This window comes from Vibrio floridensis, assembly GCF_021852965.1.
Lineage (GTDB): Bacteria > Pseudomonadota > Gammaproteobacteria > Enterobacterales > Vibrionaceae > Vibrio > Vibrio floridensis.
Window position 1 is genome coordinate 57,672 of record NZ_JAKGCY010000007.1, and the last position, 115,343, is coordinate 173,014.

Genomic DNA, 115,343 nt, shown 5'->3' on the forward strand with positions numbered 1-115,343 from the left:
AAACTCGTCTGAAAAATAGAATTCAGAGTCACTTGCTTCACGGCTAATACGCTTGATTTCTTTTTGTTTAGTATTTCTGTTTGGTTGCTGGACTATGGTATCCTGAGGCAACTTTTTTATGCCCTGTACTGCTTCCCGGAATAATGAGAAATCGTCGTCAAGGTCGTTGTCTTTGTTACTCATGGGTTTAACACTAAATATTTATATCATTGGCAGTATTGTAGCGCTTTTCGGAGGCAATTTTGGATAAGATTTTTGTAGAAGAGGCCGTTTCTGAGCTTCATACCCTTCAAGACATGATTCGTTGGACGGTGAGCCGTTTTAATGCCGCGAACTTGTTTTATGGTCATGGTACCGATAATGCATGGGATGAAGCCGTTCAGTTGATCCTACCAACCCTCTATTTGCCGATTGATGTGCCTCCACATGTATTGAATTCTCGCCTAACCAGCAGCGAGCGTTTGCGCGTTGTTGAACGTGTGGTGAAACGTATCAATGAGCGCACGCCGACGGCATACCTAACCAATAAAGCTTGGTTTTGTGGCTTAGAGTTTTTTGTTGATCAGCGTGTACTTGTGCCACGCTCACCAATTGGTGAATTGATCCAAGCACAGTTTGAACCTTGGCTTATTGAAGAGCCTGTGCGCATTATGGATTTGTGTACGGGCAGTGGCTGTATCGCTATTGCATGTGCTCATGCTTTCCCTGAAGCTGAAGTGGATGCGATTGATATTTCTGCAGACGCGCTAGCGGTTGCTGAGCAGAACATCCAAGATCACGGTATGGAGCAACAAGTTTTCCCTATTCGTTCCGATCTATTCCGTGATTTGCCAAAAGAGCAATACAACATCATCGTGACCAATCCACCGTATGTGGATGAAGAGGACATGAACAGTTTACCAATCGAATTTACCCACGAGCCAGCACTAGGCTTAGCAGCGGGTACGGACGGTTTGAAACTGGTTCGCCGTATTCTCGCTAATGCGCCAGATTACCTAACAGAGAAAGGTATTTTAGTCTGTGAGGTGGGTAACTCGATGGTGCACATGATGGAGCAATATCCACATATTCCATTCACTTGGCTGGAATTTGAAAACGGCGGCCATGGCGTCTTCTTGCTAACGCGCGAGCAGTTGTTGGAGTGTGCGGAGGATTTCCGTCTATACAAAGACTAAGCATTAACCCCTTTTGCTGACACTTTTTGAGAAAACGCCCGCTTTAATGATTTAAGCGGGCGTTTTTTTTCGAAGCGACCGAAAAAGACAAAATTGATCGTTTTAGGGGTTTACATCAAAACGCAATAGCGCCACTATGAATTCACGAAGAATTGGAATGTATAGCGCAGTTTACAGCGCTAACAAATTTGAGGAAGTAATGGCAGGAAACAGTATCGGACAACATTTTCGAGTGACGACATTCGGAGAAAGTCACGGTATCGCACTAGGATGTATCGTGGACGGGTGTCCCCCAGGGCTCGAGATTAGTGAAGCGGATCTTCAAACCGATCTGGATCGCCGTCGCCCAGGGACATCGCGTTACACTACCCAACGACGCGAGCCGGATGAAGTGAAAATTCTTTCTGGTGTGTTTGAAGGAAAAACGACGGGCACATCAATTGGTTTGTTGATTGAGAATACCGATCAACGTTCAAAAGATTATTCAGAAATCAAAGATAAATTCCGCCCAGGCCATGCCGATTACACCTATCACCAAAAATACGGAATTCGTGATTACCGCGGTGGTGGCCGTTCTTCGGCACGTGAAACGGCAATGCGAGTGGCAGCAGGCGCGATTGCGAAGAAATACCTCAAGCAAGAATTTGGCGTTGAAATCCGTGCTTACCTTTCACAAATGGGCGACGTTGCGATTGATAAAGTGGATTGGAACGAAATTGAGAACAACCCATTCTTCTGTCCCGACGTCGACAAAGTTGAGGCTTTTGATCAACTGATCCGAGACTTGAAAAAAGAAGGCGATTCGATCGGCGCGAAAATTCAAGTGGTTGCCACCAATGTACCTGTCGGTTTGGGTGAACCTGTCTTTGACCGACTTGATGCGGACATAGCTCATGCTTTGATGAGCATTAATGCGGTGAAAGGAGTGGAGATTGGTGATGGCTTTGATGTCGTGAGTCAAAAAGGCAGTCAACACCGCGATACGCTTTCTCCTCAGGGTTTTGGCAGTAACCATGCTGGTGGTATTCTGGGCGGCATCTCAACTGGGCAAGACATCGTTGCCAATATTGCGTTGAAGCCAACGTCAAGCATCACAGTGCCAGGGGACACCATCAATGTGGATGGTGAATCCACACAACTCATTACCAAAGGTCGACACGACCCTTGTGTTGGTATCCGAGCAGTGCCGATCGCAGAAGCCATGTTAGCGATTGTGGTGATGGACCACTTACTGCGTCATCGTGGACAAAACCATGGTGTCAGTACGCACACACCGAAGATCTAATGGCATTTGTCTATCGAGAAAATATCAAAGGGTGGCCAATGGGCCACCTTTTTGCTTTGACTCGTTTTGTTGATTAACTCGTTGGCGGTGTGAACTCTGGTTTGAGTTGTTGACACACATGGCGTGCAAAGCCGCTACCTGCCTCGTTGTAAATGTTAAAGGCTGCGTGTACGCCACTGTTGGTGAGTGTCTCTAATTGGTCGGAGTACTCGGCAATTGCCGCAATTTGTCCTTGATAATTTCGACGTTTGAGCTGTTCGAGCGCCGTTTGATTACCTTGGTGGTGGGGCATGGCCAGCAAAACCAGTTTCACATTCGCTGTATCAAGAATACGCTCCCAAAAGTCTGGGTCGGTGGCGTCTCCAGCAATCACGTTTCGACCTTCTTCGCGATGGTACTGCGCCGCTTCTTCACGCACTTCAACACCTAAACTGATTTTTCCGTAACGTGCGCGTAGTTCATCATAGGCCCCCGTCCCGATGCGGCCCATACCGAGGATGAGAACTTGAGCATTCCCCGGATTGATCAATTGATCGCGTTGATTGAGTTTCTCTGCTGCCGTTTCCTGAAGCCATTTGCCTGAGTGTTGATAAATCTGATGCCCCATTTTGTTTAACGGCGCGGCAATAATAAACGAAAGCGACACGGCTACCGCTAAGGCGACCAAAATATCACTTGGCATCCAGCCCATTTTGTAGGCTAAACCACCCACGATAAGACCAAACTCGCTGTAGTTAAATAGTGTTAACGAAGCGAGTAGAGACGTACGCACACGAAACTTGAAATGATTGATGGTCAGGAAGTAGAGCAGACCTTTAAGTGGCAGCAGGAGCAGTATGAGCAGTGCTAAAGAGACACCAGTTAAACTGAGAGACGCTGATAAGCCGATGTTGAGGAAGAAGCAGACCAAGAAGAGCTCCTTCATGTTAAAGAGAGATTTGGCAAGTTCAGAGGACTTCCTATGACCTGCGAGCAACATGCCCAGCACCAGCGCACCTAAGTCTGCTTTCATGCCTACGAGTTCGAATAGTCCTGCTCCGGCTACTAGGGCAAAGAAAATGCCGAATAGCACCAGCATTTCTCCGTGACCCACCCAGTCCAAAATTTTGTAGAACAGTGGACGCAGCAACGGCAGGGCGAACAAAATGATTGCATACCAATGCGGCAGTTTTCCTGTTGAAGCAGTGAGGAACACAACGGCAAAAATATCTTGCATGATTAAAATGCCGATAGCCAGTGTGCCATAGGTAGCGTTCATTTCCCCTTTTTCTTGTAATGACTTAACGGCAAATACCGTACTGGAGAATGATAGGGCAAATGCGAGCAAAATAAGGTGGTTCAACTCCATCTCAGCGAGAGATGAGATTCCGAGAAACTTGAGGCCAACGAATGCCGCTGTAAAAAGTAACGTTGAGAGAAGGTTATGAACAGTAGCGCCAGCCCATATTTCTTTTGAGAGCAGAGTTTTGATGTCAAGTTTTAGGCCGATGGTGAACAACAATAATGTTACACCGAGATCTGCGAGCGTAGTGATAGTGAGGTTACTTTCAAAACCAAAAGCGTGCAGTGCAAAACCCGCAAGCAAGAAGCCGACTAACGGAGGAAGATTGCATTTCAACGCTGCAAACCCAGCGATAAACGCCGTAGATATTAGAATGATTTCCATGGGGCTAACGTGATTTCCTTCAAATGTAAAAAGGGCTGTGATGACACAGCCCAATTGTAGCTTATGTAACGGATTGAATGACAGATGCTTTAATCACCTAACAACTTTTGTAACAAAACGCCATTCAGCATGGCACGTTTAATCATTGCAAATGCGCCCATAGTAGGTTGCTTGTCAATTTGTGACGCGACAATTGGCAGTTGGTTATGGAATGTCTTTAGTGATTGATTTTCGACGTTGCGCTGAATAGCTGGGAACACAATGTCTTTCGCCGCAGTAATGTCACCCGCAATAACAATTTTTTGTGGGTTAAACAAATTGATGGTCATTGCGATCGCCTTACCCAACTGATTCCCAACGCGGACTAAGCTTTGTTGCGCCAGTTCATCGCCTTCTAGAGCGTGGTTACAGACATCTTGGATGGTAATGTGATCCAATTTTGCTAGCGATGACTCATAACCTTGCGCGATCAGTTTTTTCACGCGCTGAATAATTGCTGGGTTTGCTGCAACTGTCTCAAGGCAGCCGAAGTTACCACACTGGCACTGTTCACCGAGAGGATCGATTTGGATATGACCAATTTCTCCCACATTGCGGTTAAAACCAAGGAACACCTGCCCATTAACGATAATACCAGCACCGGTGCCTCGATGAACGCTGACGAGAATCGAGTCTTGGCAATCCTGACTGGCTCCAAAATAGTGTTCAGCTAACGCCATGCCACGCACGTCGTTGCCAACGAAACATTCAATGCCAAATTTTTCACGAATGATCTCACCGAGCGCAAGTTTATCGATGTCTGTGTTTGGCATGTACTCAACAACACCGGTTGTCGGGTTGACTAGGCCAGGAAGGGTGATACCAATGGCGATGAGTTGGTCGATTTTGCCTTGACAGCGACCAATAAAATCTTTCAAAAGGGAAGTAAGTCCCTGCTGGAGGTCTGATTGGTTGGTGTAACGGAAATCGTGTTGATCTTGTGCTAGCGCTGTCCCTCCAAGATCGTATAGGCAAAATTGTACGTAATCTCGTCCTAAACGAACCGCAACAGAGTGAAATGGCTTTACTTCGGTGGTCAGTGAAATGGCTCGTCGTCCACCCGTTGAGGCTTGCTGAGCAACCTCTTTGATTAGCCCACGTTCAAGTAACTGGCGAGTGATTTTTGTAACACTGGCAGGTGCCAGCTGACTGACATCTGCCACTTGAATGCGGGAGATAGGTCCTTGTTGATCAATCAACCTGTACACAGCAGCGCTGTTCAGTTGTTTTACTAAGTCTACGTTACCTATCTGTCCGCCATTCATTCTTAATTTTGCTCGTATTGTCCGTTAACAACCGTCGCTTTAACGTTGAAGTCTCGATCAAAAATCGTCAGGTTAGCTACGTAACCTTTCTTAATTCGACCTAGGTAAGCATCTACGCCAATTGCTTTTGCTGGGTAGAGTGTTGCCATACGAAGAGCTTCGTCTAAAGCGATTCCGACATGTTCAACTGTATTTTCGACGGCTTCAATCATCGTCAACGCTGAACCACCTAATGTGCCATTTTCATCAACACATTTGCCATCACGGTAATATACTTTCTTACCTACAAAAATAAAGTAATCCATGTTAGCGCCTGCAGGAGCTGTGGCATCGGTCACTAATACTAGCTTCTCGCCTTTGATTTTGTGCGCAATTCTAATGTTTGCGTAATCGACATGGAAGCCATCCGCGATGATACCAGCATACACCTCAGGTGTGTCGTAAATAGCGCCCACTACGCCAGGTTCACGGCCTGCCATTGGTGTCATTGCGTTAAACAAGTGAGTGGCAAAAGTGATACCTGCTTCAAAGCCTTTGCGAGCTTCGGCGTAGGTCGCATTGGTGTGACCAATTGACACAATGATGCCGGCATCACGAAGTTTTTCAATGTGCTCAGGATCGTTCAGTTCTGGTGCGAGAGTCACTTTAGTCACGACGTCTGCGTTTGCGCAGATGAAGTCAACCATGCTGTTATCTGACGGGCGGATGTAGTCAACGCTGTGGATGCCTTTTTTCATCACGTTAAGGTAAGGACCTTCAAGGTGCAAACCAAGCGATTGGTTTTCGTACTTGGCGTGATACTCACGTGCTGCAGCGATGGCTGCACGCATATCTTCATCAGAGGATGTGATCAGTGTAGGCAGAAAGCTTGTACAACCGGATTTCAAGTTGGCTTCATGCATAATTTGCATGGTTTCTGCTGTGATTTCATCGTTCAGCATTACGCCACCACAGCCGTTTAACTGTAGGTCAATAAAGCCTGGGCTAACATTAGCACCTGCAAGGTCTTTGACTTCGATCCCTGAAGGTAGATCCGCTGCAGGCACAACCGATGTGATCAAATCATTTTCGATGATGAGAGCGTGTCCTGAAAGAACATCACTTCCTGTATAAATTTTACAGTTCGTTAGCGCGTACATGTTCAGCTAATCCTTATCAAATGAGATTTAAATTCGTTTCATTTACGGTTCCTTAGACAGCGATTCATCCGAAATATTGGACACTTAGTTTGTGTCGCTGAATTAGACCGTAAAACCGGTACAGCAAACATTGGCAAGATAAATGTTTAATAGCGTAAGTTGCTGAGTTTTATTTGTTTTTATGGTTCTTTCAGTGTTTGTTATTGCCCACTTGTAATTTTAATGTTTTGAGCAAGGGTAAAAAAAGGGATTCGTTTATCACTAAAAGTCTGAGAATTTTATCGCCAATTCACCATTTTTTTGAATGATAAAATAAGTTTTATGATCTCGCTAGCAAAAACCTTTTGGAAGGGCAAAATCTGGTGATTATGATCACAAACAAAGAGCTTTTAATTTGCGGAGCAAAATTAATGTCATAAACTGAAAAAGACTAAATTGGATGACTAAAAAAAGTCTTCCAAAAAATGAAAATCCTATAGGGGGAACTTAAGGTGAATATTCTTGGATACGCGCAAAAATTAGGTAAAGCACTTATGCTACCTATCGCGACCCTACCGGTTGCGGCGCTCTTACTACGTTTGGGTCAAGGCGACCTGTTGGATATCCCATTCATGGCGCAAGCTGGTGGTGCTATCTTTGGTCAACTTCCTCTTCTATTCGGTCTTGGTATCGCGATTGGTCTTTCTAAAGACGGTCAAGGTGCTGCGGGCCTAGCTGGTGCAGTTGCATACTTCGTGCTAACAGCAACAGCAACAACAATCGATGCGTCTATCAACATGTCGTTCTTCGGCGGTATCATTGGTGGTATCATCGCTGGTCACTCGTACAACGCTTTCCATGCTACACGTCTTCCTGAGTGGTTGGCATTCTTCTCTGGCAAACGTCTAGTGCCTATTATGGCAGGTCTATTCTCGCTGGTTGCTGGTGCAGTAGCTGGTGTGGTTTGGCCTTCAATCCAGGGGGGTCTTGACGCTCTAGCACACGCTGTATCGACTTCAGGTGCTGTTGGTCAATTTGTTTACGGTACTCTTAACCGTGCACTTATCCCTGTTGGTCTTCACCACGTTCTAAACTCATACTTCTGGTTTGGTATGGGTACGTGTCAAGAGATCCTAGTAACTGGCGCGCAAGCTGCTGGTCAAGCACTACCAGCGCTACAACAGCTTTGTGTTGACCCAGCTCTAGCGAAAACTCTTGTTGCTGGCCAAACTCACACATTTGAATTTGCTAACGCAGTAACTCCAGAAATCACAGCAACAGTAAAAGAAGTAACTGAAACTGTTAAATCTGGTGACCTACACCGCTTCTTCGGTGGCGATAAAGGCGCTGGCGTATTCATGAACGGTTTCTTCCCAATCATGATGTTTGGTCTACCAGGTGCGGCTCTAGCGATGTACTTTGCAGCGCCTGCTGAGAAACGTCATCAAGTTGGTGGTGCACTGTTCTCTGTAGCATTCTGTTCATTCCTAACGGGTATCACAGAGCCTCTAGAGTTCATGTTCGTGTTCCTTGCACCTGCGCTATACGCAATGCACGCAGTATTCACTGGTCTAGCTCTAGTGGTTGCGAACATGTTCGGTACTCTACACGGTTTCGGTTTCTCTGCAGGTCTAATTGACTTCGCACTGAACTGGGGTCTAGCAACTAAACCATTTGTACTACTACTAATCGGTCTAGCATTTGGTGCTCTATACTTCTTCACTTTCACCTTCGCAATCCGCGCGTTCAACCTGAAATCGCCTGGTCGTGAAGACGATGACTCTGAAGTTGCTCAGTCATCTGGTGATGCAAAAAGTGGTGACCTAGCTCGTCAGTACCTTAAGGCACTAGGCGGTCATGAGAACCTAACATCAATCGATGCATGTATCACTCGTCTGCGTCTAACGCTTAAAGACCGCTCTGTTGCTGACGAAGCAGTACTTAAGAAACTGGGTGCGAAAGGTGTGGTTAAGCTTGGCGAAAACAACCTACAAGTTATCCTTGGTCCTCTAGCAGAAATCGTTGCTGGCGAAATGAAAGCAATTGGTGCTAACGAAGACCTATCTGATGTGAAACTGCCTTAATCGCAATCACATGAAACAAGATCAAAGCCTCCCTAGGGAGGCTTTTTCTATTTTAGTGCTTTATCGTGGTTGTTTAAGATAAATAATCCCATTTAAACGCGAGATCTTATTGTCTATTGGCGCATAATTGTGGATCATTAACGGCAGTGTGCTCTGAAGGCTGAATGCAGCTTCGGAGCTAAGTTTTCTCTGAACAATACTAAAACAAACTTGAGGTGCTTTAGATGAGTGAAGCTGATGCTCGTCCATCAAACTTTATTCGTCAGATCATTGATAAAGATCTGGCGGATGGCAAACACACGAGTGTGCATACACGATTCCCACCGGAGCCAAACGGCTACCTACACATCGGCCATGCAAAATCGATCTGTTTGAACTTTGGTATTGCTCAGGACTATCAGGGTAAGTGTAATCTTCGTTTCGACGATACCAACCCTGAGAAAGAAGACATCGAATACGTTGAGTCGATCAAAAATGATGTGAGCTGGTTAGGCTTTGAATGGGATGATGAGATCTGTTACTCATCGAACTATTTCGACAAGCTTTACGAGTATGCAGTGGAACTGATTAACAAAGGCTTAGCGTACGTTGATGAGCTAAGTCCAGAGCAGATCCGTGAATACCGTGGTACGTTGACTGAGCCTGGTAAGCCTAGCCCTTACCGTGATCGTCCTGTCGAAGAAAACCTTGCGCTGTTTGAAAAAATGCGCGACGGCGGTTTTGAAGAAGGTAAAGCATGCCTTCGTGCGAAGATTGACATGGCTTCATCGTTCATTGTTATGCGTGATCCAGTACTTTACCGCGTGCGTTTTGCATCTCACCACCAAACCGGTGACAAATGGTGCATTTATCCAATGTACGACTTCACGCACTGTATTTCGGACGCGTTAGAAGGTATTACGCACTCAATTTGTACTCTTGAGTTTATGGACAACCGTCGTTTGTACGACTGGGTTCTCGACAACATAACCATTGATTGCCGTCCTCATCAGTATGAGTTCAGCCGTCTGAATCTTGAATACACAGTGATGTCTAAGCGTAAGCTTAACCAACTAGTGACCGAGAAATTGGTTAATGGTTGGGATGACCCACGTATGCCAACTATCTCTGGTTTACGCCGTCGCGGTTTCACACCAGCGTCCATTCGCGAGTTTTGCAAGCGTATCGGTGTGACGAAGCAAGAAAACATGATCGAGTTTAGCTCGCTTGAATCTTGTATTCGTGATGATTTGAATGAAAATGCCCCTCGCGCAATGGCGGTGTTGGATCCTGTTAAGCTAGTGATTGAGAACTTCCCTGCAGGCGAAGTAGAAAATCTAACGGTTGCTAACCACCCAAATAAACCAGAAATGGGTGCGCGTGAAGTGCCGTTTAGCCGTGAAATTTGGATCGAGCGTGAAGATTTCCGTGAAGAAGCGAACAAGAAGTACAAACGTTTGGTTCTCGGCAGTGAAGTGCGTCTCCGTGGCGCGTATGTGATTAAAGCTGAACGTGTTGAGAAAGACGACGAAGGTAATATCACAACCATCTTCTGTACTTACGACTCAGAAACATTGGGCGTTAACCCAGCTGATGGTCGTAAAGTCCGTGGTGTAATTCACTGGGTATCGGCGGATAAAGGCGTTCCTGCTGAAATTCGTTTGTACGATCGTCTATTCACGGTACCAAACCCAGCAGCGGCGGATGATTTTGCATCCACAATTAACCCAGAGTCACTCACTGTGTTGAAGGGTTTTGTCGAGCCAAGCCTAGTAGAAGCGGAAGCTGAGAAAGGCTACCAGTTTGAGCGTATGGGGTACTTCTGTGCGGACTCTAAAGACTCTTCTAAAGAGCATTTGGTTTTCAACCGCACCGTAGGTTTACGAGATACTTGGGCGAAGATCGAAGCGCAGTAACACGAACAAACTGAATACAAACCCAACTCTTAGAGTTGGGTTTTTTATTGGAAACAGCAAAAAGCCAGCGTTAAGCTGGCTTTTGTGTCTTGGTTAGAAATTAGTTCTTACGCTTATGCGCGTCTGGATTACCTTTGCATGAGCCATCGCCACACTTGCCGTAAAGATAGAGGCTGTGGTTTGTCAGTTGAACATTATAAGCGGCGGCGATTTCTTTTTGGCGCTCTTCGATAATGTCGTCTGAGAACTCAATTACTTCACCACAATCCAAGCACACTAAGTGATCATGATGGTGTTGAGTTGAGAGTTCGAATACCGATTTACCGCCTTCAAAATGGTGGCGAGTAACAATACCGGCATCATCAAACTGGTTTAACACGCGATATACAGTCGCAAGACCAATCTCTTCGCCAAGATCAATCAGCTTCTTATAAAGGTCTTCTGCACTGATGTGTTGGCAATCCGGTTGCTGTAGTACTTCTAAAATTTTCAGCCTTGGAAGGGTAACTTTAAGACCAGCATCCTTTAGCGCTTGGTTGTTGTCTGACATATACTTTCCCGTTGATGATCTGCCGCAATTAACAGAATTCAATATTCTGAACATTATAGGTTAACCAGAGATAACAATAAACCACGAACTTCAAAGGGTTACTAGATTCTTTTTGTAAATTGGTGCGAGGTCGCTTATATTGCTCATCTGACCAGTTACATTTTAATAACAGTTGTGCAAAGAGAGCAAGGGACGCATGAACAAGCAACTCGCAAGGATCTATAGACCAGGAATCGTAAAATTTGCTTTAAACATTTGGCCGCCTTTTTGGGGGGCAGGAATACGAATTTCGAGCATTAGTGATGATTTTAGAACCGTGGAAATGCGATTAAAGTTGCGCTGGTGGAACAAAAACGCCAATCGTACCCAGTATGGCGGTAGCATTTTCTCTTTAACGGATCCTGTTTACTCATTAATGTTGATGGGGATTTTGGGAGAGGAATACTATGTCTGGGACAAGGAAGCGAGTATCAATTTTATTCAACCGGGGAAAACGGATCTCTATGCCAGATTTGAGGTAACCCAAGCGGTATTGGATGAGATATATACTGTGACTAGGATGGGGGAAAAGTGTTTTCCTGAGTTTGTGACTCATGTGAAAGATGAACAAGGCAATGTTGTCTCAGAAGTTCAGCGCAAACTTTATGTAAGGAAGAAACCTCAGTATCGTGAAGAAGCATCAACGTCATGTTGAAAAAAAACCTCCCGTGGGAGGTTTTTCTATCAATCATCTAACTCTGCTAAGCACATTTCTTCGTAGATTTGCTCTACCCAGTTTTTAACACGCTCTTCAGTCAGTTCTGGTTGGCGATCTTCATCAATGCATAAACCGACGAATAGGCTGTCATCACCAGCAACTAAGGCTTTTGACGCTTCGAACTCGTAGCTCTCAGTTGAAGTGTGACCTAGGATGGTGCCGCCTTTTGCTTCTACGATATCGCGAACAGTGCCCATTGCGTCACAGAAATATTCTGCGTAGTCCTCTTGGTCGCCACAACCAAAAATGGCCACTAGTTTCGTCGAGAAGTCGATTTTCTCTAACTCTGGGAAAAAGTCATCCCAATCACACTGAGCTTCACCGTAGTACCAAGTTGGGATGCCTAAAAGCAGCAGGTCGAAGTTGTCGATATCTTCTTTACTACTTTTTGCGATGTCTTGTACGTGAACGAGTTTTTTACCTAGTTGCTTTTGAATCATCTTAGCAACGGCTTCGGTGTTGCCTGTGTCGCTGCCGAAGAAGATACCTACACTTGCCATAGAGTTTATACCTTTAATATTGTCTGTTGTTGGCACTGACGTTTTGGGATCACCCTAAACCAGTGCCTTCCCAGCTAAGCTGAATAATACCTTTTGCGATAAAACCGGCACAGCCAAGGAAAAGTACCAGCCACACAATACGACGACCAAAAACGGGAACATTACCTTGGTTCAAAACGTCCTTTATTGCCATGCCAATCAAAAAAAAGATCGAGGCAAATAAAAGATCAAGTCCTATTGATTCCAGTATGTTCATATAGTCGTAAAGCATAGCGTTCCTTTAATGCCAATTTAGCTTGCGCGCACTATACCACTCTTGAACGATAAAGTTAATGCACACAAAGTGGGGATATCCCAATAAAACTCAGCGTTTTTTCTGATTTGTTAACTGGTAATAAATTTTCTGATCGCACGAAGGACTTCTGCTGGTTTTTCTGCGTGCAGCCAATGCCCAGTACCAGCGATAACGTGCGCTTTTGCTCGACCAAACTGCTGCTGAACCAAGCTTTGATGCTCTGTCGTCAAATAGTCAGAATCGCCTCCTTTAACAAACAAGGTGGGAATGTTGGTCTGCTCGATCGGTGTCCAACCTAATATTGCATCGTAGTTAGTGATCAGGGCGTCGACATTAAATCGCCATGCCAAATGATTGCCTTCTTTGTACAATGACTTGGCAAGAAACTGTCGAACGCCATCGAGTTCAATGTGGTGCTCGAGTAATTGTAATGCCTCAAGGCGTGATGTTGGCTTCTGTTCCATGATCGCGTGCAGTCCGTTAAAAACATTATCATGACGCCTTTGTTGGTACGCGACGGGGGCCATGTCTAACACGATCAACTGAGTGACGAGATTAGGCGCGAGATTGGCCATTTTCATCGCCACTTTTCCACCCATTGAATGACCGATGATAATCGCTTTATCGATACCTAATGTGCTTAGCGTGTCGATAACATCTTGAGCCATGAGCGTGTAATCGTGTTGTTGAGACTTAAAAGACAAGCCATGGTTACGGAGGTCTAAGCTGATGACATGATGATCTTGTGAGAGATCTCGCGCGAGTAGACCTAAGTTACTTAAACTGCCGAACAAGCCGTGTAGCAAAACAATGGCTTGACCGTCACCTTCGAGTTTGTAATTGAGCAATGCTGACATTTTATCTTGTTCGTGATGGGTTTAACGTGGAGTATCCGTGAGGATCTCGTTATAATCCCCCAGAGTTTAAACATTGAGATTGTGAAAAGCGAATGAAAACAATTGAGGTTGATGAGGATCTATACCGTTACATTGCTAGTCAAACCCAACATATTGGCGAAAGTGCGTCAGATATTCTGCGTCGCTTATTAAAGGCCGATGGTTGTCAGGCTTCAGTTCCAGCTGCGGTGGAACCCAAAGGGATTGTTGTCAGTAGAGATGCAGGCAAAGAAACTCAGTTTGATGCTGTCAAAGAAATGCGCTCACTACTGATTTCTGATGAGTTTGCGTCTCTAAAGAAAGCGATCGATCGATTTATGCTTGTGCTGAGCACGCTACATCGAATCAACCCTGAGTCGTTTGCTCAAGCGACAAAAGTGAAAGGTCGTAAGCGTGTTTACTTCGCCGACAATGAGGCGACATTGCTAGAAAATGGCAATACGACGAAACCAAAATCCATTCCAGGCACGGGTTTTTGGGTCATCACCAATAACAACACCAGCCGTAAGAGGCAAATGGTTGAGCAAGTGATGGTACATATGGAATTCCAGCCTGATTTAATTGAAAAAGTAACAGGTTCAATTTAAGAAACCTGATAGAAGCCTCATAATGCGCAAGATTATGCCGATATTATGAGGCTTTTTTGTTTGAGTATATTTTAAGAAAGGATGTCATTAATGGCTATGCACCCTCGTGCAGGGCAGAAAGCTCTGCAAGAAGATCTTCACAATATCCCAGCACTCGTTGCTAATTATTTCCTCCTTCAACCCGATCCAACAAACCCAGCACACAAAGTCGAGTTTGGTACGTCAGGGCATCGTGGTTGTGCGGATAAATCCACTTTTAACGAACATCATATTTTAGCGATTGCTCAAGCGGTGGCTGAAGTACGTGCAGAGCAAGGGACAACGGGTCCTCTTTTTGTGGGTAAAGATACGCATGCGTTGTCTGAGCCAGCGTTTTCTACCGTTGTTGAAGTGCTGATTGCCAATGGCGTGACTGTGATTGTACAAGAACAAAATGGCTATACCCCAACTCCGGGTATTTCCCATGCGATCCTGACATACAACTTACAACACAAAGAAAAAGCAGACGGTATTGTGATCACTCCGTCTCATAACCCACCACAAGATGGCGGTATCAAATACAATCCGACTCATGGTGGCCCCGCTGAAGGCGAGCTCACACAGCGAATTGAGAATCGTGCAAACGTACTCATCGCAGAGGGTTTGCAAGGTGTTAAGCGTATGCCTTTGGCGCAAGCAAAAGCGTCATCGCTATTTGTCGAGCAAGACCTGGTCAAACCTTATGTCGATGACTTGGTGAATGTGATCGATATGGCTGCCATCCAAAAAGCAGGCCTGAAATTGGGTGTCGATCCTCTTGGCGGCAGTGGCATTGATTATTGGCGTCAGATTGGTAAAGCATACAATTTAGATCTTACTTTAGTGAGTGAAGCCATTGACCCTTCTTTCCAGTTTATGTCATTGGATAAAGATGGTGTGGTGCGTATGGACTGCTCTTCTCCCTACGCAATGGCTGGATTGCTGGCGCTAAAAGATCAGTATGATCTCGCGTTTGGTAATGACCCAGATTACGATCGCCATGGTATTGTCACGCCAACAAAAGGCTTGATGAATCCGAACCACTTCTTAGCCGTTTGTATTGATTATCTATACCGTCATCGTCAAGGTTGGGCTGCGGATGTGGCAGTGGGTAAGACCCTAGTTTCCAGCGCTATGATTGACCGCGTGGTGGCCGACCTTGGTCGTGAGCTATGTGAAGTACCGGTTGGCTTCAAATGGTTTGTGGATGGGTTGTACAACGGTAAATTTGGCTTTGGTGGTGAAGAGAGTGCGGGAGCCTCATTCTTGCGCCAAGATGGCACACCATGGTCGACAGACAAAGATGGCATCATTCTCTGTTTACTGGCTGCGGAAATCACCGCAGTGACCGGTAAAAACCCGCAGCAATATTACGATGAGCTGGCGGCTAAACACGGTGAGTCTCAGTACAGCCGAATCCAAGCCGTTGCCAATGGTCCTCAAAAAGAGGTGCTGAAGAAGCTTTCTGCTGAAATGGTGAAGGCGGAAACCTTGGCAGGTGATGAGATTACCGCGAGACTGACCCATGCGCCTGGTAATGGTGCGGCGATTGGTGGTCTAAAAGTGACAACGGCAAATGGTTGGTTTGCTGCGCGTCCATCGGGTACTGAAGATATCTATAAGATCTATTGTGAGAGCTTCAAAGGCGCAGAGCACCTCAAACAAATTGAGTTGGAAGCGCAAGAGATTGTCAATCAAGTCTTTGCCGAAGCCGGCCTATAACCACGATTAGAGACAACAATAAAAAATCCCAAACATAGTTTGGGATTTTTTGTTTTGGAACGAACGAATTTGTGATGTAACGAAGAACGTTTACACGTTTTACTAATCTAGTTTTGTACTTCTTCTTCCATTTGAGCATTATCCACTACGTGGTTTTCGCCCATCTCATGTGGAAGGATAAGGTTTAAAACGATCGCGACGATACCGCATAGACTGACGCCTTGTAGGCTGAACTCACCAATACCAAAAGCCATTCCACCAATACCAAATACCAGTGTGACCGCTACGATGACAAGATTACGAGATTTATGCAGATCAACGTGATTTTTGATCAGAGTGTTTAGACCAACGGTAGCGATAGAGCCAAAAAGCAAAATCATGATTCCGCCCATAACCGGTACTGGTACCGTTTGTAATAGTGCGCCCAGTTTTCCAACCAAAGCCAATACGATGGCCGTCACCGCAGCCCAAGTCATGATGACAGGGTTATAAGCTTTGGTAAGCATCACCGCGCCAGTCACTTCGCTGTAGGTCGTGTTTGGTGGCGCGCCGACCATAGAAGCGGCAATCGTTGCGACCCCATCTCCTGTGATCGTACGGTGAAGCCCTGGTTTCTTCAGGTATTTTTTGCCTGTTACGTTTGAGATCGCCAACATATCACCTACGTGCTCAACCGCAGGGGCAATTGCCACAGGGATCATAAATAAAATGGCATTGATATTAAATTCAGGTGCGGTGAAATTTGGCAACGCAAGCCAAGCCGCTTGCGCAACGGGAGTAAAGTCGACCACACCAAACGCTAAACTCATCGCGTAACCAGCGAAAATACCACCGCAAATGGGCAGTAACTTTAGGAAACCTTTAGCAAATACACTAATCGCAATGGTGACCAGTAGTGAAACGGAGGAGATCCACAAGGCGGCATTGCCTTCAATCAACTGGATGGCACCGTCTCCGGTTTTACCTAGAGCCATGTTGACTGCAACAGGAGCCAGGCCCAAACCGATAACAATGATCACTGGGCCTACTACAACAGGTGGCAATAATTTGTGGATGAACTCAACACCGCGAACTTTAATCAGTGCACCTAAGGCAATGTAGACGAAGCCTGCCGCCATTAAACCGCCCATGGTCGCGCCAATCCCCCAAGTTTGAATGCCAAACATGATTGGAGCGATAAAAGCGAAAGAGGAGGCAAGAAAAATAGGAACGCTTCGTTTTGTGATCACCTGAAACAGTAAGGTGCCGACACCTGCGCCAAATAAAGCAACGTTAGGGTCTAATCCGGTAAGCAGGGGTACAAGTACCAATGCACCGAATGCGACAAACAACATCTGCGCGCCCTGTAAAGCATTTTTCATAAAAGATTCCCTATTAATAATCATGCGAATAAATTTGCAGGATTCTATCACCTTGCAAACGTTTGCTAAGTATTTTTGATCAAATTTTTGCTGGATTGCGTCAGTTCATTGATGAGCTGAACGAAATAAGCGCTTTCTATGCCGTTATGTTAGAAGTCACGTAAAAACATGCTGTTTTCTTGCTCATGATGGGAGAGTTGCTTATCATCGGCTTTCGAAATAAGTAAGTTAGGATATGTATGCGCTATTTAGCTTTATTGATGGTCGGGTGTTTATCGCTTCCCGCATATGCATTAACTCAGGTTGATATATACCGGACAGAAGTGGCGATTGACAGCAGCAAAGAGAAAGGTGAAGAGTTAGCCCGCCAGCAGGCGATGCAACAGGTGATAGTCCGCGCTTCGGGATACCAAGATGCGATAAGCAACCCTGTTGTCACCAAAGCGCTTCAGGCGAGTTCACGATATATTTCACAGTTGAGCTACGGCAAGCAAAATGACGTCATGTCTCTGAAACTCCTGTTCAACGACGCGCAAATTCGCTCGTTGCTAACTCAAGCGCAACTGCCATTTTGGCCAGCAGAGCGTAGCAACTTGTTAGTTTGGCTCGTCGAAGAACAAAACTACGACCGCAAAATTGCCTGGGAGCATTCCAGCACTGAACTCGTTGATGAGCTACGCGCTATCGCTCGCGATCGGGGTTTACCGCTGACTTTTCCAGTGGGTGATTTTGATGATATTACTGGTATTGAAGTGTCTGACTTATGGGGTGGTTTTGTTGCGCCGATTAGCTTAGCGAGTGGCCGTTACCCGGTTGATGGTGTGCTTGTCATCCGCGCTCAAGGTAATACTTTACGTTGGAACTTATATGATCAAACGCCAGCGAACATGGTGAAATCAAATGTAGCACCTCTCGGTGGGACGCAAAATGGTGCTGACGCTGCAGAGCAGCTCATTAATACAGTGGCGGATTTTTATGCCAAACGAAGTGCTGTTTTGGTGTTAGGAGAGTCTTCTGAATCGGTCGTTGTCAAATTTCTGAATGTGAACAATGCAATAGACTTTTTTACATTGGAAGCAACAATGACGTCATTAAACTCGGTGGCAAACATTGATGTGTTAGAGATAAAAGGCAGTGAGTTGCTGCTTCGTGTTCATCTACTCGCATCCAAAGAAGCGTTTGAACAAGAGGTAGTAAAACATGCCAAAGTGACGAAGTTTGATGATCCGCTGTTGTTACCAGAGTCAACACCACTTAATGAAAACGAACCGAGTGTTAAAACAACACCAGTTAATGTCACATCAGATCAAAATGTCGATGACAATGTGATTGAGCCGGTCATGCCTTCTGTCAACGAGCAAACGGAGATTGCCCCCGCAGGGATTGAACAGGAAAAACCAAAATACGCCTTGGTTTTTGAGTGGAATGCATAACTGATCAAACGAAAAGCCGCTTAGTTTAGCGGCTTTTTTGTATTGCTGTTTGATAAGTTTTTTACAGCTTTTGCATGACGTCGCCAATTTGAATGCTGGACGCCAAGTTGTTTTGGTTCACGGTGAGTTCCGCTTCGTTTTCGTAGACACGTGACACGGTAAGCGTGATTTCACTTCGAGACACTTTATTACGAGGCAAACCATGTTGATCAATAAATGATGCGGTGTGCCAAAGTTGTAATTGATCGCCTTCTTTTACCCCATGAACACGACCGAGATCCATCGTAATGGTATCACCAAATACCGCGACAACTTCAGGCAGTGTAATCTTACAAGAAACTTCTGATTCCATATCCAACATAATGTTGCGGCTAACGCGTAGCATCATTTCACCATATGTTGACGCCCAAAAACGCGCGCTGCGCGTATCAATTTGGCTGGTTTTTGCAAATGGCCATTTTGCCACTTCACGGTAACTTCGTGCGTAAACTTCATTACCCGTTTTGCCATCGTAGACCTGCATTTCTAAAGCAAACTGGCGGTTAATCACATCATCCGCAAGCAATTTTGACTCGATTGTTGCGGTGAGATCAGTAATGACTCCACCAATGATGTACTGTGCACCTGTGTCTTGTGCAATCATCTTGATCCGCTCTGGTCTGCGTTTATCGATCTCGTAATCGGTTGTACCGAGTGAGACAAAGCTTCTAGATTCTTGGTCAAACTGGCGGTTGATGACATGGCTAAAATCGTCGCCAACTTTGTATATCTGGCCCATCACCGCTTGTTGAGGTGATGCGATATCAATGTTGCCAACCAAAATGGTCTTTTTGTATTGGCTTACGTGGCAACCTGTTGCCGATGGATAAATGTCAATTCTGGCACGAACTTCGACCTTGTTGCCACGTGAACGCTGAGATTCGACCAAGATATAGCGCACTTCATGGTTGGTAAATTGATACTCCGTACGGCTTTCTTCCAAGTAAGGGCGAAGATTGCTTAAGCTGCCGATGTCTGCGCCAGAGAAGTTTACCGCTTTATACAGAGCGTCTTCCAATGCGTGGACTCTTGCCACCTCTTCTGATGACACAATGGTGGCAACACCCGTCGCTTCGTACCAAGCGGCTTGAACATAGAGCGGGGCTAATATCATCCAAGTGGTTGAAAGTAAGCCAAAAGTAAATTTTTTCATCGTTGGTTTCCCAAGTGGGTATAAATATTGCTTTGCATTTATTAGCTGTATTAGAGATGTCGCTTTTAACTTGTTGCAGAGATACAAAAGCAAAGACTGTTCCAAGATTGTAAACCAGTCGGAAAACAAAAACAGTCTTAATGGACATCTAAGATTATCTGGAGATTAACCCCATGAAAAAATGGATTGTTGTAGCGTCCGTCATGGCTTTGAGTTCATGCGCCTACTCACCGATATACAACGGTAAAGAACCGTACTCGGGTAGCCAGTTTATGCTAATGGAAAGCCCGCGTCATACGATGGACTTCTTTGTTGAGAGCCTGACGGAAGATCTGATCCTATCCAATACCAGTGTGTCAGCAAGAACGCCAATTGCGGTGACCTCGTTTGTTGATCTGCAAAATATGGATTCAACCAACTGGCTTGGCAACTCTGTGTCTGAAGGCTTTATTTATCAGCTTCAACGTCGCGGTTTTAAGGTCGTCGACTTTAAAACAACAGGATCGATTCAAGTGACGCAGCAAGGCGATTTTGCGTTGAGCCGAGATTGGAAAGATTTGGCACAAGAACAAGAGATTCAATATGTTCTAACGGGCACTATGTTACGACAAGAAGGCGGTGTGTTAGTGAATGCACGAGTGGTGGGGATGCAAACACGTGTGGTTGTGGCGTCTGCTCAAGGTTTCTTGCCTGCTGAACGCATTGGTCGCGACTTGGACACATTAAACAGTATTCGAACTCAAGATGGCGTCATTATTCGTTCAGATCCAACTATTCGTCAACCGTATACGGTCATATTGCGTCCATAGGAGGGGTTATGAAGCACTATATTGTACTCATCACTATGTTATTGATGGTTGGATGCCAACCTCTACAACAGATGCGTCAAGATGATATGTTAGTGGCCGTTGGTTACGCGAGCATTAGTGAGCAAACTGGTCGAACAGACGAAGAGAGACGCGTGAGAGCGATGAGAGCCTCTAAAATCGATGCGTATCGTGAACTTGCTGAGCAGGTGTATGGTATGCGAGTGAGTGGTAGAGCGCATTTGGAAGATCAGCGTTTGGGCGTGGAAAATACCTCAGGTGCCGTTGATGGTGTGATTCGTGGTGCGGAAGTGGTACGTAGTTACCCAGTGGGTGACAGCTATGTCACTGAGTTGCGTTTGGATATCCGAAAAATGGATAAATTACGCGACTATGGTGAAGTACAGCAGATTCCAGAGAAACGTCAACAAACTCTCTTTTAATGCTCCAGCTATTCCAGATAATCTCAGAAGGCGGCCATTGGCCGCTTTTTGCGTTCCATAGGATGTTTCAGTGGATTTTCTTTTAAGTAGAGTCGACACGCAAAACGAAAGCTATCGATAAAAGCAAGTTTGGAGGCTGAGTAATTTGTCAGTCTATGAGTTGAAAAAGAAGGGCAAGAAAAAGCAGCTCTAGGCTTTAATGTTAGTGCCTAGGGTAGAAATGGTATGCGTTTTACCACCAGCATTGTAGGTCATGCCGATCTTCCCATGGCTGTGTTGCAGCATATTATTGAGTTTGTTGAAGCTAGATTGAGCGCGAGTAAGCGCTTCACCGTTAATTTGGTTGATCTGTTGACAGTCGAGAATGATCGACTGAATATTGGCGACCGTCTCTTTGAGATAAGAGTCTTCGGTAAGTTGATTGACATGCGGGTGAGAGGCAATACGCTGGTCAGTTTGTTGTAAACGACCAATGAGTGTCATTTTTTCTTTGGCAATTTTTTCGATATCTGACGAAATGCGGCTAGCAATCACTTTGCTTTCCTTTTCCAACACAATCGAAAGAGCTTTAGCGTTTTCAAATTGAAAATTCACTAAGTCTACCAAAGCAGCCATGACTATCTACCTCGACTCTACGCTTTTACACGGTCAGCCAATTCATTTTCAAATTTCATCATGTTATCTGCCAACTTCTCAGGATCAACACGGTAAGAACCGTTTGCGATCGCTTCCTTGATAGCGGCAACTTTTGCTGCATCAAATGCAGGTTTTGCTGCCATCTCTTGGTGAAGCTGTTCAATATCACGACTTTGTTGACTCAAAGAGACGGCATCTTGACCCACGTTGCTTTTTTTCGCTTCACGGGTATCTGATACTGAATTTGAGTCAGCACGCGCAGGACCACGACTATTCGTCGTCATCATTTGGCCTGAGCGTATGTTGTCGATACTTGCCATATTTAAACCTTACCTACACAGTATGGGATTTGTACACTCAGTATCGACCATCATGGACAATACTTTAGAAAAAATTTCCAATTTCTTTCTAGCAGGATTCGGGCCGAAACGGAGGACGATCCTCTGTGAAAGTATGAACGTTATGTTAAAACGAAACCGTGACTTCAGCAATGCCAGTCACGATGCCTTCGATTATACGCTGAGACTTGTCATTTTTCACCCGCACTTGCTCTCCAGCGGCACCATCTTGTAGAGAGGTCCCTTGAGTTGTGATAGTCATCCCATCCTTTGTTGCTTTTATCACCACTTTTTCATTGCGACAGACAACGCAGATATCCCCTCTTTCAACCACATCTCCGGGGCGTAAAATACGTTTTACTTTTGCGCCAATAACTTGCTCTGCCTCAGAGTAACCGTCTTTGCGAAATCGCTGGAGTTCGATCAGGCTAATGCTGACGTCTGAAAATCCAATGATCTCACCGCGAGTTAAGGAGCGTGTTGCAGTCACTAAAGGGACGGCAATAGATAGCCTCACTGGTACATAAATTTGCCACTCGTCAGGAGGGCACTCTACTAACACGTTTATGTTACTGCGCGTGCTATTGGTTGAATTTGAACTTGTGATCAAAGGAATCGGGCAATCAGTCGCTTTTATTCTACTATCTATATTAGCGGCCGTTACGTTAAGGTGGCCGCCTAGTGGCGTGTCTACATTGGCTAAAAGATGTTCTTCTGCCGCTAACTGTATCTGTTTTATTTGATTTTCTGTCGCGCCATGCGCAAAAAAACTAAACAAAGTTAGCAAAATGCCGATAGACTTAGCGTAACTTTTATAGAAAGCTCTACACTTATAGATGGTAAATGAAGATAAATAAGTATTAGAATACGCCATTCTGTTTCTCTGGTGTTATGCAGCTGTAATTAGATTATCACTTTTAATCAAAAAGTTTGAGATGGAGATGAGCTTATGACGGGGATTCTTGATTCCGTGAATCAACGGACGCAACTCGTTGGTCAAAATAGACTGGAGTTGCTAACCTTTCGTTTAATGGGCCGACAACGTTATGGTATTAACGTATTTAAAGTAAAAGAAGTATTACAGTGCCCAAAGCTTACTTCAATGCCCAATCTGCACCGACTCGTTAAAGGTGTGGCTCATATTCGTGGCCATACAGTTTCAGTGATTGATCTCAGTCTAGCGATTGGTGGACGTCCAACTCAAGATATCGACAAGTGCTTTGTCGTTATTGCGGAGTTCAACCGCACTATTCAAGCGTTTTTGGTGACTTCTGTTGAACGCATCATCAACATGCATTGGGAAGCGATTCTTCCACCACCACAGGGTGCAGGCAAGGCCAACTACTTAACGGCTGTGACTAATATCGACAATGAGTTGGTCGAAATTCTTGACGTTGAGAAAATTTTGGCTGAAATCGCGCCAGTGGATGAAACGATGGATTCTTCGATTGGTGAAGAAATTGCCAAAGTAGAAACTGAAAAAGCGATTGTACGTCGTATCTTAATCGCCGATGACTCGACCGTGGCTCGTAAACAGGTAGAGCGCGCCATTACCAATATCGGTTTTGAATGCGTCGCGGTAAAAGATGGCAAAGAAGCTTATGAGAAGTTGCTTGAAATGGCCGCGGAGGGTCCAATTAAAGATCAAATTTCTCTTGTGATTTCGGATATCGAAATGCCTGAAATGGACGGTTATACTTTAACCGCGGAAATTCGTCGCCATGCCGAACTGAAAGGTTTGTATGTCATCTTGCATTCATCCTTGAGTGGTGTTTTTAACCAAGCTATGGTGGAACGAGTCGGCGCGAATGCGTTTATTGCGAAGTTTAATCCAGACGAATTGGGTAATGCAGTGAAAACTGCACTAACAAACTAATAATAAAGAGACGTTAATGACTGCTATTACAATCAGTGACCAAGAGTATCGAGACTTTAGCCGTTTTCTAGAGTCCCAGTGCGGTATCGTGTTGGGTGACAGTAAGCAGTATTTGGTTCGTAGCCGTCTCAGCCCATTGGTCACCAAATTCAAACTCGCTTCACTCTCTGATTTGTTAAGAGATGTGGTCACAGGCCGCAATCGCGAACTTCGAGTGGCAGCAGTCGATGCAATGACAACGAATGAAACCTTATGGTTTCGTGATACCTATCCTTTCACCGTGTTGGCAGAAAAGCTTTTGCCTGAGGTAGCGGCGAGTCGTCGACCTATTAAAATTTGGTCAGCAGCAAGTTCGTCAGGTCAAGAGCCTTATTCGATGGCCATGACGGTGCTAGAGACTCAACAACGCAAGCCCGGCATGTTAACCAGCGTATCGATTACCGCGACGGATATCTCAGCCAGCATGTTGGATATGTGTCGTGCTGGAGTGTACGACAATCTTGCTCTAGGCCGAGGCTTGTCACCAGAGCGTCGCCGCACTTTCTTTGAAGACGCAGGTGATGGCCGCATGAAAGTCAAAGACAACGTAAAGCGTTTGGTGAATTTTAGGCCACAAAACTTGATGGATAGCTATGCGTTACTGGGTAAGTTTGACATCATTTTCTGCCGAAACGTATTAATTTACTTTTCACCAGATATGAAATCAAAAGTGCTGAACCAGATGGCGAACAGTTTGAACCCTGGTGGTTACTTACTGTTAGGGGCATCAGAGTCTCTAACCGGATTGACAGACCGATTCGAAATGGTTCGTTGTAATCCAGGTATCATCTACAAGTTGAAGTAACTTGCAAAGCAACAGACAAAATTCAAACAGCTCGACATTCTCGAGCTGTTTTTTTATATCTAGTTTGCTAGTTTGCTAGTTTGCTAGTTTGCTAGTTTGCTAGTTTCCTAGTCCCTAGTCCCTAGTCCCTAGTCCCTAGTTTCCCTCAGCCTCTTAGCTCTTCTGTCATTTTCCTTCGAGCTCTCTGGTTCACTTCCACGAAACAGGCGTCTTCAGACTGTTTGGGTGTATAATTTTAAAACCAGCTATATGGATGAAGCTTTATGACATTTCCTTCTCGATATGGCTTGGTTATTGCAAGTGAAGTGTAGGTTTTAAACAAATTTGATTGTTTTTGCCTTTTGGCACAGTAATTGCTTTTGTTTAACCAATAACGGTCAGTTCTTTTTGTAGAGGCAAGTTATGGCTATCTCTTTTGACAAGGCTCTAGGTATCCACCAACACACGGTGGGCGTGCGTGAACGCAATGCAGAGGTTATCTCTACTAACATTGCGCAAGCAAACACACCTGGCTATAAGGCAAGAGGGCTAGACTTTACCAAGGAATTGCAGGCGGCAAGTTCGGGGGCAAGCATTGGTCTTAGCCGCACGGATGGTCGGCACATTCCTGCCACTACAACGGTAATGGGTGAGAAGCTTTATCGTTTACCAACGCAACCTGATACCGGCGATGGCAACACGGTGGATTTAGATTTAGAGCGTAACCTCTTTATGCAAAATCAAATCCGTCATCAGGCATCACTGGATTTTCTAGGTAGCAAATTTAAGAACTTAACGAAAGCAATCAAAGGGGATTAATTAGATGAGCTTATTTAATGTGTTCAATGTGACTGGTTCTGCAATGAGTGCTGAATCTGTTCGTCTAAATACCACTTCGAGCAACTTAGCCAACGCGGATAGTGTCAGCAGCTCTGCTAAAGACACATACAAAGCCCGTCACGCGGTGTTTGGTGCTGAGTTAAGTAATGCCATGTACAACCGCGGGGACACGGTTCCTGTGAAAGTACTAGGCATTGTGGAAAGCGATAAGCCGTTGAGCGCGGAATACAACCCAGAGCACCCACTCGCAAACGATGAAGGCTATATCTACAAGCCTAATGTCAATGTGATGGAAGAGATGGCCAACATGATTTCTGCTTCACGAGCGTACCAAACAAACGTTCAAGTTGCAGATGCTAGTAAACAAATGCTGCTGCGTACGCTGCAGATGGGTCAATAAGGATAAGGAGGTAGCGTATGGCCGGAATTAATAACGTTGGTCAAAGCGGCTTGTCCTATATCGACCAGCTTAAAAGTTTGCAAGAGAGTAAAAAGCCGACTGAAACAACAGGTAAACAAGAGCTTAAACAAGAAGACTTTTTATCGTTGTTGACCAAGCAACTTGCTCAACAGGATCCTTTTAAGCCGGTGAGTAACGACCAGATGATTGCGCAAATGGCGTCATTTGCGACCGTTGATGGTATCGGCAAGATGAACTCTCAGTTTGAGAGCCTCAACTCATCGATGACATCAAACCAAGCATTACAAGCTTCATCTCTTGTTGGACGTGATGTTTTGGTTCCCGGAGCGGCTGGGATGAAGCAGGAAAATGCAGGCATGCCTGCAATGGTCAAACTGCCACAAGCCATGGATAACGTGATTGTGCGAGTGGAAAATGAGATTGGCCAGCTCATTCGTTCTTTTGAGGTAGGAGCGAAGCCTGCGGGAGACAACCGCGTGGAGTGGGACGGTAAAGATGAAAACGGTAATCCATTGCCGGCTGGCAAATACAAAGTGAAGGCATCAGGTTTGTTGGATGGTCAGGCTACTGATTTTCCAGTATCCACTTACGCCAACGTAAACAGCGTATTGCTAGGTAAAGGTGATGGTAACGTACTGCTCAATCTGGCTGGCTTTGAATCGCCAGTTCGACTTGCTGAAGTACTAGAAGTTGGCAAAGCGTAATTACGCTAGCTAGATTCAGGAGATTTTGGAATGTCATATGTATCTTTAAGCGGTTTATCCGCGGCTCAGTTAGATCTGAACACCACGAGTAACAATATTGCCAACGCCAATACCTACGGCTTTAAAGAGTCGCGTGCGGAGTTTGGTGATGTCTACTCAAATTCACTGTTCACCAATGCGAAAACCACTCCGGGCGGTGGTGTACAAGCAAACCAAGTGGCACAACAGTTCCACGAAGGTTCAAGCATTTACACTAACAACCCTATGGATTTGCGCATTAGCGGTACAGGTTTCTTTGCCGTAGCGAAAGACCGTATGGTACCAAACCAAAACGAGTTAACTCGTAACGGTGCGTTTCATTTAAGCAAAGACAACTACATGGTGACGGCGAATGATGAATACCTACTGGGTTACCAAGTGGATCCATTAAGTGGTGATGTGGCGTCTTATGAGCCTCAGCCACTGAATATCCCAGCGGAATTCGGTAAACCAAAACAGACTTCTAACGTTACGGTGGGTGTTAACCTACCTGCCAGTGGTGCGCTAAAAGATCCACAGGCATTTGATTTCCAAGATCCAGATACTTATAACCGTTCTACTTCTTCGACGATTTATGACTCAATGGGTCAATCTTACAAATTAACCACTTACTATTTGAAAGATCAGACTCAACCCAATACTTGGCAGACGTACTACACAGTAACCGATAGCCAAGGTGAAAAACCGCTCAATATTGCTGGTGGTGATGCAACCAATGCGACAGGTCATATTGGTCACACCGTTAAGTTCAATAATGATGGTACATTGGCGAGCCTCAACAATGGTCAACCGATCATTTCTGATCCGCTTGGTGCTGGTGCTGTGCCGATTGATATGAATGGTGGCGATCCAACGCAAACCATCGCGTTTGATTTAAACTCATCAACCCAGTTTGCCGCGCCGTTTGAACTGACAAAGTTCGATGAAGATGGTGCAACCACGGGTTTCTTGACCAAAGTTGATATCGACGAAAACGGCAGTGTTTACGGTACATACTCTAACGGTGAAAACGTGACTCTAGGTCGTGTTGCCTTGGTACGTGTTCCAAATGAGCAAGGTTTGGATAAGAAAGGTGGTACGCAGTGGAACTCAACCAATAACTCAGGCGATAAAATCTGGGGTGAATCAAACAAAGGTTCATTTGGTACGGTTTCCAGCGGTGCGCTTGAGCAGTCGAATATCGATATGACTCAAGAGCTGGTGGATCTGATTTCTGCTCAGCGTAACTTCCAAGCAAACTCTCGTGCGCTAGAAGTTCACAACCAGCTACAACAGAACATCCTGCAGATTCGTTAATCGTTTTTACATGACATTCATCTGGTGCTTAGCCTGAACAACCTCATTCAGGCTAAGCATTATTCACATCTATCATACTTTGCCTCTTTGACTGCCGATCGGCATCGTTTCTACCGATGGTTTGCCTCTCTCTGATTGCCTCTCTCGTAGTTATTCTTCTATGTATTTGAATTTATTGAATAAAATAAATTGGCATGATGCTTGCTTTTAAGGTCTTAGATTAAGATTTTTGGAGCGGATTATGGATCGTGCACTCTTTCTTGCTATGAGTGGTGCCAAGCAGAATATGCAGGCACTGCAACTACGAGCGAACAACCTAGCCAACGTGAGCACAACCGGGTTTCGTGCAGATTTAGCACAAGCTCGTTCAATGCAAGCGTACGGTGACGGGCTACCTACTCGAGTTTTCAGCATGACAGAGCGTCCTGGACATAATTTTGCTCAAGGCAGTGTGATCACCACAGGCCGTGACCTCGATATTACGATTGAGGGAAATGGTTGGATTGGGGTGATGGATAAACTAGGCAAAGAAGGGTTAACCCGTAACGGTAATCTGAAAGTCGATCAAAATGGACTACTGAGCAATGCCAGTGGACATTTGGTCCTTGGGGAAGGTGGTGCACCCATTACCATTCCTCTTCCTGTGAGCAAAATTGAAATCGGCCGTGACGGCACGATCTCGGTCTTACCTCAAGGAGCGCCAGCGGAAGAGATGGAAGAAATCGATCGTATTAAGCTGGTCAAGACCAATGACAGTGCCTTGTTTAAAGACACCAATGGCCTGTTCCGCCACAAAGAACCCAATCAGCCGTACGAAGCGGATCCAACGGTGCAAATCATGACAGGTGCCATTGAGGGCAGCAACGTGAATGCTGTTGGTGAAATGACGGCTCTGATTGACCTGCAACGTCAGTTTGAGATGCAGGTAAAAATGATGAGCACAGCAGAAGAGATGGACAAGTCGTCTGATTCTCTGCTTCGTATGAGCTAACAGAATTAGAGGTCACAGATTATGCATCCGGCACTATGGGTAAGTAAAACGGGCTTAGACGCTCAGCAAACCAATATCGCGACAATTTCAAACAACCTAGCGAACGCCTCAACCATCGGTTTTAAAAAGGGTCGTGCGGTATTTGAAGATCTGTTTTACCAAAATATTAACCAACCTGGTGGTCAATCTTCTCAGAATACGCAACTGCCCAGTGGTTTGATGTTAGGTGCGGGTTCAAAAGTGGTCGCAACGCAAAAAGTGCATACACATGGTAACGCCCAAACCACCACCAATGCGTTGGATCTGATGGTCGAAGGGGATGGCTTTTTCCAAATCACCATGCCCGATGGCAACATTGGTTACACCCGTAATGGTCAGTTCACATTGAACGGTGAAGGTGTCGTGGTCACATCCGGTTCGGGTTATCCGTTAGAACCTGAAATTGTGATCCCTGAAGACGCCATTTCCATTACTGTCGGTACTGACGGTGAAGTCTCTGTGCGTGTTCGTGGCCAGCAGAATAACCAAGTGGTTGGACAGATCACCATTACCGACTTTGTTAACCCGGGTGGCCTAGAGCCCATTGGTCAGAACCTCTACTTGCCGACAGGGGCGAGTGGTGACCCACAAGAAGGGGTGCCTGGCCTTGATGGCTTGGGTGAAGTGCGCCAATCCATGCTAGAAACATCCAACGTGAACGTAACGGAAGAATTGGTCAACATGATCGAAGCGCAACGCGTTTACGAAATGAATTCAAAAGTCATCTCATCGGTCGATAAGATGATGAGTTTTGTTAACCAGCAGCTTTAAGCGCTAGTTAGCTAAACGAGTAGGAGAGAAGATCGCCATGAAACGCATAAGTCTGATTGTTTTAGTCACTATCATGAGTGGCTGTACCATGCTTGAGCCGATCGAAACGTCTGAAGTGGTGAACGCCACTACCGTTGTTGATGCGGTAGAAGGCGACAAATCGAAAAGTGAAAGTTCAGGCATTGTTGATACCTTACGTGGACGTAGTGACCCTGTGGCGGGCGATCCTGCATGGGCTCCGATTCATCCGAAGCAAACCTCAGAGCACTATGCCGCCGAAACGGGCTCTCTATTTAGCGTGAATCATTTGTCGAATCTTTATGATGACTCGAAGCCTCGCGGCGTCGGCGACATCATTACCGTCACTTTGGATGAAAAGACCAATGCTTCGAAAAGTGCCAATGCGGATCTGTCGAAAAGCAACGATTCAAATATGGATCCACTGGAGGTTGGTGGACAAGAGTTGAAAATCGGGGATAAGTACAACTTCTCTTACAATCTAAGTAACTCCAACAGTTTCACTGGCGATGCGTCGGCAAAACAGAGCAACAGCATCAGCGGTTACATCACCGTAGAAGTGATCGAAGTATTGGCCAATGGCAACCTCGTGATTCGTGGTGAGAAGTGGCTGACGCTGAATACGGGTGATGAGTACATTCGCCTCAGTGGAACAATTCGTCCAGACGACATTAGCTTCGACAACACTATTGCGTCAAATCGCGTTTCCAACGCAAGAATTCAATATTCTGGTACCGGAACACAACAAGATATGCAAGAGCCTGGATTCTTGGCACGATTCTTTAATGTCTCTCTATAAGCGGCAAAGCCGATGGTAATTTGACGGCTTGATCCTGCACTAGAGAAAGGTAAGTTAAGATGAAAAAGTTCACCCTACTGTTGTTATGTTTTGTATTGCCGATGACCTCGGCCTATGCGGCGCGTATTAAAGATGTTGCTCAGGTGGCAGGGGTAAGAAGCAACCAATTGGTAGGTTACGGCCTTGTCTCTGGTTTACCTGGAACGGGTGAATCCACACCGTTTACCGAGCAGAGTTTTGCCGCAATGCTACAAAACTTCGGCATTCAGTTGCCTGCGGGAACCAAGCCAAAAATCAAAAACGTGGCCGCTGTAATGGTAACGGCAGAACTTCCTCCTTTTTCTAAACCCGGTCAACAGATTGATGTGACGGTCTCCTCTATTGGCAGTGCCAAGAGCTTACGTGGCGGTACCTTGCTGCAAACCTTCTTGAAAGGTTTGGATGGGCAAGTTTATGCCGTGGCACAAGGCAACTTAGTAGTGAGCGGTTTTAGCGCAGAAGGGGCGGATGGCTCTAAAATCGTCGGCAATAACCCAACCGTCGGTATTATCTCTAGCGGTGCCATGGTTGAGCGTGAAGTGCCAACCCCATTTGGCCGTGGCGACTTCATTACATTCAACCTACTTGAATCTGATTTCACCACCGCACAACGCATGGCCGATGCCGTCAACAATTTCCTTGGTCCTCAAATGGCTTCTGCGGTCGACGCGACTTCGGTACGTGTACGAGCGCCCCGCGATATCAGTCAACGTGTCGCTTTCCTTTCTGCCATTGAAAACCTCGAGTTTGATCCAGCAGACGGCGCGGCCAAAATCATCGTTAACTCACGTACGGGCACCATTGTTGTCGGTAAACATGTTCGATTAAAACCTGCGGCCGTGACTCATGGTGGCATGACGGTTGCGATTAAAGAAAACTTGAGTGTGAGTCAGCCGAATGGCTTCTCTGGTGGTGAAACCGTCGTTGTTCCCAATTCAGATATTTCAGTGACCGAAGAACAAGGCAAAATGTTCAAATTTGAGCCGGGTTTAACCTTGGACGATCTTGTTCGCGCGGTTAACCAAGTCGGTGCTGCACCGTCAGACTTGATGGCCATTCTACAAGCGCTTAAACAAGCGGGTGCCATCGAGGGACAACTGATCATCATCTGATCGGTTTGGAGGCAATATGATTAACAATCCAAACGACATCGGCTTTATTCACGACATTAGCAATCTTGATAAGCTACGTCAGCAAGCCGTGAACGACAAAGATGGCGGTGAACAAAAAGCGCTAGAGGCGGCGGCAAAACAGTTTGAGTCGATTTTTACTTCCATGTTGTTTAAATCGATGCGCGAAGCCAATAGTGGTTTTGAATCGGATTTGATGAACAGCCAAAACCAGCTGTTCTATCGCCAAATGTTGGATGAACAGATGGCCAGTGAGCTCAGTTCTTCCGGTTCACTTGGCTTAGCAGACATGATTGTGGCGCAGTTAAGCAGTGGAAAAGGCATCGACAAAAATGAGTTGGCGATACGTGAAGCGGGACAAGAAGCGCCACAACGTATGCCAATCAATCGCTCGAAAGCCCGAGAAACCGAGCAGCGCCTAATTGAATCTGGCCAGCTCGCTCGCAGTGACAAGGCAAGGTTTGATTCACCAGAGTCGTTCATCAGTTCGATGAAACCTTACGCCGAAAGGGCGGCAAAATCCTTAGGTGTTGAACCTTCTCTATTGCTCGCACAAGCGGCCTTGGAAACCGGCTGGGGGCAGAAAGTGGTAAAAAATGCTCGCGGCAGCAGCAATAACCTCTTCAACATCAAAGCGGATCGTAGTTGGGCGGGTGACAAAGTCACCACGCAAACTTTAGAGTTCCACGATAATACGCCAGTGAAAGAAACGGCAGCGTTTCGTTCATACGATTCGTTTGCTGATAGCTTTAATGATTACGTGGCGTTTTTAAATAACAATCCGCGTTATCAGACGGCACTTCAGCACAATGGCGATTCTGAAAGCTTTATTCGCGGTATTCATCGTGCAGGTTATGCGACGGACCCCGAATACGCTGACAAAGTGCTCAAAGTGCAGCAACGTATTGACAACATGTAATCTCCCAGCGGTCTACTAAAAAGTAGGCCGTTTTTTCACCCTTTCTTGACCCTCAAATCCTTTCTATATCAGTTATGTCTTTTTGTTGGCATATCTTTTGCATTTTTACCGTCAGGTGATCAGTTTTCACTGATTTGATTGAGTTTTTGGGGGCATTATGGCGTCGGATCTTCTGAATGTAGGTACTCAGAGCGTACTGACAGCTCAGAGACAATTAAATACTACCGGTCATAACATTTCTAATGTAAATACAGAAGGTTATAGCCGTCAGTCGGTCATTCAAGCGACCAATGATCCCCGTCAATTTGGTGGTTCTACCTACGGCATGGGCGTGCATGTGGAAAATGTTCGCCGCTCTTGGGACCAATTTGCCGTTAATGAGCTTAATCTTTCCACCACCAACTTTGCCAACAAAGGGGATGTCGAAGCGAACTTAGAAATGCTTTCAAGCATGCTTTCTTCTGTGGCGTCGAAAAAAATCCCTGAAAATCTTAATGAATGGTTCGATGCACTAAAAACATTAGCCGATAGCCCGAACGATATTGGTGCGCGAAAAGTACTGTTAGAAAAAGCGCGAATCATCAGTGAAACCATCAATGGATTTCACGAGACCATTCGCCAGCAATACGATGTCACTAACAAAAAACTCGATATGGGTATTGAGCGTATCAACCAGATTGCGGTTGAAATTCGTGATATCCATCGATTGATGATGCGCACCCCTGGTCCTCACAATGACTTGATGGACCAACACGAAAAGTTGGTTAAAGAGCTTTCTGAATACACGAAAGTGACCGTGACTCCGCGAAAAAACGCAGAAGGTTTTAACGTGCACATCGGCAATGGTCACACGCTCGTCTCAGGTACAGAAGCAAGCCAACTTAAGATGATTGATGGCTACCCAGATGTTCATCAACGTCGCTTAGCTATCTACGAAGGAAAGTCATTAAAACCGATTAAAAGCGTTGGTCTAGATGGCAAACTTGGCGCAATGCTTGACATGCGTGACAACCAAATTCCCCATGTGATGGATGAACTTGGCCGCATGGCAGCCGGATTTTCTGATGAAGTGAACAAACTGCAAAAACAAGGGTTGGATTTGCGAGGCAATATTGGTGGTTTGATTTTTACCGATGTCAATGCCGAGGTGATCGCCAAATCAAGAGCGGTGGCGGCCCCAGATTCGCAAGCCGAAGTGGCCGTTTTTATTAACGATTTGGCGTCACTTAAAGGTGGTGAATATGCGCTTCGTTACGATGGCAGCAACTATACAGTGACCAAACCATCAGGCGAAACAGTCTCCGTCTCTTTAGATTCAGCTAAGTCTGCGTTTTACATGGATGGCATGCGTGTTGAAGTAAGAAATGAGCCCAAAGCGGGCGAAAAAATCTTATTGCGCCCAACGCGCAACTCGGCAGGTCAAATGCAAGTGGCAACAAATGATGCGAGTATGATTGCCGCACAAAGTTATGAAGCGTCAACCAGTTTTGCCCAAGGAACCGCTCAATTTAACATCTTAGCGGCGGGTGACTTGCGTGAGTTTGAAGTGATAGTGTCACCTCAAGGCGACCAGTTTGCTGTGATTGACACTAAAGGCAACGTGGTACGAAGCCCGGAGCCTTATCCACCCAAAGGGCCGGTTTCAGTGACCTTGTCATCATCGCATCCCAGTTACAAAGAGGGTAAAGAGACTGTTTTTGAACTGACCGCGGGAGCGTGGGCAAACGACAAGTTTACCGCCAACCTAGTTCCGTCTGAAGGTGATAACGGAAATTTGCGTAAAATGCAGCAAATTCAATTGGATAAAAAGATGGATGGTAATCAATCGACTATCATCGATGTCTACCATAATCTCAATACGAACGTCGGTTTGCGCAACTCTACTGCAACACGGTTAGCCAATATTGCGCAGCATGAAAACCAAGCAGCACAAGAACGAATGGCTTCAATCGCTGGGGTAAACCTCGATGAAGAGGCGGCAAACATGATGCGGTTCCAGCAAGCTTATATGGCCTCATCACGCATTATGCAGGCGGCCAATGACACCTTTAACACCATTTTGCAATTGAGATAGAGGGAGCAGGTAAATGATTAGCCGTATCGCCAGTTTCCACAACTATCAATCGGTGCAAAACGATTTGCGCCGAATGGAAAACAAAATTCATCATAACCAAGCGCAGCTTGCGTCTGGTAAAAAACTGTTGTCGCCAAGTGATGACCCATTAGCAACACACTACATCCAAAATATAGGTCAGCAGTCTGAGCAGTTAAAACAGTATCTCGACGCGATCATCTTAGTGCGTAACCGTCTTGAACAACATGAAGTGAATGTGGCTAACCAGGAGCAGTTCGCAGACGAGGCGAAACGCACCGTGATGGAAATGATTAACGGCGCACTATCACCGGAAGATCGTCGTGCAAAACGTAGAGAAATCGAAGAGTTGGCAACTAATTTCCTTCATTTGGCCAATGCGCAAGATGAATCTGGTAACTATACCTTTGCCGGAACAAAGCCCAAAGCTCAGCCATTTTTCAGAGATTATGATGGTTCAGTAATCTACGCTGGGGATGACTACCAACGCAAAATGCGGGTGTCGGCCAATCTAGAAATGGCGATGAACGATCCTGGCAGTAAGCTGTTTATGAATATTCCGAATCCCTTTGGTGATTACGAACCAGAATATCAGTTGCAAAATGCCTCCGAGTTGTTGCTCGAAAAAGCAGTGAATGAAGACTATTTCGATAAAGCAACCTATCGCGTCACCATGGTCGACATGAGCAATAACCGCTGGGGTTATCAGCTGGAAAAAGATGGCAGTGTGGTTGCCGCCGATGAGTTTAATCCCTCTACGGGCATTAAGTATGGTGATCTCACTATTCAACTTAAAGGTCAGATCCAGAAAGGCGATGTGATTGAGTTAAAGCCACGAGAAACATTTTCTATTTTTGACAGCTTTAAAAATGCCGCGAAATACTCAGAAGAGTCAGTGTCGGATGCCGATGCCACGGCGAAGTTGCATCAAGTAACACAAGAGTTTCATGCTGCGTTTATCCATCTCAACAAAGCGCGCACCGACATTGGTGCTCGCCTAAGTACATTGGATATCCAAGAGCAGCAACATGAAGATTTCAATCTCTCTTTAGCGAAAGCGAAGAGTAATTTTGAAGACTTGGATTACTCCAAGGCAATTATTGAGTTCAATGAGAACTCGCGCGCGTTGCAAGCGTCGCAGCTCGCATTTGGTAAAACGAAAGATCTCACATTATTTAATTACTTGTAGTGAGCAAGAACGAACCGTCTCTGAATGAGATGACGGTATCGTGAGTGTGAACAACAGACTTTAGGAAACCTCTCGTTGGTTTTTCAACGTTGATGCCTTATGAGCCATGCCTTAAGTGCGGATAAGTCGAAAAACCTTGCCACCTCCCGGCAGGTGTCTCTAAAAGCGGCAAGGCGGCAAAGCGGCAAAGCCAGTCGATAGAGAGAAAAAACGAAGGGGTTAAAGAAGTTGAAGAAAAACATTACTTTGTAAGTGTATGTTTTCTTGGAAATAAGACGGGTAAGAATCTTATTTAAAAAAGTTGGCACACAAATTGAATCTAATAAATCAGAAATGATTTACCGGTTCTAAAAACTGCCACCGGCGGTTTTAGCAAGTAATTACGGTCAGTGCTTTTCCATAAGAGAGTAAAGCTGGCCGCTTCGCAAAAGCTTGCGAACTCGAAAGGAGAGCAAAATGGCTGTAACAGTAAGCACTAACGTATCCGCGATGACTGCGCAACGTTATCTAAACAAAGCGACAGATGAGTTAAACACCTCAATGGAACGTTTGTCATCTGGTCATAAAATTAACAGCGCCAAAGATGATGCGGCTGGTTTGCAAATCTCTAACCGCTTAACTGCACAGTCTCGTGGTTTAGATGTGGCAATGCGTAATGCCAACGATGGTATCTCTATTGCTCAAACCGCAGAAGGGGCGATGAACGAGGTAACGGCAGTACTTCAACGTATGCGTGACTTGTCGATTCAATCTGCGAATGGCACTAACTCAACAGCTGAGCGCCAAGCGATCCACGAAGAAGCGAGTGCTCTGCAAGACGAAATCAACCGTATTGCAGAAACCACATCGTTTGGTGGCCGTCGCCTACTGAATGGCACCTTTGGTGATGCGGCATTCCAGATTGGTTCTAACTCTGGTGAAGCAATGATCATGGGCCTAACCAGCATCCGTGCCGATGATTTTCGCATGGGTGGTACCACCTTCCAATCCGTGAACGGCAAGGATAAGGATTGGGAAGTGAGCGCAGATAACGCAGCACTGAACATCGTATTACCAGAGATGGGTGAAGATGAAGACGGCAACGTTATCGATTTGGAAATTAACATCATGGCGAAAAGTGGTGATGATATTGAAGAACTGGCGACGTACATCAATGGTCAATCGGACTACATTAATGCGTCTGTTAGTGAAGACGGCAAACTGCAAATTTTTGTTGCTCAACCAAACGTGAAAGGTCCTATCTCGATTTCGGGTAGCCTTGCTTCAGAATTGGGTTTAAGTGACGAGCCAATTGCAACAACAGTACAAGATTTGGATCTGCGTAGCGTGCAAGGTTCACAAAATGCGATTAGTGTTATCGACTCTGCGTTGAAATACGTTGATTCACAACGTGCTGATTTAGGTGCAAAACAGAACCGTCTAAGCCACAGTATTAATAACTTGGCGAACGTTCAAGAAAACGTTGATGCATCGAATAGCCGTATTAAAGATACCGATTTTGCGAAGGAAACGACGCAAATGACGAAAGCACAGATTTTGCAACAGGCAGGTACTTCGATTCTTGCTCAAGCAAAACAATTGCCAAACTCTGCAATGTCACTATTGCAGGGCTAATAGGAGTCCTGTGTCTGCTGTGGTTCAGACGTGAGCTTATAGACGCAGGATGACTTGGCAAGCAGCTTTACCGTGAATGAAGGGCTCTCTCATCTCTCACCTGCCTGACATTATTTGTGTAAAGTTGCTCGGTGCCGGAAATGTGTTCATTTCTCTTGATCTCCACATTGGCTCTGGCTACCAACCTAGCCCCGGTTCTCTCAAAGGAATAGGGGCTTTTTCTTTTTCTGCGCATACGAATTTTTACCTCTACGCGTCCTATCACGAATCTATCTAGCTTTTTACTGCTTTGTCTTCAACCACTTCTTACCTTGTGGCAATACTGTGCCTCTTACCATCGATCTGGATGAGTTGGTTATCTGCCTTTTTGCGCTATGGCAAAGAGCGGAGAAACTTTAGTGTTATTTTTTGTTTTTTCTCTCTTTCATCGCTTTAGTCACGAAAACCCCTTCAAACAAACTTTTTTCAAAAAAATCGCATTTTTTTCCTAAAGGATTTCCAAACCGAGCCGTTAAAAGAAGTAACTTTGAGAGAACTACTTGGTTTTCCGAGACGTCGGAAACCGTAATATCGGAAAATCAATTGGAGAATTCATCATGGCAGTGAATGTAAATACAAACGTAGCAGCAATGACAGCACAGCGTTACCTGAATAACGCAAACAGCGCACAACAAACTTCGATGGAGCGTCTGTCTTCAGGTTTCAAAATCAACAGTGCAAAAGATGACGCAGCCGGTCTGCAAATCTCTAACCGCTTGAACGTACAAAGTCGCGGTCTAGACGTTGCGGTACGTAACGCCAACGACGGTATCTCAATCGCCCAAACCGCAGAAGGTGCGATGAACGAGACCACCAACATCCTACAACGTATGCGTGACCTATCTCTACAATCCGCGAACGGCTCAAACTCAAAATCAGAGCGCGTAGCGATTCAAGAAGAAGTGATGGCATTGAACGACGAGCTAAACCGTATCGCAGAAACCACGTCTTTTGGTGGTAACAAGCTGCTCAACGGTACTTACGGCACGAAAGCGATGCAAATTGGTGCGGATAACGGTGAAGCGGTCATGCTGTCACTGAAAGACATGCGCTCTGACAACGTAATGATGGGCGGCGTGAGCTACCAAGCTGAAGAAGGCAAAGACAAGAACTGGAATGTGGCCGCAGGCGACAACGACTTGACAATTGCACTGACAGACAGCTTTGGTAACGAGCAAGAGATTGAAATCAACGCGAAAGCGGGTGATGACATCGAAGAGCTAGCGACGTACATCAACGGTCAAACTGACCTTGTAAAAGCGTCAGTGGGTGAAGGCGGCAAGCTACAGATCTTTGCTGGTAACAACAAAGTTCAAGGTGAAATTTCGTTCTCAGGTAGCCTTGCAGGTGAACTTGGTCTAGGCGAAGGCAAAAACGTCACGGTAGACACGATTGACGTGACAACCGTACAAGGTGCGCAAGAGTCAGTAGCGATTGTGGATGCGGCACTGAAATACGTAGACAGCCACCGTGCAGAGCTGGGTGCATTCCAGAACCGTTTCAACCATGCAATCAGCAACTTGGACAACATCAACGAGAACGTGAACGCGTCGAAGAGCCGAATCAAAGATACCGACTTCGCGAAAGAAACGACGCAGTTGACCAAGACACAAATTCTATCGCAAGCATCAAGTTCCATTCTTGCGCAAGCGAAACAGGCGCCAAACTCAGCGCTAAGTCTACTAGGCTAATCTCTGAGCAACAGCGATTAATTTCGGTAAGCAGGAGCCAGGTAGTCTTACCTGGCTCTTTGTTTACTATCCTCGACGCAAGATGTTCTCGGCATAGTTTGACGCTTTTCAGGTCGTTGCCGAATGAACGGTATTGAAACAGGAGAGGGATATCGATTAAATGGTTTCAATCAATACCAACGTGTCTGCGATGGTCGCTCAGAGGCATCTGAGCACAGCGGCAAGTCAGGTGGCTGAAACCCAAAAAAATCTAAGTTCCGGATTCCGAATTAACAGTGCCAGTGATGACGCTGCTGGAATGCAAATCGCGAACACGCTTCATGTGCAATCTCGTGGTTTGGATATAGCGTTAACCAACGCCCACAGTGCTTATGCGGTAGCAGAAACAGCGGAAGGGGCGTTGGAAGAGGGCAGTGAAATACTGCAGAGATTGCGCTCTCTTTCTCTTCAAGCCGCAAATGGGTCGAACTCTGATGATGATCGGCAAAGTTTGCAGCTTGAAGTGGGGGGATTGAAAGATGAAATGGAAAGGATAGCCAGGACAACGACATTTGCCGGTAAAAATCTATTTGATGGAAGTTATGGTTCGAAAAGCTTTCATCTTGGAGCAAATGCTAATTCCATTTCTCTGCAACTCAAAAACATGCGGACTCACATTCCTGAAATGGGCGGGTATCATTACCTAGCATCAGAATCAGTGGACGATGATTGGCAAGTTGACAAGGAATCAAGGCAACTTAGCTTTACTTTTCGAGACGGTGAAGGGGATGAGCAATCTATTAAGATCCCGCTCAAACTTGGAGATAGCCTCGAAGAGGTTGCTACCTACATCAATGCACAGCAAAGTGTTGTGGAATCCTCGGTGACAGAGGATAGACGATTGCAATTTTATGTTGCTAATCGCAATGCACCGGAAGGTTTAAAGATCGGTGGAAGTTTAGATGGCGTACTCGATTTTGAACCTCAAGGAGAAGTGACACTTGAAGCACTCGATGTAAGTCGCGTGGGTAATGCTCAACTGGCGATAGCCGTTGTTGATACCGCAATTCAATATCTGGATTCTCACCGAAGTGAAATTGGCAGTTTTCAAAATCGGGTTGAGGGGACGATGGACAATTTGCAAAGTATCAATCGCAATGTCACTGAATCAAAAGGGCGAATATGGGATACCGATTTCGCGAAAGCATCAACCGCTTTAGTGAAGTCTCAGGTATTGCAACAGGCTACCTCTGCCTTGCTGGCTCAAGCTAAGCAAGCCCCAGGCAGTGCAATTGGATTGCTATCATAGATTGCTCGCAAAAAATAAAAAACGCTGCCAATGGCAGCGTTTTTTTGTTAACTGTTTTTCTGCTAACTAAGTAGTAATTACTTAGTTACACGTAGAACTGGTGTTTCACCAACAACAACAGAACCAGAAAGCTTGTTCAGCTCTTTGATTTCGTCCATGTTAGAGATAACAACTGGAGTTAGCGTTGATTTTGCTTTCTCTTCCAGAAGAGCGAGATCGAACTCAACGACAGTATCACCAGCTTTAACAGTTTGACCTTCTTCTGCGATACGAGTGAAGCCTTCGCCTTTTAGTTCAACGGTGTCGATACCAAAGTGAACAAACAGCTCAACACCATCGTCAGACTCGATAGAGAAAGCGTGGTTTGTTTCGAAGATCTTACCGATAGTACCGTTTACAGGAGCTACCATTTTGTTGCCTGTTGGTTTGATAGCAATACCATCACCAACGATCTTTTCAGCAAAAACAACGTCTGGCACATCTTCGATGTTTACGATCTCACCAGACAAAGGTGCGATAATTTCGATTGCACCGGCGCTAGCGCTATCATCAGATACAAGCTTCTTAAGTTTGTCAAACAGACCCATTGTGTCATGCTCCTAAGGTTTAGTTTTATTCTGTCGAATTATAGTATACCAATCCGAGTAGTTAGACGACTTTTTTTAGCCGCCTAACATATTATTTAGACTCGAAAATTGGTCAGCAGATTACTTAGAGTGCTCTGCAATGAATTTTTCTACACATGCTTCAATTTCTGCTGCGGTTGGTAATGACAGAGCTTCTTCAGCCATTGCTTTTACTGCAGCGAAGTTTGCATTGCGGATCACTTTCTTCACTTTAGGAATAGAAATGCCGCTCATAGAGAACTCATCAAGGCCCATACCCAATAGTAGTAGGGTTGCACGCTCATCACCTGCTAGTTCACCACACATACCGGTCCACTTACCTTCTGCGTGAGAAGCATCAATCACTTGCTTGATAACCGTTAGTACAGCTGGTGACAGTGGGTTGTAAAGGTGAGAAATCATCTCGTTACCACGGTCTACGGCGAGTGTGTACTGAGTTAAGTCGTTAGTACCAATAGAGAAGAAAGACACTTCCTTCGCTAAATGGTGAGCGATTGCTGCAGCAGCTGGTGTTTCAACCATAACACCGATTTCGATATTTTCGTCGAACGCAAGACCTTCTGCGCGAAGTTCTGCTTTGTACTCTTCGATCGCTTCTTTCAGCGCGCGAATTTCTTCAACAGAGATGATCATTGGGAACATGATACGCAGTTTACCGTGTGCTGAAGCACGTAGGATACCACGTAGCTGGTCACGAAGAATTTCACGACGATCTAAGCTGATGCGAACTGCACGCCAGCCTAGGAATGGGTTCATCTCTTTTGGAAGATCCATGTATGGTAGATCTTTATCACCACCGATATCCATTGTACGGATAATGACAGCTTGACCTTCCATTGCTTCAGCAACTTCTTTGTAGGCTACGTACTGTTCTTCTTCAGTTGGTAGCGCATCACGATCCATGAAGAGGAATTCTGTACGGTAGAGACCAACACCTTCACCACCGTTACGGATGATGCCGTCACAATCTTTAACTGTACCGATGTTGCCACATACTTCTACACGGTGGCCGTCTAGAGTTTCTGCATGCAGATCTTTCAGTTTTGCTAACTCTTCTTTTTCAGCTAGGAACGAGGCTTTTACAGCTTTCGCTTCTTCAATCTGAGCTTCAGAAGGATTAACGATAATTTTGTTGTTCATTGCGTCAAGAATCAGCATGTCGCCATTCTTAACTTTCTTTGTAATGTCGTTTGTACCAACAATCGCAGGAAGCTCAAGTGAGCGAGCCATGATTGAAGTGTGTGATGTACGACCACCGATGTCACAAGCAAAACCAAGAACGTAATCTAGGTTGATTTGTGCTGTTTCAGATGGAGTGAGGTCGTAAGCCACCAAGATAACTTGTTCGTTGATATCACTTAGCGAAACAATGTTGATACCAAGAGCATTTTTGACAAAACGAGAACCGATATCGCGGATGTCAGTAGCACGTTCCTTCAGGTATTCATCATCAAGAGATTCTAGAGCGGTTGCTTGCTCTTCGATAACGGTGTAAATCGCATTGTCTGCACTCATCTTCTCTTTTTTGATGAGCGCTAGGATTTCTTCCTCTAGCTCTTCATCTTCAAGAAGCATGATGTGACCTTCGAAGATCGCTTCCTTCTCTTCACCGAACGTCTCTAGCGCTTTCTGCTTGATTGTTTCTAGCTGTGCAGAAGATTTGCTGCGCGCATCGTAGAAACGCTGAACTTCAGCTTCTACTTGAGCTTCGGTGATAGTGTTAGTGTTTAGGACAATTTCATCTTCTTGAAGTAGTAGTGCTTTACCAATTGCAATACCAGGAGATGCCAGGATGCCTGAAATCATAGCCTTACCTTAAGTTGGTCAAACGTAAACGGGAATGTGTGACTAAATCGCTAACGAAAAATTGTAGCTGACTAATCGGTAGTATTTTGAACAAAGCCATTTAGTGTGAGCTAAATGGCTTTGAGCAATACATTGATTAGTGTAGTTGATCCATTAGAGCAACTAGGTGATCAACTGCTTGCTGTGCTTGTGGGCCTTCAGCAGAGATTGTAACTACAGTGCCTTTTACAAGACCTAAAGTTTGTAGTTTGAACAGACTTTTAGCGCTTGCGCTTTTGCCGTTAGAAGTCACAGTGATATCCGCGTCAAAAGCTTTTGCTTCTTTTACGAATTGAGCAGCTGGGCGAGTGTGAAGGCCATTTTCTGCTGTGATTTCTACTTTCTTCTCGTACATGTGATATACCCCAATTGAATGTATTTTTGTTAGTCAAGACTCGTTTTAGCTTAACCGCTTTACTTGAACCGCGCCAGAGCTCGGGGGGAGCAAGCGTGTCGAAGCTGATACGAGTCAAAAGTTTATGTAATACGCTTTATGCATTGTTGCACAAATGTCAAAAAACTTTCTTTATCGCTTCTTTATTTTGAAGCTAAAAATAAAACACCCTGATATTACCAAAGGTGAGGCAAGGATCAACAAAAAAGCCCCTGTATGGGGCTTTTTTGAACGAAAAATTGATTTAAACCCGTATTACTGTTGGTTCTCTTTCTCAGTAAAGATGCCAGCAAACAGTGCGGTACTTAGGTAACGTTCACCAGAGCTTGGAAGTACAGTAACAATGGTTTTTCCTTCAAATTCAGGAAGTTCTGCCAAGCGGTTTGCTGCAACTACAGCCGCGCCTGATGAAATTCCCGCCAAAATGCCTTCTTCTTCCATGAGGCGGCGCGCCATTTCAATCGCTTCTTCCGATGTCACTTTCTCAACACGGTCAATCAGTGACAAATCAAGGTTACCAGGAATGAAACCTGCGCCGATACCTTGGATTTTGTGTGGTGCTGGCTTAATCTCTTCACCTGCGATGGCTTGCGTAATCACTGGAGACTCTGCTGGCTCAACAGCGACAGAGATGATTTGCTTGCCTTTTTCACCTTTGATGTAGCGACTTGTCCCGGTAATAGTACCACCAGTACCAACGCCAGCTACCAACACGTCAACGGCACCATCTGTCGCTTCCCAGATCTCAGGGCCAGTGGTCTTTTCGTGAATTTGTGGGTTTGCAGGGTTGTTAAACTGCTGCAATAGCAAATATTTTTCAGGATTGCTTGCAACAATTTCTTCTGCCTTTGCAATGGCACCCTTCATACCTTTTGCTGCTTCTGTTAGCTCTAAGTTTGCACCTAGTGCTTTGAGCAGTTTACGGCGCTCCAAGCTCATTGATTCCGGCATGGTTAGCGTTAGCTTGTAACCACGAGCGGCAGCCACAAACGCGAGAGCAACACCTGTATTGCCGCTGGTTGGCTCTACCAATTCAACTCCTGGTTTTAGTTTGCCTTCTTTCTCTGCTTCCCAAATCATGTTTGCACCAATACGGCACTTAACACTGAAGCTAGGGTTGCGTGCTTCGATTTTAGCCAATACTTTGCCGTTACTTACTTTGTTCAAACGAACCAGTGGAGTATTGCCAATAGTCAGAGAGTTGTCTTCGTAGATTTTGCTCATAGTGATGTTCCTTCATTACACGTTTAGTGAATACGGTTAGAAGGATATGACTGATAATTCAAAGGGAAAAGGATTAAATAGTTATATCTTATGAGAGTGATAGCATCTGGGAGAAAAAGTGTGGCCACCACATCGAGTGAGGGTGACCACTAGCAAAATCATTTTTGTTTGAACTCATGTACCCACATTGCTGTTGCACCGCATACCGCGACGGGCATGATAATCAGATTAAGAATAGGGATAGAAGTACACAGGGAGACCATGGCACCAAATGTATAGGCCTTAGATTGGTTTTGTTTCAAAGTATTTCGCATGTCATTGAATGGCACTTTGTGATTATCAAATGGATAGTCACAATATTGGATGGCGAGTATCCAAGCGGTGAAAACAAACCACAGAATGGGCGCGACGGTTTGGCCTAAAGCGGGGATGAGTAGCAGTAAGAACAAACCGATCGCTTTAGGGAGCACGTAAAGCAGTTTGCGCCATTCGCGAGCCAAGACGCGAGGGACATCTTTAATGACGTCAAAAAAACCATCGTGGTTACTTTTTTGCCCAGTAAGTTTTTCTTCCACTTTGTCTGCAAGGAGGCCATTAAATGGTGCAGCTATGAAATTAGCCAAGGTGCTAAAGAAATAAGAAAAGGTTGCTATGAGCGTCAGCGCCAATAGAGGCCACAACAGGTAACTTAGCCAAGAGAGAAAATCGGGCAATTGGCCGATCCAACCTTCAATCCAAATACTGAGGTTGGAGAAGAGATAGAAGAGTGCGCCACCGACTAAAAGGATGTTGGCAAGGAGCGGCATGATGATAAATCTCTTTACTCCAGGTGATAATGCTAGCTCTAGCCCATAAAAAAAATAGCCAAATCCGCTTCGTTTTTTGTACGTTGTGGTCATCTCATTGTTCTTGTTAAGAATTGGATGTCTTCATTGTACCTCACTAGCAAAAGAAAAAAAGCGTGCAAGAAATCACACCAAAGGTGGAACTTCTAACATTAATTTGTTCTAACTCTTTCGATAACTTTGGTAAAGTAACGAAATCTATGTCGGTTGAGAGAGTCACAGGTTTTTGTGTGTCTCTGTAATTATGAGAGTAAAAAATGCAGGAATTGCGATTCGTACTCATTGTTGTTGGCGCATTGGCGATCATTGCGCTGCTATTTCATGGACTTTGGACAAGCAAAAAAGAAGGAAAAGCAAAGTTTGGCGATAAGCCACTTAGCAAACTCGATTTAAGTGAGAGCGAGTCTCAATCTACAGAAAGTTATGTTGCGCCTGAGGACGATTATGAAATTATTCGTAAAGAACGCAAAGAGCCCGCTTTTGAAGAAGACAGACCTTTCGCAGCGGAGCCTGTGATAAGTGACCCGCTTATTGATGATCTTCCCGTTTTGGATAGTAAAGAAAACAAATTTGCTCATCCGAAATTTGAGCCTGAAGTAAACACCGTAGATGATGCTATAAAAGTACAGCCTAAGGTTGAAGATGCTTTGCCATTGGAAACACCGACGTTCAGTCAGCAGAGAGAGCTAGATACTGATAACGTAATGCCAACGGAAGTGGCAGAGAGCATGGATGTGCAAGAACCCGTCACCGAAACAACAGAAGAAGAGTTGCAAGTGATCGTGTTGAATGTTCATTGTGCAGGAGAGTCTCCTTTTGTGGGCACGAAACTGTTTGATAGCATGCAACAAAATGGACTGGTCTATGGTGAGATGGATATTTTCCACAGACACCTCGATATGTCGGGCACGGGCAAAGTGCTCTTCAGTGTCGCCAACATGATGCATCCAGGGACACTGAAGCATAATGATCCTGCTGATTTCACCACGAAAGGCATCTCATTCTTTATGACCCTACCTTGCTATGGTGAGGCAGATCAAAACTTTAACTTAATGCTTAAAACCGCGCAGAAAATCGCGGATGATCTCGGTGGAAATGTGCTTGATGATAAGCGCAATCTTATGACGCCCGATCGATTGGCGGGTTACAGAAGGCAAATAGTTGAGTTCAAAGCGTCAAAAGCTTAAGCTTCATTTATCCCATCAGGGCTCCCTAAGGAGCCCTTTTTTATCGTGATTTAAGGGCTGGACAATGTCTGAATCCAAGCAGAAATATTTAGAAGAATTGAAACAGCAACTGCACTATCACGCAGTTCGTTACTATGTTGAAGATAATCCTGAAATTCCTGATGCGGAGTATGACCGCATGATGAGGGAGTTATTAGACATTGAAGCTGAACACCCTGAGTGGATCTCGTTGGATTCACCAAGTCAGAGAGTGGGCGGGCAGCCACTTGATGGATTTACTCAAGTGGTCCACGAAATTCCCATGCTTTCTCTCGATAATGCATTTAGTGACGAAGAACTCGAAGCATTTCATAAGAGAGCAAAGGATAGAGCCCCTTTAGATACGATTGAAGTTTTCTGTTGTGAACCCAAACTCGATGGACTCGCCGTGAGCTTACTCTATGAAAACGGCGTGCTGGTTCAGGCGGCAACGCGAGGTGATGGTGCAACGGGGGAAAACATTACCGAAAATGTGCGTACTATTGCTTCTGTGCCACTGAAATTGCAGGGCGAAGGTTGGCCATCACGCATCGAAGTTCGTGGTGAAGTCTTTATGCCGAAAGCAGGCTTTGAAAAACTCAATGAAATAGCGCGCAAGAAAGGTGATAAAGTCTTTGTTAACCCACGTAATGCAGCCGCAGGCAGTTTAAGGCAGTTAGACTCAAGAATTACCGCGTCGAGACCACTTGCCTTTTATGCTTACAGCGTGGGCGTTGTTGAAGGTACTGCGCTTTCTTCGAGTCATTATCAACGCTTTTTGCAGTTAAAGGCTTGGGGGCTGCCGATGTGTCCAGAAACAAAGCAAGTTTCCGGACTTGAGGGGGTCAAAGCCTTCTATGAGAACATTTTGAATCGACGTGACTCCTTGCCATACGAAATTGATGGCGTCGTGATCAAAGTTGATAATATTGAAGTGCAAGAGAAACTTGGCTTTGTTGCTCGCGCACCGCGTTGGGCCGTTGCATACAAGTTTCCCGCGCAAGAAGAACTCACCATGTTGAATGACGTAGAGTTTCAAGTGGGCAGAACGGGCGCTATTACCCCAGTTGCGAAGCTGGAACCTGTTTTCGTCGGTGGCGTTACCGTAAGTAATGCAACGCTTCATAATGCCGATGAAATCAAACGCCTTAGTGTGATGATTGGTGATACCGTCGTGATTCGCCGCGCGGGGGATGTGATACCACAAATTGTTTCCGTCGTAATAGAACGTCGCACAGGCAATGAGAAAGCGATTGTCTTTCCTCTTTCCTGTCCCGTTTGCCATTCTCACGTGGAACGCATTGAAGGAGAAGCCGTAACACGCTGCTCTGGAGGCTTAGTATGTCAGGCTCAACGTAAAGAAGCTCTCAAGCATTTTGTTTCTCGCAAAGCACTAGATGTCGATGGGCTTGGTGATAAAGTGATCGAACAGTTGGTTGATAAAGAAATGGTTGAAACACCAGCCGATCTTTTCAAACTATCGGCTGGTGTGCTCACTGTATTAGAGAGAATGGGCCCTAAGTCCGCTCAAAATATCGTGAATGCACTTAATGCCGCGAAGCAAACGACATTGGCTCGTTTTCTTTACTCTTTGGGGATTCGAGAAGTCGGGGAAGCAACGGCTGCAAACTTAGCTCGTCACTTTAAAACGCTAGATAGCATCAAATCCGCAACGCATGAGCAGTTAATTGAAGTCCCTGATATCGGTGACGTGGTTGCTCGGCACATCACAGCATTTTTTGCCGAAGAGAAAAATCAATTGGTGTTGCTGGAACTTCTAGAGCAAGGGATTACTTGGCCTGCGATAGAAGAACGGGCAAGTGATGTACCACAACCGTTGGCGGGTAAAGTGGTTGTGTTAACTGGAACCTTGACCAAACTCAGTCGTAGTGACGCCAAAGCGGCACTAGAGAAGTTAGGTGCAAAAGTGACTGGCAGTGTTTCGAAAAAGACAGATATTCTGTTTGCGGGTGAAGCGGCTGGATCAAAGTTGGCCAAAGCTCAAGAGTTGGGTATTGAGATCAAAACAGAAGAGGATTTGTTGGACCTTTTGTGATTTAAAAGTGCAATAAAACAATCTAAAACCCTCTAAATTAACTTTTAGAGGGTTATTTTTTTATGTGAAATAAATCATTTAAATACGATGAATGTGACGCAACAAAAATATACCGTGAGCAAAGTCGCGTGTTGACTAAACGTTTGCTAATTGCGTAATTATTGCGATGCAATTCAAATGAATTTATTTAATGCTTTGTTTTTTAAGTGATTGTCTGATCTGGTTGGCTTGGGTGTAAAGTTAGATCTAGATCATATTGGTTTGATGAAATTTGGTCTTGCTCATATTTTTTTAGAAAAAAAATAAGTTCCTGTTGGATGTTTTACGCCGCGAAGTTAGTCTAAGAGCCATGGATACACACGGTGTATGCAGGAAATAAAAAAACCAAAATTAGGACTAATTAGGTTTTTTAATAGGAAATGAGTTCTCCCTTCGGCGGCCAACTAAAGGTGAGAATGAAAAAATACAGCTATATCCATTTTTAGGAGTTTTTTCCATGGACAAAATGTTTAAACGTACTCTTCTCGGCGCAGCAGTAGCATCTCTAGCAGCAGCAGGTTCAGCTAACGCAGCAATCCAACTTGCTGGTGATGCAGTTCAGTTTTATGGTCAAGCAGCGGGTAACATCACTCTAATTGATGCAGGTGACACGACCAGCATTGGTGCTGATATTGAATCACGTATTGGCTTTCGTGGCGTTGTAGAGTTTGACGATATTGCACCTAAGTTCATTTGGCAAATGGAAGGTGGTAACGCAAACAACGGTGACAAAACTGGCGGTCTAGGTGCTCGTGATACTTACTTAGGTCTAGACTTTGAAGGTGTAGGCCAGTTCAAATACGGTCGTCAATTAGTTGCTGCCTATAACTACGTAGACTGGCCACACTCTAACCCTGGTCTAGGTAACGTGTTCGATTGGAACAACGATATTGGTGCATCTTTCCAAGACCGTGCTGACAGCGTGTTGCGTTTCGACTCTGCAAACTTTGGTGGTTTCAACTTCCAAGCAACTCTAAGTGGCATGACTAAAGATACTGATCAACTTGTTAGCAGCATTGGTGCTTCATTCTCTCACGGTATTTTCAGTGTTCATGGTGGTTACTACGCGCAAGGTTCTTATGAGCAAGGCGTTGGTGAGCCTGAGAAGTTTACTATCAATGACCTCGGCGAAGTTGTAGTTAACCCAGATTGGACAGCGTGGAAAAATGCTGGTGGTGAGAACCAAAAAGAAACAGTTGATAGCCAAAACTATGCAATCTTCGGTGGTACGCTTGCTCTAGGTGACGTCACTCTAACTGCAGCATACAAAGCAATGGAAGTTGGTAAGAAGAGCCAAAACGCTTTCTCTACGACTGCTCAATATGTTATTGATAGCAAGTACGTGTTGAAAGCTGGTTATGCGATGACTGATGATGCTAAAGGCACCAAAGATACTGGTGACACTGCGGTTACTGCACGATTTGGTTACTTGCTACCAAGTTCTTACTGGTATCTAGATTCTCGTAACTACAGCATGAACGATGGCGACTGGGGTCACCGTATCCTAGCTGGTATGGAATACTACTTCTAATTTAGTTCTCCTAACAGTTATTGATTCTAACAAGAGCATTCTGTAAAGAATGCTCTTTGCTCTTGAGGGGGTTGTAAATGAAAATGCAAAAGTTATTGTTCGTTGTTGGTGTCGTGTTTGCTTCATTTGCTCCAAAAGCAGACGTTGATATTGATTTTCATCGAGATATTTCCCCAATTTTGGTAGGGGAAGATCTGGTTGGCTATTCGTTTTTTTCCAAAGATTCTTATCAAGTTCCTAATGGTACTAATCAAGTTGTCTTAAGAGTCTCCAAGTTAGTTGAAAAATTAGGAGAGAAAGAGAAGTTCAATTCAAACGCGTTTGTACTGACTTTTACTCAGAGCGACAAAAAGATTTCCATAGAACCTAATGCAAAAATCCTCAAAGTAGAGCAAGCAGAGCAGTTTAATAAAACGCCAAGTTTTTTGGTGAAAGACTCTCAAGGAAACACAGTTATCACGCAAGTGGCCGTGTTACCCAGCTTGGGTGGCATTTCTCGGGATTACGAAAAAGAGTTGGCTAAGTTCAACGCAAAATATTATCCAGAGTTAGTGTTAGCCCAACAGGCTACTGTCGCTTCGCATGCGGTAGAGAGCACTAGTGTGTCAAATGAAGGTAATGCAAACCTACCCACTAATGAAGGGATGATGGAATACTGGCTTAAGCAGGCTACATCCGAAGAGATAGAATTATTTACTGAGTTGGCTCTTCAAGCGCGGAACCACCCTGAACTCATTGTCCCTGAAAACGCCACACAATCAGTACAAATGTTATCTTACTGGTTTAATAAAGCGACCAGTGAAGAAAGAAAAAAAGTTCTTGCTTATCTAGTCTCTCTTTAAAACGTGGCCAGCATTGTTAATGCTTTCTCTGTTTGAAATGGGTTAGCTTGATGTCGACTAACCCTTTCCTCTAGATATGGTCTATCTACGTTGCTCTTGTTTGCCTTTGCGCAGTTTTCTTACCCACATGCGGCTTGGGTGTAACTCCTCAAGCACGTCAACAGGCAAAGGCAGCGGATCGTTACAGATTTGCGAGGCGAGCAACTCAGCCATCAGTGGGGCAGAGCTCAAGCCACGAGAGCCAAGGCCAAGGAGGCAGAATAAGTTCGGAAACTGAGAAATTACCTCAATCTCTTCTGCTTGAGTGTGCGGCAAATCGGCGTATTGACGCTTAATGGCCGAGAAGTCGCCGACATTGCCAACAAACGGCAGATGATCTCGGCTCACACAGCGGATTCCTTGGCGAGATAAGTTGCCAGATGTATCCACTTCTTTTGCCCACGCTTGGTTTGGGACACATTGCGTCAGTTTCTCGGCATTCTCTTGTTGCGCATTGGCATCAAACTCAGTATCCAAATGGCGGCGATCGTAACTCGCGCCAATGCAAAGATGCTGATTGTTTGGGTTGACAGGAGTCATGTAGCCGTCGTAACACAGCACACTTTTGAGCTTAGAAAGCGTCTCAGTAGCAGGGGCATGGCTGACTTGACCTTTAACTTTCGCCAAAGGAATGTCAGCGGTTTGGCTGAAGGTTTGGAACTCATGACCATTGGCAATAACCACAGCACTATGAGTATCGTGTTGACCCTGAGTATGGACTTGCCATTGCTGTGACATTTCGTCCCAGATGAGTTGTTCTACACACTGTTCAAATTTGGTCGTGAAGTTGTCGAGGGTGTCCAAGTGCGCAAAGAGGGCTTGGGTTAGCTCTGCCGGGCATAGCCAGCCGCCAAGTGAATAATGAACCGATGCCATGTCGATCGGCAAACCAATTTTTGCTGCGGTTTCTTCTACAGAGAGTTTTTGAATCAACTCGGGCGCAAAGTTCCCAGCGAGCATCTTGTCCAACTTGTTGGTTGATTTTTCATCCCACATCAACTGTGTTACGCCACACCAGTCATGATCGAAGGTGAGCGCTTGTGCGGCTTGCTCTACAAACTGGCGAGCAAACAAAAACGCGGGGGCAAATACGCGTGAGACGCCATCATGACTGCCATTGAGTAAAGGGTAAACTGCGCCTTGTCGGTTACCCGATGCGCCTTCTGCCGCTTGGGCGTGTTTACAATAGAGGGTTACTTTTTGCCCACGTTGAACCAAGGCTTTTGCGAGGGCTGCGCTGGCAATCCCTCCGCCAATGATGGCAATAGAATCGAGATGAGATGCAGAGGTGCGATTGAAGTAAGGCGCGTGGCGACTTTGTGGTTGTCTTGTTTCCATGCAGCCAGCGATCATTTCTCGCTTGGTGCCAAAGCCTTTCACTTTTTTCATGGCAAAGCCAGCGTCAATCAAACCTCGTCTTACAAAACCTGCAGAGGTAAACGTCGCCACGCGACACTCAGATCTCGCCAGTTTCGCCATGCCATTGAAAAGATCCTGATTCCACATCTCGGGATTTTTACTTGGAGCAAACCCATCGAGGAACCAAGTGTCGATAATGCCTTCTTCACCGTAAGGCACCGAGGGTAGGCAATCTTTAATATCGCCCAGCCACAGATCAAGCGTGACGGCGCCATTGTCCAGCACAATGCGATGACATTCTGGAACAGCAGGTGGATAATGACGATGAAGTTTTTCCGCGAGTTCCGCCAACTCAGGCCAAGCTTGATGCGCTTTGATCAAATCTTGTTGGCTAAGGGGAAACTTTTCAAAGCTGACAAAATGTAACTCTTTGAGTGTTGCGTCAGGGTTTGCACGGCGAAAGTCATTGAACGCCTGCCAAACCGCGAGGAAATTCAATCCAGTGCCAAAACCCGTTTCGCCAATCACAAAACGACGGCGGTCAAATTCTTGCCATCTTTCAGGAATAAGATTTTGTTTAAGAAACACATAGCGCGTTTCTTCTAGGCCGTTCACATTGGAGAAGTAAACGTCATCAAATTGGTCAGAAACCGGTGTGCCGACTTCATTCCAGCCGAGTTCTGCATGGGTAATGGATGTCATAGTAGGATGTTAATCTGTGATGTAGCGCGGTTAGAATAGGGCGATTGTACGAATTTCTGGGAAAGCTGACCACTTTTGTTATGCTTCTTAGTTATTATCTAGCGGATTTTGAATTATAGGAATGTCACATGAAACGAGTCGTAATCACCGGTATGGGTATTGTTTCAAGTATCGGTAACAACGTCGAAGAAGTGCTTGCTTCTCTAAAAGCAGGTAAATCAGGTATCACTTCGTCTGAGCAATTCAAAGAGAAAGGCCTGCGTTCTCAGGTGTGGGGCGATCTGAAAATTACTCCTGCCGATCATATCGATCGCAAACAAATGCGCTTTATGGGCGATGCGGCTGCGTATGCATACCTATCGATGGAACAGGCAATCGCGGATGCGGGCCTGACAGAAGATCAAGTTTCAAACGACCGTACAGGTATCGTTGCGGGTTCTGGTGGTGCTTCATCACTAAACCAAGCGGCGGCAGTCGACACGCTACGTGAAAAAGGCGTGAAACGTATCGGTCCTTACATGGTGCCTCGTACCATGTCATCAACCGTTTCTGCGTGTTTGGCAACACCATTTAAGATTCGCGGTGTGAACTACACCATGAGTTCAGCGTGTGCAACTTCAGCACACTGTATTGGTCACGCAGCGGAACTTATTCAACTTGGCAAACAAGATATCGTGTTTGCAGGTGGTGGTGAAGAGCTTGATTGGACATTGACTATGATGTTCGATGCGATGGGCGCACTGTCAACCAAATACAATGAGACGCCAGAAAAAGCGTCTCGTACTTACGATGCAGACCGTGATGGTTTTGTTATCTCTGGCGGCGGCGGCATGCTGGTGATCGAAGAGCTTGAGCACGCCTTAGCGCGTGGCGCGAAAATTTACGGTGAGATCGTCGGCTATGGTGCGACATCGGATGGCTACGACATGGTGGCACCATCCGGTGAAGGCGCTGTGCGTTGTATGAAGATGGCGATGCAAGATGTAGAGAAAATCGACTACATCAACACGCATGGTACTTCAACGCCAGTAGGCGATGTGAAAGAACTGGGTGCGATTCAAGAAGTCTTCGCGGGTAACAGCCCTGCTATTTCAGCAACCAAAGCGATGACAGGTCACGCATTGGGTGCTGCAGGTGTTCACGAAGCGATTTACTCAACGCTGATGCTACACCACAACTTTATTGCGCCAAGCATCAATATCGAAAACCTAGATGCTGCGGCTGAAGGTCTTGATATTGTGACGGAAATGCGTGAAGCAGAATTGAATACAGTGATGTCGAACAGCTTTGGTTTCGGTGGTACCAATGCGACTTTGGTGATTAAGAAATACCAAGGTTAATGGCAAAGCTCAGCCGTGTTGCATCGCAGCACGGTCACCAGTTTCCAGAGCTTGATCAGTACCACTGATCGAACAGACGCAGACTCTGTCCCATGGAGAGCGGGACAGGATCCTTTTGTTCTGGAATTTTACCCGGTCTTGTACCGGGTTTTTTCTTTTTGTTTGTCGGTGAATGTGTTGAGATTTTTATGAAAAAGGGCACAATCACTGCAACTTTCCAATATGGATCTGGGATTTGCCACAATGAAAATTCTTGTTGATGAAAACATGCCTTACGCCGAGACGCTGTTTAGCCAGCTTGGTGAAGTGATTTTGAAGCCGGGCCGCAGTTTGACGGCTGACGACTTGGTGGATATTGATGCACTGATGATTCGCTCAGTGACGAAAGTGAACGCTGCATTGATCAGCAAAGCCAACAAACTGAAGTTTGTCGGTACCGCAACAGCGGGCATGGATCACGTTGACCAAGCGCTATTGAAAGAAAAGGGCATTTACTTTACCGCGGCTCCAGGCTGCAACAAAGTGGGTGTCGCCGAGTATGTCTTTAGTGTCATGATGGTACTGGCACAGCAGCAAGGTTTTTCGGTTTTTGAACAAACCGTTGGCATAATTGGTGCTGGACAAGTTGGCAGTTACTTACAGCAATGTTTGGAAGGCATCGGTATTAAAGTACTGATTAATGACCCTTTTAAGCAAGAAGAAGGGGACGAACGTGAGTTCACCTCGCTGGATCGTTTGTTGCAAGAAGCGGATGTTATCACCTTACACACGCCAATCACACGCGACGGTAAATATCCGACACATCACCTGATCAACGAAGAAATTCTAAACTCATTGCGTGCGGATCAAATTTTGATTAACGCTGCCCGTGGTCCTGTGGTCGATAATCAAGCGCTTAAGCATCGTCTGCAACAAGCTGATGGCTTTACGGCGGCACTTGACGTGTTTGAATTTGAGCCAGAGGTTGATATGGAGCTACTGCCTCTGTTAGCATTCGCCACCCCTCACGTGGCTGGTTATGGTCTTGAGGGGAAAGCTCGCGGAACTACAATGATCTTCAATAGTTATTGTGAGTTCATCGGTAATGAACTTCGTGCGCATGCCAGCGACCTCTTGCCAACTGCGCCTGTGCCAAAAGTGGTACTGGATCGCAAGTGGGATGAAGCAACGCTCCATACCCTGACGCAATTGGTCTACGATGTGCGTAGAGATGACGCACAATTCCGACGCGAAATCGGTGCGCCAGGTGCGTTTGACCTAATGCGCAAAGAGTATTGGGATCGTCGTGAATACAGTGCAGTCACGCTAGTGGGAAGCGCGCAATGTCGTCTAAAACCACTAGCAAAACTAGGTTTTCAAGTTGAGGTAAGTCAATGAGCCAACAATACAATGTTGCCATTCTAGGGGCGACCGGAGCGGTCGGTGAAACCATTCTTGAAGTGCTTCAAGAGCGCAAATTTCCTGTCGGTGAGTTGTACTTGCTAGCCAGTGAGCGCAGTGAAGGTAAGACTTACCGTTTCAACGGTAAAACAATTTACGTGCAAAATGTCGAAGAGTTTGACTGGTCGCAAGCACACATCGGTTTGTTCTCTGCTGGCGGCGACCTTTCTGCGAAATGGGCGCCTATCGCAGCAGAGGCTGGTGTGGTTGTGATCGACAACACGTCACATTTCCGTTATGAGCACGATATTCCATTGGTGGTTCCAGAAGTTAACCCAGAAGCCATTGCTGAATTCCGTAACCGCAATATCATTGCCAATCCTAACTGTTCAACCATCCAGATGCTGGTGGCACTTAAGCCAATCTACGATGCAGTAGGTATTGAGCGCATTAACGTTTGTACGTATCAGTCGGTTTCTGGTGCGGGCAAGGCAGGTATTGATGAGCTAGCGGGACAAACCGCGAAACTCTTAAACGGTATTCCGGCGGAAAACAAACAGTTTGCTCAGCAAATTGCGTTTAACTGTATTCCACAAATCGACAAATTCATGGATAACGGCTACACCAAAGAAGAGATGAAAATGGTGTGGGAAACGCAGAAAATCTTTAATGATGCGTCGATTACCGTTAACCCAACGTGCGTGCGCGTCCCGGTTTTCTATGGTCACGCTGAAGCGGTTCATATCGAAACGGGTTCACCGATTGATGCAGAAGAAGTGGTTCGTCTATTGGAAGAAACCGAGGGCGTTGAAGTATTCCATGGTGAAGATTTCCCAACCCAAGTTCGCGATGCTGGTGGTAAAAACCATGTGATGGTTGGTCGCATCCGTAACGACATCAGCCATCACAGTGGCGTGAACTTGTGGATCGTGGCGGATAACGTGCGTAAAGGTGCCGCAACCAATGCTGTTCAAATCGCAGAAGTGTTGATTCGCGACTACTACTGATCTCGAAACACTCGGCTTCAAGCCTTAAGAATACTCAAGCCTCGCCATGTGCGAGGCTTTTTTGTTCGATTAGAGAGCAATTGTGTGAGATTAGTACGAATATCATGTCAGACCCACATTTTTTGGCTTAATTCCTATAGTTTTGCCGTGGTTATCCGATATATTTAACAGATCATGATTTAAATTATAACTAAGCACAGAGCTGAGCCTTCTATGCGTCAAATTTTTAAGCGCCTGTTAGCCCCTTTATTGCTAATGACTGCGCTACCGACATCAGTTTCACAAGCGGACGGCATTCGATTAGTCGGTCCTACTGGTGAAGTGCAATCATCGCCAAGTTTTTCAGAACAAGTTGAGCGTGCCAACTCGCCACTGCCTGTTTCCGATGAACCCTCTCGTTTCTATGGCCCAACAAGTGCAAACGAAACCTTGTGGTCAATCGCCAGCAAATTACGCCCCGCAAATAACGTCTCGGTACAACAAACTCTCTTAGCCATTTACCGATTAAACCCGCAGGCGTTTGAGAACCAAAATATTCACAGTTTAGTACCTGGTAGTACCTTGCGTGTGCCGTCGCTCGCTCAAGTCCGCAGCGCTTCAACCGAGCAAGCGGTTACGGTGATGAAAGCACATCAGGATAAGCTCAACGCGACTTCTCGTCCTATTGCGCCAACGCCAGTTACTCGCCCAGTCAAAGTGACGCCAGCGACACCAGCCCAAGCAGTGAGCGAAACGGTGAAGGTGGAGCCCCAAATCGACACCACGCCAGTGAAGACACCAGACGTTCCTCAAGTGAAAACACTTGAGAAACAGCTCGAGATGTCTGAAAGCGAATTAACCGCGCTGGAAGAAAAGAACCACAATTTGCGTTTGATGTTGGCGGAAGTTCAGTCCGAAGTGGATGGATTGAAAACCGAGCTGGGTGATGAAAACCGTATCCGTTCCGAAGTCGAGAAGTTACTCGCAGAAGAAAAAGCGAAGCTTGAAGAACAGCAACGCATGCAACCATCGGCGTTTGATCAATTCTTATCAAATGGCTGGATGGTGGCTGCCGCTGCCCTGATTCCTGGGGCATTGATCGGCCTTTTGATTGTGATGCTACTGGGGCGCCGTAAAGAAGCGGAACCAAGCGCAAGTGAAACACAAACTGAAGTGCCATTAACACCACCGCCAATGTCAGATTCGGATCTGGACGATCTGACCGATGATCTCACCCTCGATGATGACCTCTTCAGCGACAGCGATGACAATAGCGAGTTGCTGTTTGATGACACTATGGGAGACGACGAAAACGACGTCTTTGGTGATCTTGACGACAGTGATCTCGATTTCAATCTTGAAGGCGAAGATGGTGAAGACCCATTTGCTAGCATCGGTGATGACGGCGATTTGGATACTGACTTCGATGACTTTGACTCATCAAACAACGGCATCAGTGTTAAAGGTTCTGACAAAGCGCTGGGTCTTGAAGAGATGGAGCGTGCACTGGATGAAGTTAGCCCAGAGCTAGAAATCACTGACGACGAAGAGAGTGACTTTGATCTTTCTGGTGAAAACGTCGGCATGTCAGAAGATGACTTAGCGGAATTGCTGGCGTCCGATGAACCGACGGAAGACCTAGGTGATTCAGCCCTTGACCAGTCAATCCTTGATGACCTGTTCTCCAACTTGGGTGACGATGATGAAGTTGACGAATTTGATTTAGGTTTAGATGAAGATAGCGCGGCTGCACCAACTGAAAACAAACAGATGTCTGATGCAATGTCTGGAACGATGGCATCAGATGAAGATATTGATCAGCTACTGGCCCAGTTTGATGAGCCAGTCATCGATGAATCAGAACTGGACACGCAAAGCAGCCTAGACGAATTAGAGTCACTATTAGAGTCTGGTGCTGACGACACGCAAGATGACTTATCCACCTCATTGTTAGATGAGATGTTGGAACAGGCTTCAGATGATGAAGTGAGCCTCGATCCTCTTGATGAGCTCGAAGCTCTGGCGGGTCTACGTGACGATGAAATTGAGGTATCGCCAGCAGACACAGAGTTGCTTGATGAGCTACTCGAAGCGGGCGAAGAAGAATCACTTGATGAATTTGATCCACTCAGTGAGTTAGAGGAACTCGCGGCCTTTGGTCAAGATGAGGTTGTGCCTGAGCTGGATGAAAACAGCACCGATCTGCTCGATGAATTACTGGAAAGTGCACCAGAGAGTGATGAGTCGCTTGAGTGGCCAGAAGAAGAGTTGGCAACGGCAGAGGAAAGCGATCTCTTTGACGAACTGATTGGCTTAGATGAGAGCGACAAAGCTCAAGAGGACGATGTTGCTGAGTCGTTCGATTTTGCCGCAGAGCTGGATGCTGCATTAGATTCATCAGAAGATTTTGTTGAACTGTCCGTCTCTGAACCTGCGCTTGAAGAGGTGAGTGCGGAAGTTGACTCGGTAGACAACACAGCCATTGATGAGCTATTGGATGGCGTTCTCCCTCTTGAGGAAGCGTCACCTGAGCAAGGTGAACCGACGGCAGAGGTCGAAGAACTTGTTGAGTCCATCGATAGCCCAATGGTTGACGATGAATTTGAACCAACAGAATTCAATAGCAGCCATTTTGCTGAAGATTTGGCTAACGTTGCGCCGACGCTTGATCCACTGCTAGATGCATTCCCAGAGGATATTGAAGAAGCCAGCACCGCTGAAGCAGAACAGGATACCGCTCCCCAGACCCTACAAGAGTCGCTGGACGATTCAACAGAATTACAGCTTGAAGAGGCGGCTCCGTCTGAGTCTGTCTTACCTACAGAGCTGCTTGCCGATCTGCCAGTGGAAGAGGGAGAAACTGGTGATGTCGATGACATCGATGCTCAAGATGACCTAGATGACCAAAATGATGACTGGTTGCAAGCCGCCATTGATGAAGTAGAAAGCCCACGTCAGTCAATCGATGAGTATGAGCCTACAACGCAGACGGAAACCGCAGAGCAAGAACTGCTTTCTGACCATGAGATAGCGACCACGGCACCTGAGCTTGATGTTGAGGAATCACAAGAGCTACAGGAAGAAGACTGGCTACAAAGTGCGATTGATGAAGTTGAATCACCACAGATTGATTCAGAGCTGCATGAGGTCGATTCAGATGAGCGCATTGCATCGACTTCTTTGGCGACAGAGGTTACTGAAGAAGCGTTAGATGGGCATCCTGATGACGCCATGCTTTCAGAGCTCGATGACACACAAGCTCAAGACGATGAGCTTGTGGATCTTATTGACGATATCGCAGAGCCTGTTTCGACTGACGCAGAAGCGTTGTTGGCGCAGGACATTGAGGATGCTCAAGAGCTTGAGGCACCTGCAACGGAGATGCCGTTAGAAGAGCCTGTTCATGAAACGCCGACACCAAACGCAGTGCCAAATGAATTTGGTACTCCCGTCGAAGAAGATTGGGCAGAAGCAGAGACTCTTTTTGATGGTCTAGTAACCGACAGTGAACTGCCACAAGCACAACAAGAAGAATCGCTAGCAGGATTAGCAGAGGCTGAATCGACGGCAGAACAGGACGACAGTCTCGACGACTTAGAACTGTTGGAATTCGATGAAGAAGATGCACTGGAAGCCTTAGCTGATGAGTCTGCACAAGAAGCCAATGCGGTGCTCGGTGAAGATGCGATCGGCTTGGATGAGTTAGCGCTTAACGAATTTGGCGAAGATGACGAGTTGGCTGTGCTAGCCGATGAGCCTGGTTTTGCAGAACCTTCGCTTGAGAGTGAGCTTGAAGACATTGATCTTGACGAACTGGATTTCCCAGAGTTTGGCGAAGAAGAAGCGTTAGCCTCTCTTGAAGAGGAGCCGATGCTATCTGAGGTCGAATTGTCTGAATCGGAGTTGGTGACGCCTCCAATCGACGAAACTGAGCTACTAGATCAAGCTGAAAGCGCGGTGACCGATCTCGGCAGCATTGAGTTTGATGAGAGTGAACTACCGGAGTTCGGTGAGGAAGACGCACTGGCTGCAATGGCAGATGAACCTTCACTCGCAGATTTTGAATTAGATGAGCCCGTTGAAGAGGGTGAAATCGACCTTGCTGATGAGGTTGAGTTTGACGAACTCGAACTGCCTGAGTTTGGTGAAGACGAAGCACTGGCCGCAATGGTAGATGAGCCTTCTTACGATGCCCCGCTTGTGGAAGAGGGAGCGTTTGCGGCTGAAGAGCCAGCCGTCGAATCCGAAATCACAAGTGACGAGTCCGCATCAGATGAAGTGCTTGAGCCAAGCGAAGTCGCAGCTGACAACGTAGAAAGTGCAGAAGAGCAAGCTCAAGCCGAAACAAAGGACGATGCGTTCGACTTTGACGAACTCGAATTGCCAGAGTTTGGTGAAGACGAAGCACTGGCCGCAATGGCAGATGAGCCTTCTTACGATGCCCCGCTTGTGGAAGAGGAAGTGTTTGCGGCTGAAGAGCGAGCCGTTAAATCTGAAGTGACAAGCGAAGAATCTGCGTTAAATGACGTTCTTGAGCTAAGCGAAGTCGCAGCTGACAACGTAGAAAGTGCAGAAGAGCAAGCTCAAGCCGAAACAACGGACGATGTATTCGACTTTGACGAGCTAGAGCTGCCAGAGTTTGGCGAAGACGAAGCACTGGCCGCAATGGCAGATGAGCCTTCTTACGATGCCCCAGCTGTGGAAGAGGACGCGTTTGCAACGGAAGAGCCAGCAGTCGAATCCGAAATCACAAGTGACGAGTCCGCGTCAGATGAAGTGCTTGAGCCAAGCGAAGTCGCAGCTGACAACGTAGAAAGTGCAGAAGAGCAAGCTAAAGCCGAAACAACGGACGATGCGTTCGACTTTGACGAACTCGAATTGCCAGAGTTTGGCGAAGATGAGGCGGCAGAAGCGGTTGCCAGTGAGCCAAACATCGAACCTGATGCTGAGCCTGAAGCAGAATCAGACGATTTTGAAATTGATGATATCGAACTGCCAGAATTTGGCGAAGAAGATGCCATCGTTTCGGTGGCAGAGGAGCTCGATGAAGCGCCAATTACCTCCGAGCCAGAAGAGCAAGATTATCATTTTGACTCTTTGGAATTACCATCGATTGAAGAGAGTGGTGAGTTAAATACCGTTAACAAGCCGCACATCAATCCTTCTTCCTATGAAGAACAAGATGCATTGTTTGACGTATTTGCCCAAGAGGTGGGATTCGAAACGGCGGAAGAAGAAATTCTTCATCAAGAGTTTGATGAAGCTGCTATGGCTAATTTGCTCTCGGAAGATGCGTTAGACAATAACTTTTTCCCAGATGTATCTGACAGGGATGCTGTCGCCAGTGCCGGCCTTGATCTAGAAGCGATGCTAGAATTTGGCGGAGATGACTGGGCTGGCTTTAAACTTCCAGAAGAGCCGTCTGAAACGGTAGCATCTGAACTCCCTGTTGATGAGCGTGAAATTTGGAGTTCAGAAGAAGCATTAAGACAGCCAAGCATTGATGAAGAAAACTGGGCTGAGCAAGACGACTTTGATCCGAAGAAAAACCAATACATGACGATTGACGAGCTCATGGCTCAAGTGGATGGTGATGAAGTGGAGTTTGAAGAGGAAGATCTCAAACTGGATGTCGGCCTGGATGAATTTCCTGATGTGATTGGGGACATTAGCAACGTCGATGTGGATGAAAACGCAGAAGCGGCAGGTAAACTGGATCTGGCAAAAATTTACATCGAAATGAACGATGCGGAAGGGGCGACCAAACTGCTCGAAGAAGCGATTGTTTATGGTGATGACGATGTTCGCCGTGAAGCGAAAAATCTTATTGATATGATTAACGGCCGTTAATTTTGTTCTTCAGTAACAAGGGGTAGCTTTCGCTGCCCCTTGTTTTATCGCTCAAAGTTTGAGGATTAGAAATTCAAGCCACAACCGTTTATACTTCCCGCCCCAAATTCAAATCGAAGGTTATCATGAGAATTGCATTAGGCATCGAATACAATGGCACTGACTATTTCGGTTGGCAACGTCAACGCGAAGTCGCCAGTGTTCAAGAAAAGCTGGAGAAGGCGCTGTCGAAAGTGGCTAACCATCCAGTAGAAGTCCAATGTGCAGGTCGCACCGATGCTGGGGTTCACGGTACTGGGCAAGTGGTTCACTTCGATACCAATGTTGAGCGCAAAATGGTTGCTTGGACCATGGGGGCCAATGCGAACTTACCCAAAGACATCGCAGTACGTTGGGCAAAAGAAGTACCAGATGAGTTCCATGCGCGTTTCTCAGCAACTGCTCGCCGCTACCGCTACATCATTTTCAACCATGCATTGCGTCCTGGCATTTTAGGCTCAGGGGTAAGCCATTATCATGGCGATCTTGATGAGAAGAAAATGCATGAGGCGGGACAATATTTGTTGGGCGAAAATGACTTCACCTCGTTTCGTGCGGTGCAATGTCAATCGCTCAGTCCATTTCGCAATATGATCCATTTGAATGTGACGCGTCACGGACACTATGTGGTGATCGACATTAAAGCCAATGCCTTTGTGCACCACATGGTGCGCAACATTACGGGCAGCTTAATTATGGTCGGTCGTGGTGAGCAAGATCCAGAGTGGATCAAATGGTTGCTCGAAGCGAAAGATCGTAAGCTCGCCGGCCCGACGGCCAAAGCCGAAGGTTTGTATCTCGTCGATGTGGACTACCCTGAAGAGTTCGATTTACCTCGCGAGTCGATCGGTCCGTTGTTTTTGCCCGATAATTTGAACTAATCGAGAGATTCAGATTCAAAAAAATGAGTAACTTAGCGTGCGACTTTGACTGAAAAAATAGGTACAACCAGTTTTTTATCTACAGTTGTCGTTATATGTGGTTTAATCCACACGCGTAAATTCGAATTTTTGTCTTTCGCTATGGAGCGGAAGCGTTGAGAGAAAAGGTCTTCCATGAGTTGGCTTGAAAAGATTTTAGAAAAAAGCAACATCGTAAGCTCACGTAAAGCGTCTATCCCTGAGGGTGTGTGGACGAAATGTACTTCATGTGAGCAAGTTCTGTATCATGCGGAGCTTGAGCGTAACCTTGAGGTGTGTCCTAAGTGTAATCACCACATGCGTATGAAAGCGCGTCGTCGTCTAGAAACGTTTTTGGACGAAGGCAATCGCGTGGAGCTAGGTGGTGAACTTGAGCCGCAAGATAAACTGAAGTTTAAAGACTCTAAGCGTTATAAAGAGCGTATCGCAGCGGCGCAGAAGAGCAGCGGTGAGAAAGACGCCCTTGTTGCGATGAAAGGTGAATTGCTAGGCATGCCTATTGTCGCTTGTGCGTTTGAATTCTCGTTTATGGGTGGTTCAATGGGCTCTGTTGTCGGTGCGCGTTTCGTACGTGCGGTTGAAGCGGCAATGGAAAACAACTGCGCGCTGGTATGTTTCTCAGCAAGTGGTGGTGCACGCATGCAAGAGGCTCTGATGTCTCTCATGCAAATGGCAAAAACCAGTGCGGCGTTAGAGCGTCTATCTGCGAAAGGTCTGCCGTTTATCTCTGTGATGACCGACCCAACCATGGGTGGTGTTTCAGCGAGTTTAGCGATGCTTGGCGACATTAATATCGGTGAGCCGAAAGCGCTGATCGGTTTTGCTGGTCGCCGCGTTATCGAGCAAACCGTGCGTGAAGATCTGCCTGAAGGCTTCCAGCGCAGTGAGTTCCTACTTGAGCACGGTGCCATCGATATGATCGTTGATCGCCGTGAAATGCGTCAGCGCGTTGGTGGTTTGATCGCCAAGCTGACCAATCACAAGTCGCCTCTCGTTGTTTCTGTGAACGATTCACCAAATGAAGCGGCATATTCTGTACCAGAAGCGAACGAAAAAGGGTAAAGTAGCCTCTAACAAACAACCAAGTCTTTGATGGTTATCGTTAGATGAAACAAAACTCTATTCCACAAGCCACATCCCCTATGGCGGTGTGGCTTGATTATTTAGCCAATATACACACTTCTGCCATTGATCTTGGCCTAGACCGAGTTCAAGCTGTTGCTCTCAAAGCAAACCTCACCAAACCTGCACCTACTGTGATCACCGTTGCTGGCACGAACGGCAAGGGTTCAACCTGTGCGTTAATGGAAGCGATCTTACTCGATGCCGGATATTCCGTTGGTGTATACAGCTCGCCACACTTAATTCGTTATAACGAACGAGTCCGCATTAATGGTCAAGATCTTGCGGACGAAAAGCACTGTGAAGCGTTTGATTTCATTGAGCAACAACGTGGTGATATCAGCCTAAGCCTGTTTGAGTATGGAACGCTGGCTGCATTACGCTTGTTCCAAACGGAAAAGGTCGATGTGGTTCTTTTGGAAGTTGGGCTGGGCGGGCGATTGGACGCCACCAACGTAGTGGATCACGATGTCTCAGTGATCACTAGCTTGGCGCTTGACCACGTAGATTGGCTCGGAGATGACATTAACGTTATCGGCTTTGAGAAAGCGGGCATTTATCGTAGTGGTAAGCCAGCTATTTGTGGCCAGCCAACGCCTCCGTCAACCGTTGCTGCACATGCAGACGATATCGGCGCAGAGCTTTACCAAGTCGGTATTCAGTTTGACTATCAGCTTTCGGGCGAAGGTTGGCGCTGGCAGCATGGTGCTTTCGCATTGGAAGATTTGCCTCTCCCAGGGTTGCCTTTGCCAAATGCCGCAACCGCGTTAATGGCGCTAGGTGCCTCCGATCTTGAACTGAGCGATATCAACATAGTCAACGGACTAAAAAATGCGAAGTTAGCGGGTCGAATGCAGGTGTTGCAGACAGCGCCGTTAATTCTTTTGGATGTGGCGCATAATCCTCATTCCGCGGAATATTTAGTGACTCAGCTTCAGTCTCGCTACCAAGGCAAAATCATCCATGCGGTGATTGGCATGTTGAAGGATAAAGACATCAAATCGACGCTAGAAGTTTTAGCGCCCGTGACACGCCATTGGTACCCAGCCTCGCTGACAGGACCAAGAGCCGCGACAGCAGAAGAATTGGTTCAATATTTGCCGCAAGGCACACAAAGTTATACCGATCCAGCACACGCTTTTGACCAAGCACTGTCACAAGCACAATCTGATGAGATAGTGTTAGTGGTTGGCTCTTTCCACACCGTGGGTGAAGTGTTGGAGCATTGGCAACAAAACAAAGGTAATTAAATGGCAAGTAAGTTCCAAAGCCGTCTGGTGGGGACCATTATCTTGGTCGCTATCGGCGTGATAGTGCTTCCTGATGTCCTCGATGGCCAGAAGCTTCACTATAAAGAAGAGTTTGCCACCATTCCGATCAAACCGGAATTGAGCAATGAAGTGGAGAGTTTTGAAATTCTTGAGCCCGTAGAAGACGACATCAAGCTACCAGACTCTCCTGTGGTCGCGACGGTGGGGCAGTCTGTGTCAACGCCAAGTGAAACGCGACAAAGCCAAACAAAACCGAAATCTGTTGAAGTCAAAATCAACGAGGTCGCAGAAAAGAATAACTACGAAGATTCAGCATGGATCATTCAGTTAATGGCACTGCGTAATGAAGAGAATGCGCAGAACATGGCGAAGGATTTGCAGAAACGCGGTTATCAAGCGCATACCATCAAAGAAAATGGTTTTACTCGAGTTGTAATTGGTCCTGATGTGTCAAAAAGTAAACTTGAAAGACAAGTCGTGGAATTGGAAAAAATTACCGGTTCCAAAGGTCAATTGCTCAAATTTAAACCACTAAACCCATAAGAAAACGTTTGCGTCAGCATTTTTTCTGTTAAAATGCGCGCCAACTTAAGATGAAGAAAACATGAATTGGTTAGATTTTGTCATTTTAGGTGTGATCGGATTTTCAGCTCTGATCAGTTTAGTTCGCGGTTTTGCGAAAGAAGCATTGTCATTGGTGATTTGGTTTGGAGCCTTTTTTATCTCCAGTAACTATTACACCAAACTCGCGGTGTATTTCACCAATATCGAAGACGACATGTTTCGAAACGGAGCCGCAATCGCGGCATTGTTTGTCGCGACCTTGGTAGTTGGTGCAGTGGTCAATTATGTCATTGCTCAACTAGTACAAAAAACAGGGCTTTCAGGCACAGACCGAATTTTGGGTGTGGTGTTTGGTGGTCTACGTGGGGTGCTAATTGTCTCTGCGGTGCTGTTTTTTATGGATGCTTTTACGGCATTCCCAAGTTCGGAGTGGTGGAAGAGTTCGCAACTGGTCCCTGAGTTCAGTCGAATAATTGCCCCATTCTTCGAGCATTTACAAGCAACATCGAGTTTTTTGTCTGGCACTCTCTAGCGGTGCCAGCTACTGTCGCAAATCGAGGATTAGGACATGTGTGGTATTGTTGGAATCGTGGGCACAACCCCTGTAAACCAGTCAATTTATGACGCGTTAACAGTGTTACAGCATCGTGGCCAAGATGCCGCTGGTATTTGTACCATAGAAAGCAATCGTTTTCGTCTGCGTAAGGCAAACGGTCTGGTCAAAGATGTGTTTGAAGCAAAACACATGCAACGTCTTCAAGGCAACGTCGGCATTGGTCATGTACGCTATCCAACGGCCGGTAGTTCAAGTGCTTCAGAAGCACAGCCTTTCTACGTTAACTCGCCATTTGGCATTAGCTTAGCGCACAATGGCAACCTGACTAACGCTCACGAAGTTCGTCAGAAATTGTTCGAAAAAGATCGCCGCCATGTAAATACCACCTCAGACTCCGAAGTTCTTCTCAACGTTCTTGCTCATGAAATTGATACAGTCAAAGGCAACGTTACTGCCGATGATGTCTTCCGAGCCATCGCCAATGTGCATCGTACCATTCGTGGTGCTTACGCGGTCACGGCGATGATCATCGGTCACGGTATGATTGCCTTTCGCGACCCACATGGTATTCGTCCACTTTGCTTAGGTAAGCGCGAAGAGAACGGACAAACGGAATACATGGTGGCGTCAGAATCAGTAGCGCTGGATGCGGTTGGCTTTGATTTTGTGCGTGACGTTGCGCCAGGTGAAGCGATTTACGCGACTTTTGACGGTGAACTCTTTACCAAGCAGTGCGCTGACAATCCAAAACTCAACCCGTGCATTTTTGAGTTCGTTTACTTTGCACGCCCAGATTCGTTTATCGATAAAATTTCTGTCTATAGTGCGCGAGTCGAAATGGGTAAAAAGTTGGGTGAGCGTATTAAAGAAGAGTACGCCGATCTTGATATTGACGTTGTCATTCCCATTCCAGAGACCTCTTGTGATATCGCACTGCAAATTGCACAAGCGATTGATAAGCCGTACCGCCAAGGGTTTGTTAAAAACCGCTATGTCGGCCGTACCTTTATCATGCCGGGCCAGCAATTGCGTAAAAAATCGGTACGTCGCAAGCTCAATGCCATTCGCTCTGAATTCAAAGATAAGAATGTACTGTTAGTCGACGACTCAATTGTACGTGGCACCACTTCTGAGCAAATTATCGAAATGGCGAGAGACTCAGGCGCGAAGAAAGTGTTTATTGTTTCTGCTGCACCAGAGGTGCGTTTCCCGAACGTTTACGGCATTGATATGCCAAGCGCAACTGAGCTTATTGCGCATGGACGAGATAACGAGACAATCTGTAAGCTGATTGGTGCTGACGCGCTGATTTTCCAAAAACTGGAAGATTTAGTGGATGCGGTAGGCTTAGGAAATCCCGATATCATCAAGTTCGATACCTCCGTCTTTAATGGCGAGTACGTGACGGGTGATATTGATCAGCAGTACCTTGATTTCCTAGATTCGATGCGTAACGACGATGCAAAAGTACAACGCGAAATTCAGCTAGATTTAGCGAATCTAGAGTTGCATAACGAAGGTGCATAGCGCTTGAGTAAAGTTTGCCTTTGGGCAAAATAAAAAGAAAATGAAAAAACCAGAACGTTAGTTCTGGTTTTTTGTTTGAGACACTTTTTTCTAGTGAATGTTATAAGCAATCACGTAGTCGATAAACAAACGCACTTTTTCGGGTAAGTGATCTTTGTGATTGTAGAGCATATAAATATCGCGCGGGTTTGCGCTCCAGTCAGGCAGAATACGCACTAGGCTGCCATCAGCGATGTACTCTTTTATCATCACATCTGGCATGAGCGTGATGCCTAGTCCCTCTGAACATGCGCTACGTACCACATTCAGTGCATTGGCTTGAAAGCGACCACGATCAACGTTAACCACGGTTTCGCCTTTGCTGTTGATTAATGTCCACTTTAACAGCGGGTGGCCTTTGAGCAGGAAGTGGTCGTGCAGATCTTCAGCATGAGTTGGCATAGGGTGAGCGTTTACATACTCAGGGCTAGCCACCAAAATATCTTTTACCGAACCAATTTTACGCGCGATAAGGCTTGAATCTCTTTGTGGTCCTACACGGAAAATGACGTCCCATTCGGTGGGATCAAGTCGATCAGCATTACTTTCAGTGGTGAGCTCAATATTGATGTCGGGATATTTGCTCATAAAACCGTTGAGCATCGGCATCATCATGCGCTTGGTGAGATTGTAGGGCGTTGAAATCTTGATTTTTCCCGAAGCACCGCGGCATTCGTCGGTAATTTCCTCTGCGGTGTTGGTTAGTCTTTGTAATAAAGGCGCACATTCACGGAAAAAGCGCTCTCCAGCTTCAGTGAGCGACAACTTGCGTGCATGGCGATTGAGAAGACGTAAGTTTACGGCTTCTTCTAAAGCTTGTATGCGTCTGGTAATGGTGGCGACCGGAATCATCGTTTTACGTGAAGTTGCGGTGTAGCTCCCATTTTCAACAACGAGTCTAAACAGGTTGAGATCGTCTAATTTCATATTTTCTGACACATCTATTTACCAAATAGGCCTAATTTAACGCTAACTTTGCGATCAAAGTTTGCTTGAAGTCAACTGGAACCGCGATTTGTACTTACTCAATATCTAGTAGCAAAAGCTGATATAGGGTGGAATATTTGTATAAATGGTTTTTTGCAGCTACTTTTTATGACAGAGACTGCATGGGTATTACAACGGAAGTAATGACCCCTGCTTCCATTAAATAACAATAAGAATAACATTGATAACCACTTTGACTGAGTGTGTGAGGTGAAGCTATGTATAAGACTCACAGTCAAACGGCAATGACCTCGGCAAGGGATGCGGTACAACCAAAGCTAGTACTATTGGTTGATGATGATCCGATCTTTCGTCGTATTACCAGTGCCTATCTCGAAAACCAAGGATACAGAGTCGTAGAATCAGAAAATGGTTTGCAAGGGCTCCAGCAGCTACGTGAACACGACCCTGATATTGTTTTATGCGATTTGTCGATGCCAGTGCTAAGCGGTATCGAGTTTGTGGAAGAGGTGAGCCTTGAGTATCCCTCTCTGCCGATGATTGTTGTTTCTGCCACCGGAGAGATGTCAGATGTCGCTAAGGCATTGCGATTTGGCATCAAAGATTTTCTTCCCAAACCCATTGGTAACTATCAGCATTTGGCTGATGCCATTGAGAGTACCTTGGAAGACTCGATGAATCATATCGCCGATCAGCGAGACTTTTCTAGTCAGTGGTTCCGAGTTGATGGTGGTGGTGAGTTGCCTGATGAACAAGAACTGCATTGGCACCTTAACTATCTGGAAGACAATCCAAATGCTGCACGTGACTTGCTTCACGCCTTGTTGCCTGAAAAGGATACCTCTCAAGGTGATTGGAAGGTCTGTTACAAGCTTTTGCAATCTATCGATATGATGCCGTTGGTGTTTGATTACCGTTGGTTGATGAACGGGCAGTTTGCTTTTTACTTGGTGGATTCCGCTTCGGTAGAAAAGCAGGGGGTTGCGACTACACTGCTGATAAGAGCTTTGTTCGATGATTATTTGAGAAATTTGAAAAGTTTCAGTGCGGATCTTAAGGATATTGCCGAGATCCTCGAGAGAGGTATTCGTTATTCGGACTGTGCTTGCCCTGTGAATGCTTTATTTGGTGTTGCTGACTTGGTTGACGGCAGTGTGGAAATATTACCTGCAGGTCTAGACAGCCAATGGTCGACTGGATTGGTTAATCAACATATCTCGGCGGGAAATCGCTTGGGTAATCACAGCTTAAAGAATTTTATCACTCGAGATTTGCAGATAGGTTCGGGAAGTCAACTCTCTATCGGCTGCTTGGGATCAGCGAGCTTCAGCCTAACTATTACTCGAGGAAGTAAAGTGAGTTAGCGATGTGAGCGCAAACTTTGAGTAGGTGTGTTAGCTTAATAACACATAACAGCAAAAACACAGTTTCTTAAAGCTGTGTTTTTTTTATGAATTGATGCATCTATAGAAAAACAACGTTTAGTCAGCGGTGTCGATGTGTTATCCGCTAATTTATCAATTACCCCTACTTTTGCTTGGTGTTTAGCGAGGTGCCTTTGCGGTATATTGTCGGCGAAAACAATAATGAACCATTTTCTTAACCATTGGTTAACTCTTTTGGGGTAGAAAACGTAAAGAAAGTTATCAGCACAAGAGTAGAAGCATCATGGCAGACAAAGATTTTAAAGAGCCCTATAATCTGTTTTATTTTCTTGGTTTTATCGCAGTTCTTTTAATTCCAACTTTACCTGCGACATTAACCTGGATTCGTGTACTAAACGGTTACGCGGGTTTCTAAGCATTAATATCGGGAGTTCACCATCCGTATTCGACGTTTATTTCTCAATATAGTTGGTGGACTCAGTTTATGCCTTGGTATTGCAGGCATTATCCTTCCTCTGCTTCCAACCACGCCTTTTATCCTGCTCGCGAGCGCCTGTTTTTTACGTTCCAGCCCGCGATTTCATCATTGGTTACACAGCCACAAAACCTTTGGTCCGGTACTGGACAATTGGCAACAAAATCGTGCTGTGACGCGTCGCGTTAAACAGCGTGCTATCTTGTTTATTCTGCTGAGCTTCTCTGTTTCTATCTGGATTGCACCACTCATGTGGCTAAAGATTGCACTAATGTTTGGTTTAATCGTTTTGCTTGGCATTTTTGTCCGCCTCCCTGTGAGCGACTCGGTTGCCGCGCGACGGGAAACTGACTAGAATTGGGAAGAAAAGTGCGCCCACTCTTCGAGTGGGCATTTTGTTTTTAGCGTTACAGAGAATGTTCGACGTCAGCTCTGTAACGATGAGTACCACCTGTTCTAAGCCCTCATAATAGCGTGACAAAAAGAGAGGGCGATGAGCCAATCTAAGTAAATCGATATTATGACTACAAACACCATTGCACAGATCCAAGCCAGTATTAAAAGCATCCCAGATTACCCGAAACCAGGTATCCTGTTTCGCGATGTGACCAGCCTTTTAGAAGACGCTCAGGCGTACCAGGCAACCATCCAATTGTTGGTTGATAAGTACAAAGACATGGGGTTCACCAAAGTGGTGGGTACTGAAGCGCGTGGTTTCTTATTTGGTGCACCGCTTGCGTTGCAGTTAGGTGTGGGCTTTGTGCCTGTACGTAAGCCGGGTAAACTGCCTCGCAACACCATCGCACAATCATACGAACTTGAGTACGGTGTTGATACACTGGAAATCCATACGGATGCGATCGTTGAAGGTGACAAAGTTTTAGTGGTTGATGACTTGCTTGCGACAGGCGGCACCATTGAAGCGACAACCAAACTGATTCGTCAGCTTGGCGGTGTGGTTGAGCATGCCGCGTTTGTTATCAACCTACCTGAAATTGGTGGCGACAAGCGTTTGGAAGGTCTTGGCCTTAACGTTTACAGCATCTGTGAATTTGAAGGACACTAATTAAGTCAATGAGTTATTTAGCTTTAGCGCGAAAATGGCGTCCGCGTCAATTTAAAGAAGTGGTGGGGCAAGGCCATGTGCTGACTGCCCTAGAAAATGCTCTTGAGCACAATCGTCTGCACCATGCTTACTTGTTCAGTGGCACACGAGGTGTGGGTAAAACCTCGATTGGTCGCTTGTTTGCCAAAGCTCTCAACTGCGAAACGGGCATCACCTCAGCGCCTTGTGGACAGTGTGATACCTGCCGAGAGATTGAAGAAGGGCGCTTCGTTGATCTACTGGAGATTGACGCCGCATCGCGTACTAAAGTTGAAGACACTCGTGAACTGTTAGACAACGTTCAATACAAACCAGCGCGCGGTCGTTTCAAGGTTTACTTGATCGACGAAGTGCACATGCTCTCGCGTCACTCTTTTAATGCGTTACTCAAAACCTTAGAAGAGCCGCCAGAGTATGTGAAATTCCTATTGGCAACGACGGATCCCCAGAAACTTCCAGTGACGATTTTGTCTCGTTGTTTGCAGTTCCACCTTAAGCCGATCACGGTTGATGTTATCCACCAACAGCTCGATTTTATTTTGGCGAAAGAAGGTGTCACCGCTCAAGCACGTGCGCTCGGTATGATCGCGCATGCTGCCGATGGCAGTATGCGTGACGCCCTAAGCTTAACCGATCAAGCAATTGCGTTAGGCAATGGTCAGATTGAAACCGATCTGGTCAGCCATATGTTAGGCACCATTGATACCGACCAAGCGATCCATCTCTTAGAAGCCATTAGCAGCAAGCAGCCACAAGTGGCAATGGATAAGATTCAGCAGCTCGCGCAAAATGGTGCGGAGTGGGATGGTTTGTTGCAACAATTAGCGACTCAGCTGCATCGCATTGCCATGTACCAGCTGTTGCCTTCAAGCCTAGACAAAGCGCAGCCTGATGCAGAAAAAATTGAACTGCTTAGTCGTGCGCTGTCACCACAAGATGTTCAGCTGTTTTATCAGATCGCCTTAAAAGGGCGTGATGACCTCTCTTTGGCGCCAAATGGGCGTATCGGGATGGAAATGATTGTGTTGCGTATGATGGCATTTCGTCCTGCGGATGTGTCGCAAGCGAACATCATTTCTGCGCAAGGTGCGAATTTAGCATCAGCGCCGGCAGCTCAAAGTGCCGCTCCTCAAGTGAGTACGTCGCCAGCCCAAACGGCCCCGGCGATGAGCGCAAAGCCAAGCTCTGAACGGGTTGCTCCCGCAGAACGTCCTCAAGCGGTCAGTCACGCGCCATCGCGTCTCGCTTCATCGATGAATGCCCCAAGTTCTGTGGCCCCTCAGCCTGTTCAGACAGAGATGCCACCTCAATATGATGCGCCACCGATGGATTATGCCGATTATCCACCTATGGATGACATGCCGCCAATGGGTTATGGCTATGAGGATGCAGCCGCATTGCAGCCTGAGCCTCAACCTGCGCCGCAGCAGGCGCCTGAAAGTGCAAGTCCAGCTCCTGGTGGCTTGACTGGTTTGCGTCATCAATTGCGTTCTCAACGTCAAGGGCTGGCACAAAATGGTGGCTCAAAAAAGTCTAAAGCGGCATCTGCTGAGAAAGAGTCGGTCCTCGATCGAGTCGCGCAAAAGCAGGCAACTGCAGCGCAGGTGTCGTCACGTCAAAGCCTTGCGCCGTCAGAGCCTGAAGTAAAAGAGGATGAACCCTATCAATGGCGTCCGAGTCAGCCTGTGGTGCAATCTAAGAGCAAAGAGCTGACGCCGACGGAAATTAAACGCGCACTTGAGCACGAAAAAACGCCAGAAATGGCGGAAAAACTCGTTGCAGAATCGCTCGAGCAGAGTGAGTGGGCAAAACTGATCACTCAGCTCGAAACGGCAAAATTGGTGGAACAGTTAGCGCTCAACTCGGCGTTTAACAAAGATGGTTCAACCATCGCTTTGACGCTGCGTAGCCATCAACAACATTTAAATACCGATAAAGCGCAAAAAGAGCTGCTTTCTGCGCTCAACGAAACGCTGGGCGAAACTTGCCATCTCTCTGTGGAAGTCGGAGAGCAAGGTGAGACTCCTCTAGAGTTACGCGAAAGGCTTTATCAGCAAAAATTACAGCAGGCTTTCACTAGCCTGGAAAATGACACCCATGTTCAGTTTATACTGCGCCGATTCAGTGCAGAACTGGACAGAGACAGTGTTCGCCCTGTCTGAATTTATTCGCGGGGTTGAAATGTTCGACAAACGACCCCATCCATAGTGAAACACCTCATTCAACCAGAGAGAAAAACATGTTTGGTAAAGGCGGTATGGGCAACCTAATGAAGCAAGCCCAACAAATGCAAGAACGCATGCAAAAGCTTCAAGAAGAAATCGCAAATATGGAAGTGGTCGGCGAATCAGGCGCAGGCTTGGTGAAAGTCACCATCACTGGTAGCCACAGCGTACGTCGTGTCAACATCGATGAAAGCTTGATGGAAGATGACAAAGAGATGCTTGAAGACTTGATCGCAGCAGCATTTAACGATGCAGCACGCCGAGTTGAAGAAACTCAAAAAGAGAAAATGGCAGCAATCACTGGCGGTATGCAACTACCACCAGGCATGAAAATGCCGTTTTAATCGAAAAGGTTAACTATGCGTACCAGCCATATGCTGGAACAATTGATGGAGGCCTTACGTTGTTTGCCTGGGGTTGGCCCCAAGTCAGCACAGCGTATGGCCTTTCATTTGTTACAGCGAGATAGAAAAGGCGGCCTGCAGCTTGCGGATGCATTAAGTCATGCCATGACGGAAATTGGTCACTGTAACGAGTGCCGTACTTTTACCGAAGAAGACGTTTGTCATATCTGCAACAACCCAAAACGCCAAGAAAACGGATTATTGTGTGTGGTCGAAAGCCCTGCCGATATCGCTGCGGTGGAAGCCACAGGGCAATTTTCTGGTCGTTACTTTGTGTTGATGGGGCACCTATCACCGCTTGATGGTATTGGACCTAGTGATATTGGCCTTGATGTCCTCGATTATCGTCTGCGTCGCGGTGATATCAAAGAAGTGATCTTAGCGACCAACCCTACCGTGGAAGGTGAAGCGACCGCGCACTACATCGCTGAACTCTGTCGAGCGCATACAGTGGACGCCAGTCGAATTGCTCATGGTGTTCCCGTCGGTGGGGAGCTTGAGCTGGTGGATGGCACGACGCTCTCCCATTCGTTATTGGGCCGACACAAACTCAACTAACACCAAAGCGATGCTGTCACAGCATCGCTTTTTCATTGCGTCTTTTTCTTTGATGAACGGGTTAAGATTCGGGCTCCATAACCAATCGCCAATGTGAGTCGAGCACGGGTGATGGCGTGTAGTAGAAGTGCTGTTCGCCGCTGTGTAGGTAGCTGAGATACTCACTCAATATCCTACAAGTGGTCTGCTCGCACGTTGGGTTGTTCAACAACACGACTCCATCGAGGTCACTATTTGCAGGCAGTGAAACACACGAAGATGGCTCCTTGTTTGGGTTGATGCACAGCAAAGCCGCGCGTGTGGTGAGTTTTTCCAAAAGGGTAAAAAGTGCCTGTTCGCCAAGTGCATTTGGCGCTTTTATTTCCAAGCGTATCTCGCTAACCTCCTTAAGCTGCATAAGCGCATCGTCGAGCTGCTTTGTGAAATCGGCTAGTGAAACATCATGCAGCGCCCCTATCTCATGCAGCTCACCTATATCATGGAGTGCGTCTTGCTCATGTAGAGCGCCTATCTCAAGCAAGCCAATGCCATTGTCTTGACGGCCGCGAACTGCGAGGGCCTTTGTTGGGTTGGCTCTCCATTGCTCTGCCGACGGTGATTGTATGGCGGTTAGCCTTGATCCGCTCAGCTCGGTGAACATGGCCTCGACTAATGAACGCCATTGCTCTTCGTTTTGCGCCTGTGCCGCTTTGATCAAATAGGGCTGATAAAGCTGCTGCCACTCATCTTGAATTTGATCGTAGTGCGGATAGTTTGTCGCTACGCTTTGCCAAAGTTGCTGGTAGTCGTCTTCATAGCCCAATGAGTTTCGTGCTGCAACAACCGGTTGAGACTCGCGCAGCACAATCTTCACTTGGTCCGTATTGGTGCGATCACCACTGTCTTTGGCGTAAAGTTCAAAGATGTACGTTCCTGCAACGGTCGGGTTGAGCAGTGTGGCCGTAAAGCTGTCAGCGTTTAAAATGGTTAGGCTCTGTGGGCCAGAAATTTGTCGCCATTGCTTAGTCTTGATAGAGAACACCAGTTTCGGCCAGCTTTTCGCTGAGCCGTGCAAGGTAATGGTGTTGATCGGTAACGTATGGTATTGGTCGGAACCTGCGTTGACTGTTGGTTTAGTGTACTTGTTAGCATCGGCGGCATCATCAACATCGCACCCAGCGAGGAACAACAGTGTGGCTATTAAGACGATTTTGAGTAAGTTACACATCTTAAATCCTCCGGATCAGAAACTGTAGCTAATGCCAGTGGAGAGAAAGGCCTCTTCACTGTCGTAAAAATCGATATCGGAATCCGACTCTTGATAACCCGCCATAACGTTCAGTTGGGTATTTCGCCAGCCCCAAAGATCGGCATAGCTGTAGACGGAGAAAAAGCCAAAGCTCTCGTAATCTTGCTTGCGAGAAAAAACGGGGTTGTTTGCATCAAAACTGGCAGAGCTGTTTCTCAGTGTTGTGATCACACTGTGTCTGCCTTGGGCGACAAGAAATGACATCTGTGCTGTCAATAACTGATTGCTTTTGGCATCGCCATCGGCGTCGCGCAGCGTGTAGTAAAACGCAGGGGACAGTACAAACGACTGGCTCAAAGGAAAGGAGATCTCTGCGCCAAAGCGTTGATAGTCGCTGGCACGCTTTAATTGTGAACGAGCTTCAGTGGTTAACCCTTGTGAGAGGCCGATGTCGTCGTATTCAACTTCGCTGCTGGCGACAGCGTATTTCAAACTGATTGGCAAAGGGCTGGTGATGTCCATCGCGAATCTCACGCCACCGACCGTTTGCTCCGTTGTTTGCCTTTTTTGACCAGTAAGATAAGGGTCACGCCAGACTTCTTCCATGCTAGGGACATTCCCAAAGAGTGCGGCAGTGAGGATCATGGCGTTGTTGAACCGATGTGCAACGCCTAATTCAGCTTGAAATTGCGCTTCTGCTATCTGTTCTTCACTATTGCCAAGAAAGAGTAACGTGTCGCCAAAGCTGTATTGCAATCGGCCAAGAAAAAATGGAGACGCTTGTGATAGCTTTTTGCCTTGGTTGGTGAGATCAGCGGTGATTTCATTATCTTCATGAGTGTTGTTTTGTGATTGGCTTTGGCCAAATCCAATATTAATACTGATGGTGCCGCTGAATCCGGGATCAAATGGGTCCGGCTCTGCAAGGCTATATGAAGAGACGAGTGCGGCAATTGCACTAAGTAGTATTGCCGCGTGTGTTGGGGAAACTTGCATGCTAATTCCTTGTGAATGACGTTTGAAAGCCATTCCAAATTAGCATTCACCACATTGATAAATCGTTGGTGTTTTATGGACGAATTGTGTCCATTTTGGTCACAATTCCGACTCGGCAGTATTCGGATGCAGCTCAGGCCATTGCAGTTCAAACGCAGCACCACCCAAAGTCGATGACACCACTTTCGCGTTACCTTTGTGCCAAAGCATGATTTGTTTAACGATCGCCAATCCTAACCCGTGGCCTTTTTCGCTGCTTCGTTCTTGGTTATCAAGCTGAGTGAAAGGCTCAAAAATGCGTTCTGCGTGTTCATTGGGCACACCTTGACCATCGTCTTCCACCGTAATGTGAAATGCGCTGCCACTGTATTTAAACGAGACAATAATGGTACTTTGAGCAAATCGGCTTGCATTGGTAAGAAGGTTTTTCACCGCGCGCATCAATCCTTTGTTGTCGATGAACATGCGATGCTGTTTTAACTCTGGCGAACAGTAAAACTGGATATCGAGATCGGGATGCTGGAGTTTGAAATCATCGATTTCGTTGAGCAGCTCCCTAGCAAAGCAGCATGGCGAAAAGTGGGTGATATCGGCAATCCGATTGTAGCGAGAGAGCAGTAAGTTCTGATTGATGAGATGGTCGAGATCATCAATGCTTGTGTGCAGTGCGCGTTGATATTTCTCTTTTTGCGCGTCGCTGGTGTGAGGATCTTCCAGCATCTCAATCGCAAAGCGCAGCCGATACAATGGCGTACGTAAATCGTGTGCGACGGCGTTGGTCAGCTCACGCTGCCGAGCAATGAGACTCTCGATATTGTCGGCCATGTTGTTGAAGGAGCCGCTGAGTTGAGAAACCACCGAGAGCTTGGAAGCTCGCGCCCGTTGTGACAGTTTGCCTTGGCCAAATTCGGTGGCGGTTGCCACCAGCCGAGTTAAATCACGCCAAAGAGGGTAGACCCACAAAATCAAAGCAAGAGAAATCAGTAGGAAGAATGTGAGAACAATCGTGGTGCTTAGTTTCATTTGTATCGTTTGAGACAAGTTATCTTTAACGTGCAACCACAATCCTTGTTCAACTAAAGCCAGTAGTTCTAGCTCGCCATTTTGATTGATGTAACTGACAATGTTGTTTGGGCTGTCTGAAGTCGCTTGTATGGCAACGTCACTCAGCTGTTCATCTGTCATCAGGTTGATCTTAATAGGGAGCTTAGTGTTAACGTCTGCAAGATAGGATTGCCATTGTTCTTTGGGTATTTGGAGCAGATCTTCTACGGCGAGTGACAGTGTGCCCTTGGCTTGATTGAGTGCTGCGATTTCGTGGGACTCGTTAAGGGCAATGTAAATGATTTGGTCACTGTGTCCCACTCGTTGCAATAATGCCATTGGATCACCAAAGACAAAGGTCAACTCGCCACTTTCGAGTGACGAATAGAGTTTGTTGTCGGTTTGGTAATCAGCGAGAGGAAGGAGTTTCAAAGGATAAGCAAAATCCTGTGCGTAGTGGGAAATCGTTTGTTGCCATTCGGACTGCGGCTGTTGTAACAGTCTCTTTGACAACGATTCAAAACTGACGCGATAGAGAGGTTTATAGAAGTCTTCAGAAAACTGCTCGTTGAGAGTCAAAACAGGGTTAATGCCACTCGGAATGACGAGCAGTGTGGTTGGAAGAAATACCGCCAACCATAAAATGGCAAATGCGCGAATCATAGTGAAGCCTCCCAAGAAGAGGCACACAGTTGATAACCAACGCCGCGAATGGTCTTGATTAAAGTGGGCTCGTTAGGGTCATCATTGAGGGTGCGGCGCAGGCGAGAAATTCTTCGGTCGATGGAGCGATCTAATCCGTCATATTCAAAGCCGCGAATGTGCTGTGCGATGTCATCGCGTGATACCACTTGGCCAACGTGTCTGGCCAAAAGCAGCAGCAGTTCAAATTCAGAGGTGGTCAGTTTGAGCGTTTGCTGATGCAATGTGACACTGCGGTGTTGCAAATTAATCACCAAAGGACCGAGTTGCAAATCATCCTTGTTGCTTTCTGCCGTTAAACGCTCGTGTCTACGCAGCAACGCGCGAATGCGCGACAGCAGTAATCTTGGCTTTACTTGCTTCACGATGTAGTCGTCTGCGCCCAGTTCTAATCCCATGACTTGGTCAATGTCGTCATCTAGGGCCGTTTGCATCAAAATCATGCCATGGTACTTACTGCGTACCGCTTTACACACTTCCATGCCGCTTTGCCCAGGCAACATAACATCGAGAATCACCAAATCAGGTTGGTTTGACAAGATTGCATCGACGGCATGAAAGCCATCCGAGACGATATCAATCTGAAATTCATAGTTTTGTAGAAAATCTTTGATCAACTCAGCGAGTTCCAAGTCGTCTTCAACAAGAATAATCCGATATGAGGCAGGTGAAGTCATAGAGTTGCACGGCAGAGAGTGAATAGTGGAACTATAACTCGGCTCAATGAATTGCTCTGTGACCATTTGTGACCAAGTCACAAATTTGTGATGTGTTTTATAAAATATAGATGCGCAATAGAAAAAGAGCCGCTCGAATCGGCGGCTCGTTGTGATTAGGCTTTGTTGGACCCGGAAATTAACTTGTAGGCCATCGCCCCCAGTAGTGCGCCTAGAATCGGCGCGACCCAGAATAGCCAAAGTTGCGCGGTGGCCCAGTCGCCAACATAGAGAGCAACACCAGTGCTTCGGGCTGGGTTGACCGATGTGTTGGTCACCGGAATGCTGATTAGGTGGATAAGCGTGAGGCATAAACCGATAGCGATGGGCGCAAAACCTTGAGGTGCGCGTTGGTCCGTTGCACCAAGAATCACCAGCAAAAACATCATGGTCATCACGACTTCGGTGATCAGTGCAGAAGTCAACGAATAGCCACCGGGAGAATGCTCACCATAACCGTTAGAGGCAAAACCCGAGCTCGCCGCATCGAAGCCCATTTGACCAGAGGCGATGGTATAAAGCGCGCCACCAGCAATGACGCCACCGATCACTTGGGCAAGGATGTAAGGAACAATCTCTTTAGCTTCAAATCGACCACCGGCCCATAAGCCAATAGTCACGGCAGGATTCAAGTGACACCCAGAAATATGACCGATGGCAAAAGCCATGGTAAGCACTGTCAAGCCGAACGCAAGGGATACGCCAAGTAGGCCAATGCCAACATCAGGGAAGGCGGCTGCCAACACGGCGCTACCACATCCACCAAGCACTAGCCAAAAGGTACCAAAAAGTTCTGCGAGGTATTTATTCATGCAACAAGTCCTAATAATGTGTGATTGATGCAATCAAAATAGCGGATAATCGGTGACTTGCTAGTGAATAAAGTCTGAGTGTGGCTGATAACGCTAGCTTTATAAGATTTTTCTTAGAGTTAAGACGTTTTTCATTGGGTTATTGTATTTAACCATATGAATTATAATGAAAAATAATCAGTTGTTAAATTGAAGTACTGCTAAGTAAGCTGCTCTAACTCGGTAATATTGTCGAGCGCCTGTTGATTGGTTGCGCCACAAACCACAGGGCACGGTTTGAATTCATGGCAAACTTTTGGGCGCTCCGGCTGGCCAAAGAGCTTACAAAGATTGTGTTCGTTGAGTTGAATGCAGCGTACACCAGCAGGTTTACCGTTTGGCATTCCTGGAATGGCGGAAGAGATACTTGGGGCGATGCAGCAAGCGCCACAACCGAGTCTGCAATCCATCTTAGTTACCTGTCAAAAATTAAGGGGCGCGATAGTAGCAGAAATTTCCGCTGAACTGAATGGACAATTTTTACCCTTGCACTTTGAGGCCCGCAAGAGTATAAAACGGCTCCCGCAGTAGAAAGTAAGAAGAAGTCCTATGAGCACACCATTTTGGCAATCAAAAACTTTGCAAGAGATGACAGAGCAAGAGTGGGAGTCACTTTGCGATGGTTGCGGAAAATGCTGTTTGCACAAATTAATGGACGAAGAGACCGATGAAGTCTTTTACACCAATGTGGCTTGTAGCTGGCTCAACAGTAAAACCTGTTCATGCAAAGATTACCCAAATCGTTTTTCTTCAGGTGAAAACTGCCTAAAGCTGACTCAGGATAAAATCGCAGAGTTCCATTGGCTACCGCGCACCTGTGCATATCGCCGACTTTCAGAAAACCAACCTTTGCCGGAGTGGCATCCTCTTATTACCGGCTCTAAGTCAGCCATGCATGCAGCAGGGCAGAGCATTCGTAACAAAGTGGTTTATGAAATTGATGTGAAAGATTGGGAAGACCACGTCATTGAGAATCCAGATTACTAAGCACTGGCTAGGCTAAGTAGTGGCTAGGATGCAGAGACAAAAAGGCACGAGAACGTGCCTTTTTGCTTATTGGCTTTATTGGTAGCGGCCTTGGCGCTGCAAAAACTCGATTTTGTATCCGTCTGGGTCGGTGATAAAGAAGAAGGTCGCAAGGTGTTTTTGGTTGTGATCCATCGCTTTCACATCACTGGCTGCTATCCCTAAATCGCGTAGGCGTTTATGAGCGAGTTCGATGTCTTCGACGCACACTGCAAGGTGGCCGTAGCCTGTCCCATGTGTGTAGGGATCACACATGCCGTGATTGTAAGTCAACTCAAGCTCGAAGCCGGTGGTCTTGTTGGCAAGGTAAGTCAGAGTGAAAGTATCGAAAACAAATTGGTCTTTGATCTCGAGTTCTAGGGCATCACGGTAGAAAGCGATCGATCTGTCGAGATCGCTGACACGGATCATGCTGTGAATCATTTTGGTCATGGTGGTTCCTCATTGCGAGGCGACAGAATAATGTTGAGAAACCAACCTTTGGTAGTACGTGAGTATTACATTTAAATTTGTCTATTTACGAGCTCTTGGTGCGCCACTTCGATGACGTTAGTGGGTTGGCGAGCATACATCAAGCAGGCGCAACGCAGTAGCGAGGCAAAGTTTGAGACTTCACCATTGTGCTCAAGTGCTTCGCGATAGACGGTACTGATGAACTTCGGCACGGTTAGCTGCTGAGCGTCAGCAATCTCTTGTAAAATATCCCAGTAACTGGCTTCCAGTTTGACGCTGGTGGCGTGTCCGTCTATTCGGATCGAGCGTGTAATGGTTTGGTAATTTTCTTTGGGCTGCTTAGCAAAAATTTCACACATAGCGGGAAGGGCACCGTTAGGGTTGAAAAGCGTTACATACTGGCGACTAATTGGTATGCCGTCAACCTCTGGAAAAATCGCTTTATTAGCGCGCAAAACAAAATAAGAAAGCGCCATCTGGCACTTTCTTATTTGAATCAAAGGCTTTACCTGCTCATCAACCGAGCTTATTTCACCTGATTTTTAATGAACTCGCCCAACTCAGAGTGGTGCAAAATGCGTGACACAGGGAGAATGGTTTCTGCAGGTCCCCAAGCAAAAACATTCACTGGTGTATGGGTGTGTGTGCCTGTCCCCCAGACGATATTTTGCTTAGTCGCTTGCTCACGAGCGATCAGGTTGGTTCTGTCGTTGTATGGGAAAAACGCATCAAAGTCGTTAATGGCTGGCACGGTTTCCTCAGCAAGATAGCTGTGGTTGGCCAAACGATATGGATTGGGTTTGTTCTTCAGGATGTTTTCAGCTTGGCCTGCGGTAATCGAAAAATCACTATTTTTATTGATGATTTCTGCTAGTTTTGCCGCGGTTTGCTGATTTTTATCCAACTTTTCAAACGCACTAAGCATGCCATAGTAGCTGGTTTTTTGGTTGTACAAACCATCGAGAATATCGAAAGCACCAAAGTTAAAGTTCGGCGCGTAATCACGATTTTCGAATGCTTTTCCTCGGCGTTTCTCTGGTTTTGGCAGATTATAGCCTGAGTAGCTAAAGCCAAAAGAGCCAGTTTCGTGGTCCGCCGTGACAATAATCAAAGTGTCATCACGATCTTTAGCCCATTGGTAAACCGTATTAATCGCTTCATCAAACTTGATCATTTCATGCAGCATTGAACCTGCATCGTTACTGTGACCAGCCCAGTCAATTTGTCCGCCTTCAACCATCAAGAAGAAACCGTCTTTGTCCTTGGCTAGGATGTCTAATGCTTTGCTGGTCATTTCTGCCAGTGTTGGTTCTTTGCGCTCTGCGTCACCTTTGGTTTGGCTGTAGGTGATGCCATCGTACATGGCGGAGTTGGCAAAAAGACCCAACAGTTTCGTCCCTTGCGCTTGCTCTAGCATGGTTTTATTGAATGCCAGAGAGTAACCCGCTTGTTGCGCTTCCGTCAGCAAGTTGCGATCGTCTTTGCGTTTTGATTTTAATGCAACGTCACCTTGAGTTAGGGCTTGTAACTGTTGATAGGTTTCACCTTTGTCGTTTGCCGACTTTGGAATCCAATGACGCAAACCGCCCGACAGCAGCACATCGACATCGGTGGCAAGCATGTCGGCGGCAATTTCATTTTCCAAAGAGCGATGAGGCTGGTGGGCGGCAAAGGCAGCAGGAGTAGCGTGCGTCATGCGAGTGTCGGAAATAATGCCGGTGGCTTTACCCATACGTTTGGCTTTTTCGAGTACGGTTTCGACGCTGTTCCCTTGGGAATCGATACCGATCACTTCTGAACCTGTCATGATGCCAGTCGCCAGCATGGTGGCAGAGCAGGCCGAATCTACCACAATCGCATCTTCTGGATGCGTCAGCGATGAGCCGATAACGCCTTCTTGAGCGAGTGTGTAGAGTGCGGTGGTTTTGCCTTGGTAGATGGAATTTGGCGCGTTGTTGGCGTAGGTTTCCAATAGGCCAACTTGTTGTGGCCCCATGCCATCACCAATCATCAAAATGACGTTTTTAATTTCTGCAGAAAGTGCATTAAAAGAGAGCGTAGAAGTTGCTACAACGGCAACAACGGGTTTGATCAGGTGCTTCATTGTCTATCCCTTATTTATAAAAGCGGCGCCATTACAACACTGATTTGTGACACTTTTGCGGCAGACACAAAAACTTCATGAAAGTGAAAAAATCAGTAAAAAGAAAGTGTTGTGACAAACTTGAGCGAGCAATGATTACGTCTGATTGAGCAAAAGAAAAAGCTCACCGAAGTGAGCTTTTGAGTAAGGGAGTTGAAATTCATGGGCTAAAGCGATTTGGGGATAGCGGCAACGCGCTATCGTTTTTTGCTAAAACCAATCCTTGCTGTTTCACTTCAGTGAATTTCACCTCTGCATCCAGCAAAGAATCGATATATAAATAGCGATTTGTTTTACATGCTTCAACCAATGAAATTTGTCGTGGCGAAAAATGCGCAGGCTCCCGACAATGTTCAACCCCCAGTAGAGAGGATAAGTGTAAAAATCACACCAAAATCATCAACAAACCACCGACAGTGGCAGCGGCAGAAAGATATTGTCCCGCGGAATAGGAGCCATCATCTTCCTCTTTTATCTTGTCGGGATGGTCCATGCCTAACGCGCCGTAGGTGAAGGATTCCACTTTGTCGCCCACGGTTTTGTTTTCCGCTTCGACTTTTTGGCTCTCTTTATCGAGCTCTTGGAGTGCAGAAAGCAGCGCTTTTCCTTCTTCAGAAAGCGTCACTTTGTTTTGTTCTACCTGCAGCGGAGCAGGGGCACTTTCCTTTGCCGCATTTGGGTTATCTGTCTGTTTCTGCGCGGAAGCGTATGCTTCGACAGGTCTTGAACCGACTGGATTCATAACCATCTCCTAAGCGAATCCTAAATACTCTATCGGCGGCGTTGGAGAAAACTTGTGCAAAAAAAGCCTGTTTTGCCGCTTTTTTAATCAAGCAAAAAACAGGCCTAATTGAGATGGGAGTTGAAAAGAATCAGGCTATTTGCAGATCAGATCGTCATTACGTTTTTTTAAATCCTGAAACGCCTTCATTTGATTGCTTTTTTGCACATAACGTACCGGCGGTTCCAAAACCAGCAGTTGGTAATCGCTGCCTTGCTCATCGACGCTTGATACCGGAGAGATCACCACCACCTTTAAGGAGGGATCACGACGCAGAATCGAGTGAGCGGTGCCTAAGCCCTGCTCAATATGAAATTTTCCTGCGACATGGATAACTTGCGTGTTGGGGTGTTGCTGACGGTAGTTGACGATCGATTCTGCCATGGTTTCATCCCAAGTTACTTGAGCAGCAAACTGTTTCTCGGTTTGCTCTGGTTTGCCGTGGTGCATCGACGCCATGAACTTGCTTTTGTATTCGCTTTCACCGGTGTTGATTTCACTCGCCAAATAGCCACGCTCCTCTTGGGTTAGCTTATCGAGGTAAGCCAAACCTTGGCGGCCAATGCAACGTACAGTGCTTTTCGGTGCGTTCGCGGCAATCACATCCATCTGTTTGGATTTGGCCAGTTCAATCAAAGGTCGGTAATCACTTTCGTAGTTTGGCCACGCATTGCCTTGTTGGATAAGCACTTGCTCACCAATCTCGCCCGCTAAATATTGGTTCACTATGGTTTGTTTATCGCGGGTAAATTGTTCCATAGACAGAGCGACGCGGTGTTGTGCGCTGAGCGTTTTAAGTAGGTCGGTTTGGAAGCGATGAACACCCGCGTGCGTGTGCCATTCACCAATTAAAATGACATCGGCATCTCGAACCGTTGGAGGCAATTGTTGCAGTGAAAGGGCAGTACCTTCTGGCGAGTAAAGCTGGTAGTCGTAGAAGCTTAGGGGGTCGCTTGTGAGCGCTTGGTTAGCGCAGCCGCTCAGCATCATTGACGCCAAAAGAAGAGAAATAGTTGATCGCATAATACTGCCTCCATTAAAAACGTCGCAGAGTGTAATGGAGGCGGTCTAGAACTTCAATAATAATGAGAATAATTCTCCTTATTGTTTTGTCTGGCTATTTTGCTGTTTTGCGGTAAACGCGCAACATGAAATCGGCCTCACACTGGAACAGTGTAGCGGACTTTAGCTCGTCGCGAAGGGCATCGCTGGCTTTCCAAGCAAAGGGGGTCATTTGCAGTAAGTCAAACGCATCTTGGCCTGCTAAGTCCATTACGTAATTGAGCTTTTCTTGGTGCTCTAGCGTAAATCCATCCATTTGCTCTGGCTCTTCGCTATGCAGTTTGAGCTCGGCGTAAATCTTCTCTTTCAGTTGCAGCAAGTGGCGGCCAGCAGGCGTTACGGTGATCACAACACCATTGTCGCTAATGCATCGCGCCAGCTCTTCGGCTTTGCATGGGGCGTAAATGCGGAGGATGCCGTCCAACGCTTCGTCTGCAAAGGGGAGTCGATGGCTGGAAGCGACACAAAACTTAACGTTAGGGTAGCGTTTTGCCGCGAAACGAACGGCGATTTTGGAAATGTCCAAACCAAATGTTTTGGCTTCTGGGTGCTGCGCGACCAAGGTTTTGGCGACTTCATCGGTGTAGTAACCTTCACCACAACCAATATCGAGCAGGCGGTGCGGCGTACCTTGCAGGTATTGGCGGCAAAGTTGCGCCACTTTTTGACGCATTGGGTCGTAATGGTTGCCTTCAAGGAAGCGGCGGCGAGCCTGCATCATCTCTTTGTTGTCACCGGGATCTTTCGAACGTTTGTGATGGGCAGGCATCAAGTTAACGTAACCTTCTTTGGCCAGGTCAAATTGATGATTATTGGAACATTTGAACGTGCGCTCTGCTTGCTCTAACGCAAGGTGACACAAGGGGCATTGATACGCCATGAAGACCTCAAAAAGGGGAGATGAAACAGGCGGCAAAGTCTAACAGGAACCGCCTGTTTTAACCAGTTTGAGTCTCGGCAGGCCAAGCTTTTATCCGCCGAAAAAGACTTATTTGGTGTGGTATTGCTCGCAAGCAAGCATGGTGTTTTCGATGAGGCTGGCCACCGTCATTGGGCCAACACCACCGGGCACTGGAGTAATGAAGCTGGCGCGTTCACGAGCCTTGTTATACTCCACATCACCAATCAGCTTACCCGATTCAAGGCGGTTGATGCCGACATCGACCACGATCGCGCCTTCTTTGACCCATTCACCAGGAATGAAATTTGGCTTACCGACCGCAACCACGAGCACATCAGCTTGGCGAACATGGCCTTCAAGATCTTTCGTGAAGCGGTGACAGGTGGTCGTGGTACAACCTGCCAGCAGAAGCTCGAGTGTCATTGGGCGGCCAACAATGTTTGATGCACCCACGATCACCGCATGCTTACCACGCAGTGCGATGTTGTAACGCTCAAGCAGCGTAATAATGCCTTTTGGTGTGCACGAACGCAGTTTTGGGATGCGCTGCGCTAAGCGGCCAACGTTGTACGGGTGGAAACCATCCACATCTTTCTCTGGATGAATGCTTTCTAGCACGTGCGTGCTGTCAATGCCCGCAGGAAGAGGAAGTTGAACCAGAATACCGTCGATTTCAGCATCATTATTGAGTTCATCGATCAGCGCCAGCAGTTCTTCTTCTGAAGTTGAAGCGGGTAGATCAAACGATTTAGAGACAAAGCCCACTTCCTCACACGCGCGACGCTTGCTGCCAACGTAAACTTGAGACGCTGGATCTTCGCCAACCAACACAACGGCTAAGCCAGGCGCACGTAATCCCGCAGCTACACGAGCTTTTACGCGAGCAGCGACTTCGGATCGAACAGTTTGGGAAATGAGAGTTCCATCGATATTTTGAGCAGTCATGACTTTCCTTAAGAATACGAATGGCAAAAACTTGGCGCGTATTGTCGCAAATGATCAAATAAATATCTATACGCAAACGTTTGCTTTGGGTCGTTTTTAAGCATATTTAATGTGGACGCCCTTTTTTTAGCCATTTGATTCAGTTTGTTAAGAAAACCCGTTGATTTACCGAAATGAACTCGTATAATCCTGTCCCTGTAGCGCGCCCTTAGCTCAGCTGGATAGAGCAATTCTAACCCCTTAAAAATTACCATTCGTTAAGAGAGTAGTTGATTTGAAAGGGTTTAGTTAGTGGTAAGTTTACTACTTAGGGTTTTAGAGAGTTACTACATAGCATTTTTAGTTACCACTTTACTTAAAAAGTGGTAATGTTTAAAAATCATAGTCCCCATAGCTCAGTTGGATAGAGCACGTGCCTTTAAATTTGGAGCCTGTATTGGGAAACCTTTACAGTGCAGAGGGTGAATTCAAGGAAACCTCAGCGCGTAATGGCGGTGGCAATCTTGAGCCTAGCTCTACAAGCGTGTAGAGAAGGTGCAGAGACTAGGTGGAGCAATGCGAACTCATTGCGTAAGACACCATAAGCGCCCTCCATCTAAGGTATAAAATCTTCGGATTTCCTAGGAATAGGTTACTAAGATGAAGATATAGTCCAGACTACAAACGCCTTAAGGCGGCAGTGAAAACTGTAGTGGTAAGCTAAGCATGTGGTCGTAGGTTCGAATCCTACTGGGGACGCCATACATATGACGGTGCAGCAATTTTTTGCTGCACCGTTTTTTTTTGAAGTAGTTCTTCGCTCTTTGCGTAGAGCATATCAAAAAATCTTTAAATCGTGATTTGATAAAGCTAGGTTCTTTTATCAAAAAATAGCTTCTTATATATCATCTCAAGTTAAGATACGTTTACGTCCTTTGTATTTAGTTTTGAGTGCAACTAAGTTAGTGTCGTCCTTAGAAACTGCGACTAGTTCCTGAAGTGCTAATGTAACATTTCCCAAAACACGCTTTTACCCCTTGTGGGTTTTAAGGCAGACATTACGTTATAGCTTGTGCTTCGTTATGCTATAAACTTGACAGAGGTGAATAAGCGCTTTTAGCGCATCTATGAGGAATGGTTACACGGGCTTCTTCAAAATCAACACGCTGTGGAAAAGCAATGCTTTGATGATGTGGTTGAGACAATGAACTTCTCGGAACAGAAGCAACATCTTCCGTAGGAACTCCATAAGACTAACTTCTATGGTTTTGTCTCTAGTAAGTCCTTCCTTGGCAGAATTATATGTAATGATTTGCGTTGCTTCATCATAGCTATACTTGTAGTGTGCGATACCATTTCTAAGCTGGTTATCAATAGCTTCTTCGTCAAGTTTGAAGAAACAATCATCTAGTGCAGCGAGCTTCCTGCCTAAATCAACATCTGCGTACCTATCAAGCGATGTGAAATCCTTAATAGGTTTATCTTTCTTATTCAAGAGTACTTTTTCTGAAAACTTGTTAAAGTCACCGCGTTTGATTAGATTGTTCAACCCTGCTACTAGTATCAGTTGTCTAGAGTAAACCTCTGCTAAGTCCTTATAGACGTTGTTGCAAGACTCGAAGTTAGTTGTTGATACCCTAGCAGGGACATTGCCTAATTCTTCGGCTTTGTAGTCATAGTACAAAGCTGGTCGTAGAGGAACTTCAAGCTTGATTAACTTAGGGTACAAGCTCAAAGTTTCATGGTGAACGTTCTTCAAGAAGCCAGTGCTTAGTAAACTATCAAAGAACTCATTTAAGTTCTTGTGATGCTCAGTGTAAAGACTTAGAAGTACTTTCGGCATTTCTTTACTAATTTCTTGACTATGCTCATAAACGGTCAATGGAGAAGACATAACTGAAGTAGCCGAATACAGAGCAGCAATTACATCCTGAGGTTTATGTGATTTCAGCGTTATGAACTCTAACTTCTCAAGGCTCTTAATGACTTTTTCAAATCCTTTTATATTACCTTTCTTGTATTGGGACACTAGACGTTTTAGTGTTCGGTGATGTTCTCCTAGCTGGTTTAGAAGTTCCAAGCGTCTAGATAGATCGGCAAAAGACTCTTGTCCAATTTCGCTAATCACACGCATAAACGTAGTGTCACCTTGTTTGTACTCACCAAACGTGGTTGGGAAATCAAGATGCAAGTCAACGAAGACGTTTTCTCCAGTGAAAGGAGCTTTAAACTCCTTTATTTCCGTTGCTCCCTCAAGGTCATTAAGGCCTAATGTGAAGCTAATACGTTCCCCACATTCGGGGCACGCAAATTGGAGTGGTTGAACTTTTCGGTTGGAAAAGCCTATACGGCAATCAATCAAAGTTTCGCAGGTGTCACATTCATAGCGTGTACAAATGTTCATCATCTCAATCTCTTAATTTTTTTGTTTTAACTAAATATTTCTAGTTGTTCTATCAGTGTCAAGCTGTGTTTTAGTTTGTTTGAAAAAGTGCGATGTGAAATGTTTTTGAGAATTGTGCCGAGTTAAAATACCCTCCGAAGAGAGCTAAACAAACAGCTCGCGCGCCAAAAATAGTAACAAGGTTTTGTCAAATATTGAGCTAGTTCCTATGGCTAGCTCGGAACTGCCCCGATTTTAGATTAAACACTCATTCACACTCTTGTTGAAGTTCATTTGCCCTACTAAAAGTTATCCATTTAGATAGTAGTGCCAGCTGTGAATCTAGTCAGCGTTTGCAGACAGTATCCCGTCAAGCAATACAGGTTGAAAGTCTAGATGAATCTTACGATCTCCATATAAAAACAATAGCTATGTCACTGAGTGCACAAATTTACGATGTTTTAGATATCTCATTCTGTTAAATTCTAACAAAAATTTTTAGGGCATTGATTTATGAATGAAGATATTATGGTATCAACTACCGAGTCAGAAACACACCAAGAAAACCCAATTGAGACGTTGCGTATATACGACTTGGAGCATGGGGTTGGCTATAAAAAAAGTGATATCGATTTATCTCAAAACGCCGACTTACTATCGTTTCTTATCAAACTTTCTCAGGAGACGATGAATAGCAACTCTTCTCGAGCTTACACTTTTAATGAGGAAGCTTATGTGGAGTCAGAACTTAGCTCGCTCTTGGGTGATCCTGATTTACACTCAACTAATATTGCCGATCACCTTTATGAAGCAGAAGAGAAATCTCGTTTCAAAACATCGGATGGTTCATTTATCATCGCGAAACTAAAAACAGACCAACGGCATTGCTACCTGCTTACGAAACTTGACCTTAAGAAGTATTTTGAAGAGAAAACATACAAACTTAAATCAGGCCTACCTGAAGATAAAGCGATTTTGAAATCTTGTTTGGTGAACATCAATCAGGATGAGTCTTTTCAAGATGCGATATACTTAACGGACAAAAATGGTGCTATTTCGTTTTTTTGGCATACCGATTTCTTAGATGCTACACCGCAGCGCAACAACGAAACCAATACTAAGGAAGTTTTTGACTTAGTTGGTCGCTTGCTTCGTAGTAAAGTAAAAAAAGTATCTGAAGCCGACTATTTTGGCTTAAAAGACTGTGTCAATTCTTACTTCAACACTAAGGAAGTTTTCAATTTTGATGAGTTCATCGATGAGACTATTGACGCATACACCCCTTTGACCGAAGGATTTACGGTTGAAGACTTAGTTTCGAATCTACGTGAAGCGAAAAGTACGAGAGAGTTTGACGGTTCATTTGAAATTGACAAAACGTATATTAAGAAGAAGATCAAAGAGACCATTACCGTGAATGCGGGAGTTACTCTGATTATTCAAGGCAGTACTAACGATATCATCTATGAAGTCACTCATAATGATAAAGACTACATAATGATTGAAAACAACTCTCCGCGCGGACGATTCAATAGAAAAGAACTCGATTAAGATGCCCGTTCAATATTTTGAAGATGAGAATACTTTTTCTTGTACGTTAACATTAGATGAACAAGATTGGGTACGTCACTTTAGTAGCTTTTCCGATATTGTGCTGGGTGCAAAAAATCACTCAGCCAACTGTAATGTAACAGTCTTTCATGTTGGCGAAGAAGAAGATTCTTTTACCCTTGATGCTCACTCACTTGCGAATGTCGAGGCGTGCACTACGGAGATCTTTCAAATTGAACCCGATAGATCCAACGTATCAGTAAAGCTTGTTGCAACAAAAGATAACCCAAATCGCGTCTTGCAAATCTACTCAAGTGAACACTTCATAGCGTATCTGGCGTCGAAAAAAATGTCGCTTCAATTTAAGTTCATTCTAGCCACTTTGAAGAACAGGTATGACAGTATCAGGCACGTAAATTTTGACAAAGATATATCAGATATTTCGTTCACATGTGGTGACAGCCATATCTTATCGAACAAGACACGTGCACTAAATGACGTAATTGATATCGAAAGTTGCTACGTAGAATATTTGAGTGACCTCAATACCAAGTTTTTCAGTGACAGTTTGTTATTTGACTACATACTTAAGCTTCGAACTTTGGCATCACTTGCTGTGTTGTGTCGAAAATGTGCATTAGATAGGCTAAGTTTCGTATTCGATGGAGACAAAACACTAGACTTAGCGAACGAAGAAATTGAGTTTTATCATAGCTATGGGCAAGTGATTTACGACATGTACTTGTGGGGTTACTGCGACGAACGACATCCAACGCGAGTTAGCATTATAAATCACGTAATCGCGCAGCATCAATATATTCGGGACTCGTTCAAACGCTATGTGTTTGATATATTGGAGTCCAACTATAAGGTCTATATAACTGACAATTTTGAGCAATATGTAGAAGTAACATCAAAACTATCTGACTTTCTTTACGAAACAACAGCTAAAATTGGCGATAAGATTTCTGACAGTATTTCTTCGGCAAGAAACGTACTAATACTTACACTTTCTTACTTTTTCACGATTATTGTTTTTACAGGTATAGATAAAGGAAAAGTAGAGAACGTGTTTAATTTTGAAATTGCCGCTTTATCTACCATTTTCATTCTGGGAGGATTATTAAATCTTCATTGGATACGCAAAGAAATAGTGTCAAACGCTGAGCTGGCGCGAACTCAGTTGAATGAAATGGTTGATAGATATATCTACTATATAGGTGATGGAGAGCTTAATGGAATAAGGGAATGTAATTCACTATCTCTGGTTGAATCTAAAGCGAAACAACGACGAGTTTATGTGTCAACAGCAATAGTCCTACTAGTGTTATTATTCTTTGTTTGGGGAATGTACAGCCTAAAAAGTCCTTTATCGTTTTGGGACTCCATCGTTGCTGATACACAAAAGACAACCGAAGCTCTTACTAATACTGAAAACAAGCCAAAACCTGACAAGCGACTTAATAAGCCAAGAGACACTATAGTCATTGGTACAGAACAACAGGGAAAAAGTACTGACAATGTTAACTCTACGCACGAAAAGTGACTTGTTGAGTTAGCGAAAACCTCAGAATAAAGCTCCTTTCGGAGCTTTTGTTGTCATCACTAAACCACCGCCTTTGTGGGGGGGGGGGGCTTATGGGCGATCATAGAAGTTCATCTGCAGAGGTATAATTAATATGGTCACTCAATTAGAGGTATTGCAATACTTCAATTAATACTTTAAATGCTAATTTAGTAAAATCACTAACGCATTTTGGTCCAGAAGCAACTTTGGTGATGCTAAAGTGCAGATAGTACGATCTAGCTAATCCATACCATAAAAACTGCCAGAACGTGTATGAGTCAGTACAACTAAAATATTATTTTTCCATAGTTTTTAATTTAACTTATATTATGGTTCTCTAGCCATATTTGGTAGATCCTTTTTACTAAGTAGCTAACTGGCTTTTCTCTTTCTTGTTCGAACGCTTCTAATTGTTCTTTTGTGATTAAATTTAAAAAGAAATTAGTATGCTTTTCGAACATTTGAGCATTAACGTCATTCCAGCTTAGTTCAACGAAACTGGTTAAGAAAAGTCTGGCCAAATTGTCGTTCCAATATCTCTTGCAAATTGACTCTAATGTTGGGTGGAACATATGGTGAGATAAAAAATACAATATATATTCTTCGATTAATGACTCTGGTTCACTAGATAAATCATTGTAAAGTAAATAGCTGGCTACGTTTAACTTTACATAACGGCTTTCTATGTCATTATAGAAACTATCTATTTTTTTCTTGTTTATAGAGTTTAATAATTTTAACTTTACATTCCTTTCCATATCACTTGAACAACTAGTATCAATAAGAAGGAACTTTAAAGCGTATTCATCATCGATTTTAATATTATCATCAATATGTTTGTGTAAAAAATGGAAAACAAAATTGTATTTTAAAGTTAGGGTTATATGATCTTCTCTACTTATTGTGGTTGGAGATAGGTTAGATAGTTCTTTTTTTAGAAGTTCATTGAAATAGGTCATTGCTATTTCTTTAGATTTATGGTTGTAGTAAAAATCAATATAATAGTAAAATGTCCCTATACTTTCCTCTTTCAATGATTCGAAGTGTTCATCTATCATTGTTGAAAGTTCTTCATCTAACTCCAAATCTTCTAAACTTGAAAGGTAATGGATTGCCAAATGAATCTCTGACTGAATTCCTCTTAAATAAGCTTGCTTTACAATGGGTAAAAAACAGCCTGGCTTTCCGCTTTGTGCTAGATTCCAAATCAACCTAGTATAGTAAAAATCACTACTGAAATTTAAATTATTATATGTTTCTATGAGGATGGAGATCTTATCGTCATCAATGCTATTTTTGTTTATAAGTTCGACTAAATCCATTAAAAAATACATTAACTCTGAATTTTCAGCCATTTCAATCTCTGGGTTCTTGCTTTGTTCTATGAAATAGTTAAACTCATCATCTATATTACAATCTAAACCCATAGATACTAGTACTTGCTTTGCCCAGTAAGAACTCCCTTTTTGATCATCTATTATTTTCTTTAGCACTTTCACTAGTATATCTTTATTTATACTAAAAAGTGCTTCTGATGCATCATAGAACTCTTGTTTATGAGAAGTTGCTTCTAGTATAGAAGTGATGCTTTTCACATCATAGTCATCACCAAATAGTGCAAGAGTCCTTAAGCTCATGCACAGAGGAACTTTCTCGCTATTTAACCATTGTTCCAAACGCTCCCTAGCAATATCAGTAATACTTGTTGGTAGAGAACTGAACCAAATACCATATTCTCCTCCAGAGATTTTTATTGGAAATTGTGCCTGTTGCTCATTTTTAACAAGAATGTCAACAAGAGTATCCCTATCACCATTCACTGCAAGTGCTCTACGCCTTTGAGATTGATGATGGTGATCAAGGCAACCATCTTTGGATCTCAATCGATTATAACAATCCTCCGTACCCAGTATCCCTAAAGCATGAATTGCATCACTCCTAGTAAGAACCTTAGTACTTTTTTCTAATTCAAGAATCCTATCTTGTATTGATTTAATATATTTTCCTTGGAATTTTTTGGCTACTCTAGCACCGAGGCTAATATCAAATGAAAAAACAGTTTCTAAATAATCTTCTTTATCATCATCACAAATATAATCACTAGTATGTAACCAAGTATCGTATTGAGAGCTGTCGAATTCCGTTTCTTTGTATGAAGTCCAAGTCTTAGAAAGAACTTTAGAAGCCAGATAGTCTGATATTATTGCATGTGGAGTAGAGAAATGACTATCTTCTCCTTTAATATAGATTTCATATTGTTTTATCATTTCGATAAACTCATAAAGATCTAATAACATTGAAATATATGAACGTTGCTCTTCTAATTCATTGTATGTTTCAACGAGTAAATCGAAAAATTGCTCTTCTGGTATTGAAATTAATTTTTTCTCAAATTTAGCTTTGTAAGTTATCAGTGAGAATACGTCTTTAATTTTGGATGTCGATAACCCATTTAATTTCAAAGAAGTGCTTTTTATTCTATTCTTGTCTTCTTCAATTTTATTTGATATCCAATTTTCAAGCACATCACTCAAACTATTTGGTAAGGTTCCATGTTTTTCGTAATAGCTAATAGAAAGAGACAAAGCAAAGGGAGATGATAAATAGTTATGACCCAGTTTCCCTACTTTTTCCCTATATTCATTGCAAAACGATAGCTGTTTTTCTTGCGTAAATACTTTTGCAGAAACGTTTAGTACACTTCTATAGGACAGTGGCTGTATTGAAAAACATGTGTCAATTAAATCTGAGGTTGTTCTGACAGTTAAACCTGTATTTCGTGTTGTTAAGATATAACTGTTATTCTCAATGATTGATGACAGATCATCGTAAAATGCCTGAGTATCATGTTGTAGCATTTCATCTAGCCCATCAAAAAGAAATATAATTTTAAATGGCAAGCTTTTCCATGAACCATAGGTAATGCCAAGCTCATGATTTATCATCTCATTTAAATTATTCCTAGAGTAACTTCTAATTCTTATCTTTACAGGAAGGAATTCAATGTCGGATTTATTGCTCACTAATGTGTAATGAAGTAGTGATAACGTGCTAGACTTACCACTGCCACCTGGCGAAGATAATATAATATTCTTACCACTTTTGAGTAGTAATCCAAGATCTTCGATCGAAAATAGACTTTTTTTGTAATTGTCCAAATCTTTATTACTTTTTAAATTGTTTGGTAATTTTGATTGGCTATAGTGTAAAGTTGTTAGTTTGCTAGTTTCTTTTGAAAACTTGGATAGATATTCTTTGATGTCAAAGTTAGGTGTTGGTGTATCTTTCAATACCTTTTCAAGTGAAAAGTGTTTTTCTAAAATATTATCTAAATCAGTCCATATAATGAGTAATTCGTTTGTAAAGTCTAGGCCTGACCAAATTACTAGGTTGTCTAAAGAATCTATGTATTTCAGAACAGTGTCTATTGGTTTAATGCCACTCTCTTCTGCGGTCTCTAATAGTTTTTTATGACAGTTTCTTTTTTTTATGAGCTTTTCACACTCTTTTTTTAATTCTAAGTAATTATCTTGTCGGAGAGCCTGTCTTAAGTTTCCAGCAACTGTTCCCGAAGTGATTATATAGTGCTGCTTAATGGTTGATTTATTTATTTTTCCATCTAGCCCGACTTTAATCAATTCCTCTGCTACAGTGTTTATACTTAGTGTTGTTGTTGTGTATCTTTTACACTGAATACATACTACTCCACCTATATCTGTAGTCTTAGCTGTACAATCGAAACCTTGATCGCCTGAAGGTTGAGGCCCACTTTGCATCTCAAAGCCTTTTTTGGGGCCTAGCAATGACAAGCATTGATACGTAAAATCCTCGAAAGAGTCAGATGACAGTTGTTTAAGTGGAATAGGGTGACCTTGATAAATTGGTGGTTTACTAGCTAACTTTAATTGTGTCATAAGCTTAAGATTGTATTTTTCTTTGAAATATCGATTCAGTTTGCTCTAGATATTACACTGTCATCAAAGGTATTAAGTTGATTCAAACCGCGTTTTTTAGTCTCAATCTCATCAGAAAACTTCATATCTATCAGTAAATTTCAATAGACGCTGCCATAGACTTAGAGTTGGGCATGTAAACCTTCCTTAACTAGTGATACTCATAATTGGAGTTACTGCGTCGTGGATCCTAAAACAGCGTAGCATTATTTGTAGTTATTCGTAGATTGCTAAATTACGTAAATACACTAAGGCTTTGTTGCTTAAATCGATGGAACTAAATCAAGAAGCTACGATCTGATCTGGCTACACCCATCAATCGTCGTAGCCTCATGCCTAAACCTCGTTACAAAACAACTAACTGGAAGCAGTACAATAAAGCCTTAATCAACCGTGGTTCTCTGACCTTTTGGATTGATGAGGAAGCGATAGCCGAGTGGAAGCAAAACAAACAAGGCAGCGCGGCAGACCTCGCCAATTCAGCGACTTAGCCATTACTACTGCACTGATGGTGAAACGCATGTTCTCTATGCCGTTGAGAGCACTGCAAGGATTTCTAGACTCGGTATTTAAGCTGGCTAACATCCCGCTAGTTTGTCCCCACTACACCTGTATAAGCCGTCGAGCTAAGGAAGTTGAGGTTTCATTTAAAACTAAAACCAGAGGTGCGATACAACACCTAGCCATTGATGCCACTGGCCTCAAGGTTTATGGCGAAGGCGAATGGAAGGTCAAGAAGCATGGTACTGACGGGAAGCGTAGGGTTTGGCGTAAGCTGCATATCGCAGTAGATACTAGCACCCACGAAATAGTCGCAGCAGAGCTGAGCTTATCTAACGTAACCGATGCCGAAGTACTTCCCAACTTGCTTAAGCAGACACGTCGTAAAATCATTGAGATATCAGGCGATGGTGCTTATGACACAAGGAATTGCCATGATGCCATACGGCTCAAGCGAGCTGTTCCGCTCATTCCGCCACGAGAAGGGGCAGCCTTCTGGGAGCGAGGACATCCTCGCAACTTAGCAGTGGGTTGCCAAAAGCTCTACGGCTCTAACAAGAAATGGAAAAAGCGGTATGGTTATCATAAGCGCTCGCTCTCAGAGACAGCAATGTATCGGGTAAAACAGTTGTTAGGTGGGAAATTAAGCCTGAGGGACTACAACGCTCAAGTTGGTGAGACTTACGCTATGATCAAAGCGCTGAACAAGCTTACAGGGCTAGGTATGCCTGAAACTCAGTATGTTGTATAGGAATCACTCAATTCAGGCGGTTTGGTTTCCTGTCCGAATTACGCAACAAAGCCTTTTCACGTTTCATTGATGGCTACTCCCGTTTTTTATTGACGCAATCACTTTTAATAAATCTGTAGCAATTGCTGGGCATTTGTCGTTCATAAAAACCATTACTTCATCACCAAACTTCATCGTTACGATACCGTTCTTATCGACACTTAGCAGAGCGAAAGACTGCTTCAAATCAAGAGTCGTGTTACTTCCATTGGTTGTGGTTTCTGCCATCTTTCCCTCACTGCTAACGAGTATGTTTACAAAATGGGCAATAATTGTTACCCGAGATGTTTACTTAATTGATCTGTTTAACTTTTCGACGATCTTAGTGGCATGTCGAAATATTGCGTCCTTTACTAGCGAAAACTCCTTTTCAGGAAATCGATTGTCTATAGAGCTAAGTGCGCTACTAAATTGAGCGAGAAAGGCAGAGATGATTTCATGGCAGTTCGCATTGCTGATACCGAACTGAGCAGCTGTCTGCTCTATATGGCGTAAACAAATTTTGTTGATATGGTATTTGTATCCCCGTGATGCTTTCAGTCCCATAGCTAGCTTTAACTTTCGCTTATTTAACCCAGTGACACCGACGGCAGGATAAGCTGATAGCAAATCGTAGAACGGAGCGAGCTGATAGTGTCCGCCAGGAGCAATATGCACGGAAAAGTTCTTGAGATGACCGTCTGTGGCACCAAGAAGACACTGCAAAACCATGAACTTAAAAAAGTCATGATTGTTCGCCTTTCTTTCTGCTGAGAGACTCAAAACATCAATAATTTTGGAGACTCCGAGGTTGTTCTCAGATTGATATTTTTGATGTTCAGGGACACCAAAGATCTGACAGAAATCTTCTTGGTGCCTACGAGACACAACTCCGTCAACAAAACATCGGTCGAACCGTTCCACAACAAGGGCTTTTGCTCCTGATTCTACCCTTATTATCTCTATATCGGGAACATTGAAACCAAGCTCCTTAGCAATTCGATTGCAGATGAATTCATTCTCAACACTGCTGCTCATATCTAGTACTGAGTTGCTTTGCACAATCGCATCCATCGGATATTTGATAATGTGGCTACTGATTGATTTCCCTTGAGGTACGTACCATTTACCGTTCAACCTAGTTAGCGTTGTTTTTCGCTGAGTGCCTGAAATACAAGGTCGATATTCCCCAAAAAATGGAAGAAATGACTTACGCTGAGTAACGAGTTCATTTAATTCACTTGCCGAGATCTCTCGATATTCCCATCCTATGTTTGGTGCCTGTCTGCTCTCAGTAAATGAAATGCCGCCCGTACAATCATGACCGATCTTGGAGAGTAAATTGAATGCATCGTTGGATTGCACACCTACCGAGTGAGCAAGGCTTAATCGTTCTTCTTTCAAGTCAGGAAGCAGGTTGTGAATAAAATTCAGTGCATTAAATTCTGAGCATTCTCCTCTTGCGAGCGGTAGGCTTAACGAAATAGGGAAAGCTGAATCATATGCTAACCACTCATCAGAGTATGAAAATGATAAGTTGGTCTTCGACTGTTGGACAAACTGCCCCACGAGCATATTGTTTGTGGCATGTGCGTAAAGTATAGGATTGTACAAATTAGCTCCCACTTTCCACTGGGTGGGCTGTGTTTTTGTAGAAGGTAATTGCGTTTTCTACTGCCTGTATTTCGGCTTTGAGATCCAATCTACGATTGTCATACTCGGTTATATACTCGTCTAAACACAGCCGAAGTTCTGAGTGTTGAGCACACAACCGATTGAAATGCTTCCATGTCCTTTTATGAAGAGAATAGGATTCTGACAGCTCTGACTGTCTATCTTGCAAAATCGTCAAAAGACTTTCTCTTTTAAAAGAAAGGCAGTTGGAGTCCTCACTGTAGTTGTCGTAATCCACGACCTCCCAGTCGATATGGTTAAACATAAAACCTTTGGAAAATTCTTCATCACCATGCTTATCGAAACCGCACGAGAGCACTGCTCCGATCAATGACATTTCCTTCAATTTTTTTTCGACATATTCATCCGATAAGTATTCTTTTTCATCACTGTCTAATGGAACGGATTTTAGGTCGTTGGCAGAGAAGTGCTCATTGTAATAAATGGCGAGAAATAGCTCTTTTCGGATTCTTACCTTTGTTTGCATAAAAAATGACCGATTGTGTTGATTTTGAGGATTATAATCCGTGGTCATATAGTCCGCAAGTGTGCATTGTTCTAGAAATTAATTTCATAAATAAAAAACATGAACACGAAACTTGCCGAAGCTGTAGGCCAACGTATTGTACAAATGAGAAGATCCAAAGGTTTACCTCAAGAGAAGCTAGCCCTCGTCGCTGAGATAGATAGAAGCTATATGAGCCGCATCGAACGAGGTAAAATCAATATCACGCTTGAAAAGTTGTATCAGATTGCAGACGCTTTGGGCTGTGATGTAAAGGAACTTCTGCCTTAATGAATTAGGTTTGTATGTAGTTTGGGCTGAATCGATTGGAGTTTATTTGAGGGATGGGGCTGATTTTCACAGCTATGTTGCAGAGAGTTCAATGACCACGAAAGATCATGGGGCAATCTCTTTTCGACTCTCTGCCTTTTGGCTACAGCGTATTAGCCAATTCCGCTGTTTCATAACATAACGCACCTTACACGGATGAACGAGTGTTCATCAGGAGGAGCGTCCTTTCACGATTTAACTCCCGATTGGTGAATGATCAGCCAAAGTTGTGAGATAAGTATAGTCTATTCGTGATTTATCTTCTCTTTAACATTTGAGGTAGAGATGTTGAACAGTGATATGGGTTATGAATCTCATTTCTTAATAGGCTTAATTGACCACACTGACTTTAGGTAATAGCTTTTAACTACATGTAGTTATTAGAAGCTAAGGAATCGCGTTTGGCTAACCCAATTGTAATCAAAAATCATCTTAAAGTTGGTGACCTAGATGCTGAGACAGATACCAGTCTACTTGAGACATGCTTTATCGATAAAGGCTACATTAGTCAATTAATGGATGTAGGTGACCCACTATCAATCGTATTAGGTAGAACTGGAGCAGGAAAAAGCGCTCTGATCTATAAGATTTCTCAACTAGCCGAAAAGTCAAAACAAATCGATCCTAATGACATATCAGTAAGGTTTCTGGAACATTCAGACATAATCCAATTCTTGGATACTTTAGACGTTAATTTGGATCTCTTCTATCGCCTTCTATGGAGGCATATCCTTATAGTTGAGTTACTTAAGCTCAGATATAACATCAAGAACGAAACAGACAACCGAAACTTCTTTGATAGTATTAGTGATTATTTCAGAAGAGATTCTGTAAAGAAAAAAGCTATTGAATACTTTAGAGAATGGGGGGATAGGTTCTGGCTTGACACGGATGAGCACTTAAAAGTAATCACTCAAAAGCTTGAAAATGATACCAAAGCAAACTTAGGCGCGAAATATACAGGTTTATCCTTCAGTGTTAGTGGTGCTGAAAAACTAACTGATGAACAAAAAATAGAGATAAAACAAAGAGCTAGCCAGGTTGTGAGCGGTCTTCAAATTAAGAAACTAAACGAAATGCTAGATTTAATCGCGGAACACTCATTTCATGACCCCCAACAAAAGTTTTATATCGTTATTGACCAATTGGATGAAAGCTGGGCTAACACAATTACAAGATGTAAGTTCATACGGGCACTAATTGAGGAAATAAAAACTTTCCGAAAAGTTGAAAATATTAAGATTATTGCAGCTATGCGGAAGGACTTATTAGATCTCGTTTTCGACAAAACGCGGGGCGCTGGATTTCAAGAAGAAAAATATGAATCATATATTTTACCGATACAGTGGACACGCGATGAGTTAACCGATTTGATAGAAAAGCGCGTTAAAGAAGTATTCAAACGGCAATACACTAAGGAAGATGTAACATTCAAAGACATATTCCCTTCAGCTACTAAAGGAGGAGGTCAACTAGCTATTGATTTTATTCTGGAGCGTACTCTCTTTCGCCCCAGAGATATTCTTCAGTTTGTTAATGAGTGTTTCAAGGTTGCATATGGACGTGAGCGAGTCTCATGGAGATCAATTTATGCTGCAGAAGCTCAATACTCCGAGAAAAGACTTAAGTCTCTAAAAGAAGAGTGGGGAGAAGTATACCCCTCATTTGACGAAACTGTTGAAATCCTAAGGGGGTTACAGACCTCTTTCAAACGCTCAGATCTCTCTGAATCACGTCTAGAACATATAATTACAGATTTATATGAGCAAAAAACAGATGATCCATGTGTTTGCGCTGTAAAGGATTATTTCGATACAACGGGAGAAGTCAAGCAAACAGAAATATTAAATAAAATCCTGATTTGCTTATATCGTGTTGGAGCCATTGGAATAAAGATCAGTGCGCTCAGTACATTTATGTGGTCTTTCTTTGATCAAAGTACGGTGAGCAGAGGTGAAGTGAGGCGTGCTTCTCAAATCAAGGTACATAAAATGCTTTACCGTTCCTTAGATATACAGGTAACTGGTTCGGAAAGGTTTGAAGCACTAGAAACCGAGGATGTATCTTAGAGTGTTAAGATGCTTTTCCTAATCTGAAATAGCAGCTTTGGAATAATATCCCTAGCTCACTGTTGTACAGAGATTTGCGTGCGCAATTACGTCAAAAGCACTTTACCCCAAAGCGACATAAAGGAAAATAATACTCGGGTCAGGTCTTTCTTTTTTCCCAAGCAAAATTTATCTGAGAGTCCTACATTCGCCAGAAATAGTAACACGGAAATGTCCAGAATGGTGTCTGCGCCGATCACGGCAAACTCACCTTTGCCCCAAAACGTTTTAGGCACCTTCTAAATCTCAATTATAACACCTTTATTTGACCTAATTTTCTTTATCCAACAAAGTGTTTAGTGGCTGTCTAGTTAGGGGCATGAAATGTCATTAGAAGAAACAAAAGCTAGTTTGCTAGCTGCAAGCGAAACAGCAGATGGTTTGCTGGCACAGATTAATGATTTGTATATCCAAGAAATACGAACTGAAGAGAAAATCTTAAAGGAGGCACTGTCTGAGCTACATAACTCAGGAGAGATTGATCTTGTCGAGATAGTAAGAGGAGTTGATAAAAGCTCCAACGGATACGAATTTTTCACAACTTTGCATGCCTTTGAAAGCGCGTTACCTTTACTAAATGCAAGTGTTGACGATGTTCTACGTTGCTTAGTTCATCTTACGCAGCAGGGTGGTAGTAGTGGCGTATATGGAGCCTTTGAACGTTTCTGTCGAGCGCAAGCCTCTCGTCCTAGATATAGTGTTGGATTTATCTTGGCACAAAGTGAGCTTAGTACATATGCCCCTTTTCTATCCAGTTCAATTCTCGCATACGACTCAAATCATGTAACCGAAGCTATCCAGACGATAGAAAATTTGATTGCTGATAGACATGAGCTGATCAGGAGACAAGCATATTTTACTTTGGGGAGGCTTGATGTAGGTGAAACTCAGGCTAATGTCATTTGGAGAATACTTAACAACAGTGCTAGAAATGAGTGCGACAGCGATTGTTGTGCTTCGATACTGAAATCAATGCTTTGTTTTGGACAAACATTCCCATCTTATTGGCAGCCGATTGAAGATATTCTACTGACGTTTGTTGAGGGAGCTTCTCCAGAGGTTATCTATGAGATATCAGATATTGTCGCCTTTCAAAGAGTCGCCCTACCGCAGAGTGTTCTTGAGCTTCTGGTAAAACAACTTTTCAATGTTTCACCTGAGCATAATAGCACCGTCAGCAATATTAATTATGTGTTAGTTAAATTGGTTAAGAGCGGTTCAACTTCAGTTGCAGTCGAATTATTGGAATCAATCTTAGCTGTAGGTGTGGAAATCACGGATTTAGGCTATTTATCTAATGAGTTACTGCGTAAACATCGAGATTTACTTAACCACATTATTACAAGGTGGTTCCTATCTGGAGAAGTATCACTTTGTCATGGTGCTCTGGATTTACTTCATGATGTAACGGGCAAGGACATTGAACTAAAGGCTGATATGGCATTGCTAGATGATGAAGTGAAGCAGATATTTGTGAGTCACAAGGCTGTAGGTTGGCTCTTTATGCGCCCTATATCAGCAGCAAGCTTCATTCTATCTATTTGCGAAACTGCTTCGACAGCTATAAGTAAAGATTTTGAACAGATTTTATACTATCCCTTGCTTTTGAGTTATCCTGGACAGCTTAAGCGATTCTTCCAATCATGCATTGATAAAGGATTTCAAGCACATCTATGTGAACATCTTCTCAGTAGACTACAGTCTTACCACTCTGATATTGAGAAAGTATCTGAATTAAAGGAGCTAATGGCACCCAGCGAAAATATAAATGTTTACTGGAAAGAATCCAACAGGCATATGCAGACAGCCTACGAAAAAGCATCTAGAGGATCGCTTATTGACCATCTGTGCTCAAAAAAGCAGATTTTATTGTATGGTAATAGCTCAATTTACTATGTACATAAGGGGGACGGAGAGACAATTCGGCAAGAGATGCAAATGCAGTCTTTTTCTCATTCTACTGAAATGCCTAGTTTAGACGTCCTAGATCCAGAGTCACTAGATTATATGTTACGACTTTACCGTTGTGAGAGAATGAAAAATGAAATTAATTCTTAAGCAATACTTAGCTTCTCTGAAAGAGCGTAAGGAATTAGATGCTGTGTTACCCGATTTATTGAGTAGCATGGGAATGAATGTGTTCATTTCACCGACTCGTGGGGTTAAAGAATACGGCGTTGATATAGCAGCAGTTGGACATGTTAAGGCGGAGGAAGAAAAAGTTTATTTGTTCTCTGTTAAGTCTGGAAACCTTACTCGTGATACTTGGAATGGGAATACAGATCAAGCTCTTAGACCCTCGTTAGATGAGATTCAAGACTCATTTATCCCTAGTCGCCTGCCTCCTGAACATCGGGATAAAAAAATAGTCATCTGTTTATGTTTTGGCGGGGATGTTAACTCTGGTATTAGGCAGGAAGTCTCTGGGTATGAGAAACGAAATACACGAGACAATATTTCTTTTGAGGAGTGGAATGGAGATAAACTCTCAGAGTTCATTCAAAAGTACTTGCTGAAGGAGAAGTTGTTGCCTAGCTCCTGTCAGGCTTTGTTAAGAAAATCCTTGGCTTTACTCGAAGAACCCGAGAGTTCAAATAAGCATTTTTCACAATTAGTTGATGAAGTTCTGTCAAATGCCACTGATTCCGATTCTGTTGCATCGGCCATAACACGGGTAAACGTTTGTTTATGGGTTCTGTACTCATGGTGTCGTGATGGAGGGAATCTAGAATCAGCATATCTTTCGTCGGAGCTAGCATTGCTGTTGGCTTGGAATAAGGTCAAAGATCACTACACAGGAAGGAACAAGTCCTCGAAATCGTTTGATAGCATTTTAGATACATATCAACAGATTACTGATTGTTATGTAGATCGATGTTTAATTCCATATGTTGAATTTAAATACGCTCTCTCTCATGCTGTTCATTCGCCAAGTTCTATTGATGTAAATATTAAGCTATTTGATGTTTTAGGACGTTTAGCGGTTAAAGGGCACTGGATTTTAGACTCACTGTCCAAGAATTACGTGGAAACTCCACCTATAGCTGGAGAAAGCGAAGAACAGGAAAAATTACGGCTTCGCCTCAGAGAAATAACGAGGTCAATTAACCTATTGGTCGTTAATAATCCAATGTTGCTATCGCCTTACAAAGACTCACAAGCAATTGATCTTGGTCTCGCTTTAACTTTGCTTTCAAATAATTCAGAACTTGATGATTTTGTACGAAGTTGGCTCTCGGAAATAGTCAATAGGTGCATATTCTGTTTTGAAAGTAATGGCATGTATCCAATCGTTCACAACTCTTACGAAAAGCTGCTTGAACATCGAAATAAAGATAAAGCCGACAGTAACTATAAAAATAAAGTTACGGAGGCTAGTGTTTTGTACCCGCTGTTAACGGTTTTTTGCTCTCTGTATAAACTAGATTCAGTAAGCCAAGATTTGGAAAAGTTTGCCACAGAAAAACTGGCACATAGCACGTTACAATATTGGTATCCAAACCAACATAGTGAGGACGCTATGTACTCTAACTCTGATACGCATGGCTCTGCATCAACTGACTTTCCTATGAATAGTAGTTCAGCGCTAGAGCATATAAAACAAGAATGTAGCGAGGCAGATTCATTCAAGAAAATGTCAGCTGTAACTGAAGGAAAGGCTCCGTTAGTACTAACAGCTTGCCGCTGCTACCGATATCCAGTTCCTTTCCATTATCTTGAGGACTGGTTCACTGCATCTGAGTGAATAGCAAAGTTTGAGATTTTCAGATCCTTTTTATGGAAACTGAAATGCCATAATTAATTGAGATAGCTTTATCTCAATTAATTCAAGTTTGGCTAATTTAGTGAAATATATAACACGTTTATGTCCATTTGTGAGTTACGATACAAGAAGGCGACTGTACAATCTAGTCGTGAGTTACCAGCGAGTATGTAAGTTCGAGTATGAGCTACTACAAGCAAAGTATGCGCTCATTCAGTTTTCTACATTCTTATCCAACATGGACTCACTCAGACGATTGTTATTGCCACTTTCAGCTATTACATTACTTTCCAATACTATCGCTTCAATAAGATAGGAATTACAGGAGTAATTTCTGAGGTAGAATTTTCTCTATTACTTCTTTGAAACCAGGATCAGATATAGGCGTATGTGTTTTTATTGGTCTGGCAGCGTATAGAACTCCTTCATCATCGAAGTATAGTTGTTTATTCTGACCATTTAAGAAGTTTCTTAGAATCTCTACATCCAAACTATCTAGTTGAGCTGTTGGCAGGCTTGGATTGACATCACTATTAGTCGTTGATGGCTTCGAATGATATTCGGGATACACTGCGGGCAAATCGCGGAGTCCGCGTAATGCTAGATTTTGCTTTGTTAGCGAAGTCATCTGACCGTAAAGAACCGATATTTTATACCGTAGCACAGGATCGGTAATCTTCATCAAGTCTTCTTCAGTAATTAAGGAGTTTGATTGGTAAGAGGAAATAACCGTATCAGAGTTGTTTTGTGTGGTTGCCTCAACCAATGCTGAAATGCCAAGTTGTTTACTCTGCGCTACCTTAATCCAACAATCAATTAGAATTGGATATGGATTCTTACCCTCCCTTCTGTTGTAAATAGTACGCTCCGAAACAAGCATTCCTTGACTGGCGAGTGCTTTTACTATTGCTGGGACGGATGGGGTAGCGTTAACATCTACCATTTTTTCACAAGCTTTGTTTATGGCACTCAAAGTTGCTTTAACGTTAGCTTTTGTTGCATCTTCGTAAAGTTCATCGTAGAGCTTTTGGATATCAGGTTTTGAAAAAATATCTACTTCTTTCATATGCTTAACTCTAATGTTCCACTACTTATGTAGTAGGTTTTTGTAGAATATTAATTGGTATAGACTTAAGTAATTCTTGCTCAAGCCCTAGTTCATTCAGGTAAACGCGACCATCTTTTAGAAGTTGAAGTGTCTCGGCATCAACTTTTGTCACCAGAAATTTTGCAAATGCGTCAGCAGCCTGCCTCTTTTCCTCGGGTGTTAAATTCATTAACATCAATGGTTTTAGTTCATTTCTCAGCAAAATTGTGTCGATAAACTGATCACGTTCCCGTTCAAAATCTTCATTTCTTTCATACTGATAGAAACGACTAGCTTGAATAACAAAATCCAAGTTTTGGAAGTTATTTGGTGATTCTTTGTAGTCAAACTCGAATTCTGAATCACTACGTATTAATAATGCAGGAAGGTTGTCCTGATGGTCATTTTGTTCATCAATAATAGGATGTTTAGGTAGATGTTTTATCTTCTCAATTAGGTTGTGAGTCGCATGCAACTCTTGAAAAACTTTGTCTAGTTCGACTGATTTCTTTTCGTGAAGGGTTTCAGCTTTTTTAATCTTTGTTACAAGTTGTGGTGGTACTTCTCCGCCATTCTTTTGAAGATCTTTGCGTTTGACTTTTAGTGTTTTGATATCTTCTAAACTCTCGCTTAACTCTTTTGAGGTTTTTTCGGATTTGAGTAGAAGCGCATTTCCATGCACCCAAAGTTCAGTTAACCAAGGAAGCCCTGTAATGAAGTGTCTGCATATCACGCAGTTTTTTTCCTCAACGGGTAAGTAAATGTTTCTACCCTTGCCATTCTTGCGAACACAAATACCACCGTCGTGACATCTGGTTCCATTGTATGGGCACAATCCTAAAGTGGTTGTGTTCCACAAGGAGGAGGTACAACGAGAAACATCAGACATAACCCCCTCAATTGCATCTTCGGAGTTATAAGCTGCGTATTTGGCAACTTGATCCCATGCTGCTTCTTTGAGCCAGCTCTGAAAGCTCTTTTGATATTTAAGCTCTAAATCTCGACTAGCTTCACTAAGTAATTCGCTAATATGGCTTGGATGATATTTCAAATAGTGAATTGTCATCAGGATACTTTTGTGTCCTGCCACAATTTTACTCAAAACTTCGATAGGGACACCTTGCTGAGCAAGGGAAGTTAATCCCGCAAGCCGCAACCCATGAGGATTGTAAAGTGCTTGTTGGGGTGCTCCTGTATTTTTGTTACGAGTTAGAATTAGTTGGCAATCTATACCTTCATCATGTAGTCGCTTCTCTAGTTCATCCATTAATTTGACCCAGAACTCATGCAACATACGATTTGATGGTGGCATCTGACGATTTCCGTTCTTGACTTCTTTAGCTGAACGAAACAAATAGAAGCGATCAGGAATCGAATCAATAACTTGTTTTGTAGGTTCACCTTCAAAAATGGATGTCGGAATATCTTTGAACTTCACTGGAGCTACTGCTGGATTGTACTTTTCCTGCCACACCCTTAATTCATCTAGATATTTGATTACATTGGGGTTTTTCCAAGGTATTTCGTAACCCGAAAACTCGTTAAAGCCAACTTTTTTATCAGAAATTTTATTTGAGTTGATATATAAAACAAATTGCGGATTTAAAACGCCATTAAAGAATTTTCGCCTAAAAACGCCTCTATTTTGGACTTTTGCACCAGTATTCTTCCAGTAGTTTGCTAATTGATGATCGTTTTTTACCCACATGTCTGCTTGAGCATCGTATCTCCAGATGTCTCCTTCACCTGAGTCAAGGCGTAAGACTTGAATTTTACGGATGGGTATTTCAAGCATAACAAGATACAAATACGTGATTACAGGTATCCAGACAGGGCGGCCATTTTCATCAAGAATGCTTTCGTTATACTGGGAGGTTAAAGACTTTGCCCAGGCATAATCATTCTCAGTCAATATTTCTTTAAGGCTTAGAACCATCCAAAGCGGGGGACAGGGTTTGGGTGATTCGCTTGGATATATTTCACCATTATCTTCTCCTCCATGTTGTTGTATGATTTGATCAATTCTGTGGTTCGGCATGAGAGGATAGGCAAGGGTTGTTAGTTCACCATTCTCATCTACATCAGACATATATTTGGCTATAAACCAATTGCTGTAAGTATTGATGGCAGTGAGTGTTTTAATCAATACTTTATTGCTGAGTCCATTACTCTCTTGTTGTTCATTTAACCATTCGTAGAACTCTTCTCCGCGATATTTAGAAAAGTATAGACTTGGCTCGTTAGGAAATGGAGAGCTGTTTGATGCATATGTTTCTTCAAGGAAATCTCGGAATTTCGCAGCCGCATCTTTGAATGCTTTCGTTGAAAATGCTTTTTTTGCGTCTAAGAATTCGAACCAAGAGCTAACCCACTTTTTCATGTGCTTTTCTGGCTGTGCGAACAGATCCTTGGTTTTGTTTCTGGTATCACTTCGTTGGACTTCAGTACACTTTACGAAATCGGCACTGTTGAAATGATGATCAAGGCAGAGAGCAAACCCTCTTAGTGCTTTATGATGATGTGGCGTTGTATCGTGGTGCCATCTATCTTTCTCTGTTCTAAGGGGGCGAATAAATTCCTTAAATTTATCGAGAGTTATATCAGAGAGAGTTCTAACCTTTGTTGCATATTGAAAAATCTCAACGCATTGTTCAAATCGTTTTTCAGCAGATCTTCGACCATCTTCGGTTTTTACTTTGGCGTTAAGGAGCAGTTTGTCTGCAAGTACTGATAGCTCTTTGTATAAGTTAGATGCCTGTCTTTTTGCTAACTCAGGTGCATTGAAACGCTTTTCTGTCCCAAATTTTTGGTAGAAAAACAAGCTATTGATTGTGATGTCACCATTATCTATCAGTTGTTCTAATGTATTCATTCCAGACTGGTATGCTCTTTGCGATGCTAAGCTGACAAAGCTTTGTGGAGAGGTAAACATCTCACTGATTTTGGCGAGTTCTTCATCAGTAACAGAGGCGCTGAATTGGATACCTTTAAGGTTATGAGGGTTATCGGATGTCATCATATGTGTAGGTAACTCGTGTCTTGTAGGGAAAGGTCTTTTGGAAGGCTAGGAGAATATTTGGATAATGTTTCTTGGATTTTCTGATATGAAATCCCTTGGTATGCTTCCTGTGCCGTAATGGTCCGTTGGTGCAGACATTTCTGTATAATCTTGGGGTTTACTCCCATTTCTTTGAGTGCTTCCACATAGCAATGTCGATGACTATGCGGGTTTGTAGCAGCTTCTCTACCTCGGTGGATTTTGAATCCAAGATGCAGTTCAAGCCTATCTAACGCTTTATTATAGCTTTTCATAAATTGACTGATTGAATAAGGAGCACCGACGTAACTCTCTCCAGTATTTCTGTCTTCACCTATAGATACAAACAAGAATGGGTGGTCATGCCCATGAAGCTCTTCATAGGTCTCCATGAGTTTACTTCTATAGGCTAGATAATGCGGATAAAGAGATGAGAAAATAGCTTCTGCTGAACTATGTAGCCAGTGTACGTCGGCATGATAAGAGGTTTTATCTACGGCAAGTTTTTTCCAGCCAGCCTTAAGTGACTTTGGGTTTGCCTTGTCATGCCGAGGGAGTAGTCCCCGCTCTTTGAGATAGTGTTTTCTAGTCTTATCTTTTTCACCGATTAAGTTTGTTTTTGCCACGCTAGGGTGATACAGCGTTACTTGACACTTGAACTCTAGTAGTGGGGTGACATCGTTATACCAAAGGTGAAATGGCTCACTTTTTCTAAGTCCGCCAAATAGTAGCAATAAAGTGATCATTTTTGCTGTGATATCTTCACGTTCAAACGGTTTTGTTGCTAGAGGGTTTTTTACGAATCCATATTCGAAAAGTGGAGCTATCAATTCATGAGGAAAGCTCTTAACTTCACGTTGTGCATTTATATAAGCCTTTGGATCATCTTCAAATTCATAGCCAAAAGTCTCACGAGCCAATAGGAGTTTCTCTGCTATTAACGTTGGGTCTTTGGCGTGTTCCATAAAACTATTGCTAATAACCTTTTTAGCCGTTTTCAATAAAGATAAGGTCAATTTTTCACTATTTTTTGTAGGTGCTACGAATGTTGTGGAACCATTAGACCGTGATTCTTCCTGATTCACCCAGTAAATGAATTTTGAAAGAGATCCTATTAATCTTTTTGCTTTAGTTAAGCCTGTTGGTGACCAGTACAAGCCTGTAGGATCTTTCTCATTAGTATCTATTGTGCCGTTTTCGAGGCTAAACATGAATTTACGGAGTTGTGTACGTTGATTAACACTGGTGATGTTGCAAGCAGTACAATAATCATAAAATAGCCCAACTGCACGAGCTGTATCACGCATCCAAGTATCACTTCTTGATGTGTGAGCAAGGAAGTAGTGAACCAGTGACCACATAACTGTAAAACCATCATTAGATTCGAGATATAGCACTGGGAATGCGGTCGCAGGCACTGTCCCTACTTTTTGCTTTACGATGAAATGATACCTGCCTATTGGAGCAAATTCGTTCATAGTTGACCTATACTTCCATGTGTTATGATTTAATGGTAATTGTTAGCTAGGGGTTACGCAAGTTGGAGGTGGTAAAAGTAAGAGCTACAAAATATGACAATTTGAATAAAACTAGACAAAATTTAAGCATTAGTAGTAATATGTGGTAACTCTTATTTAGGGGGTTAAAAGAGCACGTCCCTTCTAAGGATGTGGTCGTAGGTTCGAATCCTACAGGGCGTGCCATTTATTCTAAGGCCTCAGCATCTCATGGTGCTGGGGCTTTTTCGTTTTGGTCATTTTTCCCTTCATTTGGATTGTCCGGGCTTTGTCAGTCATGTCACGATGGTGTCAAAGCGGCCAGCTCATATTGACTTTACCGCGTCCAAAAAATAGCATGCCGCTCGTTTTTATAGCGCGATGGGCAGCACTCATCGTTTCCTTTTCATTTATTGAGGTACAACAGAAACCTATGGACTCGTCGAGTAGTCGAATATCACAAAATGGTTTTTTCGAGCCTTCGAAAATGCCAACGGTTTTCTGCTAGCCTGCCAATCTACACTGTTAGCTTGTGCTGGGTAGTCGATACCCATTGGCATAAGCGAATACTGCTTTTCCTCGTTAATACCATCTCTTTATTGATATATGCCTTCGGCCGTTTGCCGCAGGAACGATACGCTTATTGATTTGCCTTAAATGCTTTGTCGCATCTAGAGCAATAAGCGACGACATGTCATACGTACAACTTTTCGTCCAATCAAAGGGCGGAGGTGGCTGCGTGGGTTTCTTTGTCCTGAGCGATACTCAGGAGAGATAACCATGACTCTATTACAGACACAAAAAATCGATAACGCGAACGCACAAGGCGTTTGTGGCGGTCACGCTGTTCACATCGATACTCACACTAACTTAAAAGATGCGTCTATTTCGATGATGTATCGCAAGCGTGTTTTCTGGTTGGTGCTGCTGGTTTTCGGCAATGTTTTTTCAGGCGCTGGGATTGCTTATTTTGAGGAGATCATCCAAAGCCATGTGGCACTCGTGTTTTTCTTACCCTTACTTATCGACAGTGGCGGTAATGCGGGTTCGCAATCGGCCACTTTAATGGTACGTGCGCTAGCGACAGGAGAAGTGATGGCGAAAGATTGGGCGAAAATGCTCAGTAAAGAGCTTTGCATCGCCGCTCTTCTTGGTATCACCATGGCTGGCGCGGTGTCACTGCTGGGCTTTGTGAGAGGGGGCTATCACATCGCTCTTGTGGTGGCGATCACCATGCAGATTGTGGTGATTGTTGGCTCTGTTGTGGGCATGTTGCTGCCGTTTTTGCTCAGCAAACTTCGATTCGATCCCGCTTCTGCAAGCGCGCCATTGATCACGACCATTGCCGATGCGATTGGGGTGATGATCTATTTCTCTGTGGCAAGCGTACTTCTGGAGCTATAAATGATATAGCAATAACCTAGGCACGTAATCACAAGGAGAGGTTTAGATTCTGTTGTCACACTGCTTGTACATAGAAGTATCAATTATATGGTTTGAAAGTGTCTTGTTATATAGAATTGGTGCATGGCTTGTGGTCGCCAAATGTGTTTGAAACGGAATGTGAAAAGTGGTTATTGAAAAAGTAGAAACGTGGCTTGCTTTGAATCGAGAGCATGAAGAATTTAGAGAAAGCTCTTTTGTACTGATTGCTCATCTGTTGCTTTGCGCTAGCTTTCTATTTTTTCTTGTTCACAACACCCTGATGAAAG

95 protein-coding genes and 1 pseudogene (1 of these 96 only partly in view) are annotated in these 115,343 nt (G+C 44.5%); 55 read left to right on the forward strand and 41 right to left on the reverse strand.

Annotated elements, in window-relative coordinates:
• Window positions 1-183, reverse strand: the 5' portion of a protein-coding gene (gene smrB, locus LZU85_RS12420; protein WP_011150890.1) for an endonuclease SmrB. It extends 348 nt beyond the left edge of the window; the window shows 183 of its 531 coding nt (coding positions 1-183); the start codon lies at window positions 181-183; its stop codon lies off the left edge, out of view.
• Between the two features lie 59 nt (window positions 184-242).
• Between smrB and prmB the strand changes: the two genes are divergently transcribed.
• Both prmB and aroC read left to right on the forward strand, forming a co-directional pair.
• A complete protein-coding gene (prmB, locus tag LZU85_RS12425) occupies window positions 243-1,175 on the forward strand; it encodes a 50S ribosomal protein L3 N(5)-glutamine methyltransferase (protein WP_176298676.1) in 933 nt (310 codons plus the stop codon).
• Between the two features lie 199 nt (window positions 1,176-1,374).
• The gene (gene aroC / locus LZU85_RS12430) at window positions 1,375-2,460 is read left to right on the forward strand and encodes a chorismate synthase (protein WP_176298735.1); all 1,086 of its coding nucleotides are present in this window, start codon (window positions 1,375-1,377) and stop codon (window positions 2,458-2,460) included.
• Window positions 2,461-2,533: 73 nt separating this feature from the next.
• On the opposite strand, the gene LZU85_RS12435 is transcribed toward aroC, so the two are convergent.
• From LZU85_RS12435 to nagA, 3 genes are all read right to left on the reverse strand, one after another.
• A complete protein-coding gene (locus LZU85_RS12435; protein ID WP_237287198.1) occupies window positions 2,534-4,126 on the reverse strand; it encodes a cation:proton antiporter family protein in 1,593 nt (530 codons plus the stop codon).
• An 89-nt stretch (window positions 4,127-4,215) separates the two neighbouring features.
• On the reverse strand, window positions 4,216-5,430 hold the full coding sequence (gene nagC / locus LZU85_RS12440) for a DNA-binding transcriptional regulator NagC (protein WP_176298674.1): 1,215 nt from the start codon (window positions 5,428-5,430) through the stop codon (window positions 4,216-4,218).
• Between the two features lie 2 nt (window positions 5,431-5,432).
• Window positions 5,433-6,569 (reverse strand): N-acetylglucosamine-6-phosphate deacetylase, encoded by a 1,137-nt coding sequence (gene nagA, locus LZU85_RS12445; protein ID WP_237287199.1) that lies wholly within the window; start codon window positions 6,567-6,569, stop codon window positions 5,433-5,435.
• A gap of 491 nt (window positions 6,570-7,060) precedes the next feature.
• Here nagA and nagE point away from each other — a divergent pair, with 491 nt between their 5' ends.
• Both nagE and glnS read left to right on the forward strand, forming a co-directional pair.
• Window positions 7,061-8,632: an N-acetylglucosamine-specific PTS transporter subunit IIBC gene (nagE, locus tag LZU85_RS12450; protein ID WP_176298672.1), complete on the forward strand. Its 1,572-nt coding sequence runs from the start codon at window positions 7,061-7,063 to the stop codon at window positions 8,630-8,632.
• A 224-nt stretch (window positions 8,633-8,856) separates the two neighbouring features.
• A complete protein-coding gene (gene glnS / locus LZU85_RS12455; protein WP_176298671.1) occupies window positions 8,857-10,527 on the forward strand; it encodes a glutamine--tRNA ligase in 1,671 nt (556 codons plus the stop codon).
• A 100-nt stretch (window positions 10,528-10,627) separates the two neighbouring features.
• Here the strand turns inward: glnS and fcrX are convergent, their stop codons facing one another.
• Window positions 10,628-11,077 (reverse strand): ferric iron uptake transcriptional regulator FcrX, encoded by a 450-nt coding sequence (gene fcrX / locus LZU85_RS12460; protein ID WP_011078292.1) that lies wholly within the window; start codon window positions 11,075-11,077, stop codon window positions 10,628-10,630.
• A gap of 196 nt (window positions 11,078-11,273) precedes the next feature.
• Between fcrX and LZU85_RS12465 the strand changes: the two genes are divergently transcribed.
• Window positions 11,274-11,771 (forward strand): DUF4442 domain-containing protein, encoded by a 498-nt coding sequence (locus tag LZU85_RS12465; RefSeq protein WP_176298670.1) that lies wholly within the window; start codon window positions 11,274-11,276, stop codon window positions 11,769-11,771.
• Between the two features lie 29 nt (window positions 11,772-11,800).
• On the opposite strand, the gene fldA is transcribed toward LZU85_RS12465, so the two are convergent.
• The 3 genes from fldA to LZU85_RS12480 all read right to left on the reverse strand — a co-directional run bounded on the left by fldA (window position 11,801) and on the right by LZU85_RS12480 (window position 13,486).
• Window positions 11,801-12,334 carry a flavodoxin FldA gene (gene fldA / locus LZU85_RS12470; RefSeq protein WP_176298669.1) on the reverse strand — a complete coding sequence of 178 codons (534 nt, stop codon included), beginning with the start codon at window positions 12,332-12,334 and terminating at the stop codon, window positions 11,801-11,803.
• 49 nt (window positions 12,335-12,383) lie between these two features.
• On the reverse strand, window positions 12,384-12,605 hold the full coding sequence (locus LZU85_RS12475) for a DUF2788 domain-containing protein (protein ID WP_176298668.1): 222 nt from the start codon (window positions 12,603-12,605) through the stop codon (window positions 12,384-12,386).
• Window positions 12,606-12,718: 113 nt separating this feature from the next.
• Window positions 12,719-13,486, reverse strand: coding sequence for an alpha/beta fold hydrolase (locus LZU85_RS12480; protein ID WP_237287200.1), 768 nt, complete (start codon window positions 13,484-13,486; stop codon window positions 12,719-12,721).
• 92 nt (window positions 13,487-13,578) lie between these two features.
• On the opposite strand from LZU85_RS12480, the gene seqA reads away from it, so the two are divergent.
• Both seqA and pgm read left to right on the forward strand, forming a co-directional pair.
• A complete protein-coding gene (seqA, locus tag LZU85_RS12485) occupies window positions 13,579-14,112 on the forward strand; it encodes a replication initiation negative regulator SeqA (protein WP_176298666.1) in 534 nt (177 codons plus the stop codon).
• Between the two features lie 90 nt (window positions 14,113-14,202).
• Window positions 14,203-15,852: a phosphoglucomutase (alpha-D-glucose-1,6-bisphosphate-dependent) gene (gene pgm / locus LZU85_RS12490; RefSeq protein ID WP_176298665.1), complete on the forward strand. Its 1,650-nt coding sequence runs from the start codon at window positions 14,203-14,205 to the stop codon at window positions 15,850-15,852.
• 107 nt (window positions 15,853-15,959) lie between these two features.
• On the opposite strand, the gene LZU85_RS12495 is transcribed toward pgm, so the two are convergent.
• Window positions 15,960-17,213, reverse strand: a complete 1,254-nt coding sequence (locus tag LZU85_RS12495) for a uracil-xanthine permease family protein (RefSeq protein WP_237287201.1) — start codon at window positions 17,211-17,213, stop codon at window positions 15,960-15,962.
• Window positions 17,214-17,452: 239 nt separating this feature from the next.
• Here LZU85_RS12495 and LZU85_RS12500 point away from each other — a divergent pair, with 239 nt between their 5' ends.
• On the forward strand, window positions 17,453-18,646 hold the full coding sequence (locus LZU85_RS12500; protein WP_237287202.1) for a DUF2066 domain-containing protein: 1,194 nt from the start codon (window positions 17,453-17,455) through the stop codon (window positions 18,644-18,646).
• Window positions 18,647-18,707: 61 nt separating this feature from the next.
• Here the strand turns inward: LZU85_RS12500 and LZU85_RS12505 are convergent, their stop codons facing one another.
• Entirely contained in the window at window positions 18,708-19,838 is a 1,131-nt protein-coding gene (locus LZU85_RS12505; protein ID WP_237287203.1) for a flagellar assembly protein FlgT, read from the reverse strand.
• A 173-nt stretch (window positions 19,839-20,011) separates the two neighbouring features.
• Here LZU85_RS12505 and LZU85_RS12510 point away from each other — a divergent pair, with 173 nt between their 5' ends.
• Entirely contained in the window at window positions 20,012-20,647 is a 636-nt protein-coding gene (locus tag LZU85_RS12510; protein ID WP_011078348.1) for a FlgO family outer membrane protein, read from the forward strand.
• An 8-nt stretch (window positions 20,648-20,655) separates the two neighbouring features.
• The gene (gene flgP, locus LZU85_RS12515) at window positions 20,656-21,087 is read left to right on the forward strand and encodes a flagellar assembly lipoprotein FlgP (protein ID WP_176298661.1); all 432 of its coding nucleotides are present in this window, start codon (window positions 20,656-20,658) and stop codon (window positions 21,085-21,087) included.
• Between the two features lie 189 nt (window positions 21,088-21,276).
• Here flgP and LZU85_RS12520 read toward each other — a convergent pair whose 3' ends face one another.
• The 3 genes from LZU85_RS12520 to flgA form a co-directional block, all read right to left on the reverse strand.
• Window positions 21,277-21,702 carry a flagella synthesis protein FlgN gene (locus LZU85_RS12520; RefSeq protein WP_237287204.1) on the reverse strand — a complete coding sequence of 142 codons (426 nt, stop codon included), beginning with the start codon at window positions 21,700-21,702 and terminating at the stop codon, window positions 21,277-21,279.
• Between the two features lie 17 nt (window positions 21,703-21,719).
• Entirely contained in the window at window positions 21,720-22,043 is a 324-nt protein-coding gene (gene flgM, locus LZU85_RS12525) for a flagellar biosynthesis anti-sigma factor FlgM (protein ID WP_176298659.1), read from the reverse strand.
• Window positions 22,044-22,188: 145 nt separating this feature from the next.
• Window positions 22,189-22,935 (reverse strand): flagellar basal body P-ring formation chaperone FlgA, encoded by a 747-nt coding sequence (gene flgA, locus LZU85_RS12530; protein ID WP_176298658.1) that lies wholly within the window; start codon window positions 22,933-22,935, stop codon window positions 22,189-22,191.
• Between the two features lie 75 nt (window positions 22,936-23,010).
• Between flgA and LZU85_RS12535 the strand changes: the two genes are divergently transcribed.
• The 16 genes from LZU85_RS12535 (at window position 23,011) to LZU85_RS12610 (ending at window position 40,679) form a co-directional block, all read left to right on the forward strand.
• Window positions 23,011-23,937 carry a chemotaxis protein gene (locus LZU85_RS12535; protein ID WP_176298657.1) on the forward strand — a complete coding sequence of 309 codons (927 nt, stop codon included), beginning with the start codon at window positions 23,011-23,013 and terminating at the stop codon, window positions 23,935-23,937.
• A 16-nt stretch (window positions 23,938-23,953) separates the two neighbouring features.
• Window positions 23,954-24,781 (forward strand): protein-glutamate O-methyltransferase, encoded by an 828-nt coding sequence (locus LZU85_RS12540; protein ID WP_011078342.1) that lies wholly within the window; start codon window positions 23,954-23,956, stop codon window positions 24,779-24,781.
• 402 nt (window positions 24,782-25,183) lie between these two features.
• Window positions 25,184-25,579, forward strand: coding sequence for a flagellar basal body rod protein FlgB (gene flgB, locus LZU85_RS12545; RefSeq protein WP_176298656.1), 396 nt, complete (start codon window positions 25,184-25,186; stop codon window positions 25,577-25,579).
• Between the two features lie 4 nt (window positions 25,580-25,583).
• A complete protein-coding gene (gene flgC / locus LZU85_RS12550) occupies window positions 25,584-26,000 on the forward strand; it encodes a flagellar basal body rod protein FlgC (protein ID WP_011078340.1) in 417 nt (138 codons plus the stop codon).
• Between the two features lie 17 nt (window positions 26,001-26,017).
• On the forward strand, window positions 26,018-26,725 hold the full coding sequence (flgD, locus tag LZU85_RS12555; RefSeq protein ID WP_176298655.1) for a flagellar hook assembly protein FlgD: 708 nt from the start codon (window positions 26,018-26,020) through the stop codon (window positions 26,723-26,725).
• Between the two features lie 30 nt (window positions 26,726-26,755).
• A complete protein-coding gene (gene flgE / locus LZU85_RS12560) occupies window positions 26,756-28,060 on the forward strand; it encodes a flagellar hook protein FlgE (protein WP_176298654.1) in 1,305 nt (434 codons plus the stop codon).
• Between the two features lie 241 nt (window positions 28,061-28,301).
• Window positions 28,302-29,051 (forward strand): flagellar basal-body rod protein FlgF, encoded by a 750-nt coding sequence (gene flgF, locus LZU85_RS12565; RefSeq protein ID WP_011078337.1) that lies wholly within the window; start codon window positions 28,302-28,304, stop codon window positions 29,049-29,051.
• 21 nt (window positions 29,052-29,072) lie between these two features.
• Window positions 29,073-29,861: a flagellar basal-body rod protein FlgG gene (gene flgG / locus LZU85_RS12570; protein ID WP_176298653.1), complete on the forward strand. Its 789-nt coding sequence runs from the start codon at window positions 29,073-29,075 to the stop codon at window positions 29,859-29,861.
• A 37-nt stretch (window positions 29,862-29,898) separates the two neighbouring features.
• On the forward strand, window positions 29,899-30,678 hold the full coding sequence (flgH, locus tag LZU85_RS12575) for a flagellar basal body L-ring protein FlgH (protein WP_237287205.1): 780 nt from the start codon (window positions 29,899-29,901) through the stop codon (window positions 30,676-30,678).
• Window positions 30,679-30,737: 59 nt separating this feature from the next.
• Window positions 30,738-31,829, forward strand: a complete 1,092-nt coding sequence (locus LZU85_RS12580; protein ID WP_011078334.1) for a flagellar basal body P-ring protein FlgI — start codon at window positions 30,738-30,740, stop codon at window positions 31,827-31,829.
• A gap of 16 nt (window positions 31,830-31,845) precedes the next feature.
• Window positions 31,846-32,766: a flagellar assembly peptidoglycan hydrolase FlgJ gene (gene flgJ, locus LZU85_RS12585; RefSeq protein ID WP_176298651.1), complete on the forward strand. Its 921-nt coding sequence runs from the start codon at window positions 31,846-31,848 to the stop codon at window positions 32,764-32,766.
• A 157-nt stretch (window positions 32,767-32,923) separates the two neighbouring features.
• The gene (gene flgK, locus LZU85_RS12590; protein ID WP_176298650.1) at window positions 32,924-34,840 is read left to right on the forward strand and encodes a flagellar hook-associated protein FlgK; all 1,917 of its coding nucleotides are present in this window, start codon (window positions 32,924-32,926) and stop codon (window positions 34,838-34,840) included.
• Between the two features lie 13 nt (window positions 34,841-34,853).
• The gene (gene flgL / locus LZU85_RS12595; protein WP_176298649.1) at window positions 34,854-36,047 is read left to right on the forward strand and encodes a flagellar hook-associated protein FlgL; all 1,194 of its coding nucleotides are present in this window, start codon (window positions 34,854-34,856) and stop codon (window positions 36,045-36,047) included.
• Between the two features lie 489 nt (window positions 36,048-36,536).
• Entirely contained in the window at window positions 36,537-37,661 is a 1,125-nt protein-coding gene (locus LZU85_RS12600) for a flagellin (protein WP_419795971.1), read from the forward strand.
• A 596-nt stretch (window positions 37,662-38,257) separates the two neighbouring features.
• The gene (locus LZU85_RS12605; RefSeq protein ID WP_176298648.1) at window positions 38,258-39,391 is read left to right on the forward strand and encodes a flagellin; all 1,134 of its coding nucleotides are present in this window, start codon (window positions 38,258-38,260) and stop codon (window positions 39,389-39,391) included.
• Window positions 39,392-39,551: 160 nt separating this feature from the next.
• A complete protein-coding gene (locus LZU85_RS12610; protein WP_237287206.1) occupies window positions 39,552-40,679 on the forward strand; it encodes a flagellin in 1,128 nt (375 codons plus the stop codon).
• Window positions 40,680-40,756: 77 nt separating this feature from the next.
• Here the strand turns inward: LZU85_RS12610 and crr are convergent, their stop codons facing one another.
• The 5 genes from crr to cysZ form a co-directional block, all read right to left on the reverse strand.
• Window positions 40,757-41,266, reverse strand: a complete 510-nt coding sequence (crr, locus tag LZU85_RS12615) for a PTS glucose transporter subunit IIA (protein ID WP_176298646.1) — start codon at window positions 41,264-41,266, stop codon at window positions 40,757-40,759.
• Window positions 41,267-41,386: 120 nt separating this feature from the next.
• Window positions 41,387-43,111 (reverse strand): phosphoenolpyruvate-protein phosphotransferase PtsI, encoded by a 1,725-nt coding sequence (ptsI, locus tag LZU85_RS12620; RefSeq protein WP_176298645.1) that lies wholly within the window; start codon window positions 43,109-43,111, stop codon window positions 41,387-41,389.
• A 136-nt stretch (window positions 43,112-43,247) separates the two neighbouring features.
• Complete coding sequence (locus LZU85_RS12625; protein ID WP_102940220.1) at window positions 43,248-43,505, reverse strand: HPr family phosphocarrier protein; 258 nt, start codon at window positions 43,503-43,505, stop codon at window positions 43,248-43,250.
• Window positions 43,506-43,799: 294 nt separating this feature from the next.
• Window positions 43,800-44,768 carry a cysteine synthase A gene (cysK, locus tag LZU85_RS12630; protein ID WP_176298644.1) on the reverse strand — a complete coding sequence of 323 codons (969 nt, stop codon included), beginning with the start codon at window positions 44,766-44,768 and terminating at the stop codon, window positions 43,800-43,802.
• Window positions 44,769-44,926: 158 nt separating this feature from the next.
• The gene (cysZ, locus tag LZU85_RS12635; RefSeq protein ID WP_176298643.1) at window positions 44,927-45,667 is read right to left on the reverse strand and encodes a sulfate transporter CysZ; all 741 of its coding nucleotides are present in this window, start codon (window positions 45,665-45,667) and stop codon (window positions 44,927-44,929) included.
• A 203-nt stretch (window positions 45,668-45,870) separates the two neighbouring features.
• On the opposite strand from cysZ, the gene zipA reads away from it, so the two are divergent.
• The 4 genes from zipA (at window position 45,871) to LZU85_RS12655 (ending at window position 51,286) form a co-directional block, all read left to right on the forward strand.
• Window positions 45,871-46,800, forward strand: a complete 930-nt coding sequence (zipA, locus tag LZU85_RS12640; protein ID WP_237287207.1) for a cell division protein ZipA — start codon at window positions 45,871-45,873, stop codon at window positions 46,798-46,800.
• Window positions 46,801-46,864: 64 nt separating this feature from the next.
• Window positions 46,865-48,874, forward strand: coding sequence for an NAD-dependent DNA ligase LigA (ligA, locus tag LZU85_RS12645; RefSeq protein WP_237287208.1), 2,010 nt, complete (start codon window positions 46,865-46,867; stop codon window positions 48,872-48,874).
• Window positions 48,875-49,370: 496 nt separating this feature from the next.
• A complete protein-coding gene (locus tag LZU85_RS12650) occupies window positions 49,371-50,444 on the forward strand; it encodes a porin (protein WP_237287209.1) in 1,074 nt (357 codons plus the stop codon).
• A 77-nt stretch (window positions 50,445-50,521) separates the two neighbouring features.
• The gene (locus LZU85_RS12655) at window positions 50,522-51,286 is read left to right on the forward strand and encodes a DUF2057 family protein (protein WP_237287210.1); all 765 of its coding nucleotides are present in this window, start codon (window positions 50,522-50,524) and stop codon (window positions 51,284-51,286) included.
• A gap of 81 nt (window positions 51,287-51,367) precedes the next feature.
• Here the strand turns inward: LZU85_RS12655 and mnmC are convergent, their stop codons facing one another.
• On the reverse strand, window positions 51,368-53,386 hold the full coding sequence (gene mnmC, locus LZU85_RS12660) for a bifunctional tRNA (5-methylaminomethyl-2-thiouridine)(34)-methyltransferase MnmC2/FAD-dependent 5-carboxymethylaminomethyl-2-thiouridine(34) oxidoreductase MnmC1 (protein ID WP_237287211.1): 2,019 nt from the start codon (window positions 53,384-53,386) through the stop codon (window positions 51,368-51,370).
• 128 nt (window positions 53,387-53,514) lie between these two features.
• Here mnmC and fabB point away from each other — a divergent pair, with 128 nt between their 5' ends.
• The 10 genes from fabB to purF all read left to right on the forward strand — a co-directional run bounded on the left by fabB (window position 53,515) and on the right by purF (window position 68,941).
• Entirely contained in the window at window positions 53,515-54,726 is a 1,212-nt protein-coding gene (fabB, locus tag LZU85_RS12665) for a beta-ketoacyl-ACP synthase I (protein WP_011079885.1), read from the forward strand.
• A 243-nt stretch (window positions 54,727-54,969) separates the two neighbouring features.
• Window positions 54,970-56,103: a 4-phosphoerythronate dehydrogenase gene (locus LZU85_RS12670; protein ID WP_061059137.1), complete on the forward strand. Its 1,134-nt coding sequence runs from the start codon at window positions 54,970-54,972 to the stop codon at window positions 56,101-56,103.
• On the forward strand, window positions 56,100-57,113 hold the full coding sequence (locus LZU85_RS12675) for an aspartate-semialdehyde dehydrogenase (RefSeq protein WP_176298636.1): 1,014 nt from the start codon (window positions 56,100-56,102) through the stop codon (window positions 57,111-57,113). The genes LZU85_RS12670 and LZU85_RS12675 overlap by 4 nt, the downstream gene beginning before the upstream one ends.
• Window positions 57,114-57,326: 213 nt before the next feature.
• The gene (locus LZU85_RS12680; protein ID WP_237287212.1) at window positions 57,327-62,942 is read left to right on the forward strand and encodes a FimV/HubP family polar landmark protein; all 5,616 of its coding nucleotides are present in this window, start codon (window positions 57,327-57,329) and stop codon (window positions 62,940-62,942) included.
• Window positions 62,943-63,067: 125 nt separating this feature from the next.
• Window positions 63,068-63,862 carry a tRNA pseudouridine(38-40) synthase TruA gene (gene truA, locus LZU85_RS12685; protein WP_080536505.1) on the forward strand — a complete coding sequence of 265 codons (795 nt, stop codon included), beginning with the start codon at window positions 63,068-63,070 and terminating at the stop codon, window positions 63,860-63,862.
• A gap of 174 nt (window positions 63,863-64,036) precedes the next feature.
• Window positions 64,037-64,963: an acetyl-CoA carboxylase, carboxyltransferase subunit beta gene (gene accD, locus LZU85_RS12690; RefSeq protein WP_011079890.1), complete on the forward strand. Its 927-nt coding sequence runs from the start codon at window positions 64,037-64,039 to the stop codon at window positions 64,961-64,963.
• A gap of 44 nt (window positions 64,964-65,007) precedes the next feature.
• Window positions 65,008-66,273 carry a bifunctional tetrahydrofolate synthase/dihydrofolate synthase gene (gene folC / locus LZU85_RS12695; protein ID WP_237287213.1) on the forward strand — a complete coding sequence of 422 codons (1,266 nt, stop codon included), beginning with the start codon at window positions 65,008-65,010 and terminating at the stop codon, window positions 66,271-66,273.
• Entirely contained in the window at window positions 66,274-66,837 is a 564-nt protein-coding gene (locus tag LZU85_RS12700) for an SPOR domain-containing protein (RefSeq protein WP_237287214.1), read from the forward strand.
• A gap of 61 nt (window positions 66,838-66,898) precedes the next feature.
• The gene (locus LZU85_RS12705) at window positions 66,899-67,390 is read left to right on the forward strand and encodes a CvpA family protein (RefSeq protein WP_011079893.1); all 492 of its coding nucleotides are present in this window, start codon (window positions 66,899-66,901) and stop codon (window positions 67,388-67,390) included.
• Window positions 67,391-67,426: 36 nt separating this feature from the next.
• Window positions 67,427-68,941 carry an amidophosphoribosyltransferase gene (gene purF, locus LZU85_RS12710; protein ID WP_176298632.1) on the forward strand — a complete coding sequence of 505 codons (1,515 nt, stop codon included), beginning with the start codon at window positions 67,427-67,429 and terminating at the stop codon, window positions 68,939-68,941.
• 90 nt (window positions 68,942-69,031) lie between these two features.
• On the opposite strand, the gene LZU85_RS12715 is transcribed toward purF, so the two are convergent.
• Complete coding sequence (locus tag LZU85_RS12715; protein WP_176298734.1) at window positions 69,032-69,907, reverse strand: LysR family transcriptional regulator; 876 nt, start codon at window positions 69,905-69,907, stop codon at window positions 69,032-69,034.
• 278 nt (window positions 69,908-70,185) lie between these two features.
• On the opposite strand from LZU85_RS12715, the gene LZU85_RS12720 reads away from it, so the two are divergent.
• The 6 genes from LZU85_RS12720 (at window position 70,186) to recR (ending at window position 76,080) form a co-directional block, all read left to right on the forward strand.
• Window positions 70,186-71,292, forward strand: a complete 1,107-nt coding sequence (locus LZU85_RS12720) for a response regulator (RefSeq protein ID WP_176298631.1) — start codon at window positions 70,186-70,188, stop codon at window positions 71,290-71,292.
• Between the two features lie 458 nt (window positions 71,293-71,750).
• Window positions 71,751-72,143 carry a YbaN family protein gene (locus tag LZU85_RS12725; protein WP_336886307.1) on the forward strand — a complete coding sequence of 131 codons (393 nt, stop codon included), beginning with the start codon at window positions 71,751-71,753 and terminating at the stop codon, window positions 72,141-72,143.
• A 165-nt stretch (window positions 72,144-72,308) separates the two neighbouring features.
• Window positions 72,309-72,854, forward strand: coding sequence for an adenine phosphoribosyltransferase (apt, locus tag LZU85_RS12730; protein ID WP_011079898.1), 546 nt, complete (start codon window positions 72,309-72,311; stop codon window positions 72,852-72,854).
• Between the two features lie 8 nt (window positions 72,855-72,862).
• On the forward strand, window positions 72,863-75,055 hold the full coding sequence (gene dnaX / locus LZU85_RS12735) for a DNA polymerase III subunit gamma/tau (protein WP_206625261.1): 2,193 nt from the start codon (window positions 72,863-72,865) through the stop codon (window positions 75,053-75,055).
• 77 nt (window positions 75,056-75,132) lie between these two features.
• Window positions 75,133-75,462, forward strand: coding sequence for a YbaB/EbfC family nucleoid-associated protein (locus LZU85_RS12740; RefSeq protein WP_011150874.1), 330 nt, complete (start codon window positions 75,133-75,135; stop codon window positions 75,460-75,462).
• A 15-nt stretch (window positions 75,463-75,477) separates the two neighbouring features.
• On the forward strand, window positions 75,478-76,080 hold the full coding sequence (recR, locus tag LZU85_RS12745) for a recombination mediator RecR (protein ID WP_176298629.1): 603 nt from the start codon (window positions 75,478-75,480) through the stop codon (window positions 76,078-76,080).
• Window positions 76,081-76,141: 61 nt separating this feature from the next.
• Here the strand turns inward: recR and LZU85_RS12750 are convergent, their stop codons facing one another.
• From LZU85_RS12750 to LZU85_RS12775, 6 genes are all read right to left on the reverse strand, one after another.
• Window positions 76,142-77,287, reverse strand: a complete 1,146-nt coding sequence (locus tag LZU85_RS12750) for a PKD domain-containing protein (RefSeq protein WP_237287215.1) — start codon at window positions 77,285-77,287, stop codon at window positions 76,142-76,144.
• 15 nt (window positions 77,288-77,302) lie between these two features.
• On the reverse strand, window positions 77,303-78,337 hold the full coding sequence (locus tag LZU85_RS12755) for a DUF2860 family protein (RefSeq protein ID WP_237287216.1): 1,035 nt from the start codon (window positions 78,335-78,337) through the stop codon (window positions 77,303-77,305).
• Between the two features lie 66 nt (window positions 78,338-78,403).
• Window positions 78,404-80,011, reverse strand: a complete 1,608-nt coding sequence (locus LZU85_RS12760) for an ATP-binding protein (protein WP_176298626.1) — start codon at window positions 80,009-80,011, stop codon at window positions 78,404-78,406.
• Complete coding sequence (locus LZU85_RS12765) at window positions 80,008-80,727, reverse strand: winged helix-turn-helix domain-containing protein (protein WP_237287217.1); 720 nt, start codon at window positions 80,725-80,727, stop codon at window positions 80,008-80,010. The genes LZU85_RS12760 and LZU85_RS12765 overlap by 4 nt, the downstream gene beginning before the upstream one ends.
• 155 nt (window positions 80,728-80,882) lie before the next feature.
• The gene (aqpZ, locus tag LZU85_RS12770; protein WP_206625265.1) at window positions 80,883-81,578 is read right to left on the reverse strand and encodes an aquaporin Z; all 696 of its coding nucleotides are present in this window, start codon (window positions 81,576-81,578) and stop codon (window positions 80,883-80,885) included.
• Between the two features lie 200 nt (window positions 81,579-81,778).
• The gene (locus LZU85_RS12775; protein ID WP_206625266.1) at window positions 81,779-82,027 is read right to left on the reverse strand and encodes a YkgJ family cysteine cluster protein; all 249 of its coding nucleotides are present in this window, start codon (window positions 82,025-82,027) and stop codon (window positions 81,779-81,781) included.
• A gap of 139 nt (window positions 82,028-82,166) precedes the next feature.
• Between LZU85_RS12775 and LZU85_RS12780 the strand changes: the two genes are divergently transcribed.
• Complete coding sequence (locus LZU85_RS12780; protein WP_176298622.1) at window positions 82,167-82,604, forward strand: YcgN family cysteine cluster protein; 438 nt, start codon at window positions 82,167-82,169, stop codon at window positions 82,602-82,604.
• A gap of 75 nt (window positions 82,605-82,679) precedes the next feature.
• On the opposite strand, the gene LZU85_RS12785 is transcribed toward LZU85_RS12780, so the two are convergent.
• The 8 genes from LZU85_RS12785 to LZU85_RS12820 form a co-directional block, all read right to left on the reverse strand.
• A complete protein-coding gene (locus tag LZU85_RS12785) occupies window positions 82,680-83,075 on the reverse strand; it encodes a VOC family protein (RefSeq protein ID WP_206625267.1) in 396 nt (131 codons plus the stop codon).
• Between the two features lie 71 nt (window positions 83,076-83,146).
• Entirely contained in the window at window positions 83,147-83,455 is a 309-nt protein-coding gene (locus tag LZU85_RS12790) for a ribbon-helix-helix domain-containing protein (protein WP_206625294.1), read from the reverse strand.
• Between the two features lie 167 nt (window positions 83,456-83,622).
• Window positions 83,623-85,200, reverse strand: a complete 1,578-nt coding sequence (locus LZU85_RS12795; RefSeq protein ID WP_206625268.1) for an alkaline phosphatase — start codon at window positions 85,198-85,200, stop codon at window positions 83,623-83,625.
• A gap of 424 nt (window positions 85,201-85,624) precedes the next feature.
• Window positions 85,625-85,981 carry a hypothetical protein gene (locus LZU85_RS12800; RefSeq protein WP_176298619.1) on the reverse strand — a complete coding sequence of 119 codons (357 nt, stop codon included), beginning with the start codon at window positions 85,979-85,981 and terminating at the stop codon, window positions 85,625-85,627.
• A gap of 135 nt (window positions 85,982-86,116) precedes the next feature.
• Complete coding sequence (locus LZU85_RS12805) at window positions 86,117-87,043, reverse strand: ChaN family lipoprotein (RefSeq protein ID WP_206625269.1); 927 nt, start codon at window positions 87,041-87,043, stop codon at window positions 86,117-86,119.
• Between the two features lie 94 nt (window positions 87,044-87,137).
• A complete protein-coding gene (rlmA, locus tag LZU85_RS12810; RefSeq protein ID WP_045596709.1) occupies window positions 87,138-87,962 on the reverse strand; it encodes a 23S rRNA (guanine(745)-N(1))-methyltransferase in 825 nt (274 codons plus the stop codon).
• A gap of 108 nt (window positions 87,963-88,070) precedes the next feature.
• Window positions 88,071-88,928, reverse strand: coding sequence for a bifunctional methylenetetrahydrofolate dehydrogenase/methenyltetrahydrofolate cyclohydrolase FolD (folD, locus tag LZU85_RS12815; protein WP_011079917.1), 858 nt, complete (start codon window positions 88,926-88,928; stop codon window positions 88,071-88,073).
• A gap of 1,117 nt (window positions 88,929-90,045) precedes the next feature.
• Window positions 90,046-91,314: a hypothetical protein gene (locus tag LZU85_RS12820; protein WP_237287218.1), complete on the reverse strand. Its 1,269-nt coding sequence runs from the start codon at window positions 91,312-91,314 to the stop codon at window positions 90,046-90,048.
• Window positions 91,315-91,803: 489 nt separating this feature from the next.
• On the opposite strand from LZU85_RS12820, the gene LZU85_RS12825 reads away from it, so the two are divergent.
• Both LZU85_RS12825 and LZU85_RS12830 read left to right on the forward strand, forming a co-directional pair.
• Window positions 91,804-92,841: a nucleoid-associated protein gene (locus tag LZU85_RS12825; protein WP_237287219.1), complete on the forward strand. Its 1,038-nt coding sequence runs from the start codon at window positions 91,804-91,806 to the stop codon at window positions 92,839-92,841.
• Between the two features lies 1 nt (window position 92,842).
• On the forward strand, window positions 92,843-94,387 hold the full coding sequence (locus LZU85_RS12830) for a hypothetical protein (RefSeq protein WP_237287220.1): 1,545 nt from the start codon (window positions 92,843-92,845) through the stop codon (window positions 94,385-94,387).
• Window positions 94,388-94,725: 338 nt separating this feature from the next.
• On the opposite strand, the gene LZU85_RS12835 is transcribed toward LZU85_RS12830, so the two are convergent.
• Entirely contained in the window at window positions 94,726-98,322 is a 3,597-nt protein-coding gene (locus LZU85_RS12835) for a restriction endonuclease (RefSeq protein WP_237287221.1), read from the reverse strand.
• Window positions 98,323-98,693: 371 nt separating this feature from the next.
• On the opposite strand from LZU85_RS12835, the pseudogene LZU85_RS12840 reads away from it, so the two are divergent.
• Window positions 98,694-99,613: pseudogene (locus LZU85_RS12840) on the forward strand (IS5 family transposase).
• A gap of 63 nt (window positions 99,614-99,676) precedes the next feature.
• Here LZU85_RS12840 and LZU85_RS12845 read toward each other — a convergent pair.
• From LZU85_RS12845 to LZU85_RS12855, 3 genes are read right to left on the reverse strand one after another with little or no spacing between them, the layout of a single operon-like run.
• The gene (locus LZU85_RS12845) at window positions 99,677-99,880 is read right to left on the reverse strand and encodes a hypothetical protein (protein WP_148514062.1); all 204 of its coding nucleotides are present in this window, start codon (window positions 99,878-99,880) and stop codon (window positions 99,677-99,679) included.
• A gap of 60 nt (window positions 99,881-99,940) precedes the next feature.
• Window positions 99,941-101,245 carry a HipA domain-containing protein gene (locus LZU85_RS12850; RefSeq protein WP_237287222.1) on the reverse strand — a complete coding sequence of 435 codons (1,305 nt, stop codon included), beginning with the start codon at window positions 101,243-101,245 and terminating at the stop codon, window positions 99,941-99,943.
• 1 nt (window position 101,246) lies between these two features.
• Window positions 101,247-101,792: a hypothetical protein gene (locus LZU85_RS12855; RefSeq protein WP_149144925.1), complete on the reverse strand. Its 546-nt coding sequence runs from the start codon at window positions 101,790-101,792 to the stop codon at window positions 101,247-101,249.
• Window positions 101,793-101,891: 99 nt separating this feature from the next.
• Here LZU85_RS12855 and LZU85_RS12860 point away from each other — a divergent pair, with 99 nt between their 5' ends.
• The 4 genes from LZU85_RS12860 to LZU85_RS12875 all read left to right on the forward strand — a co-directional run bounded on the left by LZU85_RS12860 (window position 101,892) and on the right by LZU85_RS12875 (window position 107,993).
• On the forward strand, window positions 101,892-102,101 hold the full coding sequence (locus LZU85_RS12860) for a helix-turn-helix domain-containing protein (RefSeq protein ID WP_013857579.1): 210 nt from the start codon (window positions 101,892-101,894) through the stop codon (window positions 102,099-102,101).
• Between the two features lie 440 nt (window positions 102,102-102,541).
• Window positions 102,542-104,209 carry a P-loop ATPase, Sll1717 family gene (locus LZU85_RS12865; RefSeq protein WP_113624449.1) on the forward strand — a complete coding sequence of 556 codons (1,668 nt, stop codon included), beginning with the start codon at window positions 102,542-102,544 and terminating at the stop codon, window positions 104,207-104,209.
• Between the two features lie 363 nt (window positions 104,210-104,572).
• The gene (locus tag LZU85_RS12870; protein ID WP_237287223.1) at window positions 104,573-106,306 is read left to right on the forward strand and encodes a hypothetical protein; all 1,734 of its coding nucleotides are present in this window, start codon (window positions 104,573-104,575) and stop codon (window positions 106,304-106,306) included.
• A complete protein-coding gene (locus tag LZU85_RS12875; RefSeq protein WP_039451841.1) occupies window positions 106,290-107,993 on the forward strand; it encodes a hypothetical protein in 1,704 nt (567 codons plus the stop codon). Before LZU85_RS12870 ends, LZU85_RS12875 begins: the two co-directional genes overlap by 17 nt.
• 337 nt (window positions 107,994-108,330) lie before the next feature.
• Here LZU85_RS12875 and LZU85_RS12880 read toward each other — a convergent pair whose 3' ends face one another.
• Genes LZU85_RS12880 through LZU85_RS12890 form a run of 3 tightly spaced genes read right to left on the reverse strand, consistent with a single transcriptional unit; the run spans window position 108,331 to window position 113,613 of the window.
• The gene (locus LZU85_RS12880) at window positions 108,331-109,077 is read right to left on the reverse strand and encodes a hypothetical protein (protein ID WP_206626798.1); all 747 of its coding nucleotides are present in this window, start codon (window positions 109,075-109,077) and stop codon (window positions 108,331-108,333) included.
• Window positions 109,078-109,102: 25 nt separating this feature from the next.
• Window positions 109,103-112,117, reverse strand: coding sequence for a VPA1269 family protein (locus tag LZU85_RS12885; protein ID WP_237287224.1), 3,015 nt, complete (start codon window positions 112,115-112,117; stop codon window positions 109,103-109,105).
• Window positions 112,114-113,613, reverse strand: a complete 1,500-nt coding sequence (locus LZU85_RS12890) for a site-specific integrase (RefSeq protein WP_206626799.1) — start codon at window positions 113,611-113,613, stop codon at window positions 112,114-112,116. The genes LZU85_RS12885 and LZU85_RS12890 overlap by 4 nt, the downstream gene beginning before the upstream one ends.
• Window positions 113,614-114,411: 798 nt before the next feature.
• Here LZU85_RS12890 and LZU85_RS12895 point away from each other — a divergent pair.
• Window positions 114,412-115,035, forward strand: coding sequence for a magnesium transporter (locus LZU85_RS12895; protein WP_103201293.1), 624 nt, complete (start codon window positions 114,412-114,414; stop codon window positions 115,033-115,035).
• Window positions 115,036-115,343: the final 308 nt, after the last annotated feature.

Excerpts from the sequence above, each read along its gene's own strand:
- LZU85_RS12715 (WP_176298734.1), bottom strand. The coding sequence starts at position 69,907 with ATGAAATTAGACGATCTCAACCTGTTTAGACTCGTTGTTGAAAATGGG.
- ligA (WP_237287208.1), top strand. The coding sequence starts at position 46,865 with ATGTCTGAATCCAAGCAGAAATATTTAGAAGAATTGAAACAGCAACTG.
- glnS (WP_176298671.1), top strand. The coding sequence starts at position 8,857 with ATGAGTGAAGCTGATGCTCGTCCATCAAACTTTATTCGTCAGATCATT.
- crr (WP_176298646.1), bottom strand. The coding sequence starts at position 41,266 with ATGGGTCTGTTTGACAAACTTAAGAAGCTTGTATCTGATGATAGCGCT.
- LZU85_RS12495 (WP_237287201.1), bottom strand. The coding sequence starts at position 17,213 with ATGAAAAATGCTTTACAGGGCGCGCAGATGTTGTTTGTCGCATTCGGT.
- LZU85_RS12520 (WP_237287204.1), bottom strand. The coding sequence starts at position 21,702 with ATGGCTGCTTTGGTAGACTTAGTGAATTTTCAATTTGAAAACGCTAAA.
- flgK (WP_176298650.1), top strand. The coding sequence starts at position 32,924 with ATGGCGTCGGATCTTCTGAATGTAGGTACTCAGAGCGTACTGACAGCT.
- LZU85_RS12775 (WP_206625266.1), bottom strand. The coding sequence starts at position 82,027 with ATGGATTGCAGACTCGGTTGTGGCGCTTGCTGCATCGCCCCAAGTATC.
- LZU85_RS12505 (WP_237287203.1), bottom strand. The coding sequence starts at position 19,838 with ATGAAAAAATTTACTTTTGGCTTACTTTCAACCACTTGGATGATATTA.
- LZU85_RS12605 (WP_176298648.1), top strand. The coding sequence starts at position 38,258 with ATGGCAGTGAATGTAAATACAAACGTAGCAGCAATGACAGCACAGCGT.
- LZU85_RS12895 (WP_103201293.1), top strand. The coding sequence starts at position 114,412 with ATGACTCTATTACAGACACAAAAAATCGATAACGCGAACGCACAAGGC.
- folD (WP_011079917.1), bottom strand. The coding sequence starts at position 88,928 with ATGACTGCTCAAAATATCGATGGAACTCTCATTTCCCAAACTGTTCGA.
- LZU85_RS12475 (WP_176298668.1), bottom strand. The coding sequence starts at position 12,605 with ATGCTTTACGACTATATGAACATACTGGAATCAATAGGACTTGATCTT.
- nagA (WP_237287199.1), bottom strand. The coding sequence starts at position 6,569 with ATGTACGCGCTAACGAACTGTAAAATTTATACAGGAAGTGATGTTCTT.
- LZU85_RS12680 (WP_237287212.1), top strand. The coding sequence starts at position 57,327 with ATGCGTCAAATTTTTAAGCGCCTGTTAGCCCCTTTATTGCTAATGACT.
- LZU85_RS12625 (WP_102940220.1), bottom strand. The coding sequence starts at position 43,505 with ATGTACGAGAAGAAAGTAGAAATCACAGCAGAAAATGGCCTTCACACT.
- LZU85_RS12870 (WP_237287223.1), top strand. The coding sequence starts at position 104,573 with ATGTCATTAGAAGAAACAAAAGCTAGTTTGCTAGCTGCAAGCGAAACA.
- LZU85_RS12610 (WP_237287206.1), top strand. The coding sequence starts at position 39,552 with ATGGTTTCAATCAATACCAACGTGTCTGCGATGGTCGCTCAGAGGCAT.
- flgH (WP_237287205.1), top strand. The coding sequence starts at position 29,899 with ATGAAACGCATAAGTCTGATTGTTTTAGTCACTATCATGAGTGGCTGT.
- LZU85_RS12500 (WP_237287202.1), top strand. The coding sequence starts at position 17,453 with ATGCGCTATTTAGCTTTATTGATGGTCGGGTGTTTATCGCTTCCCGCA.
- LZU85_RS12600 (WP_419795971.1), top strand. The coding sequence starts at position 36,537 with ATGACTGCGCAACGTTATCTAAACAAAGCGACAGATGAGTTAAACACC.
- LZU85_RS12875 (WP_039451841.1), top strand. The coding sequence starts at position 106,290 with ATGAAATTAATTCTTAAGCAATACTTAGCTTCTCTGAAAGAGCGTAAG.
- LZU85_RS12885 (WP_237287224.1), bottom strand. The coding sequence starts at position 112,117 with ATGATGACATCCGATAACCCTCATAACCTTAAAGGTATCCAATTCAGC.
- nagC (WP_176298674.1), bottom strand. The coding sequence starts at position 5,430 with ATGAATGGCGGACAGATAGGTAACGTAGACTTAGTAAAACAACTGAAC.
- recR (WP_176298629.1), top strand. The coding sequence starts at position 75,478 with ATGCGTACCAGCCATATGCTGGAACAATTGATGGAGGCCTTACGTTGT.
- aqpZ (WP_206625265.1), bottom strand. The coding sequence starts at position 81,578 with ATGAATAAATACCTCGCAGAACTTTTTGGTACCTTTTGGCTAGTGCTT.
- fabB (WP_011079885.1), top strand. The coding sequence starts at position 53,515 with ATGAAACGAGTCGTAATCACCGGTATGGGTATTGTTTCAAGTATCGGT.
- rlmA (WP_045596709.1), bottom strand. The coding sequence starts at position 87,962 with ATGGCGTATCAATGCCCCTTGTGTCACCTTGCGTTAGAGCAAGCAGAG.
- flgG (WP_176298653.1), top strand. The coding sequence starts at position 29,073 with ATGCATCCGGCACTATGGGTAAGTAAAACGGGCTTAGACGCTCAGCAA.
- LZU85_RS12830 (WP_237287220.1), top strand. The coding sequence starts at position 92,843 with ATGCCCGTTCAATATTTTGAAGATGAGAATACTTTTTCTTGTACGTTA.
- LZU85_RS12480 (WP_237287200.1), bottom strand. The coding sequence starts at position 13,486 with ATGTCAGCATTGCTCAATTACAAACTCGAAGGTGACGGTCAAGCCATT.
- apt (WP_011079898.1), top strand. The coding sequence starts at position 72,309 with ATGACTACAAACACCATTGCACAGATCCAAGCCAGTATTAAAAGCATC.
- fldA (WP_176298669.1), bottom strand. The coding sequence starts at position 12,334 with ATGGCAAGTGTAGGTATCTTCTTCGGCAGCGACACAGGCAACACCGAA.
- mnmC (WP_237287211.1), bottom strand. The coding sequence starts at position 53,386 with ATGACATCCATTACCCATGCAGAACTCGGCTGGAATGAAGTCGGCACA.
- cysZ (WP_176298643.1), bottom strand. The coding sequence starts at position 45,667 with ATGACCACAACGTACAAAAAACGAAGCGGATTTGGCTATTTTTTTTAT.
- LZU85_RS12540 (WP_011078342.1), top strand. The coding sequence starts at position 23,954 with ATGACTGCTATTACAATCAGTGACCAAGAGTATCGAGACTTTAGCCGT.
- LZU85_RS12580 (WP_011078334.1), top strand. The coding sequence starts at position 30,738 with ATGAAAAAGTTCACCCTACTGTTGTTATGTTTTGTATTGCCGATGACC.
- flgE (WP_176298654.1), top strand. The coding sequence starts at position 26,756 with ATGTCATATGTATCTTTAAGCGGTTTATCCGCGGCTCAGTTAGATCTG.
- accD (WP_011079890.1), top strand. The coding sequence starts at position 64,037 with ATGAGTTGGCTTGAAAAGATTTTAGAAAAAAGCAACATCGTAAGCTCA.
- LZU85_RS12705 (WP_011079893.1), top strand. The coding sequence starts at position 66,899 with ATGAATTGGTTAGATTTTGTCATTTTAGGTGTGATCGGATTTTCAGCT.
- LZU85_RS12720 (WP_176298631.1), top strand. The coding sequence starts at position 70,186 with ATGTATAAGACTCACAGTCAAACGGCAATGACCTCGGCAAGGGATGCG.
- zipA (WP_237287207.1), top strand. The coding sequence starts at position 45,871 with ATGCAGGAATTGCGATTCGTACTCATTGTTGTTGGCGCATTGGCGATC.
- LZU85_RS12760 (WP_176298626.1), bottom strand. The coding sequence starts at position 80,011 with ATGATTCGCGCATTTGCCATTTTATGGTTGGCGGTATTTCTTCCAACC.
- LZU85_RS12855 (WP_149144925.1), bottom strand. The coding sequence starts at position 101,792 with ATGCAAACAAAGGTAAGAATCCGAAAAGAGCTATTTCTCGCCATTTAT.
- flgM (WP_176298659.1), bottom strand. The coding sequence starts at position 22,043 with ATGGCAAGTATCGACAACATACGCTCAGGCCAAATGATGACGACGAAT.
- LZU85_RS12845 (WP_148514062.1), bottom strand. The coding sequence starts at position 99,880 with ATGGCAGAAACCACAACCAATGGAAGTAACACGACTCTTGATTTGAAG.
- flgL (WP_176298649.1), top strand. The coding sequence starts at position 34,854 with ATGATTAGCCGTATCGCCAGTTTCCACAACTATCAATCGGTGCAAAAC.
- pgm (WP_176298665.1), top strand. The coding sequence starts at position 14,203 with ATGGCTATGCACCCTCGTGCAGGGCAGAAAGCTCTGCAAGAAGATCTT.
- flgP (WP_176298661.1), top strand. The coding sequence starts at position 20,656 with ATGAAGCACTATATTGTACTCATCACTATGTTATTGATGGTTGGATGC.
- LZU85_RS12795 (WP_206625268.1), bottom strand. The coding sequence starts at position 85,200 with ATGAAGCACCTGATCAAACCCGTTGTTGCCGTTGTAGCAACTTCTACG.
- LZU85_RS12785 (WP_206625267.1), bottom strand. The coding sequence starts at position 83,075 with ATGACCAAAATGATTCACAGCATGATCCGTGTCAGCGATCTCGACAGA.
- seqA (WP_176298666.1), top strand. The coding sequence starts at position 13,579 with ATGAAAACAATTGAGGTTGATGAGGATCTATACCGTTACATTGCTAGT.
- LZU85_RS12650 (WP_237287209.1), top strand. The coding sequence starts at position 49,371 with ATGGACAAAATGTTTAAACGTACTCTTCTCGGCGCAGCAGTAGCATCT.
- LZU85_RS12890 (WP_206626799.1), bottom strand. The coding sequence starts at position 113,613 with ATGAACGAATTTGCTCCAATAGGCAGGTATCATTTCATCGTAAAGCAA.
- LZU85_RS12780 (WP_176298622.1), top strand. The coding sequence starts at position 82,167 with ATGAGCACACCATTTTGGCAATCAAAAACTTTGCAAGAGATGACAGAG.
- flgD (WP_176298655.1), top strand. The coding sequence starts at position 26,018 with ATGGCCGGAATTAATAACGTTGGTCAAAGCGGCTTGTCCTATATCGAC.
- folC (WP_237287213.1), top strand. The coding sequence starts at position 65,008 with ATGAAACAAAACTCTATTCCACAAGCCACATCCCCTATGGCGGTGTGG.
- LZU85_RS12700 (WP_237287214.1), top strand. The coding sequence starts at position 66,274 with ATGGCAAGTAAGTTCCAAAGCCGTCTGGTGGGGACCATTATCTTGGTC.
- LZU85_RS12860 (WP_013857579.1), top strand. The coding sequence starts at position 101,892 with ATGAACACGAAACTTGCCGAAGCTGTAGGCCAACGTATTGTACAAATG.
- flgC (WP_011078340.1), top strand. The coding sequence starts at position 25,584 with ATGAGCTTATTTAATGTGTTCAATGTGACTGGTTCTGCAATGAGTGCT.
- LZU85_RS12800 (WP_176298619.1), bottom strand. The coding sequence starts at position 85,981 with ATGAATCCAGTCGGTTCAAGACCTGTCGAAGCATACGCTTCCGCGCAG.
- flgF (WP_011078337.1), top strand. The coding sequence starts at position 28,302 with ATGGATCGTGCACTCTTTCTTGCTATGAGTGGTGCCAAGCAGAATATG.
- LZU85_RS12825 (WP_237287219.1), top strand. The coding sequence starts at position 91,804 with ATGAATGAAGATATTATGGTATCAACTACCGAGTCAGAAACACACCAA.
- LZU85_RS12880 (WP_206626798.1), bottom strand. The coding sequence starts at position 109,077 with ATGAAAGAAGTAGATATTTTTTCAAAACCTGATATCCAAAAGCTCTAC.
- LZU85_RS12465 (WP_176298670.1), top strand. The coding sequence starts at position 11,274 with ATGAACAAGCAACTCGCAAGGATCTATAGACCAGGAATCGTAAAATTT.
- LZU85_RS12755 (WP_237287216.1), bottom strand. The coding sequence starts at position 78,337 with ATGGCTTTCAAACGTCATTCACAAGGAATTAGCATGCAAGTTTCCCCA.
- dnaX (WP_206625261.1), top strand. The coding sequence starts at position 72,863 with ATGAGTTATTTAGCTTTAGCGCGAAAATGGCGTCCGCGTCAATTTAAA.
- LZU85_RS12740 (WP_011150874.1), top strand. The coding sequence starts at position 75,133 with ATGTTTGGTAAAGGCGGTATGGGCAACCTAATGAAGCAAGCCCAACAA.
- LZU85_RS12670 (WP_061059137.1), top strand. The coding sequence starts at position 54,970 with ATGAAAATTCTTGTTGATGAAAACATGCCTTACGCCGAGACGCTGTTT.
- LZU85_RS12675 (WP_176298636.1), top strand. The coding sequence starts at position 56,100 with ATGAGCCAACAATACAATGTTGCCATTCTAGGGGCGACCGGAGCGGTC.
- LZU85_RS12820 (WP_237287218.1), bottom strand. The coding sequence starts at position 91,314 with ATGATGAACATTTGTACACGCTATGAATGTGACACCTGCGAAACTTTG.
- purF (WP_176298632.1), top strand. The coding sequence starts at position 67,427 with ATGTGTGGTATTGTTGGAATCGTGGGCACAACCCCTGTAAACCAGTCA.
- LZU85_RS12835 (WP_237287221.1), bottom strand. The coding sequence starts at position 98,322 with ATGACACAATTAAAGTTAGCTAGTAAACCACCAATTTATCAAGGTCAC.
- truA (WP_080536505.1), top strand. The coding sequence starts at position 63,068 with ATGAGAATTGCATTAGGCATCGAATACAATGGCACTGACTATTTCGGT.
- flgB (WP_176298656.1), top strand. The coding sequence starts at position 25,184 with ATGGCTATCTCTTTTGACAAGGCTCTAGGTATCCACCAACACACGGTG.
- ptsI (WP_176298645.1), bottom strand. The coding sequence starts at position 43,111 with ATGATTTCAGGCATCCTGGCATCTCCTGGTATTGCAATTGGTAAAGCA.
- fcrX (WP_011078292.1), bottom strand. The coding sequence starts at position 11,077 with ATGTCAGACAACAACCAAGCGCTAAAGGATGCTGGTCTTAAAGTTACC.
- flgA (WP_176298658.1), bottom strand. The coding sequence starts at position 22,935 with ATGGCGTATTCTAATACTTATTTATCTTCATTTACCATCTATAAGTGT.
- LZU85_RS12750 (WP_237287215.1), bottom strand. The coding sequence starts at position 77,287 with ATGTGTAACTTACTCAAAATCGTCTTAATAGCCACACTGTTGTTCCTC.
- LZU85_RS12790 (WP_206625294.1), bottom strand. The coding sequence starts at position 83,455 with ATGTGTGAAATTTTTGCTAAGCAGCCCAAAGAAAATTACCAAACCATT.
- LZU85_RS12535 (WP_176298657.1), top strand. The coding sequence starts at position 23,011 with ATGACGGGGATTCTTGATTCCGTGAATCAACGGACGCAACTCGTTGGT.
- cysK (WP_176298644.1), bottom strand. The coding sequence starts at position 44,768 with ATGAGCAAAATCTACGAAGACAACTCTCTGACTATTGGCAATACTCCA.
- LZU85_RS12765 (WP_237287217.1), bottom strand. The coding sequence starts at position 80,727 with ATGACTTCACCTGCCTCATATCGGATTATTCTTGTTGAAGACGACTTG.
- LZU85_RS12510 (WP_011078348.1), top strand. The coding sequence starts at position 20,012 with ATGAAAAAATGGATTGTTGTAGCGTCCGTCATGGCTTTGAGTTCATGC.
- LZU85_RS12805 (WP_206625269.1), bottom strand. The coding sequence starts at position 87,043 with ATGCGATCAACTATTTCTCTTCTTTTGGCGTCAATGATGCTGAGCGGC.
- aroC (WP_176298735.1), top strand. The coding sequence starts at position 1,375 with ATGGCAGGAAACAGTATCGGACAACATTTTCGAGTGACGACATTCGGA.
- LZU85_RS12655 (WP_237287210.1), top strand. The coding sequence starts at position 50,522 with ATGAAAATGCAAAAGTTATTGTTCGTTGTTGGTGTCGTGTTTGCTTCA.
- flgJ (WP_176298651.1), top strand. The coding sequence starts at position 31,846 with ATGATTAACAATCCAAACGACATCGGCTTTATTCACGACATTAGCAAT.
- LZU85_RS12435 (WP_237287198.1), bottom strand. The coding sequence starts at position 4,126 with ATGGAAATCATTCTAATATCTACGGCGTTTATCGCTGGGTTTGCAGCG.